This is a genomic window from Gordonia terrae (genome assembly GCF_001698225.1).
In the GTDB taxonomy this organism is placed as follows: Bacteria; Actinomycetota; Actinomycetes; order Mycobacteriales; family Mycobacteriaceae; genus Gordonia; species Gordonia terrae.
In genome coordinates, this window is record NZ_CP016594.1 from 5,462,159 (window position 1) to 5,576,222 (window position 114,064).

Sequence of the window (114,064 nt, forward strand, 5' to 3'; positions counted from 1 at the left end):
CCGCTCAGGCCGAGGCACTGTTCCGCGCCTGGGTCACCGTGCACGCCGACGGATCGACCCCGCAGTTGGAGGTCATGATCCCACTGGTGTCGCTGCCCGGCGAGCTCTCGCGCGCGATCGCGCAGGTGCACGAGGCGGCGGCCGCCGTGACCGCCGACACCGGGGTGATGGTGCCCTACAAGGTGGGCAGCATGGTCGAGACGCCACGCGCGGCGCTCCTCGCCGGGTCACTCGCCGAGGACGCCGACTTCCTGTCCTTCGGCACCAACGACCTCACCCAGCTCACCTACGGCTTCTCGCGCGACGATGTCGAGAAGTCTATGCTGACGCACTATCTCGAGCACGGCCTGCTCTCCGACAGTCCGTTCGCGGTCCTCGACCCCGACGGGGTCGGCGCCCTCGTGTCCCGGGCGGTGTTGCTCGCCCGCAGTACCAAACCCGACATCAAACTCGGGGTGTGCGGTGAGCACGGCGGTGACCCGTCGTCGATCGACTTCCTGAACTCGGTCGGCCTGCACTATGTGTCGTGCTCACCTCGACGGGTCCCGGTGGCCCGTCTGGCCGCCGCCCGTGCGGTGCTGACCGCTGACTGAGAGGTTCACCATGACAACCGAACTCGACGACCTGAGATCGGCGGTCCGCGACGCCGTCGATTCCCTGGGCGGACCGTCGGTGTGTCGTGGCCTGGCGCCGGACGGCCCGGGCTGGGATGGACGCTCGTGGTCGCTGCTCGCCGAGCAGATCGGTGTCGCCGCGCTCGGACTGCCCGACGAGTGCGGTGGACTCGGTGGTCTGCCCGAGCTCCTCGTCGTGGCCGAGGAGCTGGGCGCCGGCGTGATGCCCGTCCCCTTCCTGTCGACGGTGCTGGCTTCGCAGGTGCTCATCCGGTCCGGTGGCGCCGACGACGCGCTGGCGCAGATCGCCGAAGGTGCACCGGCAGCCTTCGTCGGCCTGGACCGGCACGGCTGGTTCGATGCCGACGACATCGCATTCGCCGTCGATGCCGGCTCCGGGGAGCAGACGATCAGTGGTGTCGCGACCTCGGCGCTGGGTGCTGCGGGTGCGGCATGGCTGGTCGTGGCGGCACGAACCGACACCGGTGTCGCACTGTTCCTCTGCGACGCAACGGTTCCCGGAGTGTCGATCACCCCGCTGCCCACCCTCGACCTGTCCCGGTCGCACGCCGCGGTGACGCTGTCCGGGGTGCCTGCGCGTCGACTCCCGGTGGCGGGCTCGCCGGAGTCGGCGATCGTGGCGGCGCTCGACGTCGCGTGCCTGGTCCTGGCAGCCGAGCAACTCGGCGGGGCCCAGCGCAGCCTCGACCGGACGGTCGACTACGTCAAGGAGCGCAGGCAGTTCGACCGCGCGATCGGCAGTTTCCAGGCCGTGAAGCACACGCTCGCCGACCTGCTGGTGCTGGTCGAGTCGTCCCGGTCGGCTGTCACCCGCGCCCTCGACTCCGCCGACCTCGCCGAGGCGGCCTCCCTGGCCCGCGCCTGGTGTGCCGACAGCTACCGCACGGTCACCGCCGAGGCCCTCCAGCTGCACGGCGGCATCGGCTTCACCTGGGAACACGACTCACATCTGTACTTCCGCCGGGCCCGCGCCGACGCACAGCTGTTCGGTACCAGTACCTTTCACCGGGAGCGGATCGCCCTGACGTTGGGTTGGTGAGCCCCCTGGAGGTGCGAGCGAAGCCCCACTTCTCCCTGAGGTGCGAGCGACAAACCCCCCTGCTCCCTGAGGTGCGAGCGAAGCGCCCCTCTGCTCCCTGAGGTGCGAGCGACGAACCCCCCTGCTCCCTGAGGTGCGAGCGACGAACCCCCCTGCTCCCTGAGGTGCGAGCGACGAACCCCCCTGCTCCCTGAGGTGCGAGCGACGAACCCCCCTGCTCCCTGAGGTGCGAGCGACGAACCCCTCTGCTCCCTGAGGTGCGAGCGAAGCGAGCCACGAAGGGCTCGCGAGGTACCTCACCAGGCCCTTCGAGGCTCGTCGCTATCGCTCCTCGCACCTCAGGGAGCAGTGGGGGGTCGCTTCTCTCGGATCAGGGAGCAGAGGGGGTCACTTCTCTCGGATCAGGGAGCAGTGGGGGGTCACTTCTTTCGGATCAGGGAGCAGAGGGGGGTCACTTCTTTCGGATCAGGGAGCAGAGGGGGGGTCGCTTCTTTCGGATCAGGGAGCAGTGGGTGTGTGGTTCTTTCGGATCAGGAGCGGGGGTTGCTCTTCAAGCAGCGCCCACCTCAACGCCGGTCGCGGGCCGAGAACGGACGATCCTTGTCCGCACGGGGTTCCGGCGGCAGGCCGAGCACCCGTTCACCGATGATGTTGCGCTGGATCTGATCGGTACCGCCCGCCAGTCGGTACCCGGGGCTGCCGAGCAGGTGCTCGGTCCACGCGAACCGACTCGGGTTGGTCTCGACCGCGATGTCGTTGCCCAGCAGATCCGCGGCGATCTCACCGATCTTCACGAGAACATCGGACGCCATCAACTTGCCGACGGAAGCAGCGGGACCGGGTGACCGGCCGGCGGCGGCGGCACGCGCCACCCGATCGGCGGTGGCCTTACGCAATTCCGCCCGGATGTAGACGTCGGCGAGCTGCTGGCGGACGACCGGATCCCCGGCGGCCCCGACCTGTTGCGCCAGTCCGACCAGTTCGTCGACCGAGCCGCCCTTCTTGCGGGTGACCGATCCAGAAGCGGTCCGTTCGAAAGACAGTGTCGCACCGGCGATCTTCCACCCCTGGCCGATGTCACCGAGACGGGCGGAGTCCGGGATACGGACGTCGTTCAAGAAGACCTCGTTGAACGACGCCCCGCCGCTCATCTGTCGAATCGGCCGGATCTCGACACCGGGCGCGTCCAGCGGGATCAGGAACGCGGTGATGCCCTTGTGTTTCGGCAGATCGGGGTCGGTCCGGGCGAGCAACATGCCGAGATCCGCGAAGCGTGCGCCTGAGGACCAGACCTTCTGACCGTCGATGCGCCAGCCGTCGCCGTCGCGGACGGCCCGACAGGACAGGGAGGCCAGGTCGGAACCGGCTCCCGGTTCGCTGAACAGCTGACAGGCGAGGAGATCCGTACGCAGCAGTGGCCGCGCATAGGCCTCGCGCTGTTCGTCGGTGCCGAACATCGCGACCGCAGGACCGACCAGTCCGGTGGTGACACTGATCAGTTCGGTCGACGGGGGCACGTCGAACTCGAGTTCGGCGCGGGCCACCTCCGACGCATACGACGCGGGCAGGCCCCGCCCCCCGTGCTCGGCGGCGAGTGTCACTGCGCCGTACCCGGCGTCGTAGCGCTTGCGCCGGTACTCCCTCGCCGCATCGAGCAGCCGGCGCTCCTCGTCGTCGGACAGGTTGCGGAACACCGCGAGATCGGCGGGCCCCGACGGGGTTGCCGACTTGCGTTCCGCGATCCCGGAGAGCCATTCGCGAACCTCGGTGCGGAACACCGCGAGGTCCGACCCACCCGGGTCCGTGGGCGACAGTGCGGGTGCCGACATCGGCAACCTCCTCAGACAGTCAGAACCGTGCACGCCGACAGTCCCGGCGCGCCATAGACATGTGTGAAACCGACCTTCGGTGCGCCCGGCACCTGTTTGCCCTCGGCACGACCCTGCAGCTGGCGGACCACCTCGTGCACCTGGCGTAGCCCGGACGCACCGATCGGCTCGCCGTTGGCGAGACAACCGCCGTCGGTGTTGATCGGTGTGGCCCCGTCGACAGCGGTTGCGCCAGAGCGGATCAGCTCAGCCTGTTCGCCGTGCCCACACAGCCCGGTCTCGGCGAGGTGGATGATCTCCGAACCGCTGTCGGTGTCCTGCACCTGTGCGACGTCGACGTCGGACGGGCCGACCCCCGCTGTCGCGAAAGCAGCTGCCGCGGCGTCGATGCTGGGGCTGTGCACCGGGTTGGTGGTCAGCCACGGCGAGAACACCTCGAAGGAACCGAAGCGTCGTGTCCGCACCTCCGCGGCCGCGAGCCGGACGGGCTTGTCGCACATGTCCGCGGCGCGGTCGCCGGACGCGAGGATCAGGGCGACACCGCCCTCCCCCGGCGAGCAGAACATGTATTGGGTCAGCGGGCTGTTCACCGGCGCCGCCGCCAGGATCTCGGCCTCGGTCAGGGGTTTACGACGCCACGCCATCGGGTGCGCGGCGCCATTGGCGAATGCGCGCTCGGCGGCCGCTCCGAGCAACGACTCGTCGAGCCCATGGACGTGAAAGTACCTGCGCGTCTTCATCGCGAAGTACTGGGTGGTGACCATCATCCCGGACCGGGCGTACCAGGGTCCGAGCCCGTACGCGGCCGGGTCGGAACCGAAGGCCCCACGTTCGTGCTTGTCGAATCCGACGACGGCCACGACGTCTGCGCGTCCGGACGTGATCATGTCGGCTGCGGTCGCCAGCGCGACACCGCCGGTGGCGCAACCGTTCTTGACGGTGACGAAGGGAATGCCCGTGAGGCCGAGTCGCGAGACGAGCGAGTCCGGCTTGCCCGACACATTGCTACCGCCGACGGCCGCGTCGATCGAGGACCAGTCGAGGCCGGCGTCGGCGAGGGCCGCGCGTAGCGCGCTCTCGCCCATGTCCATGCCGCTGACGTCGCCGTGCCGGCCGAAGGCATGCATTCCGACCCCGACGATGTGGACGCCTGCAGCCCTTCTACCGGCGCTCATCCGGCGACCTTCTCGAACGCGAAAGTGGTGCAGTCGCCGAGATCGAGCAGTCGCAGTTCGACCTCGTCGCCGATCCGGACCGGTGACGTCACGCGCGACTCCACCAGGACGACGCCCAGATCGACGTAGGCCACGACGAAGGGCTGGAAGCCCGAGTCGGGAACGCGGAACGGGGGTTTCGGCGCGAAGGCCTGCTCCGTCCATGTCCACACCGTTCCGCGCTGCGGTAGCGCGACCCGCGACACCGATGTGCCGGCACAGCCGGGACAACGCGTCACGGCCGGGAACGCGACAACCGCGCACTCCGCGCAGTCCGATCCGGCGAGTACCGGCGGATCGAGCTGCGCGAACAGTGTGTCGTCGACAACCGCTGACACCTCCGTCACGCCCCCGAGAGCAGGGTGAGTGGACGGCCGAGGATCTCACCGACCGTGCGCAGGTACTCCGCCGCGGGAGCACCGTCGACCGCGCGGTGATCGAAGGTGAGACTCAGCGTGAGCACCTGCGTACGCACCGGTGTGTCTCCGTCCCAACGGAATCCGTCCTTCACCCGGCCCACGCCCAGTATCGCGACGTTGCCCGGGTTGATGACCGGGGTGAAGAAGTCCACTCCGTAGGCACCGAGGGTGCTGACCGAGAAGGTGGCACCCTCGAGGTCGGCGAGCCCGAGCTTCCCGTTGCGTGCAGCAGCGGCCAGTTCGGCGGTGTTGCCTGCTATCTCGCCGACCGACAGCTGATCGGCGTCGCGGACGACCGGCACCACGAGACCTCCGCCGACAGCGACGGCGACGCCGATGTCGACACGCTCGGCCACCACGATCTGGTCGTCGACGATCCCGGCGTTGAGCAACGGGTGCTCGCGAAGCGCAAGCGCCGCGGCCCGGATGATGAAGTCGTTGAGACTCGGCGCTCGACGCCCCGCGGCGGCCGACTCCCCCTTGAGCGCGGCGCGCACCGCGACGAGGTCGGTGACATCGACTTCGTATCCGTGGGTGAGCTGCGCCATGGAGTGCAGGCTGTCCATCATGTTCCGGGCGATGGCACCGCGCATACCACGCAGCGGGATCACATCACCGGGTTGCGGACCGACCGACGCCGAATCCGGCGCGGCAGCAGAGGTGTCTGCGGCGGAACGGGATCGACCTGTGGCGGCGCGTTCCACGTCGGCGCGGGTGACCCGGCCACCGATCCCGCTGCCACTCACGGTCGCGAGGTCCACCCCGAGTTCGGCGGCGAGTTTGCGGACGACCGGACCCACGAATGTCGCGGCACTCCCCGGCGCCGCGCCGGCAGACGGCGCCGACGAGGAAGCCTCCGGACCGGAGGGTTCTGCCTGCGGGCGCGCGAGGAAGTCCTCGACATCCTCGGACACGATCCGACCACCGGGCCCTGTCCCGGTGAGACGGCGCAGGTCGACGCCGGCCTCGGATGCGACGCGGCGAGCGTTCGGGGATGCCTTGAGCCGGGCGCCGTCGGTCGCGGTCGCCTCCGTGGGGGTGCCGGCAGGTGTCGCCTCCGGTGTGCTCTCGGGTGCGGTCGTCGACTCGGAATCGGGTGCGGTGGGGGTGGATCCACCGTCGGGCGCGGATTCACCGTCGGCGAGGAGCCAACCGACCACGGACCCGACCGGCAGCACCGCACCGTTCTGCGCATTGGTGGCCAGCACACCTTCGGCCTCTGCCTCGACATCGACGTCGACCTTGTCGGTCTCGACCCGGAACAGAGTGTCGCCCAGGGCGACCCGCTGTCCGGGTTGGGCGACCCACTCCCCGATGACACCTTCCTGCATGGTGAGCCCGAGTTTGGGCAGCACGATCTGGAAGGCCACGATCAGTTCCTTTCCAGGAGTCGCCGGGCACCGGCGACGATGCGATCCGCGTCGGGCACGTACGCCTTTTCGAGCGGCGTGCTGAACGGGACGGGTGTGAACGGAGCACCGATCCGCAGCACGGGCGCGTCCAGGTGGTCGAATGCCTCCTCCTGGATCTGCGCCGCGACCTCGGCGCCGATGCCGCCGAACGTGACCGCCTCGTGGACCACGAGGATGCGGTTGGTCTTACGCGCCGACTCGACGATCGTCGCGGTGTCGAGCGGCTGCACCGACCGCGGGTCGATGACCTCGGCGGAGATCCCCTTCTCGGCCAACGCGTCGGCCGCCTTGAGGGCCTCGGCGACCATCCGGCCGAACGCGACGATCGTCACGTCGTCACCGGTGCGGGCGACAGCCGCCTCCCCGATCGGGATCTCGTAGACTTCCTCGGGGACTTCCCCGCGCGAACCTAGCAGCACCTTGTTCAGCATGAAGACGACGGGGTTGTCGTCGCGCACCGCGGAGACGATGAGGCCCTTGGCATCCCGTGCATTCGACGGCATGACGACCTTGAGTCCCGGCGTGTGGGCCAACCAGGACTCCAGGCTCTGCGAGTGCTGCGCCCCCGCGCTCACCCCGGCGCCGTAGGCGACGGCGATGACCATGGGCACCTTGACCTCGCCGCCGTACATGAACTTCATCTTCGCGGCCTGGTTCACGACCTGGTCGAGGGCGACGGCGAGGAAGTCCATGAACATGATGTCGACGATCGGGCGCAGGCCACGAGCCGCCGCACCGACACCGAGGCCGATCAGACCCATCTCGGCGATGGGTGTGTCGACCATGCGGCGCTTGCCGAACTCGGCGAGCAGACCGTCGTACATGTGGAAGACGCCGCCGTATGCGGCCACGTCCTCGCCGATCACGAAGACGTTCTCGTCTTCGCGCATCACCTGCGCTACACCCTCGTTGAAGGCCTTCACGTAGGTGGTCGACCGCGCTGCCGGAGCCGCGTTGTCTGCGCCTGATTCTGTTGCGATGGTTTCTGTTGCAGTGGACATGTTCTCGGCTTCTCCGGGTCAGACGCTGTAGACGTTGAGCGCGATGTCGGCGGTGTCGGGGTACGGGCTGTTCTCGGCGAAGGCGACGGATTCGGCGATGTCGGCGTCGACCTCGGCCCAGATCTGGGCGAACTCGGCCTCGGTCACCACACCTTCGGCGACGGCCCGGGCCTCGAGCAGCTTGATCGCGTCGCGCTCCTTCCAGGCCTCGACCTCTTCCTGGGTCCGGTAGGTCTTGCGGAGGCCCTTGACGCCCTGGTGGTCGTAGTAGCGGTAGGTCTTCGCCTCGACCAGGGAGGGTCCCCCGCCGGCGCGGGCGCGATCGACGGCCCGCCCGACCGCGGCGCGCACCTCGATGGCGTCCATACCGTCGCAGATCTCACTGGGCATCCCGTAGGCCACGGCGCGGTCGGCGACGTTCTCGAGCTTCATGTGATCGCGCAGGGCAGTGAACTCGGCGTAACCGTTGTTCTCGCACACGAACACGACGGGGAGTTCGAGGATGCCGGCCATGTTGGCCGCCTCGTGGAAGGCGCCGATGTTGCTCGCACCGTCACCGAAGAACGGGATGGCCACCGAGTCCTCGCCGCGGTACTTCGCCGCGAAGGCCGCACCCACGGCGATCGGGATGCCACCGCCGACGATCCCGTTGGCGCCGAGCATGCCGATCGACAGGTCGTTGATGTGCATCGAACCGCCGCGTCCCTTGCAGTAACCGTCGACGCGGCCGAACAGTTCGGCGAACATCTGCCGGAACTGGGCACCCTTCGCGACGGCGTGGCCGTGGCCGCGGTGTGTCGAGGAGATCTGGTCGTCGTCGCGCAGGTTGCTCATCGCGCCGGCCGCGACCGCTTCCTGTCCGACGTAGAGGTGCAGGAAACCGGGAAGCCGGCCGCCCTCCATCAATCGACCCGCCTCGGTCTCGAACTGGCGGATGCGCACCATCCGGCGGTGCAGGTCGAGCACGACCTCACGGTTCGGCAACGGCTCCGCGGTCTTGGTCGCCTGTCCGGCAGGAGCAACCGGCTCGGCGCCGGTCTCTGTGGTGGTCACCATGACACCTCTCTGGGATGACTGTGCAGGTGGCGGCGATGTGAACCCCGCCGAAACCGCAGAGTTTGTTGATCGCTTCTGCAGTATGTGTCACCACTGTAGACGATTGTTAGTAGAATCACTATCAAGTTAGTCGACGAAAGTCGATCAGTTCGGACTGTTACTTGACTTGCTCTCCAGTTAACCCGACGATGGGTGCGCAGACAACCCGTGCGAAGGAGTGGTGACCGATGCTCGACCGGATTCGCGATCGAGCGAAGGCCGATCCCCAGAGCCTCGCGCTCGTCGACGATTCCGTCTCCCTCACTTGGCATCACGTCGCCGAGACCCTCGCGACCCTTGCGTCTGCGCTGCGCCGTCTCGCGCCGGGTCCCGACGATCGAGTGGCCGTGATCGGTGAGAACAGGGCGGAGACGCTGCTCGCCCATGTTGCGGCGATCGGAGCGGGGATCGGGACCGTGGCCGTGTCCCGCCAGTTGACCGCGGGTGAGATGGCCGACCAGTTCGTCGACGCGGGATGCGTCGCGGTCGTGACAGGCCCGGCGGGCCTGGCCGCCGCAGGTGAGGCGGCCGGCACTGCGTCGTTGCGGACGGTCATCACCCACAATCACGAGGGAACAGTCCCGCTCGACGGCGGAGTGGAGCATCTGACGTGGGACGGTCTGCTCACGGGTGAGCCGAGCCCGCCGAACGACCTCGCCGACCGGCCGGCGCGACCGCCGCTCGTCTACACCTCCGGCACCACCGGGCGCGCCCGGGGCACCGAGGTTCGCTGGCTCCCCGGCCACGCAAAGGATGCCGCCGAATTCCAGGCGGCTGTGGCGGCACGGTCCGGCTACCCGACCGGTGCTCACCTGGTCGTCGGGCCGTTGCAGCACAACGGCCCCCTCACCTCCATCCGGCACCTCCTCTCCGGTGAGCCCGTCGTCGTCCTCGGCCGCTTCGACGCCGAGCGGGTCCTCCACCTCATCGACGCCCACTCGGTCACGTCGACGCTGATGGTGCCGACCCACTTTCAGCGACTGCTCGCGCTGCCGCCGCATACCCGAGACCGCTACGACGTCTCCGGCCTGCGCTACGTCGCCCACACGGGATCCGCCTGCCCGGCGGATGTGAAGCGGGCGATGATCGACTGGTTCGGACCGGTTCTGATCGAGTCCTACGGCGGGAGCGAGATCGGCACCGTGTGCAAGATCGACTCGAACGAATGGCTCGCCCACCCGAGTTCCGTCGGCCGCGTCGTCGAGCCGTTCGAGGTGGTGGTGGTCGGATCGGACGGAGACGTTCTCGGTCCCGGCGACACCGGCATCCTGGGATTCCGCACTCCCCCGGGTCGCGAGGTGGTCTATCACGGCGATCCGGAGAAGACCGCCAAGGCCTACATCCTTCCCGGCGTCGCCACCCTCGGCGACGTGGGGCATGTCGACGAAGACGGGTTCGTGTTCATCACCGACCGGGTGGCCGACATGGTGGTCTCCGGCGGAGTGAACCTCTACCCGGCCGAGAGCGAGCACGTGCTGCGCAGGCATCCCGACGTCGCCGAGGTCGCGGTCATCGGCGTACCCGACACCGATCTCGGCGAGGCACTGCTGGCCCTGGTCGTCCCCGAGACCGGCGCGAGCGTCGACACCGAGTCGCTGCGCGCCTTCGCCAGAGGGTCCATGGCGTCCTACAAGTGCCCGAAACACTATGTCGTCGTGACGGAATTGACCCGCAACGCGATGGGCAAGCTCGACAAGAAGGCCCTGCGCCGACCGTACTGGGACTCCGAGCGCACCATCGCCGGCTGACCATCCACCGAAAGGCACACCCATGATCGAGATCCTGTTCGTCCGGCACGGACAACCGGTCTCCGGCATACGCAATCCCGACCTTGCACCCGCGGGTATCGACGACGCCCGGCGGTTGGCCACCTGGCTGCGCGGCGAACAGATCGACCTCGTCGTCGCGAGCCCGTACGCCCGCGCGTTGCAGACCGCACAGGTCGTCGCCGCCGAGCTGTCCCGCGACGTGGACCTCGTGCTCGACGATCTCCGCGAATGGGACGACGACATCACCGCGGAGGACTACACCGCGATCGAGGACATGGCGGCCGACGATCCGCGGCTGCTCGCCGTCAGCTCCGGGCGGTACGAGGAGTACGTCCCCTCCCTCGACCTCGGCGGATTCCGCCGGCGAGCACGGTCGGCGCTCGAGCAACTGTTCGCGCTCCGGCCCAGCGGACGGATCGTCGCCGTCGCACACGGCGGGATCATCAACGCGGTCCTCGCCGACGTCCTCGAGATGCCGAAGACGTTCTGGCACAACCCGGCCTACACGAGCGTCGCCCGCGTGCGACGTCTCGACTCCGGGGTCGTCGTGGTCGATTCCGTCAACGACACGGCTCACCTGCGCGGCGTGCCGTTCGCGGCCGAACCGGACCACCACACCGATGCCGCCTTCGACGCCGAGCCCGCGCGATGACCACGACGTCGACATCCGTTCCCCCGACCCCCGTCGATGCCGCTCCTGCCCCGGATGCCCCTCGCACGAACGCCCCTCGCACGGACGTCCCAGACACGATCGCCGCCGCGAGCAAGATCATCCTCGTCCGCCATGGTCTCCCCGGCGGGCCGGCCGGGCCGGACCCCGGCCTCGGCGACGAAGGCGTCGGCCAGGCCCGCCGACTCGGCACCTGGCTGCGAGGCCTCCCGGTTGTACAGGTGGTGGCGAGCTCGTACACGCGCGCCTATGAGACGGCACGTCACGCGGCCCAGCCGCTCGGTCTCGAGGTCACGGTCGACGAACGCCTCCGCGAGTGGGAGAGCGACCGCGCGGTCTACGCCACTCCGGAGGCCATCGCCGCCACCGACCGTGGGCGGGCCTTCGCCGAGGGCCGCTACGACGACTTCATCCCCGACTACGACCGGAACGCCACCGCGGCCCGGATGCGGGATGCGGTCCTCGACGCGGCGCGCTCGGCTCCCGGCGAGCTGTCGGTGCTGGTCTCCCACGGTGGGGCCATCAACACACTCCTCACCGACATCCTGCAGGCACCGTCGCCGTTCTTCTTCAATCCCGCCTACACATCGGTGAGCCGGGTCGCGGTCCTCGGTTCGGGCCGCATGGTCATCCAGTCGGTGAACGAGACAGCACACCTCGGCTGAAACGGCTTTCTTTACTTCGATACCTGTTAGGGTTCTCCTCAACAGTGATGTGCAACACACGCACTCGCTCGTTTCGAGGAGATCCCATGAGCCATTCCGGCGTCGTGGCGAGTCGTACACTCGCCGATGAATACTCGACCATCGTCCGCAGCCTCTCCGGTCCCGAGTGGTCGGCCCCGAGCCGGTGCGCCGGATGGTCCGTCAAAGACCTTGTGGCACACACCGGCTCGAACTTCGCAGCCATCGTGAACCCGCCCGAACCCGACCCTGACGTCCCGGCTCCGACGACCGCCGAGGAACTGCAGGAGCGTCTCGTCGACGAGCGCCGCGACTGGGCCCCCACCCGGGTCGCCGACGAGTTCCTCAGCACGGTCGGACCGGCCATGGAGGTGCTCTCGGCGATGCAGGCGCCGGAGATCGGTTCCGCCCCGATGACCCTCACCGACCTCGGAACCTATGACAGTCACCAACTCTCGGATGCATTCGCCTTCGACATGTGGTGTCACATGTACGTCGACCTGCTCGCACCCGGCGGTCCGGTGTCGCGCCCGGTCGGCGACCCGGACGACGCGGTCCTGGGTGCGGCGATCGGATGGATGCTCGCCGGGTTGCCGCAGATGTGTCCCGACGTCAACGCAGCACTGGGTGGTCGCGCACTCGGGGTGCGGCTGACCGGCCCGGGTGGCGGCGAGTGGACCCTTCGGCCGGGTGAACGACTGCTGACCGTGGAGACCGGACTCGACCGGAGCGACACCGTGATCGATTCCTCGGCAGCCGATTTCGTCCTGTGGGGCACGACCCGGTCACCGTGGCGGCAACACGTGTCGGTCCACGGTGACGAGGCTTATGCGGCAACAGTTCTCGACACGATGGACATCGTCTGAGCGTTCGGCCGCGCCACCCGCGATCGACAACAGAGCCCGGAACGCGACAAGCGTTCCGGGCTCTGCTGATGATCGAGGTCAGTTCAGTGCGACCAGCATCTTCCCGACGTTGCCACCCTCCAGCATCGACAGGAACGCCTCCACCGCGTGGTCGATGCCGGTGTGGATGGTGGACTCGGCTACGAGGTCGCCGGCGGACAGCCACCCGAGCACACGTTCCTCGAACTCGGGACGTAGGTCCTCGTGATCACGAACGATGAACCCGGTCAATGTGATCCGCTTCAGGATGGCCTGCATGAGGTGGTCCATCGACGGTCCGTCCCCACCGCCGGCGGAGATCATCCCGCACATCGCGACGCGTCCGTTGAGGCGCAGATCGTGCAGCGCGGCGACGAGGTGCTCCCCGCCGACATTGTCGAAATAGAGATCGGTGCCGTCGGAGACCCGGCGCAACCCGGCGGCCACCGACTCGGAGCGGTAGTCGATCGCCGCGTCGAAGCCCAGACGCTCGGTCAGCAGCGCCACCTTCGCCGGTCCACCCGCGCTACCGATGACGCGCCCGGCGCCGAGAAGTTTCGCGAACTGTCCGGCCGCACTTCCGACCGCGCCCGCAGCGGCCGAGACGAACACGTCGTCCCCCGGACGCAGACCACCGGCACGCAGCAGTCCGCAGTAGGCCGTGAACCCGGGCTGTCCGAGCACGCCGAGCCAGTGGTGCAGATCGACGCCGCGCGGATCGATGACGGTGGCCGCGTCGGCATCGACGACGGCCAGTTCGCGCCAGCCGAGCCGGTGCCGCACACACGCACCGTCGGGGATGCGTGAGTTGCCGCGGACGACGATGCCGATCGCCGAGCCGTCGAGCGGCGCATCCTCCTGGAAGCTCGTGGTGTAGTGCATCTCCGAGGTGCCTAGGCGCCCGCGCATCGAGGGGTCGACGCTCATGAAGCGGTTCTCCACGACGATCTGGTCGTCGCGGACGGGCCCCAGCTCGGCCTCCCGGACCTCGAAGTTCTCCGTGCGCGGAACCCCGTCGGCGGGTCGCTGCTTCAGGAACACCGCACGTGTGGTCGTCTCGACCCCGCTCGTCATGACAGCTCCAGGATGGTGACCGTGCCCTTGGAGCCGTCGACCTCGACCAGCGTGCCGTCGGGGATTCTCCGGGTGGCAGCGGGAACACCGGCGGCACAGGGTATCCCGAGCTCGCGGCTGACGATCATCGCGTGCGAACCCATCGCTCCGACGTCGGTGATGGCGGCCGAGGACACCATGAACAACGGCGTCCAGGACGGATCGGTCTGCGGCGCCACCAGGACCTCGTCCACCTCGAAGCTGTCGAGGTCGTCCATCGATGTGATGGTCCGGGTGCGTCCGCGGACCACGCCCGGGGATGCCCCGGACCCGTGCAGGACCTCACCCTCGGTCACCTCATCCACCTCGACCTGGTCCTTGCGGCGCAGACTCGAGAGCGGGGGAAGCGGCTCACGGGTGTCGAGGAAGGTCGGCAGGTCCAGACCGAACAGGCCCTTCCACGCCCGATGCCGTTCGGCAAGGGTCTCGGTCAGTGCGGCCGGTTCGCCGGCCAGGAGGTCCAGCTCGTCGTCGACGGCCATGAAGACGTGATCGGCAGCGGCGAGATGACCCTGCTCGTGCAGCCGTCGCCCGAGCTCGGCCAGCGGCACACGCGCCTCGTGCAACACCTTGATGCAGTTCGTCTTCGCACGTTCGCGCCAGGCCGCGAAGCGTCGTGCCGAGGCGAGCGCCGCGTCGAGGGTCGCCTGCCCCTCCGCGTCGTCGCCGACGATCGCACGCGCCCGTTCCAGGGCCGAGTCGGTGTCCCCCGCGTGCTCGGCGAGACGCGCGGTGGGTGACGCCGAATCCTCCTGCAAGCGCAGGCGGTCGATGAGTCCGAGCACCAGTTCGGGTTTGGTCTCCCACGATGTCGAACCGAGGTCCCATTCGTTGGGGCCCCGGTAGCCGAACTCGGCGATGAAGTCGGCGAAGGAGGCGTCGAACTTGGGATCGAGCCCGCGCACCCGCGCCGCGACGCCGTCGATTCCCTGGTCGAATGCCTCGGTCAGGCGCTCGTCGGCGCGCACCATCCGGCCCAACTCCCAGAGCGCGAACGACGGCAGCGCCGAGTCGACGTCGCCCGCCGAGCCCACCAGCGTGACGATGAGGTCCTGGTTGTCGGCTCCGAGAAGCTGGCCGAGCACCGACGGGCCGACCGCCGCCCCGTTCGTCGCGGCCACCTCACCCCGCCATGCGGCCCGCTCGAGGGGCATGACCGACCGCGCGCGAGCGACGAGCGCGACCGGGGTCAGGCTCGACAGGTCGGGGCGCTCGGTGCGCAGCCGATCGGCGAGCACGCGGTCCTCGTCGAGTTCTGGGAAGGTCTCGGTGGACAGAATCCAGGCGTTGCGCGCGGCCAGGCGCGCACTGGCGTCGGCGTTTTCGTCGTCGGGGTGTCCGACGTACTCGGGGATGTCCGGATCGCCGCCGTAGAACAACTGATCCACGAGCTCGACCGACAGACCGCCGCGGATTCCCACGAGCCGCGACATCGACAGGTTGATGTACAGATGCCCGTAGAAGATCCCCGACGAGGCGGCCACATCCGGCTTCTCCACGAGCGAGTAGCTCCCGTGGAAGGCGTAACCGGCGTTCCATCCGGGCAGGATGTTCTGAATCCACCCGAGGTCGGCGCCCAGCGGCGTGATGGGATCGGACAGCACATCGCTGGCATTGAGCCGCGTGTAGATGGGTAGACGGGCACTCGGTTCGGTGTCGACCAACCAGCGCTGTTCGGACATGTCGTTCTCGTCTCTGCTGAGACCGCATGGGATGAGCGGCCATAGTTTCTTGACAGGGTATACACGTGGGCTGTGATGTGTGACACTCTACCTGCAAGACTGTAGGCGTTGGCAAGTAAGTCGTCTCGGTCTCTCGTACAGGAAGCAAGGAGACGTTCGATGAAGTTGCAGGACAAAGTTGTTGCCGTCACCGGCGGAACCCAGGGAATCGGCCGTGGGATCGCCGAGGCAGCACTCGCGGAGGGCGCGAAGGTCGCCCTGAACGGCCGGTCGAAGGAGAAGGGGGATAAAGCTCTGGCCGATCTCGGTGCAGGCGATCGTGCCGCGTTCTTTGCCGGCGACGTCACCCTGCAGGCCGATGTCGAGGACTTCATCGAGCAGACCGTGAGCACCTTCGGACGCATCGACGTCCTGGTGAACAACGCCGGTGGCGCAAACGACCTACAGCCGACGGCGCAACTCTCCGACGAGGAGTGGAACCTCGTACTGAACTGGAACCTGAACTCCAATTTCTGGGCCACCCGCCGCGCGCTCCAACACATGATCCCCCAGTCCTACGGCCGCATCATCAACATCTCCTCGGTCGAGGGCAAGCAGGGCAAGCCGGTGTTCACGGCCTACGTCGCCGCGAAGCACGCGATCAACGGCATGACCAAATCGATTGCGCGCGAGGTGGGTACGCAGGGCATCACGGTCAATGCGATCTGCCCGGGGCTCGTCATCACCGACATCATCAAGAACAACGGCCCGCAGACCGCGGCGGCGATGGGCATGAGCTTCGAGGAGATGGTGGACCTCTTCGCCCAGGAGTCCGCCATCAAGCGGCCCAACACCGTCGAAGAGGTCTCCGCCATGGCGATGCTTCTCGCGTCGGACGCCGGCGCGGGTATCACCGGTGCCATCCTCAGCGTCGATGGCGGTACCGCTTCCTACTGAGCACCACTGCTCCCTGAGGTGCGAGCGAAGCGAGCTTGCGCTCCGCACACCTCAGGGAGCATGGGAACAGACACTTCGGGCGTTCGTCAGAACGTCCCGCGCACCGCCCAGGCCACGCAGCGCTCCAGGATCGTGCGGAACTGCGGGATGTCCCAACTGCCGCGGTCGACTCGGCCGAGGTCGTCGATACCGAGATCCTGCACATCGAACCTGCCCCGACAGTGCCCGAGGGTGAAGTAGCAGACGGTCCCGGGGTCGTGGTGCTTGAGGTAGAGCACCGGGCGGGGTTCGTCGGTCGAGGTGTGTCCCTCGTCGAATCCGGTTGACTCACCGACGAAATGGGTGTGTGCGAGCACCTCGATCGGCTCGAACAGCTGGCTCACGTAGAGTTCGTCGACGGCGTCGAAGTCGTCGACGTCCGCCACCAACGGGTGGTTCCGGTCAGAGATCTCGACACGATAGGGCGCGATCGGCGGATGGCCGAGGAACTGACTGCCGACCAGCGCGGGCAGCACCCCCATGGATCGCGGGGTCACATAACGGCTTGCCGACCCCGGCGGGGTGGGTTCGATGGCCGAGTTGGTCGCGTGCAGGGCCAGCCAGCGGCCACCCCGCGCCAGGAAGCGCGTCAACGCATCCTGAGCGGCGTCATCGGGAATCCGGTTGCAGGTGTAGGTGATCAGCAGGTCCGCGGCGTCGAGGGCGGATACACATCCGTAGTCCTCGAACACCCGGGTGCGCACCGTCTCGTGCTCGCCGAGCAGTCCGAGGATCTGCAACCGGGCGTGATCGAAGTCGTGCCACTGCCCGCCGCAGATGACGACCGCATCGAGGCGGCCGGCCGGTCCGGCCATCGTGGGCTCCTCCGTCCTCAGGCGTGCGCGTGCAGCGGCTTGCCGGCCAGGGCCAGATGGGCTTCGCCGAGCGCCTCGGCCTGGGTCGGGTGCGCGTGCACCAGGTTCGCGACGTCGTTCGCGTTCGCTTCCCAGTTGTAGATGAGCTGCGCCTCGCCGATCAGTTCACCCACACGGTCCCCGACGAGGTGGATGCCCACCACCGGACCGTCGGCGCCCGCCCGGATCAGCTTGACGCCACCCGCGGTCTGCAATATGCGACTCTTCCCGTTGCCGCCGAGATCGTAGACGGCGGTGGTGATCTCACCGTACCGTTCCGCCGCCTCCGCTTCGGTCAGGCCGACGGAGGCCACCTCCGGATGCGAATAGGTCACCCGCGGGATTCCGGTGTCCGCCACGGGCGCGCAGTCGAGGCCGGCCAGCTGTTCGGCGACGAAGATGCCGTTGCCGAAACCGCGATGGGCGAGTTGAGGTCCCGGCACGATGTCGCCGATCGCGTAGACGCCCGGCACTGCGGTCTGCAACCACTCGTCGACCACGACGAAGCCACGATCGAGTCCCACACCGGCCTCTTCGAGACCCAATCCGGCAGTCCGCGGTCCCCGACCCACGGCCACCAGCAGAACGTCCGCATGCAGTGGCGCTGACTCGTTGTCGAGCTCGACGACCACTCCGGACTCGGCGGTGCCGGCGGACGACACCATGGCCCCGGTACGAATGGTGATGCCACGCTTGCGGAACGCCCTGGTCAGTTGCTTCGACGACCACTCGTCCTCGGTCGGCAACAACCGGGGTGCGGCCTCCACGACCGTGACCTCCACGCCGAGCGATGCCCACAGACTGGCGAACTCGCAACCGATGACACCCCCGCCGAGGACGATCGCGGTCATGGGGATCGAATCGAGCTCCAGCGCACGGTCGCTCGTCATGATCGGGCCGCCGATCTCCACGCCCGGCAGGGTCCTCGACTGGGAACCGGTCGCGATGACCAGGGCCTCACCGTGGACGCGGGTCGTCCCGCCGTCGGTGAGCTCGACGTCGACGGTCCGCTCACCCGATACCCGTCCGAGCCCGCGGACCACCCGGATCCGACGCGACGAGATGAGACCCTCGAGCCCTCGGTACAAGCCGTCGACGACCTTCTGCTTGTACGCGTGGACTGCGGTGATGTCGATGCCGTCGAGAGACGCCTTGATCCCGAAATCTGGGGCGTGACGCACGGATTCGGCGATACCGGCGGCATGGAGCAACGCCTTGGTCGGGATGCACCCGTTGTGTAGACATGTGCCGCCGAGCTTGTCGGACTCCACGAGGACGACCGACATGCCGAGCTGCGCTGCGCGCAGAGCACACGAGTAACCACCCGACCCGCCTCCCAGGACGACGACGTCCACAGTCTCGGTCGTGCCGGTCTTCTCCGGGTCCGTGCTCATGTCAGAAGTCGAATCGGTTGGTGAAGCCGCCGTCGATCACGACATTGGTACCCGTGATGTGTCCGGCGGCCGGCGACGCGAGGAAGGTCACGGCGTTCGCGATGTCCTCGGCCGAGGCGAACTTGCCGAGAGCCGCCGCCGACATCGCCGCGTCGTACAGCTGCGGTCGCTGCTCCTTGATGGTGTCCCAGGGGCCACCCTCGAAGTACACCGGTCCGGGCGAGACCGCGTTGACCCGAATACCTTTCGGCCCCAGGGCGCGAGCCTGCGCCGACGAGTGTTGCAGCACGGCGGCTTTCAGCGCCCCGTAGCTGTTGGCGGTGGTGATCGGGCCGGCCTCGATGGCCGAGGTCGTGCTGATGGTCACGACGGACGCGGCAGAGCTCTGCTCCAGATGCGGTGTCGCGGCCTCGATGAAGTTCACGAGGCTCATGAGGTCGACGTTGAAGCTGTTCTCCCAGGCCTGGCGCCCCTTGCCGGTCATCGCAGACGCGTTGACGATGACGATGTCGACGCCGCCGAGCGCGTCGGCCGCGTCGGTGACGAAGGAACTCACCGCTTCGGACTCACCGACATCGACGGCCTTCCAGAACACCGTGCCGGCTTCCGACAGCTCGTCGGCGACGGTCTTGAGCTGGTCTTCGCCCCGGGCGCAGATGCCCACCGAGGCACCTTCGGCGAGAAGACTCCTGGCGATGGCCAGGCCGATGCCCTTGCTCGCACCGCTGATGAGGGCGCGCTTTCCGTTGAGGTCGAGATCCATGTCGGGTCCTTCGTGTCGTGTCGGTGATCAGGTCGGTGGATGACTGTCGAGGGGCTAGAGATTCATCGCCCCGACGGAGGTCTGGAAGTCGAGGACGTGGCCGAAGTCGTTGATCGACTGGACGGCACGTCGGGTGTCGGCGCCGCGGAGCACGCTGACCGAGGTGTGGTGGACGCGGACGGGCATGTCGAAACCGCTCGCGAGCGCGTCCGCGAGTACCGCGTTGATGACGCCGCTGTGGCACGTGATGACCACCCGCTGGCCGAGATGGGCGTCGACGATGAGCCCGACCTCACCGAGTACCCGCTCGCGGAAGGCCACCGGATCCTCGGCGTAGGGGAACGCCTCATATTTGCGAGTTCGGATGTGGTCGCGGAAGATTCGCGAGATCTCCTCGTGGGGCAGCGTCTCGAAAGGCGATTGATCTGCCGGAAAGCTCTGCCACGGCTCGTATTCGGTGAGCCCCTCGCGGACGACCGGCTCGAGGCCGTGATGCTCGGCGATCGCACGGCCGGTGTCGAGGGCCCGGCGCAGTGGAGAGCTGTAGACGGCGTCGACGGCATGGGTGGACAGACGCTGGGCGACCGCCCGGACCTGACGTTGCCCGAGCTCGGAGAGCGGCGGGTCCACGGTCTGCGCCGCGCTCAGTTCCTTGCTGAGGGCCTGCTCGCCGTGCCGGATGAGCACGAGCTCGCACAAGCCGTCCAGCGGGGCGAACGGGTTGTCGAGGTCGATCGAGCGCGCACGGGTCTGATTGGGCACGCCCCCAGTGAACCATAAACTGAGGCCGCTATAAAGATACTCCGCCGATGTCCCAGTTCATCGCATCACAAGGACCGCGAGGCTATAGGCGGCGACCCGCGAGGTCACACACTGGCGATGTCGGTGGCCAGTTCGCGCACCTCGTCGGAGAAGCGGCGTCGGCCCAGGTTCGCCAGCACGACGTCCTCGGTGAGCCAGGAGGACGCGGACACCTCGAGAAGACTCGACAGGGCCGTCGCCGCGGCGGCCTGCTTGGCCTTCGACGTGATCCGGTCGCGCACCCGCAGTTCGGCGGAGAAGATCGCCAGCATCTCCAGCCGGACCTCCCGACGGAGCGCCTCGATCGACAGGCTCCATCCGGGTGATCGCACGAAGTAGACCAGCGAGGCGGCGCGGTGCGCGTCGGTCCACTCGAGCACGGACACGATGACGTCGCCGAGGGTGGCGTCCGGGTCCTCGTCGATCACCGTTCTGAGCTGCGCCAGCATCTGCTCGGCGAACAGGCGCAGACCCCCGAGCAGCACTTCTTCCTTGGACGGGTAGTGGTAATAGACGGCCGCCGAGGTCATCTGCGCCTCGGCCGCGATGTCGGCGACGGTCACGTCCTCGATCGAACGCATGGAGTAGAGATGCATCGCCGCCTCCACCACGACGTCGCGCCGGGAGGGACGGTGAGCGGCCCGCTTGGCGCCGGTCCCCGTCCCGCTCGCGGCCGCAGTCCGTGCGGCGCCGCGGCGACCAGAGGGAGTCCGCCCAGAAGGGGCCCGGCCTGAAGAATTCTTGCCCGCCATGCGATAGATCATGACAGCATCGGGACCTTGTAACCCGCTGTGCCATCCTGTTGGCACCCCGTTGTCGACGGCACAGGTCGTACCGCGGGCAGACGACGACCGGGAATCGGTGAGGAGGACGCGTGGCGAGATCGAGACGAACCGATCGTACGACGGACCACACGGCGGACCCCGGGGCACCGGATTCCGACGCAACCGGGCCGGACGCGGACTGGCTCGGTTGGGACTCCTCGCCGGCCGCCGACGATACGGCCTTCGACGATGGCGTCGACGCCGTCGCCGCCCGGGAGGTGCCGGACGACGAGTCGCCGGCATCACCGCCCGAAGACTCACCCGAACCCGAACCCTCACCCGCCGGCACCGGTAACGGCTCGACTGCGCATCGCCCGTCACGACGGCATCTGATCGTCAAGGCCGCCGTACGGGTCTTCTCTCGGAAGGGCTTCGCCGAAGCCTCGATCCAGGAGATCGCCACGGAGGCGGGAATGGTGCCGACCGCGGTCTACTACCACTTCGCGAGCAAAGAAGAACTGTTCGAGAGCGCGTTGGGTTACGCCATGGACGCGAGTTCGGCCGCCGCGCAGTCCGCGCGTCCCGATGATGTGTCGGCGGGCCCGGACACGTTCAAAGATGTCGTCTCGGCGGTGTGGGACTGGACCGCCGAGCATCCCAACTCGGCCCGCATGCTGTTCCTGCAGATGGCCGGCGGCGCGACACCCGGCACCCGACTGCTGGCCAAAGAGTACGAAGAACGCCACATCCGGCGCGCGTTCGACTATTTCCCCGCCGGCGAGGATCCCCCGAGCCGGCGGGCCGCGACCGCTCAACATGCCGCCCGCACGCTGCGGGTCCGGACCATGATCGCGATGACCATCGCGATCCAGCCGCTGCGCATCGAGGGCGGCCCGTTGTCGGACATACCCGTCACCAGCTTGCGCACCGCGACCACCGACGTCTGCACCAAGATGATCGAAGGACGCTGACCACCCCGGTCGCCGGACTACAGTAACTTGATCGAAGACACAGTTACTTCGATGCTGGTTGGAGTCCTTCATGCGCATCCTCGCGATCACCGGCGGCCATTCCTTCGATCGGACGGCCTTCGCCGACTTCGCCGAGTCCCTGCCGGGTGAGGTCACCTGGCTCGAACACCCCGATGCCGAGATCGGCCCGGATCAACTCGCGGACTTCGACGCATCTCTGCACTACGACATGCCCGGGACCCTGCCCGAGCCGTATGAACCGCCGGATGCATTACGCGCGTGCCTTCGAGACGCACCCCGGACGGGCCACGGTTATGTGGTCTTGCACCACGCCATCGCCAGTTGGGCGACCTGGGACGAGTGGGCGGAATTCGTCGGCGGACGCTACCTCTACCGGCCCGGGACCGTCCGCGGTGCAGAACGCCCCGATTCCGGATATCGGCACGCTGTGGCACAGCGCATCTCCGTCGTCGACGGCGAACACCCGGTCGTCGCCTGCCTGCCCACCCAGCTCGATCTCGTCGACGAGACGTACTTGTGCGAGGTGTTCGAGGATTCGGTGACCCCGCTGCTGCGGACGGATGCGCCGATGACCGAGGACGTGCACTTCTCCACCGCACTCGCCATGTCCGGTCGGCGTGACGAAAGGGCGGGATGGCACCACGAGCCCGGGTCGTCGCTGGTCGGATGGTCTCGCACCAATGGACGATCGCGACTGGTCTACCTTCAGCCCGGCGACACCGCCGCGACTCTCGGCGACCCGCATTACCGCACGCTCGTCGCGAATGCGCTGACGTGGGTCGCGCGTCGACGCTGACCTTTTTTGACAGTCGATACAGTTCGATGTGTCGCTGCTCACTCCCGGTGCTACAGTAAGTGCATACGTTGCCAAGTAAGAGGCGGCAGTCCAGTCCACCGAGGAGATCCCGATGCGTCAGATCCGGCATCCGATGAGTCGAGCCATCTACGAATTCGACGAGGACTACAACGTGCTCGTCACCACCAAGGACGGGAAGACCGGCACCTTCGACCCGGAGGGCCGCTATCTGCACGGTGAGGTGAAGTCCGTCGATCCGGAGATGGCCCGGTGGGTCGGCCTCGGGCCGCGTGAACCCGTGCCCATCACCCAGAACCGCCGATTCATGGGCGCTGCAAAGCTGCTCGAGAAGATGCAGGCGGACAAACTCGCCGAAGAAGCCCGTGCCACGCGCCTGGCCGAAGGAGGCAAACTGTGACCGAGATCGACACTCGTACCGCCGACCAGACGGCTTCGACGGATGAACAGTCCGACTATGCCGAGAGTTACCAGCGGTTGCTGGACACCGACACGCACCCGGTTCCCCAGGTGCTGCGCGAGGAGACCCACGACCTCTACGAGGATCAGAACTTCGTCCCGGTCTCCCGCTACATCAGCCGGAAGTACCACGAACTCGAACGAGATCGTATGTGGTACAAGGTCTGGCAGATGGCCTGTCGCGAGGAGGAGATCCCCGAGCCCGGCGACACGCATGTCTACGAGATCTGTGAGAAGTCGATCCTGGTCGTGCGCGGACAGGACATGTCGATCCGTGCCTTCTACAACTCGTGCCTGCATCGTGGGCGCACGCTCCGCGAGGAGAGCGGCCCCGCCGGACACGACCTCCGGTGCCCGTTCCACGGCTTCTGCTGGAATCTCGACGGATCGCTGAAATCCATGACGTGCGAGTGGGATTTCCCGCACGTCGACAAGAGCACCATGAACCTCCCCCAGGTCAAGGTCGACACGTGGGGCGGTTTCGTCTTCATCAACATGGACCCGGCATCGGAGTCCCTCGCCAGCTTCCTCGGCGACCTGGGCAAGCACTTCGAGGCCTGGCCCCTGGAGGACCGCTACATCCAGGCGCATGTGGCGAAGGTGATCGACGCGAACTGGAAGATCGCCCAGGAGGCATTCTCCGAGGCGTTCCACGTCGTGACCACCCACCCGCAACGCGTTGTGGGAACCGGTGATTCGAACAGCCAGTACGACGCCTGGGGCAACTTCAACCGCGGTATCACCGCCAACGGCGTCCCGAGCCCACACATCAAATTCGTCCCGACCGAGCAGGAGATGTTCGACTCGATGGTCGATGCCCGCATCGACGAGGACCCCATGGTGACGCTGCCCGACGGCGTCACCGCCCGCGAGATGTCCGGCCTGCTCGCCCGCGAGGGCCTGCGTGACACCATCGGCGATGTCAAGGCGGACAACATGTCCGACGCCGAGTCACTCGACAGCATCTACTACACGGTGTTCCCGAACTTCCACCCGTGGGGCGCCTACCAGCGGATCGTCTACCGGTTCCGCCCCAACGGCGACGACCACGACACCTCCATCATGGACGTCTACCTCCTCGCGCCGTTCACCGGTGAGCGGCCGCCCGCGGCCAAGGTCCAATGGCTGACCCCGGAGCAGACCTGGATCGACGCGACCGTGCTGGGCAGCTCGGCCCGCGTCTTCGACCAGGACGCCTACAACATGCCCAAGGTCCACCGCGGACTGAAGACGACGACGCAGAAGTACCTGCCGCTTGCCGGTTACCAGGAACTCAAGATCCGCCACATGCACCATCTGCTCGCGAAGTGGGTGGGCGAGGACGTCGACTGATCCTCCGCCGCTGCCCGCCGGCGGTCGACCCCCATACCCGGGGTGATCGGCATGATGGGTGGGGTGGTGATGTTGACACTGGTACTCGTCGTCGGGGCCGCGGCCGCCGGATGCGCGATGACGGCGGCCTACGTCTACCTGCGGCCCGGTGACGATCACGTACGCGCCGAACACCTCGCCCGGCGCTGGTTGGTCGCGACCGCCGTCCTGGGTGTCACCGCGCTCTGCCTGCGGTTCGGGTGGCTGCTGCTGCGCTGAGTACAGACATGAGCCCCCAGCCAGAATGCGGGATCCGTATCGTTCTCCGATACGAATCCCGCACTCGGCATCGACGCTGCGCGCCCCTCAGCTCACCGGCGTCTTCAGGAACGCGCTGTAGGGCTCCTTGCTGTCGACGACGATCTTCCCGCCGGCGATGTGGCCTGGGAACGCCCACAGATTGGCCTGGCGCGGCGCGGTCAGCACCGGTCCGTCGGTGATGGTGAAGTCGATGGGATGCAGGACATCGGTCTGGAAGTCGGTCAACCCGGTGGTGTGCTCGCGGAACGTGTCGGCGTTGACGACGTCGAGCTTGCGCGCCTCCTGGGCGAAGGTCCAGACGGCGAGCCAGTCGGTGGTCACGCTGCCGTCGTGCGGGGTCTTGATCTCCCCCTCCGGGTCGTACTTGGCGAGCTGCTCCTCGTACTGCTTCCAGGTGGGGAACTGTTCGGCGTCCTCCCCCTTCTCCAACGCCACGGAGTTCGGGATTCCCGATTGCGAGACCAGCTCGATCGTCGCGTCTTCCATCACATTGTTGCTGAGTACCAACGGGATACGAAGGTTCTGGTCGATCGCGGCCCGGATGAGCGAGGTCAGCTTCTCCGGCGTGTAGATCATGCCACCCCAGACGTCGGGGTTCTGCGCCTTGACCTGCGCGATGATCGGCGCGAAATCCGTTGTCTCCGGGGGTACCTCCACAACGGCGACGTCGTCCACACCGGCGTTGCGGTAACCAAGTTTCGCGTTCTCGATGTACGGGGTGTTACCGGCGAAGGCGACGTAGACGGCCTTACGTGGCTTGAATCGGGTACCGCCGAGGTAGGTACCCTGGCCCGCGCCCGCGCAGTTGAGCGCGGCGATCATGGACAGCTCGTTGGCGACATCGGCTGCGGCGCAACCCATCGGGAACCAGTTCACCACGCCGGCCCGCTTGCCGATCTCGGCAAGTCCGTCATTGCTGTTCCCACCGATGAACGCGACGACGTTGTCCTCGTTCACCAGCTTGCGCGCGCCGGCGACGACATTGGCCGGTTGGCCCTTGGTGTCGTAGACGATGACGTTGAGCTTCTTGCCGTTGATGCCGCCCTGATCGTTGACGGCCTTCTCGGCGACCTTCGCGGCCAGCGCCGGATCCTGGAACGCCGATGGCGAGGACGACAGCGGCGCGACGAAGCCGACATTGATCGTGTCGGAGGTGTCCTCCGATGAGCACGCGGTCAGCAGGCCCGCGGTGACGGCCAGGGACGCCACTGCGGCGACAGGCAGTTTGATTCTGAACATGTTTGTGCCACTGCTACTTTCTCGAAACGGGACGCACCGGAGAGTGCGTTCAGGGATGGAGATAGGTGTTCTCGACGTCGCTGGTCTGTGCGGCCAGTTCGTCGATGCTCAGGTCGAGCACGGTCCGGCCCTCGGACAGCACGAGCGTGCGGTCGGCGATGGCCAGCGCAGTCTCTACGTGTTGTTCGACAACCACGACGGCGAGCTGCCGACGGGTTGCCTCCGCGCGGACGACCCTGGCTATCAGTGCGCGAACCGCAGGGCTCAGACCGAAGGTCAGTTCGTCGAGGAGAACCACCCGGACGTCGCGCAGCAGGGCGCGGCCGACGGCCGCCAGTTGCTGTTGGCCGCCACTGAGGCTGCCCGCCACGACGTCCCGGCGTGACCCCAGCTGGGGGAAGAGGCCGAAGAACTCGTCGGCGTCGATCCTGGCGAGCGCCAGATTTTCGGCGAGTGTCAGACTCCCGAACAGCGATCGGCCCTTCACCACCAGCGACACGTGCTCACGACAGCGCCGGTACGGCGCACCCGAGAGCTGCGCTCCGTCGACCTCGACGATGCCCCGGTCGGGCGTCACGAACCCGGAGATACCCAGCAGCGCACTCGACTTCCCCGCTCCGTTGCGGCCGATCACGCAGGTGACCTCACCGGGCTGCACACGCAGATCGAAGTCCCAGAGTCCCGCGCCGTTCCCGTAGTCCACGGTCAGCCCCGACACGCTCAGCCCCTCGGCTCGGACCGATGTCGACGCACCGACCGCTGCGGCGGTCATGCCGGGACCCCCACGGTCTCGAGTTCGACGTCATCCGGTTGCTCGCCGAAGTAGATGGCGCGGACCTCATCGCTGTCGAGTACCTCGGTTGTCGGACCGGACGCGACCACTCTGCCGTCCTCGAGGATGTAGACGAGGTCGCAGACGGCACCGATCACGTCCAGGTTGTGTTCGACGAGGAGAATCGCGAGCCCGTCGTGATCGCGGAGCGTCGTGATCGTGTCGACCACGGCGTGCCGCGCATCGAGGCTGAGCGCCGCCGCCGGCTCGTCGAGCAGCAGGACCTGCGGGCCCTGGGCCGCAGCGCGGGCCAGATTGACGCGGGCATGCCAGCCGAGGGACAACTGCTCGACGCGACTCGTCCGGTACCTTGCCAATCCGTGTGTCTCGATGACGCGTTCGACCGTCGCGAGCGCGGCGGCCGAGGGGCGGCCGAATCGGAACAGGTCGCGCGCGAGGATCTTGCGTACACCGATCTCCGCCGCGCACAACAGGTTCTCTTCGACGGTCAGGTCCTCGAACAGGAGGTAGTCCTGAAAGGTTCGCGTGATCCCCGCCCGTGCCCGGCGAGCCGCACCGAAGCGGTCTACGGTACGACCGTCCACCGAGATGGTGCCGCCGACCGTCTTCTGGTACCCGGTGATGGCGTCGATCGTGGTGCTCTTGCCCGCCCCGTTCGCGCCGAGAAGTCCGACCACCGTTCGCGGTGGGACGGTCAGCGAGACGTCCGAGAGGATGCGGTGCCCGCCGATCTCGACCGACAGGTCCCGGACTTCAAGCTGTGGCATCGACTTTCCTGTTCTCTCGGCCCGGCTCGCCGCCGGTGACGGTCGGATCGGGCCCGTCGGACCGAACACGTTTACGCCGCAGTCGGTCCCGGATACGGAGATACTGTCCGACCACTCCGTCCGGCTCGGTGGTGAGTATCCAGATCATGTTGGCCGCGAAGAACAGTGACTGCCAGTCGTTGATGTCCGGGGTGAACGACAGCAAATTCGAGAGCAACCCGCCGGGAGCGAAGGCGCCCGCCAGTACCGCGCCGGTCAGATGACCTGCCCCGGCGAGGATGACGAAGGCGATGAGCGCCAGCGATTCCGAGTAGCCGAACCCTTCCAGCCGGACGTCACCCTTCGAGATGAAGCCGCGCTGGATGGCGAACAGCACCCCGGCAAGTCCCCACAGCGTGGAGGAGACGACAAGACCGATCAGCTTGGACCGGGCCGAGACGATGCCCAGCGCGGCCGGGAGTCGCTCGTCCTGCCGCACCGACAGCACGTAGCGGCCGGTGGCCGACGATCGCAGATTGGCGACGAGAACGAGCGCCACCAGCAACACGATCCAGGCGACGACTGCGAAGGCGTGCGGGTCGGTGATGTTGCTGATCTCGATACCGAACAGCGTCGTGTCGCCGATCGTCCACCCTGTTCGACCGTTGAAGAACCAGTCGACGGAGAAGACGACGGTCTGCAGGATCGACGCGACGGCCAGCGAACCGATCGTGACCTCATAGACCTTGGCATTGACGAACAGGACGCTCAGTGCGAGGGCGACGACGACAGCCGTCGCGAGTGCGGCGAGAGCCGAGAGATACAGCGACGCTCCGGAATGGCTGACGGCGCCGAAGACGATCATCGTCACACCCGCGACGCCGAGCGGCAAGGCGTTGACCTGCCCGGTGTACCCGGTGGAGACGACGATCCCGAGCGCGACGAGACCGAAGATGGCGGTGAGACTGAGGGCGTCGACCACGGTTCCGGCGGCGCTGAAGATCGTCACCAGGACGACCGCCGCACCGACTACCACCCACGGCCAGCGGATGCGGCCGCTGCCGACATGGAACACCGCCTTGACCTCACGGGTCCCCCGCGCCATGTCTGTCCTGGCGATCAGCAGCAGCACGATCAGGGTGACGACGAACGGAATCGCCCGCGCGACCTGCGCATTGACGAGGCCGGTCACCAGACCTTCCAGGACTCCGGCGCCGACCCCGACCGCCAGGGCGATCGGGAAGCTCGTGAAGCGTGCGGCGAGTGCAGCCCCGAGAGCCGGCACCAGAAGCGTCGTCAGTGATGTCGGGGAGAGCTGGGTGATCGGCAGCACCAGAATGGCACTGGTCGCGGCGAGAACGCCGGCCAAACCCCACGCCACCGATCCCCACAAGCGGGGGTTGAGACCGATCGACTGGGCACCGAGGTCGGTGTCGCGTAGCGCAGTGGTGATGTGCCCGAACGCTGTTCGCGTGAACAGCAGGTGCAGGCCGATCGTCGCCAGCACCGCCACCGCCGCCAACAGGAGACTGATCGACTGGACCCGGACGCCGGCGACCTCGAATCCGCCGCCGACGAGGAACGGCTCGACGGTTTCCTGGTGGTTGGTCCAGATGATCCGGACGATCGCCTCCAGGACGAGCATCAACCCGATGGTGATGAGAATCTTCGTGATGGCCGGTGCGTGTGCCAGACGCCGGCCGATCAGGGCGAAGAAGGCGATCGCGATGGCCGCGCTCACCGCCAAACCGAGCACGATGGCCACGCCAAGCGGAATCCCGGCGTCCTGGTAGGACTTCCAGAATATGTAAGCGCCGAACATGCCGAGCGCACCCTGGGCGAAGTTGATGACCCCGGTTCCGCGGTAGGCGGCAACCAGCCCGAGGGCCACCAGAGCGTACGCGCCACCCGTGGAGAGCCCGAGCGAGGCGTAGGTCAACAGGTTCATCCTCGGCCTCGTAGATCGATGCCGCTGAGCCATGTCCGATAGGGCGAGGTGCCGTTCAGGTCATGGTCCCCGATGCTCACGAGGCGGTTCGGCGTGGGGTTGTGACTCGCCAGCGTCCGGGCGTTGCGCCAGTGGCGATCCCACCCGTGGGTCCGGCCGAGCGCCGATGCCCCGCCGACGTCGAAGACCCGGGTCGCGGCGGTCAGCACCGTGTCGACGACACTGACCTGCGCACGGTAGACCTCGATCTCCACCGCGTCGTATTGTTCGTCGGTGACGGTACCGGCGACGATCGCCGCATCGAGATCGGCCAGGACACCGGCGATCTGGCGGGCAACGGTATCGGCAACGTAGCGGGCCGAACTGATCTCACCGACCACGGACTGGACGACGGCGTCCTCGCGAGGCAGCGCCCCGCTGCCCTGACTGAAGTATCGCTTGCGGCCGCGCACGTAGTCGACGACGTCGCGATGCAGGGCGCGAGCGATACCGGTCAGTGCGGCGATGTGCCAGAACTGTGCGAGCGACGTGCCGTAGCTGCCCGGCACGACCTCGGCGGGCAGCGATGGGGAGTCGGTGATGTCGACATCTCGGAATCGGGTGGTGCCGCTGGCGGTCAGTCGCTGACCGAACCCGTCCCAGTCGTCGACGAGGTCGAGACCGTCGGCCGCAGCCGGGAGCACGACCGTCTCGATGCCCGCCGGGCCCTCACCCGTGGTGATGATCCAGTCGGCGTACAGCGAGCCGGTGCTGTAGTACTTCTCGCCGTTGACCAGACGACGCCCGCGATCGTCGACCTCGATGCTGGTCGAGAAGTGGGTCTGGTTCGCCGCCGTTCGCTCGGTGTACGCGCCGCCGAACAGTTCACCGTTTCCGATGCGACGCAACCACTCCGACCTCGACCGCGACGCCGGCGCATGGATGAGCGACTCGGTGTAGAGGAAGTGCGCGCGAAGAAGCTGGACGAAGTTCGGATCCGCGCTCGCCAGGTCGACGACGAGTTCGGCGAGTTCACCGACCCCGATCTCGTCGCCGCCGAACTCACGGGGTACGCGCAGCGCGCCGAAACCGGCATGGGCCAGTTCGCGAACGAGATCGTGCGGGACTCGGCGTTCCGCGTCACGCTCGGCCGCTCCGGCCGCCACCCGTGCCAGGATCGGGTCGAAGCGCCCGGCCAGCGGCGCGCGCGTGGCGGCGGTGTTCTCGGTGATGGTCACCGCTCACACCCCCGCCGGTGCGAGGCCGACCTGGTGCACACGATGCCCGGAGTCGATGCGGTCTCCGTTGCCGAAGATCTTGTCGCGCAGCGTTCCCGGTGCGTAGTCGCGCTGCGCCAACCCGCGTTCCTGCAGAACCGGGACGACGTGGTCGACCCACTCGTCCCACCAGCCCAGGGTGGTGATCGGCACGACGTTGAAGCCGTCGGCGCCGGCGGCGACCCACTCCGCGACGTGGTCGGCGATCTGCTCCGGCGTGCCGGCGAACTTGCCGGGCAGGAGGCCGTTGGTCAGCAGGTAGTCGCGCCACGAGACGGTGGACGCGTCGGCGGTCGAATCGGCGGCCGCACGGAAGATGGACTGCACGTGATCGCCGAGCTGGACCCGTCGGGCCAGTTCGGCGAGGGGGGTGTCGGGATCGACGGCAGAGAGGTCGATGCCGCTGCCACCGCTCCAGAACGCCTGCAGCGCCTCGAAGTCGATGTTCTCGCGGAAGTACTCCTGCTTGCGGCGCGCCTCCTCCTCGGTCGAGCCGATGACGGTCGACAGCGCGACGATCTTCTTCAGCGCGTCGGGCGTCCGTCCCACCGAGCGGAGGTGGTCGTCGAGGGTGGCGATGTCGGCGCTCGCGGTGGCCGGGCTCATCGACGGCAAGAACGTCACCTCGGCATTGCGTGCCGCGAAGTCCCTTCCCGCGGGGGAGTTCCCGGCCTGGAACAGCACCGGGGTCCGCTGCGGCGAGGGTTCGACGAGGTGGGGTCCCTGCACTTTGTACCAGCGACCCTCGTGGTCGATGGTGTGGATGCGATCGGGGTCGAAGAACCGACCGGTCTCGGCGTCGTGGAGAACCGCACCGTCCTCCCAGGAGTGTTCCCACAGCTTGTAGGTGACGTCCACGTACTCCTGTGCCCAGGCGTACCGCTCGTCGTGGCCGACGATCGTGTCGTACCCGTAGTTGCGGAAGCCGTTGCTCAGGTACGACGTCACGATGTTCCACGCCACCCGACCGTGCGTGAAGTGGTCCAGGGAGGACAATCGGCGCGCGAACGAGAACGGGTGGTCTTGGATGATGTTGCTGGTCACTGCGATTCCGAGATCGGTGGTGACATGGCCGAGCGCTGAGACGATGGTGATCGGGTCGTTCTCGGGGAACTGGGAGCCGGCCCGGATCGTCGTCGAGCCGTCGCCGAAATCCAGGTCGTACACGCCGACGACGTCGGCGATGAACAGTGTGTCGATGCGACCGCGCTCCAGGGTGCGGACCACATCGATATAGGGATCGAGATCCTTGTATCCGTACTGCACGCGACCCTCGGGGGTGCGCCAGAACCCGTGACTGTGGTGATTCGGGGTCAGATGCAGGAACGCGTTGTAGATGGGCGGTCTGGACACGGAGGAACCTTCTCTCACGAACACGGTCGAAGCTCGACGCGGCGGTGCACACACGTGGCACTCACACATCGCTGCGGCCAGTATCGGAGCGCAAAGGCGATACTTACAAGCTGAAGGCTGGAACTTCGTGACTATTAATCATCACTTCTTGTAAGTCGAATCGAACCCGTTTCGAATGCTAACGACCGTTCCCTCATCACGAGATGAACACGACCGCGGGAACGGCGCCGAGGTTCGTGACCGCGCACCCGATGGCGCGGTCGATGTCGACGATGTCGCCGGCCCGGACCAGCGCCCGCTGCGGCGCCCGCTCGACCCGCAGCAACCCCCCACCCACCAGGAGCGTCAACCGCCCCGACGCCGACACCGGCGGGATGAGCGTGCCGCCCGGGGCGACGAGGGTGCTCCGCAGCGGGGGGCGAGGCACCGCATTCGCCGTCGACTCCCTCCGCACCGGGGATCTTTCGCTCGCGATGCCCGGACGTTCCTCGACGACGATGTGGTCCGTGCCGGGTCCGCGGAGCAACTCGTCGAAGTCGATCCCCAACCGGTCGGCGACTTCGATCGCGGTTTCCAGCGACAACCCGAGCCGACCCCGCTCCATCTGCGAGATCGCACTCGCGCTCACACCGACCCGCCGTCCCAATTCCGCCTGGCTCCAGCCGAGTTCGACACGGCGGGCGCGGATACCGCGACCCAGGTTGCCGGCTCTGATCGAGGCTCGCCGACTCGCACCGTTGCCCTCGCCGTGTCCGGTCTGGATCACCGAGTCCGCGGCCCGACGCCCGTCCGCACGATGGACGATCACCTCGCCGGAGTCCGCCGACAGCACGCACTGGGCCGACCAGAGCCACTCGGCGCTGTCGAGTTGTTCACGGTCGAGCAGCCAGTGGCAGATCGCCGCCGAACCGAAGACAGCCCGGACCGCCTCCCCGATTCGGGAGGACGAGCGTACGAGATCCGACGGCCCGATCTGCGTGAGGTCCGTCAGCCAGACGGTCGTGGACTCTGCCGACGGCGCGGGCAGTTCGTCGAGACTCGCGGTCAGCAGCGGAACCCCAGCCCCTGACGTCACCCGGCCGACGACATCGTCCCGACATCCAGGGGCGACACCCCAGACGATGTTCTCCCCCGGCACGAGCGGCCCGAGGAGGTCATCCAGTTCGGCGATTCCGCAGCCGACGCGCTCCGACCGTGCGGGGCCCGACCCCAATTCCATCCAGTCCGCCACTTCCCCCGAGATCCGGATCGACGCCGACACCCGCCCGCGATCGCCGGAGATGTCTCCGAGCGACGATGGGCCGCAGCACCGTCGACCATTACGCTGGTCCCGTGACCGGAGCACAGGACTCAGACGACGATTCGCTGAACGGTATCAGCGCCGCGCATCGTCGTGAACTCTCCGCTCGGCTCGGGGACCGCGAGCGGGTGTCGACGTTCAGCGGTCCCTGGGAGGTCGAAACGGTCTGGCGCGGCGGCTTCCGCGTCGACGCGAAGGCGCGCGGTCACTCGATCGAGTTCGACGAACCCGCCGATCTCACAGCGCAGGACTCGGCGCCGACGCCGCACGAGTACGTGTTGTCGGCGGTCGCCGCCTGCATCACCGACGGCGTCGTACTGCACGCGACGACCCAGGGGATCCGCATCGACGATCTGGAGGTTCGGGTGACCGGGACGTTCGAGAACATCCTGCGCTGGGCGGGCCTGGCGACCGACGGCAACCCCGGCTTCGGGGCATTGCAGGTGTCCGGGCGCATCTCCGGCGACGCGGACGCATCGACGCTGACCGAGCTGTGGAACCGAGCGATCGCGGGATCACCCGTGGCACAGACGATCAGCCGTCCGACGACGATCACGTCCCAGCTGTACGTCGACCCACGGTGAGCCGGTGACGATCGCTGCGCCACAGCGGCGTTCGGCAAGTATCGTCGCAGAGCCCACCACCGGGTCCAACTGGTGCCGGACTACGAAGCCGCCCCCGGAGTCGTGGTGGAAACCGTTTGCGGTCAGGCCTAGGCGATGACTGAACCAGGAGTTCCGTCGACTCCTGCCGGGGCAGAGCGAACTGCCCGTCGCCGGGAGGCACTCCTGCTGATCGCGGCCACCTCGACGATGGTCCTGCTCGTTCTCGATTCCAGCATCCTCGGCGTCATGCTGCCCACCATGATGCGGGATCTGGATCTCAGCGTGGGCCAGTCGTCGTGGCTGGTATCGGTCTATCTGCTGATGCTCGCGGTGTTCGCCCCGGTGGGCGGCCGCCTCGCCGATGCGCACGGTGCGGCGAGGATGTTCCGAATCGGGATGGTCGGCTTCGTCGCCGCGTCGACGATGATCGCGGCGGTGCCGACCTTCGAAGCGGTCGTGGCCGGTCGAGCACTGGCCGGCATCGCCGGTGCGATGCTCATGCCGGCAACCCTCGCTCTGCTCATCCAGACCGTCGACGAAGCGCGACGGGCGAGCGCGATGGCGGTCTACACGGGAGTCGGCCAGGGTTTCGCCCTCGTCGGACCCGTCATCGGAGGAGTCTGTGCCCAGATCCTCACCTGGCAGGTGGGTTTTCTCGTCAACGTTCCGGTCGGGATCGCCGCCGTGGTCCTCAGCCATCTCGCCCGCCCGACACCTCACACGCACACGACACAACCGTGGGATCTGCCCGGGATGGCGTTGCTGGTGACCGGACTCGGCGCGGTCGTCGCCGCACTGCTGCAGGGACCCGCCTGGGGGTGGCGATCGCCGCCGGTCCTCGTCCTGCTCGTGGTGGGGGTCGGCGCATTGGCTGCGTTCCCGATCGCAACACGACGCGCAGCCGTTCCCGTTCTCGACATCGGTCTGCTCCGTGATCGCGACTTCGCGGTCCACACAGCCGCTCTCGCCGCGATCGGTTTCGCCATGACCGCCGCGACGGTCTACGGCGCGGTGATGCTGCAGGAGGCCATGCACCTACAACCCGTCGAGTCCGGCCTCGCTCTCCTGCCGCTGGTGGTCCCGCTCCTGGCTGCCACCCGCCTGGTCGGAGGGCGATACCAGCGCTACGGACTGAAACGCGTCGTCGTGGCCGGGAGCCTGTGCCTGGCAGCCGGAATGCTGATCGTGGCAACCGGTTTCGCGGTGTCGTCGGTGGCGGTCACAGCCATCGGACTCGCTCCCGTCGGTGTCGGGATCGGTGCGCTGCTCAGTCCGCTGACCACCGCAACCGTCGCCTCCGTCCCGGCCGGACAACGCGGTCAGGCATCGGGAGTCATCACCACCAGCAGACAGATGGGCGCCATCCTCGGCGTCGCAGTGTTCGCGGCCCTTCTCGCGGCCTACCCGGGTCGCCCCGGGACCACGATCGGATTCGTCGTCACCTGCGCGTTGCTCATTGCTGTCGCGGTCGTCGCCGCCACCACCTCGTCGCGCGATACCGCATGGTGACGGATGCGTTTCGGTTCGATGGGCATCCCCTCCTCACCGTGTTCGGTCGTCGCCGAACAGCTGGGCGATGATGGCCGGCCGACTCGGCTTACCCTGCTCGGTGACCGGGACGGTGTCGACAATCTCGAGTAGCACGTCGACGGGGTCTGGGATCGACGCACGCAGCTGCACGGAGATCTCCTCGACGGTCAGCGAGGCTGCGGAATCCAGCACGACGACCGCCCCGAACACCGCATCGGCCCCGTCAGGCGCCGGCACCGCCACCGCGTAGCGAACCTGCGGGAGGTCACACAGCGCCTCTTGGATGTCGACCGGAAAGACGGAGCCCACGGCCGTGTCACGACGGTCGTCAGCGCGACCCCGCACGAGCAGATAACCCTCGTCGTCGACCATCCCGACGTCGCCGGTGGCGAACCACCCGTCGTCGGTGAACCCGGAGTGCGGTGGCGCAACGCTGTATCCGTGGGCCTGTGCCGGTGTCCGGACATGGATGGCGCCCTCTTCCAGCGGCGGGCAGAGCCGCCCATCGCTCGCCCTGATCTGCAGTTCTGTCGACGGCAGCGGTCGTCCCGAGGTACCGAGACGGGGCGAGTCGACGACGTAGTCCGGGCCGGAGAGCATGCTGATCACGCCGAATTCGCTTGCTCCATAGGGATTGACGAGTATCGGTCGGCCAGCCAGCCGTAGTAGCCGACGCCGTAGCGACGGCGCCGCGTCCGCACCGACGTGACTGATTCCGACGACGGAGGACAGGTCTGCTTCGGCGAGGTCGACACTGTCCAGGAGTTCGACGAGGAGCGGTTCGACCAGCGCGAGGTGGGTGATCCGCGCGTCGACGATCGTCTGCAGGACCGACATCGGTGTGAACTCGTTCTGCAGATACACATGTCCCCCGCCGAGAAGAACTGTGTCGACCAGTGTCTGGGCGATGTAGGCCAACGGAGTGCAGACCAGTTGGCGCCTGCCCGGCGTCGGGCCGAGGTCGACCAGCCGACGGTACTCTCCCTGTGTCCGGACACTGGCCTTGGAGACTCCGGTTGTGCCTCCGGTGGCGACCAGAACGCATTCGTCGTCGGACGAGATGGTCACGACTCCCGGCTCGGCCGCCTCGGCTGTCAGCAGATTCGGCAGTCCGGGAACTCCCCCGACCGCAAGCACATTCAGATCCGCGGCACCCGCGATCGATGGTGCGGTGTCCGGGAAGACGATCACCGCGTCCGCGCCGATGCGCGACAGGAACACCCTCAATCTCGCGGGTGACCCCGCATCGGGGCAGTACACGGTGGCCGCGCCGAGAACCGACGCGGCGTACCGAGCCGCGATCGCCTCACCGGTCACCGGCGCGACGAGTGCGACGCGATGTCCCTGTCGGACACCGTGAGTGGACAGAGCACCCACGAGACCCTGAATGAGCTCGAGGAGCTCGCGCCCGGTGAAGCGCCTGCGGTCGTCGACCAGGACCACATCGTCCGAGTCGCGGCGGAGCCGGTGCACGATGTCGTCCAGGTAGGTCGCGAAGCCCTCGGCGTCGGCCATACAGGTGGCTCCTTTGCGGTGATGTCGTCGCCGGAGTGTCGCACGGTGTGCTCCGTCGTCTCACGTGTCAGCGAATGATGTTGTGCGGGACGAGGGGTCCGATGTCGAGCGGGGGCAGCACCCGGACTCCGACCATGATCCCGTCGCACAGCAGGGCGGTCGGCGCGGCCGTGGTGCAGACGTAGTTCGAACGCTTGTCCCAACTGTCGCAGTAACCCTCGAAGCAATAGGTCAACCCATCGGCGGACTTGCTCCACGGGGCGTCTGGGGCTTGGGCACGTTCACCGGCTCGGCACCGGCGACGCCGACCCCGAGGGTGGCTCCACCCGCGGTGAGGAGAGCGATGGCGGCGGCCTTGGCGAGTGTTGGCGGGGTCTTCATCTGTAGTCCTGTCATCCGGGGATCGGTGAGACAAGCATGCTGCTCCCCTCCGTCAGCAATCGTCTGCGCAATGACGTAGGTTTCGGTGCCATCGTGCGCGACGAGTCCCCCTCTGCGCGCGGCTCAGCGTGCGACGGATCTGAAGTGCGGATGCGCCGCACCGTGGTGCCATACGATGCCGACCAGGCATATCACCGTTCCACCCCACAGATTCGGAGCAGCATGCGACTCGGACTCCACGCTCTGGGCATCGGCACCGGAGCGCGCCGCGACATCATCGACGCCGTTGCCCACCATGCCGAGACGCGCGGCTTCCGCACATTGTGGTGCGGGGAGCACGTGGTGATGGTCGATGACCCGGCCTCGCCGTACCCGTACACCCCGGACAAGAGAATCGCGGTCCCCGCCGAGGCCGACTGGCTCGACCCGACGATCGCGCTCTCGTTCGCCGCCGCGGTCACCGACACGATCCGCCTCGCCACCGGGGTGCTGCTCCTTCCCGAACACAACCCCGTCATCGTGGCCAAACAGGCCGCCTCACTCGACCGTCTGAGCGGCGGACGACTGACCCTCGGTGTCGGAGTCGGTTGGTCCCGTGAAGAATTCGACGCGTTGGGAGTCCCATTCGAGCAGCGCGGAGCCCGGGCCGACTCCTACGCGGACGCGATGCGTGTGCTCTGGCGCGACGAGGTCGCCTCCTACCACTCGGAATTCGTCGCCTTCGAGAACATCCGGGTGAATCCGAGACCGGCGGCCGGCCACATTCCGTTCGTCGTGGGCGGCAACAGCGATCGCGCTCTGCGCCGTGTCGTCGGCTGGGGTGATGGCTGGTACGGGTTCAACCTCGACGACGTCGACGCGGTGGCCGATCGGATCAACACGATCGAGCGGCTGTGTTCCGAGAAGGGTCGTGACCGCACCGAGCTCGATGTCGCGGTCGCTCTTCGTGATCCCCATCCCGCGGATCGCGACCGACTCGCTGCTCTCGGCGTCGACGAACTCGTGCTCGTGGAGTCACCGCCTGCGGAGGCCGACGCGGTCCCCGGGTGGTTGGACGAGCTGGTGAGCCGCTGGGGCGTCGAGGACTAACGCAGCCCCGGGTCCGGTTCCTCACGCAACAGGCGTGCGCGCCCTTTGCGTCGATAGCGATAGATCTGAACGGCCCCGAGTCCCCAGAGCACGAACTGCGCCGACATCGCCCAGGTGAACGCCTCGGGCGGATACCCCTGGACACCGTCGGGGGTTCGCCAGTCGAGAATCACACCGATGAGCCCCGCGAGGATCAGACTCGCGATGAAACCCGCCTGATTGATGATCCCGGTCGCCGTGCCCGCCCGCGACGCCGGATTGGACGTGCGGCCGACATCGAAACCGATCATCGACGCGGGGCCGCCCATCCCACAGACCACCACGAGGAGCACGAGAAGCCAGAACGGCGCACCCCCGGGCCACGCCAGTACCACCGTCCAGGTGGCCGCGATGCCGGCGAGCACCGCCAACACCACCGTCGATCGATGCCAGGGCCACCGGGTGATGAGCCACGCGAAGATCGGCCCGAAAGCCATGATGGCGAAGACCATGATCGTCAGGAGCGAACCCGCCGCAGCGGAACTCACCCCCTGGCCCTCCACGAAGAACGGGTACCCCCACAGCAAACCCAGCACAGTGGCGCTGAAATGCGTCGAGAAGTGCATCCAGAAACCCAGCCGGGTCCCCGGGTGCTCCCACGATTCGCTGAGACTGCGCCGGATTCCGGCCAACCCGAGCAAGGGTCCCGACACCGATCGGGTTGCCGCAGAATCCCGCACGACGAGCGCGGACGCCACGAGCAGGACGACCCCGAGCCCGGCGGTTGCCATGTATGCGCGACTCCATCCCCACGAGGACAGCGCCCAGGTCATCGGTATGGCGGCCGCGACCGCGCCGAGCTGGCCGAGCACCCCGGTGAGCTGGGTCAACAACGGAACACGTCGCGCCGGGAACCAACTCGAGACCAGCCGCAGAACACACACGAAGGTCATGGCATCGCCGACCCCGACGAAGAACCGAGACGAGAGGGCCCACGTGTAGCTGTCCGCAAAGGCGAAGCTGAGCTGGGCCAGCGAGAGGATCAACGTGCCGGTGAGAAGAACCCGTCGCGGACCGAACCTGTCGACGAGGAGGCCGACCGGTACCTGCATCAACGCGTACACCAGCAGCTGGAGCACGACGAACGTCGACAGCTGGGAGGCGCTGATCTCGAAACGCTCAGCCGCCAGCAGACCGGCAACGGCCAATGATGATCGCTGCAGCACGGCGACGAAGTAGACCGTGACGCCGACGATCCAGATGATCATCGCCTGCCGCGAACTGGATGACGAGGTCATCTCAGCGTCTCACCGACGGGCCGGGCCTCAGGAACTCTTTCGATCACCTAACTATTGTCCGACACGCTGCGCTTTCGTTGCGAGCGCCCCGCAGGGTGCGGCCTCGATGCCGGATTCCGCGACAGATCCCGCACTCTGCAGCGCCTTGTCAGCGGTCCGCGCCCGCCGACGCTCCGACCAGTTCGGCGTCATCGGCTTCGTTGCCGAGTGCACCATCGCTCGGTCCCTCGCGTCGCGTCCGGGCCATTCGAATCAGGAGCAGCGCCAACAGGATTGCGCCCACCCCCGAACCCGCGATGACCGCCCAGCTCACACGTTCGGCGACACTGCCGGCGGACTGGTTCGACGCGGGAGACGCGGTGTCGCCGGGGGTGGCCGGGGTCAGATTGGTAGACGCGTTGTCGAGGTCCTCGTTGATCGAGTTGAGCACGCCCTGGAGTTGCTTGACCCCGGCGTTCACCTTGTCGGTGGCACTCAGGGTGTCTTCCCGCGCCGATGCGAGGCGGTTGAGTCCGGTGGACAACTGGCCGGCGGCCGTCTGTGCTTGCGTGATCGCGGAGTCGATGCCGGCGGCCGAGGACTCGAGCGACTTCCGCATCGTCGCCAACTCGCCTTGCAGCGAATCGAGGGAGCCGAGCTGCTCACTGATCTCCCGACTCGAACCCTGAAGCGCTCGGAGCCGTTCGAGGGCGTCCGCCGACCCGGGGGTCCGGGTGTTCTCGAGGTAACCGATGAGCGGTGTCACCAGTAAATCGAGCTCGGTGACGGAGTTCGAGAGCGAGGACACCTGCCCGAGGACCGCTGACACCGCCAACGCACCGTCGTTGACCTGGCGGGTCGCCGACGACACATCCGGAGCATTGCCCAGACCTCGCACCAGCTGGTCCGAGGCGGAGGCGGCGGTGTCGACGGCGTCGAAGATGTCGCGCGCACTCCCGGTCGCCGTCGCGATGCCGCCGGTCGCGCTGTTCAGGCCCGCGGACATCAGTTGGAACATCATCTTGGCCGACGACACGGAGTCACCGGCCGCATCGATCTGCTCGGCGGGCGGTCTGGTGTCCTGGGCGTCTGTCGTGTCCGTGGGCAGCGCCAGGTAGACCACCCCGCCGACCAGCAGCGCCGTCAGCAACACCGCAAGAGCACCCACCGGCATCATCGTCGCCGGGACACGCTTGCTCACAACAGTTTTCACACTCACAACGCCGACCGATCCGAACTCCACCACGACTCTCGTGGACACGTCCCGGACGCACGGTACCCGGCCGACCGCCGGCATCCCTCATCGAGAAGCACCGGGCGGCGCGATTATCAGCGAGTTCTCACCCCACACTCAGCGGAAGCGGCGAGCTACCCCCGCGCCATGTCCACGAACCGGGACATGCCAGAACTTCGGCATTACGAAGATGTCGGTACCGTCTCGTAGCTTCTCGGCATGACTACACGCGACTGGCTGGTGGCCATTCCCGCACTAATTGCGGCACTCTCGCCGTTCCTCCACGCTGAACCTGGTTCGCGAGTGGCTCGGCGCCAAGACGCGAGGATTCGCACGCTATCAGAACAAGCAGAGACAATCGGCCTTCGGACCGCCGTTCGGCAAACTCTGCAGTCCGAGGCCAACGATCTGATCGCCTGGGAAGCGGCCCGTCGGAAGTATCCTTCCCGAGGTGGGTTCTGGCCCGCGTACCTGATGTTCGTAGTCTTCGCGATCGCCTACCTTGGACTCTCGTTTGCAGGACTGATGGGCAACACATCGCTGGAAATACTCACCTGGACAATGTGGGCAGGACTGCTTTTCTCAGTCGTGGCGCTACTTCGCGTTGTCCTGCGGACGGCCGCAGAAACCACCCGGGTGCGTCTGTGCAAAGCAACCGATATGGGAGACATTGACTTCATCGATCCGCTGTTCTCGACTCGTCGAACGATGATTAACGCTTTTAAGTTGCCTCGTTACCGAGACGAAGAAATCGCTGCATCGGCGACCACCGTGATCCTCCGGCGCGCACACCTACGACAGCTTCGGGACGACGGCGTTGACACTGCGACCATGGAGCTCATCCAGACTTCACTTCCCGCACTCAGCGATTACGACCGCTGGACAGCAATGGCGCCGAGGATCGGATGCTCGGCTATCAATGCGACTATCCGGGAATTGAACCGGTCGTAAAACCCGACCATCGTCGAGGGCCCGACGCTGCGGCACTTGAGGCGGCCACAAGGCACGTAGTCCTCGAGCTGAAAGCCAGCCTCACTTCGGCCTCCTACCCCCGCGCCATGTCCACGAACCGGCTCAGGTGCAGCTGGTGTGCGACGGTGATCGTGGCGGTCGGGCCGTTACGGTGCTTGCCGACGATGATGTCGGCCTCGCCGGCGCGCGGGTCGTCGCGCTCGATGGAATCGGGACGGTGCAGCAGGATGACCATGTCGGCGTCCTGCTCCAGTGAACCGGACTCGCGGAGGTCCGACACCTGGGGTTTCTTGTCGGTACGTTGCTCCGGACCACGGTTCAGCTGACTGATCGCGATCACCGGGACCTCGAGTTCCTTGGCCAGCAGCTTCAGCTGACGGGAGAACTCCGACACCTCCTGCTGGCGGGACTCCACCTTCTTGCCCGAGGTCATCAGCTGCATGTAGTCCACCGCAACGACTTTCAGGTCGTGGCGCTGTTTGAGACGCCGCGCCTTGGCGCGGATCTCCATCATCGTGAGGTTGGGCGAGTCATCGATGAAGAACGGCGCCTCCGAGATTTCCCCCATCCGGCGGGCGAGGCGGGTCCAGTCGTCGTCGCTCATCGTGCCGGCACGCATGTCGGCGAGCTTGATCTTCGCTTCCGCCGACAACAGACGCATGACGATCTCGGTCTTGCTCATCTCCAGCGAGAACATGGCGGCGGTCAGGCCGTGGCCGATCGCCGCGGAGCGCAGGAAGTCCATGGCGAGCGTCGAATTGTGGGTCGGGACCATCGCCTCGCCCGCGAGGTACAGGTGTTCGGCGTTGTCGACCTGGACGCAGCGCACGGGAACCGGGTCGACGGGGCGGACGGCGACGACGCGCCGGACACCGGCCCGCCTGCGCAGCTCTTTGTGCCGAATCGCCTTGTGGTGCACGGTGAACACGTCATCGTCGGCGTCGACGCGCAACCAACCGGTGGCCGACCGCTTGTAGTTGAATCCGAGTCCGGCCACGAGATCGGCGACGACGGCCGTCATGTGCCGGGTCGCGGCCGGGACGGTGATCCAGCCGTCGTCGTCGACCGAGGCACGGGCGTCGAGCAACCCTGCGAGCAGGGCCCGGCGCTGCGCGATCGAACCGCGCAGGTACTCGTACGGGATGCGCCCACCGAGGTCGGCCATCAGCGTCATGACGTCGACCGGGCCCTCCGCGTCGATCCGCATGCTGATCTCGGGATCGTCGAAGGCCATCCCGGCCAGCGCCGCCACCGTGTAGGGGCCGTAGGCGAAACGCTTGCGCGGCAACTCGAGCGGCGCGGTGTTGCGCACGACAGCGCAGCCGACGTGTGCCCGCAGACCGGCTGTGGTGACAACGCGGCGTTTGCCGTCGATCTCGGCCGCCCACTGGTGCTGCTCGTCCGCGACGATCATCGCGCCGTCGCTGAATTCGATTTCGTAGCAAGGGCGTTCGGTCATCACCTCGGTGGCGGCGACAACCCGGGTGGGTCGGCCGTGCGCATCGAGGAGATGATCGCCGACCCCCACCTTGCCCATCGTTGTCCACCCGGCGGGCGTCGGCAGCGGGGTGTCGAGCGCGAGTGCCTTTCCGACACCCGGACGGGCCGCGACAATGATCATCTGGCCGGGGTGCAGGCCGTTGGTGAGCTTGTCGAAGTCGGCGAACCCCGTCGGGACGCCCAGCGAGATGCCGCCCCGCGATGCGATGGAGTCGATCTCGTCCATCGTCGGCTGCAGCAGATCCTCGAGGGGGACGTAGTCCTCCGCGGTGCGCTTCTCGGTGACCTCGTACACCTCGGCCTGGGCCCGGTCGACCACCTCGGCGACGTCCTGGCCGTCGGCACCGGCGTAGCCGTACTGGACGATGCGGGTGCCGGCCTCCACGAGTCGCCGCAGCAGCGCCTTCTCCGCGACGATCTCCGCGTAATAACCGGCATTGGCGGCAGTGGGCACCGTCGAGATCAGCGTGTGCAGATAGGGCGCACCACCGATCCGTTTGAGTTCGCCCGCGCGCTCGAGTTCCGCGGCGACCGTGACGGCGTCGGCGGGCTCACCCTTCGAGTACAGCGTGAGGACCGCTTCGAACACCGCCTGGTGAGCGGGACGGTAGAAGTCGTTGGTACGGATCTTCTCGACGACGTCGGCGACCGCATCCTTGGACAGCAGCATGCCGCCGAGCACCGACTGCTCGGCGGCCAGATCCTGCGGGGGCTGCCGGCCGAAGTCCTCCGCGGGGATCTCTTCTTCTCCCCGTGCTCGGCCTCCGGCGGCGGGGCCGCGCCCGCGGTCATCCACAACAGCCACGCGTGTCAAACCTCTCGCAACGCTCGATCCCACCCGACATCGAATGAGTACGACCTTGAGTCTGGTGTCGGCCCCGGTAGGCCACGTCGCGAGTCCCCGGTGTCGACGTCGTGTTTCGGTCAGTCTCTTCCTATCGGGTGGCACCGACATCGACTGTCGTGTGCGCCGAGACGGACGGAGACGCTGAGGCGTGACACTAGGACGTCTGCGACCCCGACTCAAACCGACCTGTTGACGAATCTGGGGATCACTTGTGGAGCGTGTGTGAGTGGCCAGGGGACGCGTTGTGCACCCTTTGTGGACAACCTGAGGAATTCGGGTGTGAACAACGCTGTTTCTGCAGCTCAGAGGGCTGACTAATTTCCACAATCAAGGAATTGGAAATCCTTTGGACTTCCTCGGCGCGTCGCCTTGCGGGCGTGTTGCGGGTGCCCGTTCAACCACCCGTGGCGAATATTCGGGTGAACATCCGGTGTGGTCTGCGTTACACCTGGCCAGACGAGGTCCCGAGCATCTTCAGTCGTGCGACTTACCGGTGAACGCCGACGACACGCCTGCCGGGTGTGATGCAATGTCGATCGTGTCGAGGTTGGGGTCCAAGTCGGTCGTCGTCCGTCGCGTGGTCACCGTGCTGGCCGCCCTGAGTGCTGCCGCCGGGCTCGCGACGGCCCCGTCGGCCGACGCCGCACCGGGTCCCTCGATGCCCGTCGAATTCGATCTGTCGCGGTATCAACCGGTCGACCCGACGACGTTCCGGTCTGTGGCCTACGTCGACAACGGGCGCTCCTTCTTCACGACCGGCCGATGGGTGTGCCAGGTCGGCCCCGGCTACCGCTACGTGGGTTGTGCGGGCCGCCCGGCGACCGCCCCGCCGAATGCCATCGGTGCGGTCATCTCCGACGACCAGCAGGGACCCTGGTGGGCGCGCACGGACCAGACCTATCGCTTCGGTCCGAAGAGCGGCTTCCGGCCGCCGCTCCTCGGCGTCGGCAAGCGGGTGACCATCGAGGGCGTCACGTGCACCGTCCCCCGCCGCGACACCGTGGCCTGCCGGACCGGCGAGCGCGCGCTGATCTTCACGCCGGCCTGGCACAAGTTCTTCTTCCCGTCGTGGGACACCCTCGGTCCGGGCAACAACGCGGTCGACCACAGCGCCAACCCGGCGCCGCGGTACCTCCCGCCCCGATTGCAGTACTGGAACCAGCTGCCTGCCAATCCGCCGGCACCGAAGTAGGGACAGACGACGAAGGCCGGGTGGAGATCTCCACCCGGCCTTCGTGCGTGAATGCTGAGGTCAGCTCGCGGCGACGACGGCGAGCTGGACGGTCGCCGAGACCTGCGGGTGCAGGTTGACGACGACCGGGTAGCTACCGGTGGCCTTGATGTGCCCCTTGGGCAGCTCGACGCTGCGCTTGTCGACGGTCGGGCCGCCTGCGGTCTTGATGGCACCGGCGACATCTGCCGCGGTGACCGAACCGAAGAGCTTGCCCGAGTCGTGGGTCTTGACGTCCAGCGAGACATCGGCGAGGCCCTCGAGGGCCTGCTTCAGCTCGTTGGCGTGCTCGAGACCGCGGACCTCGCGGGCTTCCTGCGAACGGCGGATGCCCTCGACCTGCTTCTCGGCTCCGCGGGTGGCCTTGATGGCCAGGCCGCGAGGCAGCAGGTAGTTGCGGCCGTAGCCGTCCTTGACCACGACGATGTCGCCGGCTTCGCCGAGGTTCTCCACGGCGGCGGTGAGGATGAGCTTCATGTCAACTGATCCTTTCCGCTTATCGGCTGGTCGAGGTGAAGGGCAGCAGGGCCACCTCACGCGAGTTCTTCACTGCCACAGCGACGTCGCGCTGATGCTGCACGCAGTTACCGGTCACGCGACGCGACCGGATCTTGCCACGGTCGGACAGGAAACGACGCAGAAGCGCGGTGTCCTTGTAGTCGATGACGGCCTTCTTGTCCTTGCAGAAGCTGCACGCCTTGGTCTTGGTGACCTTCTCGACGCGAGGCTTCCGGCTCGGCTTTGCCTTTGCCATGTGTGTGTTGCTCCAGTCAATGCTTCGGGGACGGTCGCTGCCGTTCCCGGGTGTTCGGGGCGGGTGATCGTGCCCCGAGCGCTATCAGAAAGGTGGTTCGTCGTCCCCGCCGCCGAACGATCCCCCGCTGTTGCTGGCAGGCGCGCTGCCCCAGGGATCGTCGGCAACCTGCTGGTTCGAGTTCCCGCCGCCGCGGCTACCGCCGCCGCCACCGGACCCGAATCCGCCGCCACCACCGCCACCGCGCGAGGCGCGGTTGACCTTGGCGGTGGCATACCGCAGGGAGGGGCCGATCTCGTCGACCTCGAGTTCCACGACCGTGCGTCGTTCGCCCTCTTTGGTTTCGTAGGACCGCTGCTTGAGCCGTCCCTGCACGATCACCCGGGATCCCTTGGTCAGGCTCTCGGTCACGTTCTCCGCGGCGTCGCGCCAGATGTTGCAGCGGAGGAACAGCGCTTCGCCGTCCTTCCACTCATTGGTCTGGCGGTCGAAGGTGCGCGGAGTGGAAGCCACCGTGAAGTTGGCAACCGCTGCGCCCGACGGCGTGAACCGCAGTTCCGGGTCGGCGGTGAGGTTGCCGATGACGGTGATGACCGTGTCGCCTGCCATGTGTTTCCCCTTGGGTCGTGTGGTGGGCACTCGCTGATCGACATGCACCGGGTTGTGTTGAACTGTCGGGTCCAACCCTAGAACCCGGTACCGACGTGTTCAGACGATCAAGAAAGCCTGTGGATTACTTCCGCAGGACCTTGGTGCGCAGAACCGACTCGTTCAGCTTCAGCTGACGATCGAGCTCGGTGACCGTGGCGGGCTCGGCGTTGAGATCGATGACGGCGTAGATGCCCTCGTTGTGCTTGAGGATCTCGTAGGCAAGACGGCGCTTGCCCCAGATGTCGACGCCGTCCACCGAACCGCCATCCTTGCGGACAACATTGAGGAAAGTATCGAGTGAGGGTGCGACGGTGCGCTCGTCCAGATTCGGATCGAGGATGACCATCAATTCGTAGTGACGCATAAGACCACATCACCTCCTATGGGCTAGGTCGGCCACGGACTGTCCGTGGCAGGAGGGTCGCCTGCGTCGGCAACCGGTCCAAGATACATGACCTGCCCGTTCGCAGTGAAATCCGTGGTCACGGGTCGCTGCGGCGACGTCCTGCCGGACCACCTACGCTGTTGCCCATGTCGGAGCGGCGGACAACCCCGGGAAGGTGGTCCGCACGGTTGTCCGGCCGTGGCGAGACGGCCGTCATCGTTCTGGTCTCGGTGCTGGCGACCGCGGCCACGATGTTCTGGAGCTTCCAGGCCAAGCTCCGGTGCGGCGGCGCCCCCTTCGACGCGTTCGGGCGCAGCGACAACTGGCCGACGGGTGATCCCGACGCGGTGATCCCCTGCTACTCGGACCTGATCTACCTGTGGCTCGGCCGCGACATCAACACCCACGTCTTCCCCTACATCCACGGCGGGATCGCCTCCGACGGCACCCTGTTCGGCGGTGTCGTCGAGTACCCGGTGCTCTCCGGCGTGCTCATGTTCTTGGGCGCGACCGGGGCCGACACCGACACCGACTTCTTCATCCAGTCCGCACTCCTGTTGGCGCCGTTCGGTTTCGCGATCACGGTGATGCTCGCGCTGATGGTCCGATGGTGGGCGTTGCTCTGGGCCGCGACACCCCCGCTGGTGCTGTACTCCTTCCACAACTGGGAACTGCCGGTTGTCGCGACGGCCGTCGGGGCGGTCGCCGTGATGGCCTGGGGCGCATCTGTCCAGCCCGGTACAGGTCGACGACGGCTGCCGCTCCGCACGTCCGCGGCCATCGCGGCAGTCCTGCTCGCGGTCGGCTTCTGCCTCAAGCTCTACCCCGGCATCTTCGTATTGCCGCTCGCCGCATACGTTCTCACCCGCGGCGCCGGTGGTGCACGCACCGGCGGGCAACGACGGCGCGGTGGAAGCGGCCTGGACTGGACGGGCGCCGGTTGGGTTGGCGGCGCCGCCGTCGTGACGGTGGCCGCGATCCAGTTGCCGTTCATGGTCCTCGGATTCGACGGATGGAAGGCGGCACTGTCCTTCCAGGGCCGCCGCCGAGCCGACGTCGACACCAATTCCATCTGGTACTGGGGGCTGCGGTACCTCACCGGGACCGGAGACACTTACAACTCCGTGGTCAGCGTGCTGTCCCCGCTGCTGATCCTTGCCTCGTTCGCGGTGGCGATGTACCTCGGGTGGCGCCGGTTCGAGCGCGTCGGCATCTTCCCGTGGATCGGCGTGAGCGGCGCGATGCTGGCGGGTTTCATGCTGTTCCACAAGGTGCACTCGCCGCAGTACACGCTCTGGATTCTGCCGTTCTTCGTTCTCATGAAGGTGCGCTGGCCGGTGATCCTGACCTATCTCCTCGCCGACCTCGCCCTCGACCTGACGATCTTCCGCCTGTTCCCGATCCGGGATGCCGGCGATCCGCTGCCATGGTGGATCGTCACCGGCGTCGCCGGTTCGGTGTGGGTGCACGCGGTTCTGCTCGCCTACCTGATCGTGACCTTCGTGGGCACCCCGCTCCGTGAGCCGTTGGCTGTCCGAATGGCCGCACGGGTTCCCGGTGCCGTCGACCCGTCCTCCGACGGGGAGCGGTTCCGTTCACCGCGCGACACGATCACGAGAGGTTCGGCATGAGTACATGGTTGGCGACCGGCCCACTGGTGCACGATCGGGTCACCCTGCGGCCGATCGGCATCGAGGACATCGGACCGTTGGCGCGCGTCGTCGACGACCCCGCCCTCTTCCGGTGGGTTCCGGGCGTGCCGACCGACGAGGACAGTGCGCGCCGGTACGTCCGGTCGGCTCTCGACTCACGCGTCGCCTTCACCGTCGTCGACAACGCCGACGGCAGCGTGGTCGGGTCGACGAGTTACTACGAGATCGACGAGACCAATCGGTCCGCGTGCATCGGTTACACGTTCTACAGCGAACGCGTCCAGGGGACCGCGGTGAATCCCACCGCCAAGTTCCTGTTGATGCGCCACGCATTCGAGGACTGCGGCGCCGTCCGCCTCACCTGGCACACCCATGAGCTGAACGCTCAGTCGCGCGCTGCGATCTCGAAGCTGGGTGCGAGCTTCGAGGGTCTGCTGCGCAAGCACCGCCGATTCGGTGACGGCTGGCGCACGACCGCCCTGTACGCCATGACCGATGACGATTGGCCCGCGGCCAGAGATCGCCTGCTGCAGCGGATCACCGTCTGAGCGAGACCTACGGGTTCTTGGTGTGTTTTGAATGTCCCCGGGTGCGCCGATCTTCTTTCATCCGCGCCTCGTGCACGTGCCGCTCGCCGTCGGTCAGATCGGCTCGCACCCGGTCGACGTACTCGCGCAACGGGCCCCAGTAGGTGTCGTCGAATTCCTCGACGACCTGGAACGTCCAGCGCCCCTCCAGCACATTGCGGCCCACCAGTTCGGTGGACAGCTCATCGGCGAACTCGGCATGGCCCGCCTCGCGGAGTTCGTCGACGGCCTCCCCCAGCAGCAGATCGCCACGCCCGATGAGCTGATGGAACGAGTAGAGGTGGCCGCGGGCGCGCTCGATGTACTCCAGCGCCTCCCCCACCTTGCCGACCGCCTCCGCGGTGTCGTCCGAGATGTGTGGTGCGGTATCCGACATGACCGGTCAGTACCCAGGGACGCGGTCACCCAATCGTCAGGAGACCTAGAACGTGCATGACCGCTGACCGACCACCGGTTCCGGTTCTCGCGCTGTGTCTGCCGTCCTGGTCGTCGGCGACCGTCGACCGATCCGGTCCGGCGCGCCGTCGAGGACGCCGCCCGCCGGATCGTCGTACCACTTTCCACCGTTCCCGTGACGGACCAGATCGTCACGTGGGTGCCAGATCTGCCACAGGACGACGGCGCAGAGTGCGAGCACCATCAGTCCGCGGAGCACCACAGCAGCGGTGAACCACTGGTCCGGGAGCCAACGACGTTCGGCATCGAGGAACAGACTCATCCGCGGCACCCAGATGAGCGCGTCGATCGCCATCCAGGCCAGCAGCAGGCGAGCGTGTGGAATGGCAAGTACCGCAAGCGGAACCAGCCACAACGAATACTGCGGACTCCACACCTTGTTCACCAGCAGGAAGCCGGCCACGGCGAGGAACGCCAACTGCGCGACACGAGGCCGGTACGGCGCCAGGACACCGATCGCGGCCACCGCGGCGATCACGACCACGGTCAACCCCACCGACAGCGCATTCAGATAGCCGGTGTTCCAGGTGAAACCGGCGGCGTCGGCGACGACCCGGTAGATCGTGTCGGGGTCCGCGGACCGGTCGCCGTTGAACCGGAAGAACTCCCACCACCCCGACGGGTACGGGATCAGGATCGGCAGATTCACCGCGAGCCAGGCGGCGATCGCGGTCGCGGCCGCGACGCCGAACTCGCGGACCTTCCCGGTTCGCAGGCACAGCGCGCCCAGCACCACCAGCAGCAGCGCCGGATACAGCTTGGCCGCGGCGCCGAGTCCGATGAAGACACCCGCCAGCCAGAAGCGCTCCCGCGACCAGGCCAGCAGCGCGACCGCCACCGCCGCGGTGGCGATGGCGTCGAAGTTGGTGAACGCATGCACGAAGACGAGCGGGGACAACGCGGCCAGCCACACCGACCACATGCGGGTTCGCGCGGTGAGCGCGGTGGCCCAGATGGTCACCAACCAGAATGCCGCCAGTCCCAACGCGACGATCGTGAAGAACAGCACGACGTCGAGCGCCCCGGGCACGCCCCAGTGGGTCTCGGCCCAGAGCCACCCCTGGGTCAGCTGCGCCGCGCCGTACATGAACATCCCGGTGAGGACCGGGTACTCCATGTACCGCTTGATGGTCTGTCCCGCGGAGTCCTCCTGGAGCCAGAAGTCCCGGTAGGGCAGCGCGCCCTGGTTGAGCCGCTCGGCGCCGAACAGGCTGATGACGTCGGAGTAGCAGAGGTTGGTGAACTGGCGCTGATCGTCCCAGTCGAGCCGCATCTCCGCGCCCGCGGTGGTGCCGCCGTCGGCCGGTGCCTGTTGCAGGCAGGCGGCTTTGCCGAACCATCCGAGTGCGAGTCCGCACAGCGCCAGGACGAAGAGCACCCGCAGGGGTGTCAGATGTCGGGTCCGGCCGATGACAGCGTGTGCTCCCACCGGTCCACCGACGAGCGAACTCGCCTCGCGCACCATGCCGTCCGTGCGTGTCGGCAGGATCCGCGCGTCGTCGACACGCTGATCACTCGCAAGGGGTGCAGGGCTGTCCCAGACGGGGTCGGGGCCGCTCGCCGCGGAGTCGGCCGCCGGATCCGGGTCAGCCGATGGGCGGTTCAGGGACTCCTCCGCCTCCGTCACCGCCGCCGGGTACACCGTCGCCGGAGTCGCCGCCGCCGTCACCGCCGTCGCCGGGGGCCAATCCGCCGCCGCCCGGGCTGTTGCCACCGCCGCCACCGCCGCCGTTCCGCGGGGCGCCCGGGATGGGGATCGTCACGCCCGGAGCGAGGGTGAGGTTGCCGTCCCCGCCCTGGTCGGGGATGTCGAAGGTCGGCACGGAGGGTCCGCGGGTCCGCGTGGGCGCCTCGGTGGTGACAGGGGCCTCGTAGGGCACGCCGGCCACACCGCCGACCGATTCCGGCTCGGGGAACTGCTTGATCTCCTTGCCCTCGAGGGCGGCGTCCATCGCCGACTTCCAGATCGACGACGGCAGCCCGCTGCCGTAGATCGAGGCACCGTTGTAGTTGGTCAGGGCCGTGCCGTCATTGGTACCGACCCACACCGCGGTCGACAACTGCGGTGTGTAACCGACCATCCACGCGTCCTTGTTCTGCCCGGTGTCGCCGAGCTGGACGGTGCCGGTCTTGGCGGCCGAGGGACGCGAGCCGAGGGACGAGTCGTACAGCGAGTTCCCGTTGGAGTAGGCCGCGATCGGCTGCAGGGCGGCGCTCACGTTGTCGGCGACCTTCGCGGGGAAGACGCGCTTGCCCTCGGTCTTGCGCTCGTAGAGGACCTGCCCCTCCGAGTCGACGACCTTCTGGACGAAGTACGGCTCGTGATAGACGCCCGACGCCGCGAGGGTGGCGTACGCCGAGGCCATGTCGATCACCCGCGACTGGTACTGACCGAGCACCACGCCGCCCTCGGGCTGACCGTTCGCCTCCTGCAGCGTCTTCTCGATGTTGCCGAACGACTCCGCGACACCGGCCTTGTGCGCGGCGTCGGCGACCGCCCGGGCACCACCGTCGAGATCCATCATCAGGCGGTAGTACACGGTGTTGAGCGACATTTTCATCGCCGTGGCGAGGTTGCAGGTGCCGCAGCTCTCACCGTCGGAGTTCTCGACCGTCAGACCACCACTGGCCTCGAACGGCGCCGAGCTGTAGGTCTTCGACAGCGGGATGTCCTGTTCGAGCGCCGCGACGAGTGCGAACACCTTGAACGACGAACCGGTCTGGAGGCCGGCCTGGGCGAGGTCCCAACCGCCCGGGTTGTCGCCGCCGTAATAACCGCGCACACCACCGGTCTGCGGATCGATGGACACCGCCGACGCGAGCAGATCGTCGGGCTCGCCGTTCAGTTCACCGTTCGGGCACTTGTAGATCCGGTTCTTGCGACAGGCTGCCTGCACGACGCCGTTCTGGACCTGCGGATCGATCGTGGTGCTGATCTTCAGGCCGCCGGTGCGCAGCTGCTTGTCGGTGATGCCGATGCGGTTGAGCTCGGCGAGTACCTGCCGCTTGATGAGTCCGTTCGGGCCGGGTGTCTCGTCGGAATCGCTGACGCGGGCCTTGACCGTCTTGGGGAAGACGGCGTTGTCGGCCTGCGCACGGGTGATGGCACCGGTGGCGACCATGCCGTCGAGCACGTAACGCCAACGCGCCTCGGTGACCTCGCGGTTGGTGTCGGGATCGTAGTACGACGGCGCGCGGATGACGGCCGACAGCAGCGCGGCCTCCTCGAAGGTCAACGGATTGCGCTCGGCGCGACGCTTGTCGGTGATGGACTTGTTGAAGAACTTCTGCGCGGCGACCGCGACGCCGTAGGCACCCCGGCCGAAGTAGATCGTGTTGAGATAGGCCTCGAGGACCTTCTCCTTGGACCAGCCGTGCCGGTCGTTCATCTTCGCCGCGATGGCGAGTTCTTTGAACTTGCGGTCGAAACTGCGCTCGTCGCCGACGATCGCGTTCTTGACGTACTGCTGCGTGATGGTCGAGCCACCGCCGGCGGTCTGGTTGCCGGTGATCTGCCCGATAGCCGCACGGGACAGACCGCGCGGCGAGAATCCGTTGTTGGTCCAGAATTCGCGGTCCTCGGCGGCGACGATGGCCTGCTTCATCGTCTCGGGGATCTCGTCGAAGGGGACGACCGTGCGGTTGCCGTCCGGCGAGGTGACATCGGCCAGCGTGCGTCCGGAGGTGTCGACGATGGTGGCCTTCTGGCTCACCTCGGGTTCCGGGATCTCGGCGGTGAAGTAGGTGAACGCGAACGCGACGATGAGCACCAGCACGATCGCCGGGACGATCGCGCCCACGATCCCCAGCGCCCATGCGAACCGCCGATGTCTGGTCGCCGTCTCACTTCTGTTCTGACCGCCACCGCCCGGACCGGGTCGGATGCCGGTGCGCCGGGGCGTGGGCGAAGACCCGCGTGCCTCGCTCATCGTCCACCTTCCTACCGGATCGGGCGGACGTCATCGTCCGTGGATCTCGGTTACCTTCTCTGGCCTCGTGCCGCTCCACTGTGACAGCAGGCAACGGCCCGGGCAAAAAAACCGCAGGCCGGCGCCCTACTTGGCGACGCGTCGGGAGCGACGCGTGGACTGGGGCGGCAGCCCGGCAACGTATGACTGGACCAGATGGTTCCAACTACAGGTCCGGCACACCTCGACGACATGTACCGAGAACTCCTCGGCGGTCGTCGCGAGTCGCGCGATCTCCTCGTTGCTCCGTGCCGAGCCGCTGACCTGGCCCAGACGTTCGCCGAACACCCATGACACCAGGGTGACCTGCTCTTTTCGGCAGATCGGGCACATCGTGGTGCTGGGCCGACCATGGAACTTCGCCGCGCGCAGGAGGTACGGACTCGCGTCGCAGACCTCGGCAACGGCGGTCCGGCCCGCATGGACCGAGGACAGCCGAGCGCGCCGCTGCAGGGCGTAGTCGACGATCTGGCGTTGCACGGTTTTCAGGGTACGTGGTCTCTGCCGGGGCGTCGGCGCGACGGGTCCGGCGAGGAGGCCGCGGAAGCCGGCCCGTGCGCGTCCCGAGATGTCCGTCACGCCAACCGCCGGATGCCCTCCCGGCCATCTGTCCTTCTCCTGACCGACCGCTCGTGGACACCAGTTATATCGGTGCGATACATTGGCAAATACATCGGAATGAGGTGTCGGCGCGTCAGAGCGCGTCGGTACATCAAGTCCGAGGAAGAAGTGACAGATCATCGGCAGGACGTGAAGGGGGTGGCGAAGTGCTCGAGCTGGCCATTCTCGGATTGCTTCTCGAATCCCCCATGCACGGCTACGAGTTGCGCAAGCGACTCACCGGGCTGCTCGGCGCCTTCCGTGCGTTCTCGTATGGATCGCTCTACCCGACGCTGCGTCGCATGCAGGCCGACGGCCTCATCGATGAACCCGAGACGCCCCTGGGCGTCAAGGTGCGGCGTGGCCGGCGTGTCTACCAGCTCACCGACGCAGGCCGGGAACGGTTTGCCGAGCTGGTCGCCGACACCGGACCCCAGAACTACACCGACGACGGTTTCGGTGTGCACCTGGCGTTCTTCAGCCGCACCCCCGCGGTTGCGCGTATGCGCATCCTCGAGGGCCGCCGTCGGCAGGTGGAGGAGCGTCGGGAGGGGTTGCGGGAGATCGTCGGACGGTCCAACCGGACCGTCGACCGGTACACCCGTCAGCTGCATCAGCTCAGCCTCGAGTCCAGCGAACGCGAAGTCCGCTGGCTCAACGAGCTGATCGCGGCCGAGAGCTCCCAGCAGGACGGGGCGCCCGACCCGTTCGACACACAGTTCGACGACGACCTCGCCGACAGCGAACGGTCACAGTTCGATTCGGGGAAGCCCACGGCCTCCACCGGACGAGCCGATGACGAATATCAAGACCCGGACTCGATGCAGAGCCGGGACGCACAGCTCGACGAACCCGAGCAACGGAAAACACCGGTTGCGCAGCGAACGACTGCGATGCCGCGAGAAGAAGGAGAACCCGACCATGGGTGAGCCCAATAAGGTGCGCGTTGCCATTGTGGGCGTAGGAAACTGCGCTTCATCCCTGGTGCAGGGCGTGCAGTACTACAAGGACGCCGACGAGAACTCCAGCGTTCCCGGCCTGATGCACGTGAAGTTCGGCCCGTACCACGTCCGCGACGTCGAGTTCGTCGCCGCGTTCGACGTGGACGCCAAGAAGGTCGGCTTCGACCTGTCCGACGCGATCTTCGCGAGCGAGAACAACACCATCAAGATCGCCGACGTCCCGCCGACCGGTGTCACCGTCCAGCGCGGACACACCCTCGACGGTCTCGGCAAGTACTACCTCGAGACCATCACCGAGGCCGACGGTTCGGGTGTCGACATCGTCCAGGCCCTGAAGGACAACGAGGTCGACGTCCTCGTCAGCTACCTCCCGGTCGGCTCGGAGCAGGCCGACAAGTTCTACGCCCAGTGCTGCATCGACGCCGGCGTCGCCTTCGTCAACGCACTCCCCGTGTTCATCGCCTCGGACCCCGAGTGGGCCCAGAAGTTCGCCGACGCCGGCGTCCCGATCGTCGGCGACGACATCAAGAGCCAGGTCGGTGCCACCATCACCCACCGCGTGATGGCGAAGCTGTTCGAGGATCGCGGCGTCACCCTCGACCGCACCTACCAGCTCAACGTCGGCGGCAACATGGACTTCAAGAACATGCTCGAGCGCGAGCGTCTGGAGTCCAAGAAGGTCTCGAAGACCCAGGCCGTCACCTCCAACCTGACCGGCTCGCTCGCCGGCAAGGTCGAGGACAAGAACGTCCACATCGGCCCGTCGGACCACGTCGCGTGGCTCGACGACCGCAAGTGGGCCTACGTCCGCCTCGAAGGCCGCGCCTTCGGCGACGTGCCGCTGAACCTCGAGTACAAGCTCGAGGTCTGGGACTCCCCCAACTCGGCCGGCATCATCATCGACGCCGTGCGCGCCGCCAAGATCGCCAAGGATCGCGGCATCGGCGGACCGGTCATCCCGGCCTCGGCCTACCTGATGAAGTCCCCGCCGAAGCAGCTCGCCGACGACGTCGCGCGCGCCCAGCTCGAGGAGTTCATCATCGAGGCCTGAGCCTTGTAGAACGCAACCCGGCGGCGCTTCCTGATCTGATCAGGGAGCGCCGCTTCTGTTGTCGCCGTCCCGCCACCCCACTCGACGGAAACCGCAGGTCATCCAACCAAATCAGTGACCGCGTCAAACCCTTCACATAGAGTGTTGTCGATTGCTCCGAGTGGCCCGGTATCGGGCACATCGGACATCACGAGACCCCGTACCAACAGAAAGGCGCAAACCATGGGCGTGAGCCTGAGCAAGGGCGGCAACGTTTCCCTCAGCAAGGAGGCTCCGGGCCTGACTGCGGTCTCCGTCGGCCTCGGCTGGGACATCCGGACCACCACCGGAACCGACTTCGACCTGGACGCCAGCGCCATCGCGCTCGGTACCGACAAGAAGGTCGTCTCCGATCAGCACTTCGTCTTCTTCAACAACCTGCGTTCGCCCGACGGCTCGATCGAGCACACCGGCGACAACCTGACCGGTGAGGGCGAAGGCGACGACGAGGTCATCAAGGTCGACCTCGCCGGCGTGCCGCCGAACATCGACTCCATCGTCTTCCCCGTCTCGATCTACGACGCCGACGCACGCTCGCAGTCCTTCGGTCAGGTGCGCAACGCGTTCATCCGCGTCGTGAACCAGGCCGGCGGTGCCGAGATCGCCCGCTACGACCTCAGCGAGGACGCCTCCACCGAGACCGCGATGGTCTTCGGTGAGCTGTACCGTCATGGGTCGGAGTGGAAGTTCCGCGCGGTCGGCCAGGGCTACGCCTCGGGTCTCGCGGGCATCGCCCGCGATTTCGGTGTGAACGTCTGAGTCCTCTCGGACTCCGGCTGTCCGCCTGACATGCCCGTGGATGCCGCACTCGCCCTACTGGCGGGTGCGGCATCCGCATGTCACACTCCTCTCCGACGATGCGGTCGGCTGGACCACACACACCCTTAGAAAGGCCACAATCCGGTGGTAGTAAGAATTTTCGGCCTCTCGGTCGTCGTGACGATCGTGTCGCTGATCATCGCGTTCCTCTATGGCGGTGTCGAAGCGCTGATCCTGACCGCCATCCTCGGCGTCTTCGAGATCTCGCTCTCCTTCGACAACGCGGTCATCAACGCCACGATCCTCCGTCGGATGAGCGAGTTCTGGCAGAAGATCTTCCTCACCATCGGCATCCTGATCGCCGTCTTCGGCATGCGCCTGGTGTTCCCGCTGGTCATCGTGTGGCTCGCCTCGGGCCTCAATCCCGTCGATGCACTCGACCTCGCACTGAACCCGCCGCCCAACGACGCGGCGTACTTCGCCAACGGCGATCCCAGCTACGAGACGATCATCACCGACGCCCACCCGCAGATCGCGGCGTTCGGCGGCATGTTCCTGCTGATGCTGTTCCTGGGCTTCGTCTTCGAGCAGAAGGAACTGACCTGGCTGACCTGGATCGAGCGTCCGCTCGAGAAGATCGGCAAGCTGGAGATGCTCGAGGTCGTCATCGCGCTCATCCTGCTGATTCTCACGGCCACCTACATCGCGCCGGCCGACGAGCGGTCGACGGTCATGATCGCCGGTGCGCTCGGCATGCTCACCTACATCCTGGTCAACGGCCTCGGCGAGTACTTCAACGTCGAAACCGAGGACGACGACGACGAGGCGGCCGAGCCCGGCACCGATGCCGCCGAGAAGGCGGCGGGCGAGAGGTCCAACGGCAAGTCGGGACCGTCGGACCTGGCCAAGGCCACCGGCAAGGCGGGCTTCTTCCTGTTCCTCTACCTCGAGGTGCTCGACGCGTCGTTCTCGTTCGACGGCGTCATCGGCGCGTTCGCCATCACCGCGGACCCGATCATCATCGCCCTCGGCCTCGGCCTCATCGGTGCGATGTTCGTCCGTTCGCTCACCGTCTACCTGGTGCGCAAGGGCACGCTGTCGGAGTACGTGTACCTCGAGCACGGTGCGCACTGGGCGATCGGCGCGCTGGCGTTCATCCTGCTGTACTCGATCGGGACACACGTGCCGGAGATCATCACCGGCCTGATCGGCGTCGCGCTGATCATCGCCGCGCTGATCTCCAGCATCATCCGCCGCAACCGCCTCGCGGCGAGGGGCGAAGTGGAGAAGGTCGAGGTCTGACCCTTCGCTCGCTGAGCTGAGGTGCGAGCGAGCGCTCCCCCTGCTCTCTGAGGTGCGCGAGCGAAACGCCTCCCCTGCTCCCTGAGGTGCGCGAGCGAAACGCCTCCCCTGCTCCCTGAGGTGCGCGAGCGAAACGCCTCCCCTGCTCCCTGAGGTGCGCGAGCGAAACGCCTCCCCTGCTCCCTGAGGTGCGAGCGAAGCGAGCCTCGAAGGGCTCGGTGACCTGAGTCGCCAAACCCTTCGAGGCTCGTCGCTATCGCTCCTCACACCTCAGGGAGCAGAGGGTGTGTCCCCCGAGTAGACACGCTGCGGCGCAGTCTTTTTCGACGGACCGGACTCAGCCCTGTTGCTGACCGAGTTGCTGGCTGATCTGCTGGTTGATCTGCTGCAGACCAGGGACCGACATTCCGGGTAGGTGGCCCTGGATGGTACGCACGATGGACGAGTCGTCGCGCACCTTCTCGCTGGACTGGACCAGAACGGTTCCGGCGCCGGTGAAATCGAACTGACGCTCCTCGCCTGAGTTCAACCCCATCCGCCGGCCCGCGGCGGCGATGAACCCGTTGACCCACGCCTCGTCGTAGTGGTGACTCGGAGACGGGCAATCCGACCACCCGACAAGGGCTTCCGGGTCGACGCGCACTGGCGGTTCGACGAACATGACCGGACCGTTCGACGACGCGAGGAACTTGCCGGTACCGATGAGCGTCAGAAAACCCGGCACGATGGACTGGTTCAGCGACAGGTTCGGCTGGAACGCAAGCAGATTGGCTGCTCGGATGGTGAGGTTGCCGTCTTCGAGGTCGTAGGCGTTGATGTCGTAACCGCGATCACCGATGATCAGCTTGCCGTGGCCCTCGGCGACGACATAGTCACCGAGGTACAGCGGGGCGGAGAACTGCTGGGCCACCATCTGCAGCATGTTGCCCTGCAGCCCCTGCGTGAGCGCGGTGAACTGCATCTGACCGTAGTAGGCGATCATCGCGCCCTTGGACATGAACCAGGGCTGGTTGAGGTCGATGCAGAACGAGTAGTTGTTGTCCGGAACATTGTCGTCCGATGGCAGATTCATCGGACTCCACACTGTGTTGAGTTGGCTCACAGCTTCTCCTCCGATGCCTGCACGTACACGATGCCCTGTCCGGAGCACTCCAATTGCATTGCCTCACCGCCGGTTCGGCCGACATTCCGCCAGCTCATCGACGATCGCAGGGTGGTGTTGACCTGCCCCGCCGATCCGACGAAGGCCTGAGGATCGACGCTCACCGGCGGCTTCTGCGGCGACACCTCGAGCTCGAAGACCCCGCCGTGCCCGAGGAGGACCGCCGAGCCGGGACCCGACAGCTGCGTCGTGAACATGCCCTGGCCGGTCACTGCGCCGGCCGCCGCGTTCCGCAGCGCCCCGAACAGCCCGCCGCCACCGCCACCGCCGCCGCCGCCCTGTGACGCGACCGAGACGACCGACGCCTGCAGGTTGGCCCCGTAGGCGAGCAGGCGTGATGCTTCGACGCGCATCATCCCGCCGACTGCGCCGAGATCCACGACGTGGACCTCGATCCCGAGGAAGCCGTAGTGCACCTCACCGTGCCCCTGGGCGATCATCGTGGACTCGTGCTCGCCGGCGAGCATCCGACCGGCCATGCCGCCCATCCCGCCCAGTCCCGGCATCCCGCCGCCCATGCCGCCGGCACCCGCGATCTGGTGGGGCTGGAAGTGCACATCGCCCTTGTAGAAGAGCATCGCCCCACGTCGAGCGATGACCGGACCGGTCCGACCGATGTCGACGGAGACGACCTTGCTGTTGACCTTGGTGAACATTCTCGCTACCTCACCCTCACCGCTCGGCCGGCTGGATCGACACGACGCCGCTGCCATCCCAGCGCAGCGAGAACGCTTCCCCGCCACCCTGTCCCAGCGCCGACCGCCAGGACACGTCGGTGACGAAGGACTGACTCAGCTGCCCACGGGCGCAGACGAACGCGTCCGGATCGACCACGAGGGGATACTGCGGTGACACCTCGAGATGGATGAGCGGGCCGCCGTTGGACAGCAGCGCGATCTGTCCGTGGCCACTCACCGTCGTGGTGAACAGGCCCTGACCCGACGACGCGCCGCGCAGACCGGCGAACGTGACGTTGGTCTGCAGGTTGCCGTTGAGCACCATCAGCTGCTCGGACTCCACCTGCAGCGTCTCGTTGTTCAGCTCGATGACCGTCGTCTCCGCAGCGTTGTGCGCGAAGTAGACGATGCCGTTGCCCGACGCCTCCATGAGCGACAATGCCTCCCCGGTGGCACGCTGCTTGAGGCCCGCGAGCACACCGTCACCGCCGCCGAAGCCCGCCGATTTGAAGGTGACCTGTCCCTCGTAGGCGACCATCGACCCGCTGATCGCGCGCACCGCAGAATTGTTCAGCCTGGCTTCCACCACGCGTTTGGACCGTTGTACCAACTGCATTCGACGTGCCTCTCTCGCGCCGCGGGGAGGTCGCCGATCGACCGTCCCTCGTTCGTCTCCCGACGCCATCCCCGCACCACGGCACCCGCAGGCGACCGGCATCCCAGCCCGCCGTGCGCCGGGGAATCCGGCCTCATACGGAGATGAAAATAGCCGATAGCATCGTGTGGTGCCCGGAAACTTCGTACGTCGATGGTTCGGGAACGATTCACGCACGAATTCCGCACCACCTGCATCATCGGAACAAATGACAGCGGCGTTCCTGGAGTCCGAATCCGTCCTGGCCGAGATCGATCCGGCCGTCGGTGTGACCGCCACCCTGGACCCGCGATCGCGGCTTCGCACTGTGTGGTCGGAACTCCGTGAGCAGCACGCCCAGGCGACGTCGGACTATCTCAGCCTGGTGTCGCCGCCCACCGGCACACGTGTCGCCCCGCAGGATCTCGAGCGCTCGACGCAGGCGTTGCGGGCGATCACCGCGTCGATGCGCGACTTCGCCCAGACCAACGCCGGCACCCTCGAACGGGCGCGGGCCACTATGCGCGCCGCCGACGTCCAGGACCACGAAGCCCGGGTGGCGGCCAACCGGGCGATGACCGCCCTGGAGGGCGCGACCCCGGCGGTGGCGCGGCTGCAGTCGGTGTCGGAAGCCACCGATGAACTCGCGCGGGCGCTCGCGGGTTTCGACCAGGGCACGTGCCTGCGCGAACGGCAGTCCGCCGCGGCGGCCTTACTCGGCGCGGCGCGGCGCCTCGAACAACTGCTGGCCGAAGCGCCCGCGTTCGCCGAGCGGGCACAGCAGGTCATCCGTTCGGTGGAAACCCGCCGCAGCGCGGTGTCGACCCGCAGCGCGCAGGTCCCCGACACGCTGTCGGCCCTGCGTCGGGAGTTCAGTGCCGACTGTTCGCTCGATCTCCAGCGCAACGGCACGGTCGTCGACGAGCGACTCGTGCATGCCGACGCCGAGCTGGCGGCCGCACGCTCGATGGTCGCCGACGCCCCCGACCAGGCCATCGGTCGCGCCGATGCGGCCCGCGACGACCTGGCGGTGGCCGAGAAGGCCGTCGACGCGGTGCTCGACCGGCTGCGCCTGCTGCGGGAGGTCCGGGCCGACCCCAAGGGCGCCGAGCAGCGGGTGCGCTTCCGTCTGCGTGACGCCCAGCTCTTCGCCGTGAACCACACTCTGGTTGACGAATGGGGTTCGGTCCTCGATGCTCAGGCCGACCGGATCGAGCGCGCCGAGGGGGAGCTCGACCGCATCCACCCCGACTACTGGAGCTATCTGACCCAGCTGCGTGCGGTGGACGACCGGATCACCGAGATCGTTTCGCGGATGAGAGGACAGGTGGCCGCAGGATGACCACCACTGCACGACACGACGCCACCGGTCTCGAGCCCGGGACGATCCGGCACTTCGACCACCTGGAGCCGTCGGTCGCCGAGCACCTGTTCTACCGGCAGCCCGAGCCGATCGAGCCGACCTGGCCCGCCCAGCGTCTCGCGGTCGCCCTCGGTGCCACCCTGTATGTCCCGGCGACCCGCCCCGATCTCGCCGACGTCATCCGCCGACGACGCGCCGAGGGGGTCATCTCGATGGTCATCGACCTCGAGGACGCGGTCGCCGACGACGAGGAGGCCGAGGCGATCGACCATGCCGTGGCCGCATTGCGCAGCATCGCCGAGAACCCGGGCCGGCCGATGCTGCTGTTCGTCCGGCCGCGGTCGGCCGATCGGATCGTGCCCATCGCCGAGGCCCTGAGCACCCCGTCGGTGCTCACCGGGTTCGTCATCCCGAAGTTCGCCTCGGACACCGCGGCCGCGGCCCTCGATGCGGTGACCCGGGCGAGCGAGATCCTCGGCAGGCACCTCTGGGTGATGCCGGTCCTCGAGTCGGCGTCGGTCGTGCACCGCGAGACCCGCGACGACGAACTGACCGCCCTGGCGTCGCTGCTCGGCGAACACCGGGACCACGTGCTGGCGGTTCGCATCGGGGCCACCGACATCTGTGGCTACTTCGGCATCCGCCGGGATCGGGACCTGACCATCTACGACGTCCGGGTGGCTGCCGACGTGATCGCCGGCATCGTCAATCATCTCGGCCGCAGCGACGAAAGCGGCTTCGTCGTGACCGGCCCGGTCTGGGAGTACTTCGCGGATCACGAACGCATGTTCCAGCCTCTGTTGCGGCACACGCCCTTTCGCGAGAACGACGCCGTCTACTTCCGGCAGCAACTGGTCAGCCGCGACATGGACGGCCTCCTGCGTGAGATCACCCTGGACCGCGCCAACGGGCTGCACGGCAAGACGGTCATCCATCCGGCGCACGTCGCGGCGGTGCACGCACTGTCGGCGGTGACCCATGAGGAGTATCACGATGCACTCGACATCCTGGCCGGGGAGTCCGGCGGGGTACGGGCCTCGTCGTACCGCAACAAGATGAACGAGCTGAAGCCGCACCGCAACTGGGCGCTGCGTATCGTCGACCGCGCTGCCGCCTTCGGGGTGACCCGGCAGGGAGTCTCCTTCGTCGACCTGCTCACCGCGCTCGCCTCGCCCGGATCGGCGGCCTCATGAGCGACCCCGGCGCCGTCGGTGTCGACTGGGTGACCGCGCGTTTCGGTGTCGAGATCGTCGCCGCCGACGACGCTCCCCGCGTACACACCGTGCACGATCTCGTCTCACTCGGGTTGCGCCACAATCGACGCCGTGCGCATCTGCTGGTCTCGACCGTCCTGGGCAAACACATCCCGACATCGCCGGCGATCGTCCGCCGCGCCGCCGATGACCTCGGCGCGGCGATCATCGCCGAGATCGGGGCGGATGCGGCGCGCGATGCGGTCGTCTTCGGTTTCGCCGAGACCGCGACGGGTCTCGGACACTGTGTGGCCGAGCGAATCTCCGCGTCACGCTATCTGCATTCGACGCGGCGCCGACGACGCGGCGTGACGGTGTCGGGCACCTTCGAGGAAGGGCACTCGCATGCGACGACGCACCTGCTGCAGCCCAGCGATCCCACGTTCCTCGACGCGACGACGCCGCAGGAGGTGCTGGTCCTGGTCGACGACGAGGTCTCGACCGGAAAGACCGCACTCGGCGCCATCGAGGCCATCGTCGCCGACCGGCCCCGCACACGATTCGTCGTGGCGTCCCTGGTGGACATGCGAACCGCAGCCCAGAAGTCCGAATGCGAGTCCTTTGCAGCGGAATCGGGTGCCGAGATCGCCTATGTGTCACTCGCCCACGGATCTGTCTCGCTTCCGCCAACCCTCCTCGAGGACGTGTGGAAGCTCGAGTCCGACGATCTCAATCCGGTGGCACCCCGCCGCGGCGACCTGGTCGCGGTCTCACTCGACTGGCCCCGGACGGTTCCCGACGGAGGCCGGCACGGAATCCTCCGCGCCGACTCGACGCACTTCCACCGAGCCGCGGCCGATTCCGCGGACACCGTGGCGGCACACCTCGATCCGCGGCGTCCGGTCGTCGTGATCGGGCATGAGGAGCTCATGTACGCGCCGCTGTGCATCGCCGAGGCGCTGGAGCGTCGCGGTTTCGCCACCGCGTATCAGACCACGACGAGATCACCGGCCCACGTGCACGACGTCCCGGGGTACCCGCTCCGCCGCGGATTCCGGTTCATCGCACCAGAATCCGACCCGGCCACCCCTCGGTTCGTCTACAACGTGTCCTCCGTCGAACACCCAGACCCCCAGGTCGTACTCGTGATCGACACACCGGCCGACACCGACGAGTTGCGTGCACCCGGCGGACTCGTGGACGTGCTCACCGCCGCCGGACATCCGGTCGTCCTGGCCGTTCTGCCCGAGACCCCCCAGCGTTCGCTGACCCAAGCGCGGGAGGCGGTGCGCTGATGGACATCGCCGCCGCCACGCCGCCACTGTGCGGACCGGAGTTCGGTTCGTACGGGGCCGACGAGGTCACCTGGCTGCTGAAGGACTTGTCCGATGTGGCGCTGGAAGGTGAACTGCGCGAACGGGAACGCCGTATCCAATCCGGGCAGGCGCATTACGCCGAATCCCTGCCGATCGAGTATCAGCCGGGGCACGAGTACCAGGAGTTGTTCCACGCGACCCTGCGATCCTCGGCTCAGCGCCTCGCCGAGGCGGTCGGCGTCGTGGCCGAACTCATCCTGGCCGAGCGTCACTCCGCTCCGACGCTGGTATCGCTCGCCCGAGCGGGGACCCCGATCGGCATCCTGATCCGACGATGGATGCTCGCCGTCCACGGCGTCGAACCCCGGCACTACACGATCTCGATCGTCCGCGGCCGCGGGATCGACACCGTAGCACTCGATCACATCGTGGCACGTCACCCGGCCGAGTCGGTCGTCTTCGTCGACGGCTGGACCGGCAAGGGCGCCATCCAGCGCGAACTCACCGCCGCCGTCGACCAGTACGCGCGGTCCGGCCGGCCGCGATTGCACGACGAACTCGCGGTCCTGGCCGATCCCGGTTCCTGCACGACCCTGTACGGGACCAGAGACGACTTCCTCATCGCGTCCGCCTGCCTGAATTCCACTGTGTCCGGCCTGGTCTCGCGCACCGTCCTGAATGCCGACCACATCGGTCCCGGCGAATTCCACGGCGCCAAGTTCTATCGTCATCTCACCGACTTCGATGTCTCGGGAGTGTTCCTCGACACCGTCAGTGCGGAGTTCGACGCGGTGGCCGACCGGGTGCAGGCGACGATCGCATCGATGACGCCCGAGTCGCGCCGGCCCGACTGGTCCGGCTGGCGGTCCGTCGAGCGAATCCAGGCCGAGTACGGTTTGTCGTCGATCAACCTGGTCAAGCCCGGTGTCGGCGAGACGACGCGAGTCCTGTTGCGCCGCGTGCCATGGCGGATCCTGGTACGTGCCGACGACCTGCCCGAGCACCGTCACATCCGGCTCCTCGCCGCCGAACGGGGTGTGCCCGTGGAAGTCTCGCCGGATCTCGCATACTCGTGTGTCGGGCTCATCAAGGAGGACTCGTGAACGCCCTGGTCGCCACGGATCTCGACCGGACCATGATCTACTCCCGCTCTGCGATGGGCGAGGAGCAGTTCGCGACCCTGGAGACGGTGTGCGTCGAGATCTACCGTGATGCGCCGCTGTCGTACATGACCCAGACCGCCGTCGAGCTGATGACCCGGCTGGCACACGAGGCCGTCGTCGTACCGACGACCACCCGCACCCCGGCGCAGTACGCGCGAATCGCCCTGCCGGGCAGACCGTTCCGCCACGCCGTGGTCAGCAACGGTGGTCGGATCCTCGTCGACGGCGACGACGATCCCCGGTGGCGTGCGCACATCGACCGAGAGGTGACCCGTGCGGGCGCCACCCTCGAGCAGGTCCGGGACGAGCTCCGCACACGCATCGACGACTCCTGGGTCACGGCGTTGCGTACGGCCGACGATCTCTTCTGCTACCTCGTCGTCGACCCGTCTGCCCAGCCACCGGAGTTCCTCGAGCGATGGCAGGCGTGGTGTGACGCGCGGGGCTGGACAGCATCCCAGCAGGGCCGGAAGATCTATTCGACCCCGCAGCCGGTGACCAAGTCGGCGGCGATCGCCGAGGTCCGGCGCAGGCTCATCGAGGACGGGACGCTCAACGACTCGGCGATCCTCTGCGCGGCCGGCGACGGCTGGCTCGACACCGATCTGTTGCTCGCCGCCGATCACGCCATCCGCCCCCGGCACGGCGAACTGGAGTCGCTCGGGTGGTCGGCGCCGGGGCTCACGATCACGGCCGAGACCGGGGCCCTCGCCGGTGTCGAGATCCTGCGGTGGTTCGGCGAGCGGAGCGGCCTGGACGAGAGCCGGGACGCCCGAGTCCACGCACGCTGATCACGCGGGCGTTGGCCCGAGGACATCGGAATGCCCGTGGCGTCGGCACCAGCTGATCAGGTACCGGGCGTGCAGGCCACACCACCGGTAGACGGCGGCCTGTGTCATCGGCAACGATGCCTCGTGCTCACCGCGCTCGACGATGATCGGTCCGAGGTAGTGACTCGTCACCTTGTTGGCGGTGTTCGGCGACACGGTCGCCACCCGGGCGAGTGACGAGTTGTCCGACGCGCTGCCCGAGGCGATCGCCCCGGCGAGTCGACCTGCGGTGTGGCCGCGCCGCCCGGTGAACAACTCGTAGAGCGGTGGGCGTGGCCCGTCGGGCGTCTTGTCCGGCAACCCCTGACCGTGAGCCACCGATCGCACGACGCCGACCAGCGTGGCGAATCCGTCGGACCTGGCGATGATGCCCACCACCTCGTCCCGCAGTCGCGCCTCGTCGAGATGATCCTGTTCCATGCCGAGGCCCTGGGTCACCAGGACGACCGGGGCGTGCCGATCGTGCTCGTCGAGGACGTCGATGACGTCGAGCCCGTCGAAGGTCCACTCCACATCGGGCCGATTCCAGACCAGATCCGCGACCACGACATCGAATCGCACGTTGCCGGCGACGCAGTGGACGAACTCGTCCCGACCCGCGGCAACGGTGACCGTGGCCTGATCGAGCGACTTGGCCAGCGGCACGGCGATCACGTGCCCCAGCGGCGAAGCGACCAGGACCCGCAAATGGTTCGGCACAGCATGATCATGCTCGAACCGACGGTGGTGTGCGCGATTACGCATGATTTTCACCGAGTGCGTATGTATTTACCCGGGTGCGCCCACATCCGGTCCGAGATAGCGGTGACAAATCGTCTCAACTTCGTAGGCTGGAGAAGTCGGCGTTCGGGAAAATGCACATTCTCGGCGTCCGATCGCGAGCCAGGTCGATCACCCGAAGGAACCCGCCGACGTCCACATCGGACTCGCGCGGTTCGAAACGAAGTCGACGAGGAGAGCCGGCCTGTGTCCGTACCCCTGAACGACGTCCGCCGATCGGCCCCGTCAACCGACAGCATGCCCATCGGGCGGGGGTCGCAGACGCCTCGCCCCGAACTCGCCGTGACCTCGGGTCCGGCACCGCGCGTCACGGCCGTCGTCGCCGAGGGCGACATCTTCGACGCCGCCCTGGTCGCGCTCATCGAGAGTGCCGGATACGAGGCGACCGTCGTCGAGCCCGCTCAGCTCGCCGCGCTGCGGAACCCGGCAGCGATCCTGGTCCGGTCCGCCGCGATGCTCGGGTTCGTCCGCCGCGTGCCGGCGTTGCGTTCGATCCGGGTCATCTTCGTCGGCAGCGGGGTCGCGGGGTTCGAGCACATCCGGATCTCCCCCCGCGCCGCGAGCGCCGAGGAGGCGCTCCAGCGGGCGTTGGCAACGGTCGCGGGACCCCCGGCGCCGCAGTCCCCGCCCGAGTTCGCGAACCGGGTACGACTCACCGACCGAGAGCTGGAGATCCTGCAGACCTATACGCTCGGGGCCACGCTGCGTCAGACGTCGCGCGTCCACGAGATCGCGGAAAGCACCGTGCGCGAACACTATCGGCGAGTTGCACGACGTTACGAGGAAGCCGGGCGGCCGATCGGGAACAAGGCCCAACTGCTCGTCGAATTGATGAACGACGGGTGGGTGCGACCCTGAGCTCTCCACGCCCGGACATGAATCCATGATGTCTTTCGCCTCACGACACGACGCCCCATCTGCGAGAGACTGTGGAGGTGACCACGACCTCTGACATCTCCGGCAAGGGCAATCACCGGCTCGCCAACCGACGGACGGTTGCCGCCTGGGCGCTCGCGGTCGTCGAGGCCGTTGTCGCATTCGCGGCCGTCGCCGGCGGGGTGGCTCTGATCGGCGACCAGTGGGCGATGTCGCGGGAGTGGCTGCACAACACGCCGTTCACCACGTGGACCGGTCCCGGGATCGCGCTGATCGCCGTGATCGCGATCCCGCACCTCGTCGCGGTCGCGGCGATCGCCGTGCCCTCCGCACCCGCTCGTCTGGGCGTCCTCGGCGGCCTGCTCGCCGGCGGATCGCTGATCGCGTGGATCGTCCTCCAGCTCGCACTGCTTCAGGTGTTCTTCTTCCTACAGCCGGTGATGTTCGTGGTCGGAATGGTCGAGGTGGGACTGGCCTTGTGGTGGCGCCGCGGCGTCGAGACCTCCGCGGCGCGGTGAGGGACGCGGGGTTCGCGCCTAGAACAGTCCGACCGCACGCCCGATCAGGCCGAGCGCGACCAGCAGGAAGATGACCGCGGCGATGGCGATGACGATCACACCACCGGCCCGCCTGCGCTGAGGCGGCTCGTGCTCCTCGCCGCCGACGGCGGATTCGGCGGGCGGGGTGTCACCGGGCGCGACACCGCCTCCGGGCTCGAGGCCCGGCGTACTCGCCGGGTCGGGGTTCTGCGGATTGAACGGTTTCCGAGCGGGGTCGTTGTCTGCCATGAGGCCGGTGTACCCGGATCGGCGGAAACTCACTCGTCGGGGTCCCCGCGACGTCGCCGGCTGGTCATGGGATCGACCAGAATCACCCGTGCACGCCGTCGTCGACGCTCAGTGGGGGCCGCAGGACCAGGACGGTCACGATCCCGACGAGGAAGACCGCGGTCAGTGCGAACGGAACCGGGATCACGGGATCCAGCAGTACGAGCAGCGCACCCACCGGGACCACGGTGTTCACCAGTCGATCAGCATTGGCACGCAGCGCGATCCACCAGATCCCGATGATGAAGACCGCGATCGGGATCGTCACGGTGAACGACGCCTGGGTCTCGGTGAGCTCACTGTGGTGCGTCAAGACGTCGATCTCGACTTCGATCCCGGCCGAGAACGCACCCGCCGCGGCGAAGACGAAGTAGTGCACGTATCCGTATCGGAGTGAATCGACGAGCATCCCGCCGATGGCCCGGTGGTGCGGGGGCCAGAAGTAGATCCACCACAGCGCGGCGGTCGCGATGAACGTGAGGATCGCGATCGAGATGAGGGGCGCGAGTTCCTGCTCACTGTGCAGCGCCTCGATGATCGCATTCGACGAGGCCAGCAGACTCTCGCCGAGCAGGATGAGCGTGAACAGGCCGTACCTCTCGGTGATGTGGTGCGGGTGCCACGGTGTGTTCCCCTGCCGTTCGGCGATCACGGGCACCGCGAGCTCGGCACCGACGAGCACCACGAACCCGACCGTCGCCGCGGCACCCGACGGGACGAGCAGCCAGAGCAGCCAGAGAACCTGGACGAGCGCGATCCCGGCAGCGTAGATCTGGGTCGTCCGGCGACGGTCACCGGCCGAGCCGGAAGCGCGCAGCCACTGGGCGACCATCGCGACGCGCATGATCACGTAACCGACGACCACCAGCCCGAACTCGTGGTCGACGAAGGCGGGCTCGATCCCCGCGGCCAACACCAGCACGCCCGCCATCTGCACGAAGGTCAGGACCCGATAGAGCCAGTCGTCGGTGCCGAACGACGTCGCGAACCAGGTGAAGTTCATCCACGCCCACCAGATGGCGAAGAACACGAAGGCGTACGACACCACACCGTCGACGATGTGGTCCTCGGTCAGTGCGTGATGCAGCTGGACCGCCGCGATACTCACCGCCACCACGAAGACCAGATCGAAGAACAGCTCGAGCGTGCTCGCGGCCCGACCCGGTTCGGCCGGGTCCCGCGGGCGCATGGTGCTCAGGTGAAATCGCGTGGACATCGTTGCCAACCCCCGATCGGTCACTGCGTGTGGACGAGATCATGCCACCGGAGCCTCAGCGGACGCGGGTGCGGCGCCGTGGGGCGATGGCTCGGCCGTCGGCGCACGCCGCGTGACCTCGACGATCAGCGCAGGTGACGGGGAGATTCGCCCCGCCGTGGCACAGTGAAGACGTGCTGCTGCCCACCCTGACCCCCACCGCGCCGGACGACCCTGCCGTGATCCGCGTCGGCGACGACAAGCTGTCGCGCGAAGACCTGGTCGGGGCGGCGACCGCGGTGGCCGAACGGATCGCCGGCGCGCGCACCGTCGCAGTCCTGGCCACGCCGACCGTGGAAACCGTGCTCGCGGTGGTCGGCGCCCTGATCGCCGGAGTCCCGGTCGTCCCCGTTCCGCCCGACTCGGGTCCGCGCGAGTTCGAGCACATCCTCGCCGATTCCGGCGCGCAGGCCTGGCTCGGGCAGGCCCCGGCCGAGCCGACCCTGCCGGTCATCCCGGTCCGGCGGTACGCGAAATCGTGGCACCGACACCCCGAACCGCACGCCGACTCGACGGCGCTGATCCTCTACACGTCCGGAACGACCGGCCTCCCCAAGGGCGTGCCGATCACCCGCCAGAGCATCGCCGAGGGACTCGATGCACTCGCCGACGCCTGGCTGTGGACAGCCGACGACACTCTGGCGCATGGCCTTCCGCTGTTCCACGTCCACGGACTGATCCTGGGGGTCCTCGGCCCGCTGCGGCGCGGTGGGCGACTGATCCACACCGTCGCGCCGACGGCCGACGCATACGCCGCCGCTGCTGGTGCAGGCGCGAGCATGTACTTCGGGGTGCCGACGGTCTGGAACCGCGTCGCCGCCGAACCTGCTGCCGCGCAGTTACTCTCGTCGGCAAGGGTGCTCGTGTCGGGAAGCGCCCCGCTACCCGTTCCGGTCTTCGACCGCATACACGAACTCACCGGGCACCAGATCGTCGAGCGCTACGGCATGACCGAGACGCTGATCACCGTCAGTACCCGCGTCGACGGGGAACGACGCCCCGGGTGGGTGGGAGTGCCTCTCGCCCATGTGGAAACCCGACTCCTGGACAACGGCGAGCCACTACCGCACGACGGCGAGAGCGTCGGCGATCTCCACGTCCGTGGGCCGATGTTGGCGTCGGGGTATCTCAATCGCCCGGATGCCACCGCCGAATCGTGGCTTCCCGACGGTTTTTTCGCGACCGGGGACGTCGCCGTCATCGGCGCGGACGGAATGCACCGGATCGTCGGCCGACGTGCGACCGACCTCATCAAGTCCGGCGGGTTCCGCATCGGAGCCGGTGAGATCGAGACCGTGCTGCTCGCCCACCCTGCGGTCCGCGAGGTGGCCGTGATCGGCGTACCCGACGACTACCTGGGACAGCGCATCGTCGCCTATGTCGTCGGCGACGAGGTCGCCGACACCGAACTCATCGAGTTCGTCGCCGGCGAGTTGTCGAATCACAAACGGCCGCGCGAGATCCGGTTCGTCGAGTCCCTTCCGCGCAATGCGATGGGCAAGGTGCAGAAAAAGCTGCTGGACTGAGCCACTCGTCTTTGAAAACCGCCCGGTGGGCCCGACCCGGCAACGCGCTGCGGGGTCTCCGTTTTCCAGGGGTGGTTTTCAGATCGCGATGCAGTTGTCCACAGGCGCCGCCGGCCCCGATCGCTGACCGGCGACATGATCGACACTGTCTCGCATGGACTTCGACGAGCTCATCGAGCGGTTCGGCGGCGTGGTCGCCACCCACCAGCTCCTCGCCGCGGGTGAGACCACCGCGTCGATCCGAGATGCCCACCGTTCCGGCAGGCTCACGTCCATCCGGCATGGGTGGTACCGCACTCCCACCGCCGATCCGGAAGTGGTCGGCGCCGTCGCGGATGACGGCGTCGTCTCCTGTGCGAGTGCGCTGCGGCGCCATGGCCTCTGGATACCCGAACATCCCGCAGCGCTCCACTCTCGTGTGACACGCCATCAGCGTCGACGGTCCCACGACCGATGCCGCCGATACGGCCGGCCCACCCCTGCCCGCGGCGCCGTCGACGATGTGGCGACAGCACTGCAGTACGCCGCCCGGTGTTTCGACGTCGAGGGTTTCGTCATTCTCTGCGACTCCGCGCTCAACAGCGGCAAGATCACACCCGAACGCCTCCGTGCCGAATTCGACGACGCGCCGATGTTCATCCGGCGCGCGATCGGCAAGACCAATCGCCTCGCGGCGTCGGGAACCGAGACCGCGGCCCGACTACGGCTCGAGAGTGCCGGACTGCGGGTCGCTGTCCAGCATCGGGTACCCGGGGTCGGTTGGGTCGACCTGGTGGTCGGACAGCGCCTCGCGCTCGAGTTGGACAGCGTCGAACACCACACCGGTGTCGAGAAGTACGAAGAGGATCGTGCCCGAGACCGCAAGTTGATCGCGCACGGTTACTTTCCGTTGCGACTCACCTACGCGCAGGTGTTCAGGGACTGGGCCTCCACCTACGCCGACATCGCTCGAATCATCGCGGGCGGTTATCACCGCAGCCGATCACCGGCCTGGCGGACGACCCACTGAACTCCGCCCGTCAGAAACGGACAGTCTGCGATGTGTCGCCGAGTGCCTCCCACCGGGCGGTTTTCAGAGGCCCCGACGTCACTGAGCCCACGACCGTTCGGCCAGCCACTCCGTGATGGTCGCGACCGCCTCCTTCAGGTGCGGGATCTGTTCGCGCCCCGAGTAGTAGTGCGTCGCACCGCCTACGGTGTGCAGCGTCTTGTCGGGATGACCCACCGCGTCGAACAGGCGGCGGGTGTGACTGGGCGTGCACGCATTGTCGGCGGAGTTGCCGATGACCAGTGTCGGGATCGCGAGGTCGGCCGCGCAGCGCGGGCCGTCGCCGTAGGCGTCATCGAAACTCCACTGCGACAACCAACTTCGCAGGGTGGTGAACCGGGCGAGGCCGACGGGACCCATGTTCACGATCCGCGGATCGCCCAGGTAGCAACCGAGCTCGCGGTCGTTGGGGTCGACGGTGAGATCCAGCCACCGCGGATCGGCCATCGTTCCGTGGACGATGAACCCGCGCTCCATCAGCGGTTCGCCGTGATCGCGGAGGTCGGCGAGTTGTTCCTTGACCCAGGCGGTGATCCGGCGGTTGCGTGCGATCTGCGCAGCGCGGTACCGGTCGAGGAACTCCGCCGAATACGGCGGTTGATTCGGATTCGACGGATCGTACAGATCCAGCTCCGGGTCGCGGTGGTGCGGATCCGACTCGTCGAGAATCGACGGGTCCATCCACTCGGTCAGGGTTCCGTGTCGCGACACGTGCGCGGCGAGCAACATCATGCCGTCCGCTGCGGGCAGGTCGAGGGCGGTCAGGTCGGGCGGCTCGCCGGCGGGAGTCGCGGTGACCGTCGCGTGCTGGGCCTGCTGCTGGTAGTAGAGCGAAAGAGCGCCGCCGCCGCTCCAACCGGCGAGGATCACCTTCTCGTAGCCCAGCCGTTCGCGCGCATCCCGTACACAGGCACCGAGATCCTGTACGACCTTCTCCATGATCAACGCACTGTCGACGCCGCGATACCGGCTGTTGCAGTAGATGACGTGATGGCCGGCGCGGGCGAGCGCATTGGTCATCGGCAGGTAGGCCCCGCCCCCGATCGGATGCATGAAGACGATGACGTTCTTCGACGGCACCCCCTTGGGCCGGAGCAGGTAACTCTCGAGGACCACGCTCTCGGTGACCCCGCCGTAGGTGTCCTGGTATGCCGAGAGGTCATCGAAGACAACGAGATAGGGGATGCGGTCGTATTCATGCCGGGTCGGGCCGGAGGGGGTGCTCATACGCGTGTCCCGTCCTCGGTCTCCGCGGCGTCGGGCAGGCTCGAGGCGAGCATTGCCGGTGCGGCGATGAGTCGACGACGCGTGTCGATCGAGATCACCTGCCATTCCACCCGATCGAATTCGTCGAACTTGCGACGGGATCGTTCCCGCGCCCGCTCGGGGATGCCGTGGTGCATACCCTGGGGTGCGTGGGAGATCAGCCCCGGCGGCATGCCGACGCCGAACATGCTGCCGCCGTGGAAGAATGCGATCTCGTCGAAGTCGGTGTTGCGGTGGTACCAGGGCAGTCGTTCGGCGCCCTTGCGCGCCTCGGCCGGGCGCGGCAGGAAGTTCATCACGTACACCCCGGTCGCCTGCATGAACAGATGGACCGTCGGCGGTAGGTGCACGGTCTCGGAGGTGATGACGTCGTAGTCCTCGATGTTGAAGGCAAACGGGAAATTGTCTCCGCGCCAACCCTCTACGTCGAGCGGATGGAAGGGGTAGAACAGCGAGGTCTGCCCCTCACGCTGGCGGAAGCGGACCTCGTACTCGTCTCGACCGTCACCGTCGAAAGCCTCGGCTTCGGGAACGACGACTAGCGACGAATCAAAGGGAAAGAACCTGCCGAGGACGCCGGGCTCGGGGACCCGGAACTCGTCGACCGCCTCGATGATGAGCAGCAGCGACGGGCCATCGGGTATCTGGCGGTAGGTGCATCCCTTCGGGATGTACACGTAATCACCGGGGCGGTAGGGCAGTCGGCCGAACTCGGTCTCGAAGTAGCCGGCGCCCTCGTGGACGAAGACGAGTTCGTCGCCGTCGACGGGCCGAAACCAAAAGGGAGCGGCTTCGTTTCGACGACTCAACGAGATTCGGCAGTCCTCGTTGTGGAACATCAGGAGCGGTTCGCCGGCGGGGTCGGACTGATCGGTGGGTGTGAGGTCGGTGACGATCCGGTCGACGCCGGTGTGGGTGCCCACCGCGCGGAACTGCGTCGGGTCGTTGCGGCGGTACAGGTGCGCCGTGCGGCCGGTGAATCCATACCGACCGAGCTCATCGTCTTTCAGGTCGTCGACATCTCGGTGCACCTGCCGAGGCGTGCGCCCCTTGCGGTGCTGGATGAACGATTCCATGCCGAACTCCTGTCTCTACGATTTTCTGATGCTAGATTCAGTTTCAGGGGATGACAAGGGTCACACTCGTTCGATATCCACGTGCCGCGACCGTCGGACCACGTGGTTCGATGAGGAACCGGTGCGTGGAAGGAGCTCACGGTGCCGCCGACCAACAAGGGACGTCAGACCGAGGCCGCGTTTCTCGACGCGGCGCGTCGGACGTTCGCCGAAAAGGGCTACCTGAACACCAAGATCGCCGACATCTCCGCGGCCGCGGGACGTTCGACGGGTTCGTTCTACAACTATTACGACAGCAAAGACCGGTTGCTCGAAGCCCTCCTCGACCAGTTCTCCGAGGAAGTGGTCGAGCAATCGCTCGCGACCAGACACACCGACCCGGAGGCGAGCGTCCGCGCGGCCGTGACCGCGTACTGGACGACCTACAAGAAGTACCTACCCGAGATCATCGGGCTGTTCCAGATGTCGATGCTCGACGACGACTTCCGCGCCCGATGGCACGCCAACCGGGTGTCCGGCGTCAAACAGGTGCTGTCCGGACTGCGCGGCGCCGAACGCGCGGGCTACGCGGTCGGTCTCCCGCTCGAGCCGCTCGCGTCCGCCCTCGTCGCGACCCTCGAATCCACCTGCTGGACCTGGCTCGCGGTCCGCGGGGACGAGGCCGGACCCGTCCCCGACGACGACACCGCCATCGACATCCTCACAGCCATCTGGTACCGGACCGTGTTCGGGGCCGGCCCCGCAACCTCTGCTCCACTGGCCCGCCCTGCTCCCTGATCCGAAGGAGCACAAAACCGCTGGTCCCCAATCCGAGAGAACCACACCCACTGCTCCCTGAGGTGCGAGGAGCGATGGCGACGAGCCACGATGGGCCTGGTGAGGCACCTGGCGGGTTCTAGCGAGGCCAATCGTGGCTCGCTTTCGCTCGCACCTCAGGGAGCAGGGAGTGGGCCTCGCTTGCCGTACCGGGCCGAGCGAGCGACGATGGAACGCATGCCCATCGAGGTCCGTCCCGCGGTGAACGTCGACGACATCGCCACGATGGTCGGTCCGAAGAAGCCGACGTCGAACGTCTGCTGGTGCCTGAGCTACCGCATTCCCAGCGCCCAGAATCAGCAGCTGGTCCGCGAGCAGCGTGGCGAGTTCGTCAAAGAGTTGTGCGACAACGGTGTTCCGCTGGGTGTACTCGCCTACGACGACGCGGGCGAGGTCGTCGGTTGGGCGGCCGTATCGCCGCGCGCGGACACGACCTTCGCTCGGAACCGGAAGATCCCACACGTGGACGACCTCCCGGTGTGGTCGGTCTGGTGCATCCGCGTCCGCCCCGGCCATCGCAAACAGGGAATCTCGCACGCGCTGCTCGCCGGGGCCGTCGACTACGCGCGGTCGAACGGTGCGCCGGCCATCGAGGGATACCCCGTCGACAACAAGGGCGCCAAAGTCGATCTGACGATGGCGTACGTCGGGACCCGCGGCCTGTTCGAGAAGGCCGGCTTCGTGCGGGCCGCCGACACCTCGTCGGTCCTCGCCGGGTTCCCGCGCGTGCTCATGCGGCTGTCGCTGGCCTGATCGAGGCCACCACTCAGATCAGTTCTGTCAGTTCGGCGGTGGGAACGTGGATCCAACCCTCCCGCGCGGCGACCGGCCGGTCGGCGGCGGCGGGTCGCGTGGTCCGGCCGAGTTCTGCGGCGCGCGCGATCAGCGCGGTGATCACGGCGTCGAACGCGTCGTCGTCGCGGGCCATCCGCTCGGCGTGCTCGCCGAGTTCGAGCCACGGTGCCGCCGCCTGCAGGGCGAGCACCAGGTCGGCGAGAACCGGTGCGTTGGCGGCGCGTTTGTATCCCCGTGAGGTCAGTCCCCAGCGCTTGAGTGCCCCGGCGGGATACGCCTCGACCGCCCACCCGTCGACGCGGTCGTCGACACCCAGGTCCGCGAGCAGGCCGGCGCATCGGAACGCGACATGCGCGATCTGGTCGGCCGACACACTGAGCGGGCGACCCGCGCCGTCATCGATGATCCGAAGATCGGTGCGACGCAACGCAAGTGGACGACGACGAGCGATGTCGTCGAGCCCCCTCCCCGGCGACAACCGGTTACCGTGATGCGCGACGACGAAGTCGACGAACTCATCGGGCCAGCCGAAGGGCGAGTCGATCCCGATCCGGGTCGCCCCGTCCGTGCGGCGCCGGATCGCGGCGTCGTCCGCGCCCACGACGAGTTCGGTCAGCACCGCCCGGCCGGAAGACCAATCCACGCATGCGACAGCAGTTTTCGCCGGTGACGCGGACAGGTCGACGCCGACCGTCCGCATCACCGGGATCACTGCGCCGGGTCGACTCAGAAGTTGCCCTCGAGGAACTCGGCGTAGGCGGGCAGATCCAGTTGTCCATGACCCGACAACCCGATCACGACGACCTCTTCCTTGTCGCTGTCGGTGACGTGCGCGGCGCAGGCCGCGATCGCGTGCGTCGACTCCGGGGCCGGGACGATGCCCTGGGTCCGTGCGAACTGCACACCCGCGGTGAACGCGTCGTGCTGGGAGATGGCGACGCCCTGCACCAGTCCGAGCTCCACCGTGTGACTCAGAGCCGGGGCCATGCCGTGGTAGCGGAGACCACCGGCGTGGATCGGATCGGGCACGAAATCCATTCCGAGCGTGTGCATCTTGAGCAAGGGTGTCAACCCGGCCACATCGCCGTGGTCGTAGCGGTACTCCCCCTGCGTGATCGACGGACATGCGGCGGGCTCGGCGGCGACGACCCGCGGATTCGAGCGCCCGTGCAGCTTCTCCCGCAGGAACGGAAACGACAGCCCGGCGAGATTCGAACCGCCCCCGGCGCAACCGAACACGACGTCGGCGCCGTCGGGCTCCACAGAGTTCAGCTGGTCGACGGCTTCCTGCCCGATCACACTCTGGTGCAGCACCACATGGTTGAGCACGCTGCCCAGCGCGTACCGGGTGTCGGGATTCGCGGCGGCGACCTCGACGGCCTCACTGACGGCCATGCCGAGGCTCCCGGTCGTGTTCGGATCCTTGGCGAGCATCGCGCGCCCCGACTCGGTCAGCTCCGAGGGACTCGGGTGGATGGTGCCACCGTAGGTGCGGATCAGAAACCCCCGGTAGGGCTTCGAGCTGTAGGAGGCGCGGACCTGCCACACCTCGACATCGATGCCGAACTGCGCACCCGCGAACGCCAGAGCGCTGCCCCACTGACCGGCCCCGGTTTCCGTGGTCAGTTTGGTCACGCCGTCGAGACTGTTGTAATACGCCTGTGCGACAGCCGAATTGGTTTTGTGGCTGCCGACCGGGCTCACGCCCTCGTACTTCACGTAGATCCGCGCCTTGGTGTTCAGCGCCTCTTCGAAACGGCGCGCGCGGATCAACGGCGACGGCCGCCACATGCGGTAGATCTCGCGCACCGGCTCGGGGATCTCGATGTAGGCCTCGGTGGAGACCTCCTGCGCGATGAGTCCGCTCGGGAACAGCGCGGCGAGATCGTCGGGACCGACCGGCTCCTTGGTGCCCGGATGCAGGTGCGGCGGGATCGGGGTGTCGAGCTCCGCCGCGAGGTTGTACCAATGCGTTGGGACGCCCACCGTGATCAGATCCGGATTCTCGGCACCGGTTCGAACATGCGTTGTCATGGGTCACCACTCTAATCCTCGCGCCCACGCCGGTGACCGGTGCCGAACGATCCCCACGCCTCACGCCTCGGGACGCCGATACTCCTGCCGCGGCCTGCCCGTGGTGCCGTACTGCAGCGACATCGTCAGGCGCCCGGCGGCGACGAGGTTCGCCAGGTGCCGGCGCGCGGTCGGTGCCGCGATGCCGATCTCGCGGGACACGTCGTCGGCGAACAACGACGTACCGGCGTCGAACAACGCCAGGATGCGTTGTTCGGTCGACGAGCCACTCTCCGCACGGTCCGCGGCGCGGGTGCCGAAGCGCAGTGCCGACAGCGCGGAGTCGACGGCGTGCTGGTCGACGTTCGCCCCCGCCAGCACCCGCCGGTACTGGGCGTAACCGGCGAGGCGGCGCGCGAGGTCGGCGTCGTCGAAGGGTTTGATCAAGTAGGCGAGCGCACCGGCACGCATCGCGGTGCGCACCGCTGACGCGTCGGTCTCGGCGCCGACGATGAAGCAGTCGCAGTCGAGCTCGGCGACCAGGTCGATGCCCGAACCGTCGGGCAGATAGACATCGAGGAGCGCGAGATCGATGTCGGGGTGCTCGGCCACCGCCTGCCGGGCGGCACCGATGCTCCCCGCACGCGCCCGGACGGTGAACCCCCGAACCGCGTCGACGATCATCGAATGCAGTGCGGCGACCCGGAAGTCGTCGTCGACGATCAGGACGCCGAGGTCATCGGTCATGAGAGGCCTCCCGGCGTGTCGGTGTCGTTCGATCCAGCGGTGGCGCCGAACTCGTCGAGGCCTTCGAATGCCTCGGAACCGTCCGTCGGCGCGAGGACGCCCGGCAGTCGAGCGACGAACACGGCCCCGCGCGGTCCGTCGCCCTCGTGAGCCGCCCCGCCCGCATCGGCGACCCACACGTCACCACCGATCCGACGCGCGATCTGGCGGGCCAGGGCGAGGCCCATCCCGCGGCCGCCGGGGACGAGCGCGCCCGACTTGGTCGTGGCGCCCTCGGCGAAGACGTCGTCCGGCTCGTCGAAGGAGATGCCCGGCCCGGAGTCCCCGACGGTGACCAGGATGGTGTCGCCGTCGGCGATCACCTCGACCTCGACCTCGCCCGTAGCGGGGCCGGGCCCGACTGCATCGACCGAACCGGCAGCCTCGATGGCGTTGTCGACGAGGTTGCCGAGCACGGTGGTGACGACGACGGGCTCGGTGAGGAAACCCTGCAGCCAGGTCTGGTCACCCAACCGCAGGGTGACCCGGCGTTCGCGTGCCTGGGCCGCCTTGGCGTCGAGGAAGGCGTGCAGATGTGGTTCGCGCACGTTGTCGAGCCCGGCGAGCAAGGGCCCTCCCGGCCCGGTCCCGGTGACCTCGTCCAGGTAGGCGAGCGCCTCGTCGGCGTGCCCGTGCCGGAGGAGGCCCGCGAGTACGTGCATCCGGTTGGCCGTCTCGTGGCGCTGCGCACGCAGGGCGGTGCTCATCGATCGGATCGAGTCCACCTCGCGGCTGAGCGCCTCGACGTCGGTGCGGTCGATCACCGACAGCACCATGCCGAGGTCGCGTCCGTCGGCGCGCACCCGATGTGAGCTCACCAGGACGACCCGCTCGCCGACACTCGCGGCGAGTGGCTCGTCGGTCGGCGTGGCGAGGACTGCGGCCACCCGCGGAGTGAGGCCGAGTTCGGCGGCCGGGGTGCCGACAGGCGCATCGATGTCGAGCAGTCCGCGTGCTCTGTCGTTGACGACCCGGACGATGCCGTCCGCATCGACGGCGAGCACGCCGTCGGCCATCGAATGGAGCACCGCACCCTGCTCCCGGACGAGTTCGGCCAGTTCGTCGGACTCCAATCCAAGGGTGAGCCGACGCCAGCGCCGGGCCAGCAGTGCCGAACCCACTGCGCCGATGCCGAGTGCCGTGAGTGCGAGGAGCGAGGTCGCGATGATGTCGCTCCGGGTCTCGGAGCCGAGCCGTTCGGTGGAGACCCCGACGCTGATGAACCCGACGACGGTGCCGTCTGCACTCAGCACCGGGACCTTCGCGCGGACCGACTCACCGAGGGTGCCCCGGTCGGTGTTGACCTCGTCCGATCCGGACAGCACCTTCGACGGGTCGGTGGAGACCGTCTTGGCCAGCTCCGACGCCTCCGGATGAGCGAGACGAATGCCGCGATCGTTGCCGATGACGACGAACAGGGCCCCGGTTCGGGCCCGCACCGCCGCGGCCTGCCGCTGGAGGGGTCCGTCGAGCAGGTCGGCCGCATCCACCTGGGTGCCGGGATGGGCGGCCACCTCGCTGCGGACCTCGGCGTCGGCGGCGACCGACTGGGCGATCGCCAGCGCGCGCTGGGCATACTCGTCGCGCACCCGGTCGTCGGCTCCGGCGATGAGCAGACCGAACCCGACCACGAGGCTGACCGCTATCACCGCCAGCTGCAGGAGCAGCACCTGCGTCCGCAAACGCATGACGTCAGCCTAGTGCTGTGTCGTCGGGCATGGCGGGCGCGCCGACACGGCGACCCGTCGGGGACGGATCGCCGTGTGCGGGTGGAGGTGGACCCTCGTCACCGGAAGCCGGGTCAGAACGGGACGGCCCCGACCAGGACTCCGACAGCCAGCATCACGAGGGAGACGACCGTGGCCCGCCACAAGACCTTCTTGTGATGGTCGGCGAGGGTGACCCCGGCCAGCGCGACCAGCAACAGGATCGCCGGGACGAGGGGGCTCTGCATGTGCACGGTCTGACCGGTGATCGACGCGCGGGCCATCTCCGTGGGGTCGATGCCGTAGCGGGTCGCGGTCTCGGACAGCACCGGCAGCACTCCGTAGTAGAAGGCGTCGTTGCTCATCAGGAAGGTGAGCGGGATCGACAGCACGCCGATCACGATGGCCATGTGGGGGCCCATCCAGTCGGGAATGCCGTCGGCGAGCCAGTGTGCGATGGCATCGACCATTCCGGTGCCGTTGAAGACGCCGGTGAGCACGGCGGCGGCGAGGACCATGGCGACGACCGACACGATGCTCGAGCTGTGCCGGGTGATGGCCTCCTGCTGCTGCTTGATGTGCGGGAAGTTGATGGCCAGGGCGATGCCGGCGAAGACCATGAACAGTACGGGGATGGCCACGATGTCGGCGCCGAGGATGGCCAGCAGGGCGACGGTGAGGCCGGCGTTCACCCAGAAGAGCTTGGGACGCAGGGTTTCCCGGTTGGGGTCGAGGACGCCCGAGAAGGATGCGTCGCGGTCGTCGTCATCCGGGTTCGCGACGGGGCGGCGGAGGTCGTGGTCACCGGTGGGGGCGTCGTCGTGACCGGCCGAGCCGGTGCCCGCCGAACCCGAACCGCGTGCCCGACGACCTCTGAGCGGCAACCCGGTTCCGCCACCGGCGGCGACCAGCACCTCTTCCTTCGGGGCGAGCAGCGAGTCCCTGATCTCCAGCTTGCCGATGCGGCGACGTTCGAGGACACCGAGGTGGTACGCGAAGAGCAGCACGACGACAAGGGCAGCCGCCAGCGCAGGGATCATCGGGACGAACACATCGTTGGTGTCGATGTTCAGCGCGCTCGCGGCGCGGGCGGTGGGACCGCCCCACGGCAGGATGTTCATCGTGCCGTTCGTGAGTCCGGCGACGACGGTGAGGACGACGGGGCTGACACCGAGCTTCAGATAGAGCGGCAGCAGTGCGGCCGTCGTGATGATGAAGGTCGTCGAACCGTCACCGTCGAGGGATACGACGCCGGCGAGCACCGCGGTGCCGACCACCAGCCGTGCCGGGTCGTCGTGCACCGCGCGGACGACCGCCCGAACCACCGGGTCGAAGAGCCCGACGTCGATCATGATGCCGAAGAAGATGATCGCGAAGAACAGCATCGCCGCCGTTGGGGCGAGGTCCTTGATGCCGTCGGTGATCATGTCGCTGATGTCGAGACCGGCACCGGCGAACAGGCCGAATGCGACGGGGACGAGGATCAGCGCCACGACGGGCGTCGCCCGCTTGGTAATGATCAGCACCATGAAGGTGGCGACCATCCCGAGGCCGAGTGCTACCAACATTGTCTTGCTCGTTTCTGAAGCGGATGTGAGGACGACCACATCGGTGGTCACAACAGAAGTGTTGGCGTAGCGGCCATCACAGTCACGCTTGAGCGCATAAGAATCGTTGTGCGCTTTTCGCGCGCCCCCGATCCGTGACTGCGATGCGTGGTCACCATGCGGACATGGCGCGCTCTGTTGCCACGAAATCCTCAGTCGGGCAGCATCGGCGCGTCGTCACCGTGGTTGCGACCGATCAGGACCGCGCGGGTGACCGAATCGCGCCCGAACCGGTCGCGCAGGAGATCCATCGTCGCGTCGAGTTCCTCGGCATGATCGGTGGCGAAGGGCAGGGCCAGCTGGATGTTGTCGTGGTCGTCAAGGTTGGTCAGCGACAGCCCGACCAGGGTGCAGCCGCGCTCGCGGATGATCGGCATGGCGTCGGCGAGGAGTCCGCGCGCCGAGGCCATGACGATGTCGGTGCGGTCGGTCGGCTCCAGCAGCGTCCGGGATCGGGTGGCACGGGTGAAATCGTCGAAGCGCAATCGCAGAATGACTGTCCGACAGACCCGTTCGGCCGATCGGAGGCGTTTGCCCAGACGCTCGACGATCGCGGTGACCGTCGCCTCGAGGTCGGCCTCGGATTTCGGGCGCCGGCCGAGCGCACGTTGCGACCCGATCGAGCTGCGACGCTTGCCGGTTTCCACCCGGCGCGGGTCCTGGGCGAGCGACAGGGCGAAGAGATGCCGTCCGGCCCCTGAACCGACGATGCCGCGCAACGACCGCTCCCCCAGCTCGGCCAGCTGACCCACCGTCTCGACTCCGGCGTCGTGCAGCTTGGCCTCGGTCACCGGACCGACTCCCCAGAGCCTGCGGACCGGAAGCGGATGGAGGAAGTCGAGCTCGGTTCCCGGTTCGACGATCAACAGGCCGTCGGGTTTGCCCACCGCACTGGCGACCTTGGCGAGGAACTTGCTGCGTGCGCCGCCGACCGTGATGGGCAGTCCGACCTCGTCCCGGACGCGGCTTCGGATCGTCGTCGCAACGTCGCGTGGCGTACCGCTGATGCGACCCAGCCCGCCGACGTCGAGGAACGCCTCGTCGACCGAGATCCCCTCCACCACCGGTGTCGTGTCGTGGAAGATGTCGAAGACCTCACGGCTGGCCTCCATGTAGGCCTCGAATCGTGGGGCGACCACGACCGCATCGGGGCAGAGCGCACGCGCCTCGTGGCCGGGCATCGGCGACCGCACACCCCGGGCCTTGGCCTCATAGCTCGCGGCGAGGACCACACCGCCGCCGACGAGAACGGGCCGACCACGGAGCGAAGGGTCGTCCCGCTGCTCGACCGACGCATAGAAGGAGTCGAGATCGGCGTGCAGGATCGACGCGTCACGCCGCTCCCGCCGCTCGATGTGCATAGAACACATGTTCGCATGGCGGTCGGACACGCACCAGCGTGGTGACTCACAGACCCGCCACCTGGGGCTCACATCCGAGCGGGCTGCGTCGTCAGAGACGCAGAGCATCGGACGATGCCGTGAGAGGAGTAGTGAGACGTGAGGATCTTCATCGCCGGAGGCCGTGGCCGCGTGGGCGGACCGTTGGCAGAGGTGCTGCAGCAGAGGGGCGTCGACGTCGTCCTCGGTGGCCGCGACGACGGGGTCGATGCCGTCACCGGTCACGGACTGGCCGAAGCGCTCGTCGGGGTCGACACGATCGTCAACGTGCTCAACACGAACCAGTTCGACGCCGAGGCGGCCATCGACTTCTTCGAGACGACGACACACAACCTGACCGCGGCGGGCGAGAGCGCGGGAGTCGGACGCCACGTCGTGTTGTCGATCGTCGGTGTCGGTGCGGGGGACGCTTCGGCGAACGGCTACTACGCGGGCAAGGTCGCGCAAGAACGAGCCCTGCGGGAGGGATCCATCCGCTCGACGATCGTTCGGGCGACGCAGTTCCACGGTTACATCCCGGTTCTCGCCGAGCAGTTCGTCCACGACGGCAAGGTCGTGGGGTCGCCGTCGCTCATACAACCGGTGGAGCTCTCCGAGGTGGTGGCACTCCTCGCCGAGGTCGCGACGAGTCCGGAAGTCGACGACGTCGTCGAGATCGCGGGACCGGACCGCTTCCACCTCGACGACCTGCTGCGCGCCACGCTCGCGGCGAACGGTGACCCACGCGAGGTCATCACCGCGGACGACGACGGCGCACCCGATGCTCTGGTCCCGCGCGGTCCGCATCGCACGGGGACCGTTCGCTACCCCGTCCCGGGCATCCCGACGGTCGACTGACCGCGAATGACGTTCCCGAGCCCGTCGCGGACAGTCCACGACGGGCTCGGCGAACGGTCCGCGCAACCGGTGGGTGGGCCGCTCATACGGCTTCGTGCATCCAACTGGTGAGTTTGTCCGGGTTGACGACGAACCAGACGTCGGCGATCCGGTCGGCGACGACACGGAAGTTCACCACTCCATACAGCATGTCCTCGGAGAACAATCGGTATGCGAGACCGTCGGGGGTCGCCACCGGATCGAACCGCAGGTCCGGTTGTTTGACGAGGACCCCGAGGATGAAGCGCGCGACGTTCTGTGGCCCGAGCACGGGACGACGCGCGGCGTTGACGACACCACCACCATCGGTCCGCAACTCGACGTCGGGTGCGAGCACCTCCAGCAGTTCGATGAGGTTCCCACCGCGGCTGGCCGCCAGGAACTTCTGCACAGCCGCGTCGTGGGCGGACCTCGGCACGGCCACCGACCGCTGGGCGCGAACGTGCCGTCGCGCGGTCGATGCCAACTGACGGGTCGCGGCGGACGACCGCCCCACAATGGCAGCGACCTCGTCGAAAGGCATCGCGAAGACGTCGTGCAGCACGAAGGCCACTCGCTCCGCGGGTGTCATCGCCTCGAGCACCACGAGCAGGGCCGTGCTCACCGATTCGTCGAGGGTGACCCTCTCGGCGGGGTCCGTCAGTGGGGCGGTCCCGGCGAAGAGGTCTGCCGGGACGGGTTCCGGCAGCCACTCTCCGACGTAGCGTTCACGCCGGACTCGCGCGGAGCCGAGCAGGTCGAGGGCGACCCGGCTGCCGACTCGGGTCAACCAGGCCGCCGGATTCTCGATCTGTGCCCGCTCGTCCTCGGACATCCGATACCACCGCAGGTAGGTCTCCTGCACCACGTCCTCGGCGTCGGCGAGCGTGCCCGTCATCCGATACGCCATCGCCTGCAACCGTCGACGTTCGTCCTGCACATCGCCCAGATGTGCCGGTACCGCGTCGATCCCGTCGCTCATGACCGGATCATGCCACCTCGGCGGCCGGCTGCCTCTGCCACGACGCGCCGGCCAGGCCGGTGAGGTGGGGCTACTCACAACCGCGAGGCATCACATCCACATGCCCCACGTCGTCAGAAGTGTTGAGAACGATTCGAGGAGGGTCAGGATGAAGGCCAGGGAACATCAGTTGTCGACGTCGGTGCTCGTCATCGGTACCGGGGGTTCAGGTCTGCGGGCGGCGATCGAACTCGCGGAGAACGGCGTCGATGTGATCGCCGTCGGCAAGCGACCGCGGATGGACGCCCACACGTCCCTGGCGGCGGGCGGTATCAATGCTGCACTGGCAACGATGGACTCGGCCGACACCTGGCAGCAACACGCGGCCGACACCATCAAGGAGAGCTACTACCTGGCCGACCCGCAGACGGTGGAGATCGTCACGCGTGGCGCCGAACGCGGCATCCGGGACCTCGAGCACTACGGCATGGGGTTCGCCCGCGAGGACGACGGCCGGATCTCGCAACGGTTCTTCGGTGCACACACATACCGCCGGACCGCGTTCGCCGGCGACTACACCGGTCTGGAGATCCAGCGAGCGCTCGTCGGCCGCGCACGGCAACTCGACCTGCATATCCTGGACACGGTCTACATCACCCGAATCCTGGTCCGCGACAATGTCGTGTTCGGCGCCTACGGCTTCGACCTCGAGGACGGGACCCGCTACCTGATCCACGCCGACGCCGTGATCCTCGCAGCCGGTGGGCACACCAGGATCTGGCGGCGGACCTCGTCGCGGCGCGACGAGAACACCGGCGACGCCTTCCGGCTCGCGGTGGACGCAGGCGCGCGGATCCGTGATGCGGAACTGGTGCAGTTCCATCCGTCGGGTCTCCTCGAACCGGAGAATGCCGCGGGCACACTGGTTTCCGAAGCCGCTCGCGGTGAGGGCGGCATCCTGACAAACGCTGCGGGCGAGCGGTTCATGGCGCGGTACGACCCGGAACGAATGGAGCTCTCCACCCGAGATCGGGTCGCGTTGGCTGCCTACACCGAGATCCGTGAGGGCCGGGGAACACCGAACGATGGTGTGTGGCTGGATGTCTCACACCTGCCCCGGGAGACGATCATGACGCGCCTGCCCCGTGTCTATCAGGCGCTGCTGGAACTACAGATGCTCGACATCACCGAATCGCCGATCGAGATAGCGCCGACCGCCCACTACTCGATGGGCGGGGTGTGGGTACGCCCGGAGGACCACGGTACCGGGGTGGCCGGTCTCTACGCCCTCGGCGAGGCCGCCAGTGGTCTGCACGGAGCCAATCGGCTCGGCGGCAACTCGCTCATCGAACTCCTGGTCTACGGGCGCCTCGTCGGTCGTGCGGCAGCCGCATACTCGGCCGGGCTCGACGCGCAGCGGCGCTCACCGGAAGCGGTTGCCGAAGCCCGGTCCGAGATCGACTCGCTACTCGCCGCCGACGGGCACGAGAACGTGCGGGCACTGCAGCGGGCGATCCGCACGACCATGACAGACCACGCCGGCGTCGTACGAGACGAGACGGGGCTGCGAAAGGGACTGGCCGAACTGGACGAGATCGAGACCCGGATGGGCAACGTCGGTGTGCATCCCGACATCGCAGGCTTCGCGGATCTCGCCCACGCCTTCGACCTGAAGTCCGCGGCACTCGCCGCGCGCGCCACGGTGGAGAGCGCGATCGAACGCCGTGAAACGCGCGGCTGTCACAACCGCAGCGACTACCCGGACCTCGATCCGAGCCTCCAGGTGAACCTGGTCTGGTCGCCCAATGGGATCGTGCGCGAAGCCATCGCACCGGTTCCCCCAGAGATTGCCGACCTGATCGGCGAGGTGTCCACCGTCGGCAAACTGGTCGAGTAGCGCACCCACGGAGGAACCGGGAATCCCTGCCGGCTCACAACCGGCAGGGAACGACCCTCATCCGGTCAGGTCCCCCTCGATGTAGCGCTGGAGATTCGGCGCGATTGCCGCGACCGCCTCATCAGGGGTCATCGACGCCATCGGTTCGACGGCCCAGATGTACCGCATCATCGCGAAACCCATGATCTGCGTGGCGATCATGCCACTGCGGAGGCGACGCTCCTCGTCGTCGGCGCCCAGGCCCGACACACCCATCAGGCTTCGTTCGACGATCATCCGGAGCTTGGCCCGGGTGGACTCCTCGTGCGCGGCCGTCTGCAGCACCGCCCGAAGCACCGGTCCGATCTCCTCGTCGGCCCAGCTGTCCATCATGTAGCGCAGCAGCGTCGCCCCGAGTTCGTCGCGCGGCGCCTCCCACGTCCGGGCGACCCCCTCGAGCCACACCGCGGGCGGGTTTGTGCACGCGTCGAGCAGTCCTTCCTTGGACCCGAAGTAGTGGTAAACCAGCGCGTGATCGACGTCCGCGTCCCGCGCGACTCCACGGATCGTCGTCCCGGACCAACCGGTCGTCGCGAACGCGTTGCGGGCCGCCGCCAGGATCCGGCCCGAGAGCACCCCGCGCTCGTCCCGCGGCCCGGGTGTCGCCCGGCTTCTCGACTCCGCCTTAGCCATGAGTCTCACCATAGCGTGAAATTTCTCTTGCCCCTCGTCAGAGTTTCACCGTATGGTGAGACAATCTTCCGCAACGACCACCTCCGAGGTATCCCATGGCAGAGACAGCGCGGGACAGCGCCGGTACACCGTTCGCCGGGGCAGCCCCGCGGCCGGCCGACGCCGCGGCACCCGACCGACCGTGGCGCCGCCCGGGCGCCGGGCGCTACGCACTCACGCGGCTGCGTGGAATCGCCCGGCCGCCGGTCGAGGTCGTCGAGCCCGATGCACAGTCCCTGGTGGTCGAGCGGGATGTCGAGGTCGGCACACGAGACGGAACAGTGCTGCGGGCCAACGTCCACCGCCCCGTCGGCGATGGGCCGTTTCCGGTCGTCCTCTGCGCGCACCCGTACGGCAAGGACAATCTCCCGACGAGGAAGCGGTTCGGCAAGGGTTACACGTTGCCGTTCCAGTACCGCGCCCTCCGGCAGACCGCGCCGGTGCGCTTCTCTGCGCTGACCAGTTGGGAGTCACCGGATCCCGCGTTCTGGACCGCGCAGGGATATGCGGTGGTGAACGCGGACCTGCGTGGCTGCGGTCATTCCGACGGCGTCGGCCGCCCCTTCGCCGACCAGGAGGGCGAGGACGTCCACGACCTCATCGAATGGGCCGGCATCCAGCCGTGGAGCACCGGCCGGGTGGCGATGATGGGGGTCTCGTATCTCGCGATCACCCAGTGGAAGGCGGCGGCGACCCGGCCCCCTCATCTGGTCGCCATCGTCCCCTGGGAGGGTTTCTCTGATGCGTACCGGGATCTGTTGCGTCCCGGTGGAATTCGTGAGACGGGCTTCGTCAAGATGTGGAGCCGGGGCGTGAAGAGCAACCGCCTGGCCTACGACATCGGCGCCGAGTTCGCCGAACATCCCACCCGCGACGATTACTGGCGTTCTCTCGTACCCGACCTGGCCGCCATCGAGGTACCGGCACTGATCTGCGGAAGCTTCTCCGACAACAATCTCCACAGCCGCGGATCGATGCGCGCCTTCGAGAACATCAGCTCCACCGAACGACACCTGTACACCCACCGCAGCGGCAAATGGGCCACTTTCTACTCCGACGAGGCGCAGCGATCCCAGATCGACTTCCTGGCACGACATCTACGCGCAGATGACACGGCGCCTGCGTTGCCGACCGTCAGGCTCGAGGTCCGTGACAGCCGGGACTCGGTGGTCGAGGTCCGCGACGAGTCCCAGTGGCCACCTGCCTCGACGCAGTGGACATCGCTGCACCTCGGCCACTCCGGACTCACACCCGATGCGCCCGAGGCCGGCTCGATCTTCTTCGATCCGGCGAAGACCGGAGTGCGATTCGGAATCACGTTCGATGCCGACACCGAGATCTGCGGATCGGCAACTCTAAGCCTGTTCGTCTCCGTCGACGACGCGGACGATGTCGACCTGTACGTCGGCATCGAGAAGTGGCGCGGCGCAGAGTACGTCCCGTTCGAGGGTTCGTACGGGTTCGGCCGCGACCGAGTGACCACCGGCTGGATGCGAGCCTCCATGCGGGACCTCGACCCCGGGCTGTCGACACCCACCGCGCCTGTCCCCACCTACGAGCGGAGGCGCCCACTCGCCGCCGGTGAGGTCGTGCCGGTCGACATTCCGTTCGGCCCGTCCGCCACCCTGTTCCGCCGAGGCGAGCAACTGCGACTCGTTGTCGCGGGACGGTGGTTGTGGCCGCGAAATCCGCTGACCGGGAACGCACCCGCAGCGTACGAACGCGGATCGCGCGGACGGACCACGGTCCATTGGGGTGGCGATACGCCATCACGACTGCTGGTGCCGGTGACGGCGGTCCGGCCCGCGCACTGACACGACATGCGGCGTGAGACGTCGACCACTTTATCGGAAATCGTTCTCAACACGGCTACGCTGACAACATGGCCCGACCCAGCATCGCCGAGACCTTCAACTCGGCCAGTTCCGACTTCGATCTGGTGACGCCACTTGTCTGGGGCCCGGCCGGCGAGACGTTGGTCGCGCGGGGGCGGACCGCCCTGGGCGACCGGGTACTCGACGTCTGTTCCGGCACCGGAGCGAGCGCACTGGCCGCGGCGCGCGTGGTCGGCCCCGACGGACACGTCACAGCAGTCGATTTCGCCGCGGACCTGGTCGACCGCGGGCGGATCAGCGCCTTTGCGGCGGGACTGCGCAACATCGATTTCCGGGTCGAGGATGTGACGACCCTCGCCGGTCGAGGTGATGACATCGGTGGGTACGACGTTCTCACCTGCGGTTTCGGGGTCTTCTTCCTCCCGGACATGGACGCGGCCGTGCGCGACCTCCTGACGCTCCTGCGCCCGGGTGGGCGGATCGCGGTCGCGGTCTGGCACGACGACGCCCTCTACGACTTCACCGGGGCCTACTTCGACGAGGTTGCGCGGGTGACCAAGACGCCTCCGCCGCCCGGACCGCGCGCACCGTCGGATGGTCCGCCGCACCCGATCACGCGCATCGACACCGAGGAGAAGATCACGGCGTGGTTGGAATCCATTGGTGCCGTGGAGGCTTCAGCATCCGTTCTGGAGTTGCGCATTCCGCGCACCGACGAGTTCTCGTGGTCGATGGTCCTGGGCAGCGGGTTGAGGGGTGCGCTGACAGGTATGGACGCCGACGCCATCGCCGACGTCCGGGCCGGCTTCCTGCAGCGTTTGGTCGACGAGGGCATCACCGAAGTCGACTGCGACACGCTGATCGGGGTCGGCCGGCGCCCCGAGAACTGATCTCGACGCGCACCGTTCCTGCCGCCTGCCCCCCGCTTCCGAGCAGCGTCGGAGTCGGCTCAACCAGTAGAAAGCGACTCGGCGCAACCAGCGGGGTAGGGCCGGCTCAACTGCAGATCGTGTCACTCCGTCATGGCCGCGAGGTCCATGTAGGAGACCTCCCATGCGTGACCGTCGAGGTCGCGGAAGCTCCGCCCGTAGATCCACCCGTGGTCCTGCACCTCCTGCCACGGACTGCCACCGGTCGCCAGCGCCTTGTCCACCAGAGTGTCGACGGCTTCCCGCGACTCAGCCGAGATCGCCATCAGGACTTCGCGTTCGGTCGCAGTGTCGCTGATCCCACCGGTGATGAAGCCCTGGAACTTGTCCGGGGTCATGATCATCATGAATGACGATTCGTTGACGACCAGGCACAGCGTGGTGTCATCACAGAAATCGTTGTTGAACGCGAACCCGAGACCGGTCCAGAACTCCCGCGTGGCCGGGATGTCGGTGGCGGTGGTGTTGACGAACAGCATGCGGGACATCGGATCTCCGTTTTCGTTGGGGCCGCGCCCCGAGGTGGGACGGTCAGAACGGTAGACAGGTGCAGCGTCGAGAACTCATCGGCGACTCGACGATGGTGCGGATACGGTTTCGTCACGGGGCAGGACAAGCCTGGGGCCCTCGACGGGTCGCCGCGGATCAGGGAAAGCGGATGAGGCCGGGGACATCCGACGGCGCGGTCCACCCGTCCCGCGCGAAGTCGGCCCAGATCTGGCGCAGCCGGCTGCCGTCCGCCGCGGCCCGTTCGGCGTCGTGGCCGGCCAGGATCGGGGCGCCGGTCCAGATCTCCGGGGTCCCGAACAGCAGCGGGATGTCCACCGTGTGCCCTGAGCGCAGTGGGTGATCGGCTGCGCCCCAGTCGATGACGTACTGGGCGGCCTTTCCACCGGCCCGTCGGTGACGCCGCGCGAAGCGATCGGCGGCCGACGTGTAGATGGCGCGGGTGAGTTGCTGGACGAGGCACTCGTACAACCGGGTGCCGACCACGGGGATCGCAGGCAGCGACGACACCCCACCGATCGCGGCGGTGAAGAACGCGGCCTCGCGGCTGTTCCACCCGATGAGGAGCTCGACGTCGCGGGCGCGCTGCTCCCACACCGCGTCCACCTCGCCCTCGGGCGGCAACGGATGGTGGCCGTACTGCGGACCGAAGGACATGAACGCGGGAAGGCCGTGCTGCAGAACCGCTTTGAGACCCATCATCGATTCCTGGACGGCCAGGACCTCGTCGACGGTCGCCGACTCCGACACCTGGTGCGACGCGGCGAACATGTCCGCATGCAGCCGCTCGCGCCGGCGGGTGATGCCGAGTGGCGCACTCTGCACGATGGCGCGGTGGAACAGACCCGACACACCGTCGGCCGCCATCAGCTGTGCGATCGCGTCTCCGCCCGCCGACTCGCCGAAGACGGTGACGGCGTCGGGATCGCCGCCGAACGATGCGATGTTGCGCTGAACCCAGCGCAGGGCCTCGATCATGTCGAGCAGGCCGAGATTCGCCGGGCGACTGACACCGTCCCCGAGGAATCCGAACAACCCCAGGCGGTAGGTCACCGATACGACGATGACCCGCTGCTCGGCCACCAGCGCCGCCGGATCGTGGCACGGCGCGTCCGCGGCGCCGATGATGTACGACCCACCGTGGATCCAGACCATCACCGGAAGCACCTCGTCGGGGCGACGGTCGGCGGGCGCGGTGACCGAGACATATTGCGCATGCTCGTCGCCGACCATCTCGCCGAGTGCGGCGTCGCCGAAGGTGCTGTGGACGATTCCCTCACCGTCGCGCTGGGGACAGGCCGGCGACCACGACGTCGCGTCGATCGGCTCGTCCGCGGGCGGCTGCGCCGACGGCGCTTCGAAGCGCGCCGCGTGCGCGTAGCGGATACCGGTGGCGCGCAGGACGTCTCCGTCCACACGAGCGATGATCGTCCCCGCGGGACACTCGACGGTCGGGCTGGTCAGCGGTAGGTCAGGCACGGTGGGACTCCTCGGTGCGGCGTGGGGTCGCCTCGACCTGGTAGCGGATGAGTCGAGAACTGTTGAGCACCACCGCAACCGACGACGCGTTGTGCAACACTGCGGCCAGTACCGGGGACAGTGCGCCGCCGGCACCGACCACCAGCCCCAGCGCGTTGACGGCGATCGACATCCCGTAGTTCTGGCGGATCACCTCCACCGTGTGCGTGCCCAGATCGCGGATGTCGAGCAACTTGCGCAGATCGTCACCGGCCAGTGCGACATCCGCGGTCTCGACCGCGACGTCCGTACCCGCCAGGCCCATGGCGATGCCGATGTCCGCAGCGGCCAGTGCGGGTGCGTCGTTGACGCCGTCACCCACCACGGCGACCACGTGACCGAGCGCCTGCAGTTCACGCACGACCGCGAGTTTGTCGTCGGGCGTGACCTCGGCGGCCCACCGCTCGATGCCGAGCTCTGCCGCGATGGTCGCGGCGGTGACCGGGTGATCGCCGGTGAGCATGGCGATCTCGGTGACTCCATCGGCGCGCAGCGCGTCGAGGACCTCGCGCGCCTCGGGACGCAGCTCGTCGGACAGGCTCACCAACCCGACCAGGGTGCCGTCGACGGCGAGCAGGAGCGGGGTCTCGCTCGCATGCCGCAGTCGATCCACCCAGTCGATGGCGGCATCGGAGATGGCGACGCCGTGCCGGTCGAGAAGCGACGGGTTGCCGAGCAGGAGCACGCGCCCGTCGTCAGCGCGGGTGCGCATGCCGAGTCCGACGATGACCTCGCACTCGGCGTGCGTCGGGATCTCGATCCGACGCTCCTCCGTGGAGCGGATGACCGCTTCGGCGAGCGGATGACGCGAATGGATCTCGGAGCTGGCGGCATACGCGAGGATCTGTTCGGGCTGCCAGGCGTCGTAGAAGGACACCACGTTCGTCACGACCGGACGGCCGACGGTCAGCGTGCCCGTCTTGTCGAAGACGACCGCCGAGATCCGCCCCGAGATCTCCAGGTGCGATCCGCCCTTGATCAGGATGCCGCGGCGGGCACCGTTCCCGATGGCCCCGCTGATGGCGGTCGGGGTGGACAGTCCCACGGCACACGGGCACGCGATGAGCAGCATCGTCATCGCTCGACGGAGATCGCGCGTCGCCAGCAGGGTCAGCGCCGACAACGCGAACGACGCGGGTACGAAGCGTCGGGAGAAGTTCTCCCCGACCGTCTGGATGGGAGCGCGGTCGCGCTGTGCTTCCTCGACCCGGCTGATGATGCGACCGATCGACGTGTCGTCCCCGACGGCGTCGGCCTCGATCACGACGCGGCCGGTGAGCACCACCGAGCCCGCCTGTACGCGATCACCGACGTGCTTGGTCACCGGAAGGTTCTCGCCGGTGAGCGCCGATTGGTCGACGACCGCCTCGCCGTCGACGACCACGCCGTCGACCGCGACGGCGACCTGCTCGTGCACGATCACCGCATCGCCGACGTGAAGGGCGTCGATCGCCACCTGCACCTCGGTGCCGTCGGCGAGGCGCACCCACGCGGTGTCCTGGGTGCCGCGAAGCAGGTCGGTGATGGCGCGGCGGGTGCGGCGCAAGGTGAGGTCCTGGAGGAATTCGCCGATGTTGAGCAGCCACAGCACTGTGAGCGCGACCACGTTCTCACGAAGCAGCAGGCTCGCGATCGTGGCCGCCGAGACCAGCGCATCGGTACCGGCCCGGCCCCCGCGCAGCGACCGAAGCGCGCCCCGGAGGAACGGGTAACCAGAGAAGATCGTGACACCGGTGGCGACGGTGCGAGATGCCGGACCGAGCAGCGGCGGACGCCGGAACCCGTAGCGACGAAAACCGAGCAGGACCAGTGCCCCGGCGCCGATGCCCATGCGCAACAGGTCGGCGTTGGTGACGTCAGCCGAATGCGGTGCGCGATCGGGGACATTGGCGAAGTCTGCGTGCGTGGCCGCCGCGATCGCGTGTTCGATGGCTTCCCGGTCGGTGTCGGCTCGGAACCACACGACGACCGAGGCCGTCCGCGGGTAGGCGTGCACGGCCCGTACGCCCGCCACCCGGGCGACGCTCTCCTCGACGGCCACGGCACGCCGGTCCGCAGCGGCCCGATCGGGAATCCGCAGCCACGGGACCGTCATGCGGACCCGTCCCGCCGCCGACGACCGGACGACGATGTCGATCGGTGGCAACTCCGGCGAGTACGTCGGCGCAGACGTGCTCACGACTCAGTGATCGTGATCGTGGTCGTGCGCGACCGCGGTTCCCGGCGGGGTCGACTCCTCGCCCAGGCGTTCCTTCGCCTCGGCGACGATGTCGGCGGTGTTGAGCCGCATCGACTCGGCGACCTCTTCGGCCTTGCGGGTTCCGCGGATACCCCACGTGGTGGCGACGACTGCGCCTTCACGCAGCGGAGCGCGCCGGGCGACGCTGCGGACGGCGTCGTAGGCGACGGCGCCGACGAAACCCGTCGCGACCGTCGCGCCGGCCTTGGCGAGCAATGCATGAAGGGCCATGAGGAGTCCTCGCTATCCGATGTGCAGCGCACGTGGTTACCGGACACCACGCTACATGCGTGCACCGACGCTCGTCTGCATGAAGGAAATGGTTGCAAGACATGCACATTCACTTATCGATACGTGAGCTAAGCCCGGTTCGAGAGCCGGCCGCCAATTCGATGTGCACGCCCGACTGCCGCGTGCGCCCGTTGCTGCCGATGCCGCCATCGGCCGCGCAGTTGATTCTCGCACCTGCCGTGACCATCTCAGTGAGTATCGGAACGGAGCAAAAGACTCCGCAACCATCCGTCCGTTCCGGTGCGGACTCCGACCGCGTTCGAACGATCACCACTACTCTTGCCCTCATGACCAAGCGAACCGAACCGGACGCCGAGATCGACATCAAGCCCCGTAGTCGCGACGTCACGGACGGCTTGGAGAAGACCGCTGCCCGCGGCATGCTCCGCGCGGTGGGGATGGGCGACGACGACTGGGTGAAACCGCAGATCGGGGTCGGGTCGTCGTGGAACGAGATCACGCCGTGCAATCTGTCGCTCGACCGGCTGGCCAAGGCTGTGAAGGACGGGGTGCACGAAGGTGGCGGATACCCGCTCGAATTCGGCACCATCTCGGTCTCCGACGGCATCTCGATGGGGCACGAAGGGATGCATTTCTCGCTGGTCTCCCGCGAGGTGATCGCCGACAGCGTGGAAACCGTGATGAGCGCCGAGCGTCTCGACGGCTCGGTCCTGCTGGCCGGATGCGACAAGTCCCTGCCGGGCATGCTCATGGCCGCGGCCCGCCTCGATCTCGCGTCGGTGTTCCTCTACGCCGGGTCGACCCTGCCCGGTTACGCGACGTTGTCGGACGGGAAAGAGCGTCAGGTCACGATCATCGACGCGTTCGAGGCCGTGGGCGCGTGCTCGCGCGGACTGATGAGCCGCGAGGACGTGGACACCATCGAACGCGCCATCTGTCCGGGTGAGGGCGCGTGCGGCGGCATGTACACCGCCAACACGATGGCCAGCGCCGCCGAGGCGCTCGGGATGTCCATCCCCGGCAGCGCCGCTCCCCCGGCACCCGACAAGCGCCGCGACCAGTTCGCGCGTCAGAGCGGGATCGCCGTCGTCGAGATGCTGCGTCGCGGTATCACCGCGCGCGACATCATGACCCGCGAGGCCTTCGAGAACGCCATCGCCGTCGTGATGGCGTTCGGCGGATCGACCAACGCGGTGCTGCACCTTCTCGCCATCGCGAGCGAGGCCGAGGTCGAACTGTCGCTCGACGACTTCATCAGCGTGGGCAGCCGCGTTCCGCACCTCGCCGACGTCAAGCCCTTCGGTCGGCACGTGATGACCGATGTCGACCGCATCGGCGGTGTGCCGGTGGTGATGAAGGCGCTCCTCGACGCGGGGCTGCTGCACGGCGACTGCCTGACGGTGACCGGTTCGACGGTCGCGGAGAACCTCGCTCACATTGCGCCGCCGGATCCGGACGGCCAGGTCCTACGGGCCACGAAGTCCCCCATCCATCCCACCGGGGGCATCACCATCCTCAAGGGATCGCTGGCCCCCGAAGGTGCGGTGGTGAAGTCGGCCGGCTTCGACTCGGACGTATTCGAGGGGACGGCACGGGTTTTCGATCGGGAGCGGGCCGCGATGGACGCGCTCGAGGACGGCACGATCACCGCGGGGGACGTCGTCGTCATCCGGTACGAAGGCCCCAAGGGCGGACCGGGGATGCGTGAGATGCTCGCCATCACCGGCGCCATCAAGGGTGCGGGCCTCGGCAAGGACGTGCTGCTGATGACAGACGGCCGGTTCTCGGGCGGCACCACCGGCCTGTGTGTCGGTCACGTCGCGCCGGAGGCCGTCGACGGCGGCCCGATCGCGCTGGTCCGCGACGGTGACCGGATCCGACTCGACGTCGGTCGCGGTCTTCTCGACCTCCTCGTCGACGACGATGAATTGGCTTCACGCGCAAAGGGTTTTACACCCTTGCCACCGCGCTACACGCGTGGGGTGCTGGCGAAGTACTCGAAGCTCGTCACCTCGGCATCGCAGGGAGCGGTCTGCCGCTGACCGCGTCGTCGATCGCTGTCGGCTCGCCGGTCCGAACCCGGGTAACCCTCGGACAGGTCTGAGCCGGCACCGCGTGTTTGTGTGGTGGCCTCATGGGTATGGCTCGACGTACACCAGTTGCTCCAGAAGTGCGGCCTCTGTTGATTCGCGTCCACACGAGCTCGAGGAGTACCCGTGTACCTACACACTCAGCAACTGATCAACGAGATCGCCGTCGACGAGCCCGATCCGGCCGCCGCGAACGCCTTGCAGGAGGGGCTGGGCGGGCAGTTCGGCGAGATGCGCACGATGATGCAGTACCTGTTCCAGTCCATGAACTTCCGCGGCGATCCGGCTTCCAAGCCGTACCGGGATCTGCTTCAAGGCGTCGGGACCGAGGAGATCAGCCACGTCGAACTGATCGGCACCACCATCTCCCGCCTGCTCGACGGGTCACCGGAGTACAGCGGCAAGAAGACCGACCCGGTCGACAAGCCGGGCGCCAAGGGAGCCACTCCCCTCAAGATCGCCTTGGACACCAGCAACATCCACCATTACCTCGTCGGTGCACAGGGCGCGCTGCCGGTGGACGCCGCCGGAAATCCGTGGTCGGGGTCGTACGTGTACAACAGCGGGAACCTCGTTCTCGACCTGCTCTACAACCTGATGCTCGAATCCACCGGCCGACTGCAGAAATGTCGGATCTACGAGATGACCGACAACAAGACAGCCCGTTCCACGATCGCCTATCTGATCGTCCGTGATCAGGCGCATGAGAACGCCTTCGCGAAGGCGTTGGAGAGCCTCGGGGTCAACTGGGGCTCGATCCTGCCGATCCCGAAGACCAACGCCGAACGGTTCCCCGAGGTCAAGAAGCTGGTCGACCAGGGATTGCAGAGTGTGCAGTTCACTTTCAGTGCCGACGATCAGAGCGACGCGGCGAAGCTGTACCGGGGCGCCTCCCCCAGCGGCGACGGGACCGAACTGAGCACCGCGATCATGCCCGAGGGATTCCCCATGACCATCGCGCCGGAACGACGCGAAGAGTTCGCACCCGGACTGGACAAAGATCTTCTGGCGCTGATCCAAGCGACCGCTGAGGTCGAGATCGCGGCCGCCGACGACCCCGGCAAGATGTAGCCATGTCAGGTTGCGATTTGTCCCGGTTTCCGGGACAAATCGCAACGGGATCCCGGGCGAGTGCCGACGAATACTCCTACAGTCTCACCATGGCCAAAGACCGAGGCGCCCCGAAGCCGGGTTCCGGCACCCGTTCCCCGCTGTCCAAGGTGTCGCTGCCGCAATGGATAGCGCTCGGGCTGACGATCCTGGCCGTGGTCTTCATCCTCCAGAACCGGACCACCGTGCGCATCGAGTTGTTCTGGGTGAGCGTCGAGTCCCCGCTGTGGTTCATCCTGGCCGTGGTCTTCGTCGTGGGCTGGATCGTGGGAGTGCTCGCCGCCCGCGGCCGCTACCGTCAGCGCCGAACGCACTGAGCACACTGAGGCGTCGTCGAGGTGCTCGTGTCTACGACGACCGGCCGGCCGGCAAGGCCTTTCGCGGGGTGAGGTGGCCGAGCAGCCAGTCGTAGATCGCGTCGCTGTTCAACAAGGTGAAATGGTGTGCGCCGCCGATGTGGAAGCCCTCCTGGAACTTCAGCCCACGACGGGCTCGCGTGTGCTGGCCGCGGCCGCTTGGCGCGAGTACCAGACCGTCACCGAGCAGGCGGCCCAACGGATTGTCGGGGTCGCGGGTGATCGTCGCCGTGACGAAGAGATGCCGAGCGCCGTCGAGCAGCGGGACGTCGGCCCCCGGCGGTTGCGACCACGCGTCCGGGTCGTGACCGATCCAGTCGTCGTCGGTCAGGCTGCCGTGGAACAGGTCTCGCACGCCCGCGCTGCGCCGCCGCAGCAGTGACCCGATCGGACGCGTGACCGGCGTCCGGCGCAGGGCGTTGGTGGCCAGATGGACGCCACGGGCCAGGGGTGCGCCGAGATGCGGGGTGCCCAGGCACACCGTCTCCGACACCAGGCCCGTCCAGTAATCACCGCGCTGATCGGCTGTGTGACAAGCACTTCGGACGACGAGCCCACCCATCGAGTGGCCGATGAGGGTCAACCGCGTCACCGGGGTCGGCCAGAGCAGCACGAGGCCGTCGAGCAGATCGGCGAGCGTGCGGCCGTTCTCGCTGATATGACGCCCGGTGTTGTAGCGGACCTGGACCTCGGTGGCGCCGAGGTCGCCGGTCAGTCGCTCACCGTACGTCGGTTGGTCGCCGAGCGCCCATGCGAACTCGGATTCCATCAGTCCGTGCAGGAACACGACGACGTGCCCACCCGCATCGGGGAAACCGTCGCGCAGCGACTCTGCGTCGAGTGCCACCGGGCGACCGCCGACGCGGATCGACATGTCGGTGGTCAGAGGTGAGCCCGCGGTCTCCAGCTCGTCGCCGATGAGTCCGTTGAGGATGCCGAGCAGCACTGCACCGCGGTGGGTCTGCGACGGTGCGCGACCCTCAGACCACGGCGCGTATTCGGCCGCCGACCGACCGGCGTCGAGCGCCGCGGCAATCGAGTTGTAGGCGCCCTCACTGATGGCGTCGTGCACCATGCGCGCCGAATCGACCGAGCTTCCCAACACCGGCCGGAGCATCCGGAAGACACCACCGGCGATGACACGGTGCATCGATCCGACTCCGCGCGCCGCAGCGCCGGCTTCGTAGAGCCCGAGGTCGGTGAGCGCCCGCAGCTCGGCCTCACGCGTGGTCGTGGCGGTCATGCCCCGAGTGTACAGATGTGCACTGAATTCGTGGTGCGATCGCAAAGCGCACCCCTCCAGCCGGCGCTGCCCGATCGGGTTGCGGTTCGCCCGGCTATCGGGCCCACACCGCAACTCCGATCTCAGGCTGGACGGCGTCGGGCCCGGAACACCACGTCATGCGTGTGGTGACCGCCTCCTGCCGCCCGCCCACGCTCCCGCGTCTCATCGGTCACGACCTCCCAGTCCTCTCCGAGCAGATCCGCGAAGTCGCCGGGCTGCACGTAGGCGTCGGGGTCGAAGCCGTGCGCCCGGACGCCCTCGGGGGCGTGCGCGACCACCAGCAGGGACCCGCCGGGTCCGACGGCCTCGACCATTCGGCGAGCGGCGTCGATGTTCTCCTTCGGGATCGGGAAGTAGTGCGCCGTCACGAGACCGACGTCGGCGGCGGGCACGTCATCGGCGATCACGTCGGCACGCAGCCAGGTGATCGACGGTCGCGGGTCGATCTCGCGGGCCCGGTCGACCGCGACCTGTGAGATGTCGAGGGCAGTGACCTGCCATCCACGGTCGGCCAGCCATCGGGCGTCGGCACCCTCGCCCGACCCGACGTCGAGTGCGGTGCCCGGGTCGAGGTCGGACACCTCGGCGACGAGCGCGGGGTTGACGTCGGACGTCCAGAGCCGATCCGCGCCGCGGTAGCGCGCATCCCAACCCTCGGCAGATCCCGGATCGTGGGGCTTCGCGGGCTGGGTCACGGTGTCGGGGCTGCTGTCGTCGGTGGCCATGCCCTCGACTGTGGCATGCGAGATCGCGGGTCGCCAGAACGGTTGCCGATGCGGCAAGAATCGACCCGGGGTCCGGGTCGACCCGGGTCTCCCGTCACGTCCGTCGACGAACCTGCCGACAGCGGGCAGACTGGTCGACATGGCCTTCCCCATTCGCATCGGTGTCCAACTCCAGCCCCAGCACGCACCCGAGTACTCGCTGATCCGTGACGCGGTCCGCCGCGCCGAGGACACGGGTGTCGACGTCGCGTTCAACTGGGATCACTTCTATCCGCTGTACGGCGCCCCGGAGGGCGAACACTTCGAGTGTTGGACGATGCTCGGCGCGTGGGCAGAGCAGACCTCCCGCGTGGAGATCGGCGCGCTCGTGACCTGCAACTCCTACCGCAATCCGGAGTTGCTCGCCGACATGGCCCGCACGGTCGACCACATCAGTGGCGGCCGCCTGATCCTGGGCGTCGGAGCCGGCTGGTTCGAGAAGGACTACGACGAGTACGGATACGACTTCGGCACCGTCGGGTCCCGTCTTAACGATTTCGGCGCGGCGCTGCCGAGGATCAAATCGCGTCTGGCCAAGCTCAATCCGGCTCCCACCCGCGACATCCCGATCCTGATCGGCGGCAGCGGCGAGAAGAAGACCCTGCGCTACATCGCCGAGCACGGCGACGTCTGGCACGGTTTCAACGACGTCGAGCAGTACCGGCACAAGGCCAAGGTGCTGGCCGACCACTGCGCCGCCGTGGGGCGCAACCCCGAGACCATCGAACGGTCCTCGGGTGTCCAGTTCGACGGGGACACCGACGCACTCCTGCGCGACGCGGACGCGCTCGCCGACGAGGGCGTCACCTTGCTGACCGTCGGCGTCACCGGCCCCGACTACGACCTCACCGCACTCGAGGCGCTCTGCCGCTGGCGCGACTCGCGGAACTGACCCGCGTAGCGTGCGGCGTCGACGACACCGCACGTCCGCACGGCTAGGTTTGTGATCATGCATCGAGTGCCGGCACTTCGGGAACTGCTGACACGCGTGGCCTCGGCGGCCGCGCTGGTGGGATTGCTGGGCTTGATCGTGGCCCTGGCATCACCCGGCGCGGCGTCGGCCGAACCGCCGACCCGGCTGCCCACCTACGTCGTCGACTCCGCCGACGCGATCACACCGGAACAGCGCACCGAGCTCGAGGCTGCGATCGACGCGCTCTACAACGACCACGCGGTCCAGATGTGGATCGTGTATGTCCGCGACTTCGACGGCCTCACCAGCGAACAGTGGGCCGATCAGACCGCCGTCGCCAGTGAGTTGGGTGATCACGACGCCCTGCTCGCCGTCGCGACCGAGGACCGGGCGTACCGGTTGTTCGCCCCCGACAGCGTCGGCGGCCTGGATCAGTCCACGCTCGAAGAGGTGGCCAACGACGACGTCGTCCCGCAGCTGCGCGACGGCAACTGGGCGGGTGCCGGGCTCGCGGCGGTCAACGGGCTGTCCGGAGCGCTCGAGCCGAGCCACACCGGCGTGATCGCGGCCGGGGTCGTCGGCGGGGTGATCGTGCTCGGCGGCAGCGGCGCCTACCTCTACTCACGACGACGGAGGCAACGTCGGATCTCCGAAGGCGTCGAGACCCTGCGTGAGCAGGAACTGACCGTGGACCAGTTGGCCGCCCAGCCCGTCGAGGTGCTCGACCCGTGGTCACGCGAAGTGCTCACCGACCTGGACAACGCGATCCGGACCAGCAAGGAAGAGCTACAGCTTGCGGTGGGCGAGTTCGGGGAGGTCGAGACCGCGCCGTTCACGGACACCGTACGACGGGCCGAGGAGGCTCTGGCCCGGGCGTTCGCATTGCGGCAACGGCTCGACGACAACGTCCCCGAGACCGACGACGAGCGCCGCTCGATCCTGGTGCAGATCATCACCACGAGCACCGAGATCGACGGCGTGCTCGACGATCAGGTCGAGAACTTCGACGCGATGCGCAATCTGCTCATCAACGCGGACACGAGGTTCGATTCGATCACCCAGCAGTTGATCGGCCTCCGCGCCCGGCTGGAATCGGCGTCCCAGCAGCTCACCGACCTCATCGGCAAGCACGGCGAAGCCACACTGACCTCCGTTCTCGACAATGTCGATCTCGCCCGGTCCCAGATCGACTTCGCCGAGGCCACCGCGGACCAGGGCCGCGCCGCGATCGCCGCGCCGGTGGGTCAGCAGGGCCCGGCGGTTGCCGCGATCCGATCGGCGGAGGGTTCGATCGAGCAGGCGACCGTGCTCCTCGACGCCATCGACCACGCGGATGCCAACATCGCCGCCGCCCGCTCCCGGATGCCTGCGCTCATCGCCGAGGTCGAGGAGGAGCTCGCCGAGGCGGACGCCCTGGCGGAGGCCGGTGGACCGTCACTGGTGAGCGCGATCGAGACCGCGCGCACGGCGGTTGCCGGCGCGCGCGGCAACTTCGACGCCGACCCCCTGGGCACCTTCACCGCGCTGGTCGACGCCGACGCCGACCTCGACGACGCGCTCGCGGCCGCTCGCGATGCCGCTGCCGAACGCATCCGCCGCGCGCAGGTCCTCACGGCCGCACTCGAGTCGGCCGGCGCGAAGGTGACCGCGGCCGCGGATTTCATCGGCACCCGCCGCGGGGCCATCCAGTCCACCGCTCGCACCCGGTTCGCCGAAGCGCAACGCCTCCTCCAGTCCGCCACGGACCTTGCTGCCACCGATCCACCCGCGGCGACGGAGACGGCGCGTCGTGCCGGTTCGCTCGCCGATCAGGCCTTGATGGCCGCCCAGGGTGACGTGGTCAGCTGGCAACAGTCGCAGCAGCGGCACCCGACCGGCACGTCCACCGCCGGCGCGGTCCTCGGCGGCATCCTCGTCGACAGTTTCCTGCGCGGCACGATCGGCGGTCGCGGAGGGGGATTCGGAGGGGGATTCGGCGGCGGCTTCGGGGGAGGCGGCTTCGGCAGCGGTGGCCGCAGTCCGGGATCGTTCGGCGGCTCCGGGTCCTCGGGCCGGATCGGCACCGGCGGTCGCTTCTAGAGTCGAACGCGATGTTCCACGTGGAACCATCAGGGGTGTTGGGTTGCCGTTCACAATCGGGTAGCCATCGGTTCGCTTCGCCCTCCTAACGTGCTTCTCGTCGTGCGCCGGCCCCATGGCGCGACCATGCTTTCAGAGGAGCCCGTGTGCGTATTCCGTTGCAGCTGTTCATGTCCACCGGTGAGGATGCCGGGCGCTCGTCTCGCGCCTACGTGACCTGCCGCTACAAGTGCGGCGACGCCTGCCGGCACGATCCGGGCAACTCGAGCGATAACACCTACTTCCGGGACGTCGTCCGGACAGCGGTGTCGCGTCGCAGCGTCCTGAAGACCTCGGCCGGCGCCGCCGTGGCCGTCGGCGCAACGTCCCTCCTCGCGGCGTGCGGGGACTCCGGTTCGTCCGACCCGGCGTCGTCGAGCGGCACCCCGTCCGGAGATGCACTACCCGGCATGAAGTTCGATGCCGTGGCGCCGAACACCGAGGACGCCGTGGTGATCCCGGACGGATATCGTCAGGAGGTCGTCATCAGGTGGGGCGACCCGGTTCTGCCCGGCGCACCCGAGTTCGACTTCGCCAACCAGACCCCGGAGGCGCAGGCCGGGCAGTTCGGGTTCAACAACGACTTCGCGGGGCTCATCCCGGTGGACGGGGTCGCCGACCATCACTACCTGGTCGCCAACCTCGAGTATCCGACCGAACCGTTCATGTTCACCGGGTACATCGACGGCGAACCCACCGAGCAGCAGGCCAGGATCGCGATGGCGTCGGTCGGCATCGCGATCGTCGAGGTCACCTCGCAATCCGGGAGTGGTGCACTCAAACCCGTTGTGGGTCCGCGTAACCGGCGGCTCACCGCGTCCAGCCCGTTCCGCCTGACGGGTCCTGCCGCGGGCAGCGAGTTCGTCAAGACCGCAGCCGACCCGGCCGGGACGACCGTCCTGGGGACCTTCGCGAACTGCTCCGGCGGACTGACCCCGTGGGGCACCATGCTCTCCGGCGAGGAGAATTTCAACAACTACTTCGCCAACCCGAGCACGATCACCGAACCCAAGGCGGCGGAGCGACTCGAACGCTACTCCTTCGAGGACGACGGGGACGAGCACCACTGGGGACGGTTCGACAAGCGCTTCGACCTGGCTGTCGAGCCGAACGAGGGCAATCGCTTCGGCTACATCGTCGAGGTCGACCCGCATGATCCGAATGCCGTTCCGGTCAAGCACAGTTCGATGGGCCGGTTCAAGCACGAGTCGGCGAACATCTACGTGGTCGGCAGCGGCCCGGACAAGGGCACCGTCGTCGCGTACAGCGGTGACGACGAGCGGTTCGAGTACATCTACAAGTTCGTGTCGAGCCGGAAGATGAAGTCCGGACTGTCGAAGACGGCACGCGAGCACAACATGGGGATCCTCGACGAGGGCACGCTCTACGTCGCCACGTTCACCGGGGATTCCTCCGAAACCGTGGACGGTTCCGGAAACCTGCCGGCCTCAGGGAAATTCGGTGGCAAGGGTTCGTGGAAGCCGTTGCTGACGGTCAACGCCGACGGCTCGGCGCGCTCCTACATCGCCGGGATGACGCCCGCCGAGGTGGCGGTGTTCACCAGGCAGGCCGCGGACACGGTCGGTGCGACCAAGATGGACCGCCCGGAGGACATCGAGCCGAATCCCAAGACCGGCAAGGTGTACTGCGCACTGACCAACAACGATGACCGCGGCACCGACGGGAAAGCTGTTGCCGACGCCGCGAACCCGCGCAACGAGAACAAGAACGGCCAGGTTCTCGAGATGACCGACGACCACACCGGCACCGAGTTCACCTGGGAACTCTTGCTGGTCTGTGGCGACCCCGCTGCCGCCGACACCTACTACGGCGGGTTCGACAAGACCAAGGTCAGTCCGATCTCCTGCCCGGACAACGTCGCCTTCGACCCGCATGGAAACCTGTGGATCTCGACCGACGGCAACGCGCTCGAGAGCAATGACGGGCTGTTCGCAGTTGCGCTCGACGGTGATCGGCGCGGCGAGACCAAGCAGTTCCTGACCGTGCCCAAGGGCGGCGAGACCTGCGGTCCGATCATCGACAGCAATCGGATCCTGATCGCCGTTCAGCACCCGGGCGAGCTCGACGACCACTCCGCCGACAACCCGGCGTCGCACTGGCCCGATGGCGGTGACTCCCAGCCGCGACCCGCCGTCGTCGCCGTGTGGCGGGACGGTGGCGCCGAGATCGGCGTCTGATCACGGCTTCCCGATCGCGGCGCCCCTGAACTCTCCATCCGGGTGAGTTCGGGGGCGCCGTCGTCTGCCGGGATCGCTCGACCGCTCACCTTCATCGACACGGCCCGACCCGACGCGCCGTGAGTTCGTGACAGTCGTCAAGTTTTTTCTTGACGACTGTCAAGCTTTCGACTTAGTGTGGCGTGCAACACAGATCGCATCGACTGTGTCTCGCTTCTCCGCCGACGCCCACGGCTCGCGGCGGTTCTCACTGGAGGTGTCAACGATGACGAGTTATGACCTGACCGGACGGACCGCACTGGTCACCGGCGGCGCGCAGGGTCTCGGGGCCGGAATGGCCGAAGCACTTGCCGCTGCGGGTGCCTCCGTCGCGATCGGCGACGTGAACGTCGACGGCGGTCGGCAGACCGTCGAATCCCTACGCGCGCAGGGTGCGAAAGCCGAATTCGTCGCTCTCGACGTCACCGACGACTCGGCCTGGGAGGCGGCGGTGGCGTCGACCGTCGAGGCCCTGGGAGGTCTCGACATCGTCGTGAACAACGCCGGCATCGAGGTGACGAACCTCCTGGTCGACCTCGATGCCGGCGAGGCGTCGAAGATGCTGGACGTCAACGTGTTGGGCACGGCCCTCGGCATCAAGCACGCGTTCCGCGCCATGCGTCCCGGCGGTCTCGCGGGCAAGGGCGGCGCAGTCGTGAACATCGCATCCGTCGCTGCGACAATCGCTTTCCCGGGGATCAGCGTCTACTCCGCGACGAAATCGGGGATCGATCGCCTCACCCGCGTCGCGGCCGCGGAGTCGGGCAAGCTGGGGTACGGCGTCCGCGTCAACTCGATCTATCCCGCGCTCACCCCGACCGCGATGGGCAACAAGCTCGCCGTCGAGACCGCGGCCCTGGGACTGTTCGAGTCGCCGGAGGCGGCTGCACAGGCGGTCGCCGAGCTGACTCCCCTGGGCCGGCTCGGCCAGGTCGACGACATGGCCGACGCCGTGGTCTTCCTCGTCTCCGACGCCGCGAAGTTCATCACCGGCGCCGGCCTGCCGGTCGACGGCGGGATGGGGATGTAGCAAGCTCATCGAACCCCGCACGTCACAACGCTTTCCACGAACATCCGAACCAAAACCGTTTCCAGACACGAGGAGTCCCACCATGCCCACTGACAAGCGCGTCGTCGTCTACGGAGCGTCCGGTTACACCGGTCGGCTGATCTGCGAATATCTGCGCGAGTACAACATCCCGTTCCTGGCGGCGGGTCGCGACCACGCCCGGCTGACGAGCGCGGTCGAGGCGGTGCCCGGCATCGACACCGTCGCCTACGACATCGTCGAGGTCGAGCACACGGTCGAGGCACTCACCGAGGCGTTCCGCGGCGCCGACGTCGTACTGAACACGGTCGGACCGTTCGCCCGCTACGGTCACGAGGTCGTCCAGGCCTGTCTGGAGATCGGGGCCCATTACACCGACACCAACGGTGAGCAGAACTGGATGATCGACGCCGAGGCCCGGTACGGTGCCGAATTCGCCTCGCGCGAACTGGTGTTGACCCCCGGCCTGGCACAGATGTACTCGATCGGCGAGATCGCGGCGAACATCTGCCTGGAGAACCCGGGACTGGACACCCTCGACATCCAGGTGTTCTGGAAGGGCCACCCGACGGTCGCGTCGACCAACACGATCCTCACGAATGCCGCGTTCGCGAAGGCGTACTACCTTGAGGAGAACGAGTACGTCGAGTGGCCCGCGGACGAAGGTCTGTACACCGTGAGCGTGCCCGGCCAGCACGATCTCGGGCTCGCGCTGCCCTGGGGCGGAACGTCACACCCGGTGTGGTTCAAGAACGATCCGCGCGTGGCCACCGCCAAGGCGCTCGGTGGCGTGTTCAATCGTCCACTGATGCAGGGCGTTCCGGTCCTCGTTGCGGCTGCGCTCGAACAGATGGAGGGCAAGTCCGAGGAGGAGAAGTATCGCATCATCGACGAGCAGTCGGCCGCCATCCGCAGCGAGATGCCGCCGCGGGAGAATCCGCGCCTGAACACCTCGCTCGACTCGGTGTACGCGTCGGGGCCTCTGGGTCGGGCGCACTGTGTGATCCACGGCAACTCCAACTACAAGCAGACTGCGCTCCTCAACGCGCATGCCGCCAACGAACTGCTGCAGGCACGTCCCCGCCGCGTCGGCTTCGTGTCCAGCTGCCAGGCCTTCGGGCACCGCGAATTGCTCGGTACACTGCGGTCTTTCGGTCTGGTGCTGGACCCGATCGTCTCCGTTCACCGCTGAGGTCGACGTGCGACTCTCGGAATACCTCGACAAGGGCGCCTCGATGGGACGTGATGCGCCCTGCCTCACCACCGGCGGCGTCACCGCGACCTACGGCGAGGTTCAGGACCATTCGTCCGCGATCGCGGGTGCGTTGCAGCACAACGGGATCGAGGCAGGTGATCGCGTGGCGGTCCTGTCGGCGAACGACCCGCTGGCCTTGACGTGCGTCTTCGGTATCTCGCGCGCCGGTGCGGTGTGGTGTCCGGTCAATCCCCGCAACGAGGCCGACGAGAACCGGCAGCTGTTCGATCTCTTCGGGTGTCGGCTGCTGTTCTTCCAGGTGAAGTTCGCCGGCCTGGTCGAGAAGATCAAAGATCAGCTGCCGCAGCTGGACCGGCTGATCTGCCTGGACGGTGAGGTGGACTGGGCGACCTCGTTCGACGCCTGGCTCGACGCGCACCGGTCGGAGCCGGACGAGCGCCGACGGCCCGACGGCGGCCTCTGCATGCTGGCCGGCACCGGCGGAACGACCGGCCGTCCGAAGGGGGTGCGCCTGACCGAGGACAACATGATGACCTCGACCGCGCTGGCGCTGATGAGTTACCCCTTCGGCGACCGTCCGCGCTACCTGGCGCTGGCGCCGCTGACCCACTCGGCGGGGGTGCTGACGTTCCCCATCCTCAGCCTCGGCGGCGAGGTCGTGATCATGCCGGCGCCCGACATCGGCGAGTTCCTGGCGCTGATCGAGCGGCATCGGATCACGCATGCCTTCCTGCCACCGACAGTGATCTATGGGGTCTTGGACCACCCTGATCTCGACGATCGGGACCTGTCGTCGTTGCGGTGCCTCTGGTACGGCGCCGCGCCGATGTCACCGACGCGACTCGAGGAAGCGCTGACCCGCATCGGTCCGGTGCTCGGCCAGTTGTTCGGTCAGACCGAGGCGCCGAACATGATCGCGACCCTGGCGCCGGCGGAGCACTTCCACGACGACGGCTCGATGGCGACCGAGCGGTTCAGCTCGGCCGGCCGGCCGACACCGCTGACCACGGTGGCGATCATGAGCGACGACGGAACGCTGCTGGGTCGCGGGGAACGAGGCGAGATCGTCGTCCGCGGTCCGCTGGTCATGGACGGTTACCACCAGAACCCCGCGGCCACCGCCGAGGTCAGTGCACACGGCTGGCATCACACCGGAGACATCGGCTACCTCGACGACTCCGGCTATCTCTTCGTCGTCGACCGGGCCAAGAACATGATCATCACGGGCGGCTTCAACGTCTACTCGGCCGAGGTCGAGCAGGCACTGCTGGCGCACCCGGCGGTGAAGGACTCGGCCGTCATCGGTCTGCCCGATCCCAAGTGGGGCGAACGGGTGACGGCCGCCGTCGAATTGCGCGCCGGGCAGCAGGTCGACGCCGCTGACCTGATCGTGTTCGTGAAGGAACGGATCGGCAGCGTCAAGGCCCCGAAGGAGATCGAGATCTGGACCGAGCTGCCGCGGTCGAAAGTCGGCAAGATTCTGAAGACGGAGGTTCGCGGCGCGTTCGGCCGGTGACGCTCAGCCCGCCGGACTGGACGAGTGTCAAGTCCGGCGGGGTGGGTACACTGAGGCCTCGTAACTCCAACGATTTCTCCAGCAAGGACGGCGAGATGACGCAGGTCGTCGACCGGCAGGCCCGTATCGAGGCCCGCTCGCGCGACAAGTTCCAGGCGAAGCGTGACGAGCTCGCCATGGCAACTCTGACGACGCTTGCCGAACTGGGTTACGCACGCACGAGCCTGCGGGAGATCGCCCAGAACTCCGAGTACTCGCACGGGGTGCTGCACTACTACTTCACCGACAAACTCGACCTCATCGCCCACGCGGTCCGGCAGTACGAAGCCGTCTGCGTGACCCGCTACGACGAGGCCGTCGCCAACGCCACCGATGCCGCGCACCTGCGCGACGAGTTCGCCGACACGTTCTTCGCCGGCATGCACTCCGAGGCCTCCATCCACCGACTCTGGTACGACCTGCGCAACCAGAGCATGTTCGACGACTCGTTCCGCTCCGACGTCATCGAGATCGAGAGCCGGCGCGAAGAGATGATCTGGCGCGTGGTCGAGCGGTACTGCGAGTTGTCGGGAACAACACCCGTGGTGACACCCGCAGTCGCGTACATCGCACTCGACGGCATCTTCCAGCGCGGTCTGCTCAGCGAGATCGACGGCAGGCCGGAGGGCGTTGCAAACGCCCGACTCGACCTCATCGCCTTCTTCGACGTCGTGGGGCACCACTGACCGTCTGACCACTCCGTTCGCACCTTCGTGCGCAGCATCACAACCCCCTGCCCTAATACTTCGAAGTCCTAAGTATTAGACTCTCTAAACGTGTCCGCTTCCGAACCCGCGCAGCTCGCCCTGACCCTGCGGCCGACGATCACCAGGCTGTACCTGGCACTTCGCCGACGCGCACCGTCGGTCGAGCTGACCGCCGCGCAGACCTCAGCCCTGAGTGTTCTCGCCGACCACGGGTCGATGCGCATGGGTGAATTCGCCGATCGCGAATCCATCCGCATGCCGACAGCGACGTCGGTGATCGACGGACTCACGAAACACGAGCTGGTCGACCGCAGCCCCGATCCCACCGACCGTCGCGCCGTCCTCGTCGGCCTCACCGATCACGGACACGCCTTGGTGAAGCAGATCCGCAAGGAGCGGGACGTCATCCTCACGGGTGCGCTCGCCGAGCTCACCGATGAGCAGCGCGACGCCATCGCCGCAGCGGGTCCCGCCCTGCAGGCGCTGCGCGACCGACTCGACAACCATTCCGCCTGATCTGGCAAAGGACCCCATGACCGTCACCGAACACACCCCGAGCGACACCGTCGCGACCGGGTCGTCCACTTCCGCAGCCGAGCCGTCGATGCTCGCCGCGCTCCGTGCTCAGCCACGCGCGGTGTGGATCACCGCGTTCGCCGCCGTCATCGCCTTCATGGGCATCGGCCTCGTCGACCCGATTCTGCACAGCATCGCCGAGGCCCTGAACGCCCCGCCGGAGAAGCTCACGCTCCTGTTCGGCGTCTATGTCGGTGTCCAGTGCGTCGCGATGCTGCTGACCGGTTGGGCCGCATACCGATTCGGGCCTCGACGAACGCTGACCGTCGGGCTTGGCCTCATCGTCGTCGCCGCCGGCATCTCGGCTTTCGCCGACAACATCGACCAGCTCATCGCCTACCGCGTGATCTGGGGTCTCGGCAATGCGTTGTTCCTCGCCACCGCATTGGCTTTCATCGTCCAGTCCGCGGTCGGCAACCGTAACAGCGCCATCATGATGTATGAGGCCGCGCTGGGTATCGGCCTGGCGGTCGGCCCTCTGCTCGGCGCCACGCTGGGCGAATGGACCTGGCGCGCACCCTTTGCCGGCACCGCACTGCTGATGCTCGCCGGCGCGATCCTGTGCGCGTTCATGCTCCCCGCCGACGGCCCACGGTCCGAACGTGTGCCGGTGCGGATCGTCGACCCACTCAAGGTCCTGCGCAACCGCACCCTGTTCGTCACCTCCGTGGGTTCCGCGTTCTACACCGGCGCACTCTTCACGGTGATCGCCTGGGCGCCCATCGCGATGGGTCTGCGTCCCATGTACGCGGGACTGGTGTTCTTCGGCTGGGGTCTGCTCACCGCGGTCGCCGGCGTCTTCGTGGCACCGCTCCTGGCCCGCCTCCTCGGTGAGAAGGCCGGTGTCATGGTCGCCATCTCGGCATACGGACTGGTCATGGTGCTGGCCGGGATCGGTACCGCCACCGGACAGGTCTGGCTGATCGGCCTCGCGGTCATCCTCTCCGGCTTCCCGTCGGGCGTGCTCAACACGCTCTTCACCGACGTCGCGATGTCGGCGGTCGGCGGCGACACGCCGCGCTCGGTGTCGAGCGCCGGCTTCAGCTTCCTCCGTTGGATGGGCGCCGCGATCGCGGCGGTCCTCGTTGCCTACCTCGCGAAATGGACCGGCTCGGAAGCGACGCCCTGGTGGTTCGCCACCGGCTACTGCGTCGTCGCGCTCGGTGCCGTCTCCCTGGCGAAGGTCGCGCACGACCACAAGGTCGCCGACGACGCGGCCCTCATCGGCGCCGAGGAGTTCTGAGGCTCAGACGGTGGGGCGCGGCCGAAGCCGTCGATGCCCCTGGATGCACACAGCCGCGGTGAGTACGGCGGCCAGCCCCATCGCCCAGGACATGTGCGCGTACCGCAGCAGGACAGCCCCGACGACCGCGCCGGCGAACAGGGCGAGAATGGCCGCCGACCGCCTGTTCCACC

The 114,064-nt window shown here is 67.5% G+C and carries 107 protein-coding genes (2 of these 107 cut by a window edge); 50 read left to right on the forward strand and 57 right to left on the reverse strand.

The features are described 5' to 3' along the window. Nucleotides 1-593, forward strand: partial view of a putative PEP-binding protein gene (locus tag BCM27_RS24190; RefSeq protein WP_033204155.1) — the end only. The gene continues 1,951 nt to the left of window position 1, outside the view; 593 of the gene's 2,544 nt are visible here — the last part of the coding sequence; its start codon lies off the left edge, out of view; its stop codon occupies nt 591-593. A gap of 10 nt (nt 594-603) precedes the next feature. Next, a complete protein-coding gene (locus BCM27_RS24195; protein WP_004020506.1) occupies nt 604-1,674 on the forward strand; it encodes an acyl-CoA dehydrogenase family protein in 1,071 nt (356 codons plus the stop codon). A 566-nt stretch (nt 1,675-2,240) separates the two neighbouring features. Here BCM27_RS24195 and BCM27_RS24200 read toward each other — a convergent pair. From BCM27_RS24200 to BCM27_RS25965, 6 genes are read right to left on the reverse strand one after another with little or no spacing between them, the layout of a single operon-like run. Continuing rightward, nucleotides 2,241-3,503 (reverse strand): acyl-CoA dehydrogenase family protein, encoded by a 1,263-nt coding sequence (locus tag BCM27_RS24200; protein WP_004022788.1) that lies wholly within the window; start codon nt 3,501-3,503, stop codon nt 2,241-2,243. 11 nt (nt 3,504-3,514) lie between these two features. Further along, nucleotides 3,515-4,678 carry a thiolase family protein gene (locus tag BCM27_RS24205; protein ID WP_004022789.1) on the reverse strand — a complete coding sequence of 388 codons (1,164 nt, stop codon included), beginning with the start codon at nt 4,676-4,678 and terminating at the stop codon, nt 3,515-3,517. Then, nucleotides 4,675-5,064, reverse strand: coding sequence for a Zn-ribbon domain-containing OB-fold protein (locus BCM27_RS24210; protein ID WP_004022790.1), 390 nt, complete (start codon nt 5,062-5,064; stop codon nt 4,675-4,677). The genes BCM27_RS24205 and BCM27_RS24210 overlap by 4 nt, the downstream gene beginning before the upstream one ends. Next, nucleotides 5,061-6,506 (reverse strand): 2-oxo acid dehydrogenase subunit E2, encoded by a 1,446-nt coding sequence (locus BCM27_RS24215; protein ID WP_004022791.1) that lies wholly within the window; start codon nt 6,504-6,506, stop codon nt 5,061-5,063. Before BCM27_RS24215 ends, BCM27_RS24210 begins: the two co-directional genes overlap by 4 nt. Nucleotides 6,507-6,508: 2 nt before the next feature. Beyond that, nucleotides 6,509-7,549, reverse strand: a complete 1,041-nt coding sequence (locus BCM27_RS25960) for an alpha-ketoacid dehydrogenase subunit beta (protein ID WP_004022792.1) — start codon at nt 7,547-7,549, stop codon at nt 6,509-6,511. 18 nt (nt 7,550-7,567) lie between these two features. Further along, nucleotides 7,568-8,605 (reverse strand): thiamine pyrophosphate-dependent dehydrogenase E1 component subunit alpha, encoded by a 1,038-nt coding sequence (locus BCM27_RS25965; RefSeq protein WP_004022793.1) that lies wholly within the window; start codon nt 8,603-8,605, stop codon nt 7,568-7,570. A 227-nt stretch (nt 8,606-8,832) separates the two neighbouring features. Between BCM27_RS25965 and BCM27_RS24230 the strand changes: the two genes are divergently transcribed. The 4 genes from BCM27_RS24230 to BCM27_RS24245 all read left to right on the forward strand — a co-directional run bounded on the left by BCM27_RS24230 (nt 8,833) and on the right by BCM27_RS24245 (nt 12,632). Further along, nucleotides 8,833-10,392, forward strand: coding sequence for an AMP-binding protein (locus tag BCM27_RS24230; protein WP_004022794.1), 1,560 nt, complete (start codon nt 8,833-8,835; stop codon nt 10,390-10,392). 22 nt (nt 10,393-10,414) lie between these two features. Further along, on the forward strand, nt 10,415-11,065 hold the full coding sequence (locus tag BCM27_RS24235) for a histidine phosphatase family protein (protein ID WP_004022795.1): 651 nt from the start codon (nt 10,415-10,417) through the stop codon (nt 11,063-11,065). Further along, nucleotides 11,062-11,748, forward strand: a complete 687-nt coding sequence (locus BCM27_RS24240) for a histidine phosphatase family protein (RefSeq protein ID WP_004022796.1) — start codon at nt 11,062-11,064, stop codon at nt 11,746-11,748. The genes BCM27_RS24235 and BCM27_RS24240 overlap by 4 nt, the downstream gene beginning before the upstream one ends. Nucleotides 11,749-11,834: 86 nt before the next feature. Further along, complete coding sequence (locus BCM27_RS24245) at nt 11,835-12,632, forward strand: maleylpyruvate isomerase family mycothiol-dependent enzyme (RefSeq protein ID WP_004022797.1); 798 nt, start codon at nt 11,835-11,837, stop codon at nt 12,630-12,632. A 78-nt stretch (nt 12,633-12,710) separates the two neighbouring features. Here the strand turns inward: BCM27_RS24245 and BCM27_RS24250 are convergent, their stop codons facing one another. Together BCM27_RS24250 and BCM27_RS24255 are read right to left on the reverse strand one after the other, a co-directional pair. Next, entirely contained in the window at nt 12,711-13,724 is a 1,014-nt protein-coding gene (locus BCM27_RS24250) for an MDR family NADP-dependent oxidoreductase (RefSeq protein ID WP_004022798.1), read from the reverse strand. Further along, on the reverse strand, nt 13,721-15,445 hold the full coding sequence (locus BCM27_RS24255; RefSeq protein WP_004022799.1) for a PEP-utilizing enzyme: 1,725 nt from the start codon (nt 15,443-15,445) through the stop codon (nt 13,721-13,723). Before BCM27_RS24255 ends, BCM27_RS24250 begins: the two co-directional genes overlap by 4 nt. Nucleotides 15,446-15,604: 159 nt before the next feature. Here BCM27_RS24255 and BCM27_RS24260 point away from each other — a divergent pair, with 159 nt between their 5' ends. Continuing rightward, nucleotides 15,605-16,381: an SDR family NAD(P)-dependent oxidoreductase gene (locus BCM27_RS24260; RefSeq protein WP_004022800.1), complete on the forward strand. Its 777-nt coding sequence runs from the start codon at nt 15,605-15,607 to the stop codon at nt 16,379-16,381. A gap of 86 nt (nt 16,382-16,467) precedes the next feature. Here BCM27_RS24260 and BCM27_RS24265 read toward each other — a convergent pair whose 3' ends face one another. From BCM27_RS24265 to BCM27_RS24285, 5 genes are all read right to left on the reverse strand, one after another. Beyond that, a complete protein-coding gene (locus BCM27_RS24265) occupies nt 16,468-17,235 on the reverse strand; it encodes a ThuA domain-containing protein (protein ID WP_033204158.1) in 768 nt (255 codons plus the stop codon). 17 nt (nt 17,236-17,252) lie between these two features. Beyond that, nucleotides 17,253-18,668: a dihydrolipoyl dehydrogenase gene (gene lpdA / locus BCM27_RS24270; RefSeq protein WP_004020689.1), complete on the reverse strand. Its 1,416-nt coding sequence runs from the start codon at nt 18,666-18,668 to the stop codon at nt 17,253-17,255. 1 nt (nt 18,669) lies between these two features. After that, on the reverse strand, nt 18,670-19,431 hold the full coding sequence (locus BCM27_RS24275; RefSeq protein WP_004020688.1) for an SDR family NAD(P)-dependent oxidoreductase: 762 nt from the start codon (nt 19,429-19,431) through the stop codon (nt 18,670-18,672). Between the two features lie 54 nt (nt 19,432-19,485). Next, complete coding sequence (locus BCM27_RS24280; RefSeq protein ID WP_004020687.1) at nt 19,486-20,193, reverse strand: histidine phosphatase family protein; 708 nt, start codon at nt 20,191-20,193, stop codon at nt 19,486-19,488. Nucleotides 20,194-20,297: 104 nt separating this feature from the next. Then, complete coding sequence (locus tag BCM27_RS24285; RefSeq protein WP_239402938.1) at nt 20,298-20,828, reverse strand: TetR/AcrR family transcriptional regulator; 531 nt, start codon at nt 20,826-20,828, stop codon at nt 20,298-20,300. A 278-nt stretch (nt 20,829-21,106) separates the two neighbouring features. On the opposite strand from BCM27_RS24285, the gene BCM27_RS24290 reads away from it, so the two are divergent. From BCM27_RS24290 to BCM27_RS24310, 5 genes are all read left to right on the forward strand, one after another. Next, nucleotides 21,107-21,967 carry a TetR/AcrR family transcriptional regulator gene (locus tag BCM27_RS24290; protein ID WP_004020685.1) on the forward strand — a complete coding sequence of 287 codons (861 nt, stop codon included), beginning with the start codon at nt 21,107-21,109 and terminating at the stop codon, nt 21,965-21,967. Between the two features lie 70 nt (nt 21,968-22,037). Beyond that, complete coding sequence (locus BCM27_RS24295; protein WP_004020684.1) at nt 22,038-22,784, forward strand: ThuA domain-containing protein; 747 nt, start codon at nt 22,038-22,040, stop codon at nt 22,782-22,784. 112 nt (nt 22,785-22,896) lie between these two features. Beyond that, complete coding sequence (locus BCM27_RS24300) at nt 22,897-23,202, forward strand: hypothetical protein (RefSeq protein WP_004020683.1); 306 nt, start codon at nt 22,897-22,899, stop codon at nt 23,200-23,202. Continuing rightward, nucleotides 23,199-24,593, forward strand: coding sequence for an aromatic ring-hydroxylating oxygenase subunit alpha (locus BCM27_RS24305; protein ID WP_004020682.1), 1,395 nt, complete (start codon nt 23,199-23,201; stop codon nt 24,591-24,593). The genes BCM27_RS24300 and BCM27_RS24305 overlap by 4 nt, the downstream gene beginning before the upstream one ends. A gap of 69 nt (nt 24,594-24,662) precedes the next feature. Further along, nucleotides 24,663-24,851, forward strand: a complete 189-nt coding sequence (locus tag BCM27_RS24310) for a hypothetical protein (RefSeq protein ID WP_231895817.1) — start codon at nt 24,663-24,665, stop codon at nt 24,849-24,851. Nucleotides 24,852-24,938: 87 nt separating this feature from the next. On the opposite strand, the gene BCM27_RS24315 is transcribed toward BCM27_RS24310, so the two are convergent. From BCM27_RS24315 to BCM27_RS24345, 7 genes are all read right to left on the reverse strand, one after another. Beyond that, on the reverse strand, nt 24,939-26,132 hold the full coding sequence (locus BCM27_RS24315) for an ABC transporter substrate-binding protein (RefSeq protein ID WP_004020680.1): 1,194 nt from the start codon (nt 26,130-26,132) through the stop codon (nt 24,939-24,941). A 49-nt stretch (nt 26,133-26,181) separates the two neighbouring features. After that, complete coding sequence (locus BCM27_RS24320) at nt 26,182-26,904, reverse strand: ABC transporter ATP-binding protein (RefSeq protein WP_004020679.1); 723 nt, start codon at nt 26,902-26,904, stop codon at nt 26,182-26,184. Continuing rightward, nucleotides 26,901-27,692: an ABC transporter ATP-binding protein gene (locus BCM27_RS24325; RefSeq protein ID WP_004020678.1), complete on the reverse strand. Its 792-nt coding sequence runs from the start codon at nt 27,690-27,692 to the stop codon at nt 26,901-26,903. Before BCM27_RS24325 ends, BCM27_RS24320 begins: the two co-directional genes overlap by 4 nt. Continuing rightward, the gene (locus BCM27_RS24330; protein WP_004020677.1) at nt 27,679-29,619 is read right to left on the reverse strand and encodes an ABC transporter permease; all 1,941 of its coding nucleotides are present in this window, start codon (nt 29,617-29,619) and stop codon (nt 27,679-27,681) included. Before BCM27_RS24330 ends, BCM27_RS24325 begins: the two co-directional genes overlap by 14 nt. Continuing rightward, the gene (locus tag BCM27_RS24335; protein WP_004020676.1) at nt 29,616-30,836 is read right to left on the reverse strand and encodes an acyl-CoA dehydrogenase family protein; all 1,221 of its coding nucleotides are present in this window, start codon (nt 30,834-30,836) and stop codon (nt 29,616-29,618) included. Before BCM27_RS24335 ends, BCM27_RS24330 begins: the two co-directional genes overlap by 4 nt. A 3-nt stretch (nt 30,837-30,839) precedes the next feature. Next, nucleotides 30,840-32,228 carry an NtaA/DmoA family FMN-dependent monooxygenase gene (locus tag BCM27_RS24340; RefSeq protein WP_004020675.1) on the reverse strand — a complete coding sequence of 463 codons (1,389 nt, stop codon included), beginning with the start codon at nt 32,226-32,228 and terminating at the stop codon, nt 30,840-30,842. Nucleotides 32,229-32,424: 196 nt separating this feature from the next. Next, nucleotides 32,425-33,447 (reverse strand): helix-turn-helix domain-containing protein, encoded by a 1,023-nt coding sequence (locus tag BCM27_RS24345; RefSeq protein ID WP_081486997.1) that lies wholly within the window; start codon nt 33,445-33,447, stop codon nt 32,425-32,427. A 113-nt stretch (nt 33,448-33,560) separates the two neighbouring features. Between BCM27_RS24345 and BCM27_RS24350 the strand changes: the two genes are divergently transcribed. Together BCM27_RS24350 and BCM27_RS24355 are read left to right on the forward strand one after the other, a co-directional pair. Beyond that, nucleotides 33,561-34,112, forward strand: a complete 552-nt coding sequence (locus BCM27_RS24350) for an OsmC family protein (protein ID WP_157781289.1) — start codon at nt 33,561-33,563, stop codon at nt 34,110-34,112. A gap of 135 nt (nt 34,113-34,247) precedes the next feature. Then, nucleotides 34,248-35,642: an MFS transporter gene (locus BCM27_RS24355; RefSeq protein WP_004020672.1), complete on the forward strand. Its 1,395-nt coding sequence runs from the start codon at nt 34,248-34,250 to the stop codon at nt 35,640-35,642. 33 nt (nt 35,643-35,675) lie between these two features. Here BCM27_RS24355 and BCM27_RS24360 read toward each other — a convergent pair whose 3' ends face one another. The 3 genes from BCM27_RS24360 to BCM27_RS25845 form a co-directional block, all read right to left on the reverse strand. Next, nucleotides 35,676-37,178, reverse strand: a complete 1,503-nt coding sequence (locus BCM27_RS24360; RefSeq protein ID WP_004020671.1) for a class I adenylate-forming enzyme family protein — start codon at nt 37,176-37,178, stop codon at nt 35,676-35,678. Nucleotides 37,179-37,245: 67 nt separating this feature from the next. After that, the gene (locus BCM27_RS25840; RefSeq protein WP_004020670.1) at nt 37,246-37,413 is read right to left on the reverse strand and encodes a hypothetical protein; all 168 of its coding nucleotides are present in this window, start codon (nt 37,411-37,413) and stop codon (nt 37,246-37,248) included. Then, a complete protein-coding gene (locus tag BCM27_RS25845; RefSeq protein WP_156036617.1) occupies nt 37,410-37,559 on the reverse strand; it encodes a hypothetical protein in 150 nt (49 codons plus the stop codon). Before BCM27_RS25845 ends, BCM27_RS25840 begins: the two co-directional genes overlap by 4 nt. A gap of 222 nt (nt 37,560-37,781) precedes the next feature. Between BCM27_RS25845 and BCM27_RS24365 the strand changes: the two genes are divergently transcribed. Then, nucleotides 37,782-38,648, forward strand: coding sequence for an LLM class F420-dependent oxidoreductase (locus tag BCM27_RS24365; RefSeq protein WP_033204294.1), 867 nt, complete (start codon nt 37,782-37,784; stop codon nt 38,646-38,648). On the opposite strand, the gene BCM27_RS24370 is transcribed toward BCM27_RS24365, so the two are convergent. Next, nucleotides 38,645-39,925: an MFS transporter gene (locus BCM27_RS24370; RefSeq protein ID WP_033204165.1), complete on the reverse strand. Its 1,281-nt coding sequence runs from the start codon at nt 39,923-39,925 to the stop codon at nt 38,645-38,647. The two genes, BCM27_RS24365 and BCM27_RS24370, sit on opposite strands and share 4 nt — an antisense overlap. Nucleotides 39,926-40,073: 148 nt before the next feature. Next, nucleotides 40,074-41,105 (reverse strand): hypothetical protein, encoded by a 1,032-nt coding sequence (locus tag BCM27_RS24375; protein ID WP_239450635.1) that lies wholly within the window; start codon nt 41,103-41,105, stop codon nt 40,074-40,076. Between the two features lie 252 nt (nt 41,106-41,357). Between BCM27_RS24375 and BCM27_RS24380 the strand changes: the two genes are divergently transcribed. Continuing rightward, the gene (locus BCM27_RS24380; protein ID WP_004020666.1) at nt 41,358-42,089 is read left to right on the forward strand and encodes a hypothetical protein; all 732 of its coding nucleotides are present in this window, start codon (nt 41,358-41,360) and stop codon (nt 42,087-42,089) included. Between the two features lie 94 nt (nt 42,090-42,183). Here BCM27_RS24380 and dnaB read toward each other — a convergent pair whose 3' ends face one another. Next, on the reverse strand, nt 42,184-44,415 hold the full coding sequence (dnaB, locus tag BCM27_RS24385; RefSeq protein ID WP_004020665.1) for a replicative DNA helicase: 2,232 nt from the start codon (nt 44,413-44,415) through the stop codon (nt 42,184-42,186). Nucleotides 44,416-44,986: 571 nt separating this feature from the next. Between dnaB and BCM27_RS24390 the strand changes: the two genes are divergently transcribed. Continuing rightward, nucleotides 44,987-45,649 carry a hypothetical protein gene (locus BCM27_RS24390; protein WP_004020664.1) on the forward strand — a complete coding sequence of 221 codons (663 nt, stop codon included), beginning with the start codon at nt 44,987-44,989 and terminating at the stop codon, nt 45,647-45,649. A gap of 60 nt (nt 45,650-45,709) precedes the next feature. Here BCM27_RS24390 and rplI read toward each other — a convergent pair whose 3' ends face one another. The 4 genes from rplI to rpsF all read right to left on the reverse strand — a co-directional run bounded on the left by rplI (nt 45,710) and on the right by rpsF (nt 47,457). Further along, nucleotides 45,710-46,165, reverse strand: coding sequence for a 50S ribosomal protein L9 (gene rplI, locus BCM27_RS24395; protein WP_004020663.1), 456 nt, complete (start codon nt 46,163-46,165; stop codon nt 45,710-45,712). Nucleotides 46,166-46,184: 19 nt separating this feature from the next. Then, nucleotides 46,185-46,442 carry a 30S ribosomal protein S18 gene (rpsR, locus tag BCM27_RS24400; protein WP_004020662.1) on the reverse strand — a complete coding sequence of 86 codons (258 nt, stop codon included), beginning with the start codon at nt 46,440-46,442 and terminating at the stop codon, nt 46,185-46,187. Nucleotides 46,443-46,526: 84 nt separating this feature from the next. Next, nucleotides 46,527-47,051: a single-stranded DNA-binding protein gene (locus BCM27_RS24405; RefSeq protein WP_004020661.1), complete on the reverse strand. Its 525-nt coding sequence runs from the start codon at nt 47,049-47,051 to the stop codon at nt 46,527-46,529. 124 nt (nt 47,052-47,175) lie between these two features. Then, a complete protein-coding gene (gene rpsF, locus BCM27_RS24410) occupies nt 47,176-47,457 on the reverse strand; it encodes a 30S ribosomal protein S6 (protein ID WP_004020660.1) in 282 nt (93 codons plus the stop codon). 167 nt (nt 47,458-47,624) lie between these two features. Here rpsF and BCM27_RS24415 point away from each other — a divergent pair, with 167 nt between their 5' ends. After that, a complete protein-coding gene (locus BCM27_RS24415) occupies nt 47,625-49,109 on the forward strand; it encodes a hypothetical protein (RefSeq protein WP_051987064.1) in 1,485 nt (494 codons plus the stop codon). Then, a complete protein-coding gene (locus BCM27_RS24420) occupies nt 49,106-49,678 on the forward strand; it encodes a GNAT family N-acetyltransferase (protein WP_004020658.1) in 573 nt (190 codons plus the stop codon). Before BCM27_RS24415 ends, BCM27_RS24420 begins: the two co-directional genes overlap by 4 nt. Nucleotides 49,679-49,685: 7 nt before the next feature. On the opposite strand, the gene BCM27_RS24425 is transcribed toward BCM27_RS24420, so the two are convergent. The 4 genes from BCM27_RS24425 to BCM27_RS24440 form a co-directional block, all read right to left on the reverse strand. After that, nucleotides 49,686-50,093 carry a hypothetical protein gene (locus BCM27_RS24425; protein WP_004020657.1) on the reverse strand — a complete coding sequence of 136 codons (408 nt, stop codon included), beginning with the start codon at nt 50,091-50,093 and terminating at the stop codon, nt 49,686-49,688. 45 nt (nt 50,094-50,138) lie between these two features. After that, entirely contained in the window at nt 50,139-51,800 is a 1,662-nt protein-coding gene (locus BCM27_RS24430) for a glycosyltransferase family 87 protein (protein ID WP_004020656.1), read from the reverse strand. Beyond that, a complete protein-coding gene (locus tag BCM27_RS24435) occupies nt 51,760-54,102 on the reverse strand; it encodes a transglycosylase domain-containing protein (protein WP_004020655.1) in 2,343 nt (780 codons plus the stop codon). Before BCM27_RS24435 ends, BCM27_RS24430 begins: the two co-directional genes overlap by 41 nt. Before the next feature lie 126 nt (nt 54,103-54,228). Next, nucleotides 54,229-54,621 carry a DUF5318 family protein gene (locus BCM27_RS24440; protein WP_010844588.1) on the reverse strand — a complete coding sequence of 131 codons (393 nt, stop codon included), beginning with the start codon at nt 54,619-54,621 and terminating at the stop codon, nt 54,229-54,231. Between the two features lie 287 nt (nt 54,622-54,908). Here BCM27_RS24440 and BCM27_RS24445 point away from each other — a divergent pair, with 287 nt between their 5' ends. The 4 genes from BCM27_RS24445 (at nt 54,909) to BCM27_RS24460 (ending at nt 58,854) form a co-directional block, all read left to right on the forward strand. Further along, nucleotides 54,909-55,670 carry a PadR family transcriptional regulator gene (locus BCM27_RS24445; protein WP_004020653.1) on the forward strand — a complete coding sequence of 254 codons (762 nt, stop codon included), beginning with the start codon at nt 54,909-54,911 and terminating at the stop codon, nt 55,668-55,670. After that, nucleotides 55,663-56,754: an inositol-3-phosphate synthase gene (locus BCM27_RS24450; protein ID WP_004020652.1), complete on the forward strand. Its 1,092-nt coding sequence runs from the start codon at nt 55,663-55,665 to the stop codon at nt 56,752-56,754. The genes BCM27_RS24445 and BCM27_RS24450 overlap by 8 nt, the downstream gene beginning before the upstream one ends. A gap of 222 nt (nt 56,755-56,976) precedes the next feature. Continuing rightward, complete coding sequence (locus tag BCM27_RS24455) at nt 56,977-57,552, forward strand: TerD family protein (RefSeq protein ID WP_004020651.1); 576 nt, start codon at nt 56,977-56,979, stop codon at nt 57,550-57,552. A 144-nt stretch (nt 57,553-57,696) separates the two neighbouring features. Then, a complete protein-coding gene (locus BCM27_RS24460) occupies nt 57,697-58,854 on the forward strand; it encodes a DUF475 domain-containing protein (protein ID WP_033204167.1) in 1,158 nt (385 codons plus the stop codon). Between the two features lie 337 nt (nt 58,855-59,191). Here BCM27_RS24460 and BCM27_RS24465 read toward each other — a convergent pair whose 3' ends face one another. Genes BCM27_RS24465 through BCM27_RS24475 form a run of 3 tightly spaced genes read right to left on the reverse strand, consistent with a single transcriptional unit; the run spans nt 59,192 to nt 61,309 of the window. Continuing rightward, a complete protein-coding gene (locus BCM27_RS24465) occupies nt 59,192-59,956 on the reverse strand; it encodes an AIM24 family protein (protein WP_004021133.1) in 765 nt (254 codons plus the stop codon). Beyond that, nucleotides 59,953-60,672: an AIM24 family protein gene (locus tag BCM27_RS24470; RefSeq protein ID WP_004021132.1), complete on the reverse strand. Its 720-nt coding sequence runs from the start codon at nt 60,670-60,672 to the stop codon at nt 59,953-59,955. Before BCM27_RS24470 ends, BCM27_RS24465 begins: the two co-directional genes overlap by 4 nt. A 16-nt stretch (nt 60,673-60,688) precedes the next feature. Beyond that, complete coding sequence (locus tag BCM27_RS24475) at nt 60,689-61,309, reverse strand: AIM24 family protein (protein ID WP_033204169.1); 621 nt, start codon at nt 61,307-61,309, stop codon at nt 60,689-60,691. Between the two features lie 247 nt (nt 61,310-61,556). On the opposite strand from BCM27_RS24475, the gene BCM27_RS24480 reads away from it, so the two are divergent. From BCM27_RS24480 to BCM27_RS24500, 5 genes are read left to right on the forward strand one after another with little or no spacing between them, the layout of a single operon-like run. Beyond that, complete coding sequence (locus tag BCM27_RS24480; protein WP_004021130.1) at nt 61,557-62,669, forward strand: coiled-coil domain-containing protein; 1,113 nt, start codon at nt 61,557-61,559, stop codon at nt 62,667-62,669. Further along, nucleotides 62,666-63,883, forward strand: coding sequence for an HpcH/HpaI aldolase/citrate lyase family protein (locus BCM27_RS24485; RefSeq protein WP_004021129.1), 1,218 nt, complete (start codon nt 62,666-62,668; stop codon nt 63,881-63,883). The genes BCM27_RS24480 and BCM27_RS24485 overlap by 4 nt, the downstream gene beginning before the upstream one ends. Next, nucleotides 63,880-65,178 (forward strand): phosphoribosyltransferase family protein, encoded by a 1,299-nt coding sequence (locus BCM27_RS24490; protein ID WP_004021128.1) that lies wholly within the window; start codon nt 63,880-63,882, stop codon nt 65,176-65,178. The genes BCM27_RS24485 and BCM27_RS24490 overlap by 4 nt, the downstream gene beginning before the upstream one ends. Then, nucleotides 65,178-66,302, forward strand: a complete 1,125-nt coding sequence (locus BCM27_RS24495) for a cysteine protease StiP family protein (RefSeq protein WP_033204171.1) — start codon at nt 65,178-65,180, stop codon at nt 66,300-66,302. The genes BCM27_RS24490 and BCM27_RS24495 overlap by 1 nt, the downstream gene beginning before the upstream one ends. Further along, entirely contained in the window at nt 66,299-67,153 is an 855-nt protein-coding gene (locus BCM27_RS24500) for an HAD family hydrolase (protein WP_004021126.1), read from the forward strand. Before BCM27_RS24495 ends, BCM27_RS24500 begins: the two co-directional genes overlap by 4 nt. Here BCM27_RS24500 and BCM27_RS24505 read toward each other — a convergent pair whose 3' ends face one another. Then, on the reverse strand, nt 67,154-67,891 hold the full coding sequence (locus BCM27_RS24505; RefSeq protein ID WP_004021125.1) for an MSMEG_1198 family transcriptional regulator: 738 nt from the start codon (nt 67,889-67,891) through the stop codon (nt 67,154-67,156). Nucleotides 67,892-68,158: 267 nt separating this feature from the next. Between BCM27_RS24505 and BCM27_RS24510 the strand changes: the two genes are divergently transcribed. After that, entirely contained in the window at nt 68,159-68,830 is a 672-nt protein-coding gene (locus tag BCM27_RS24510) for a helix-turn-helix transcriptional regulator (RefSeq protein WP_004021124.1), read from the forward strand. 77 nt (nt 68,831-68,907) lie between these two features. Beyond that, nucleotides 68,908-69,366 (forward strand): hypothetical protein, encoded by a 459-nt coding sequence (locus BCM27_RS24515; RefSeq protein WP_231895821.1) that lies wholly within the window; start codon nt 68,908-68,910, stop codon nt 69,364-69,366. Nucleotides 69,367-69,384: 18 nt separating this feature from the next. Here the strand turns inward: BCM27_RS24515 and BCM27_RS24520 are convergent, their stop codons facing one another. Together BCM27_RS24520 and BCM27_RS24525 are read right to left on the reverse strand one after the other, a co-directional pair. Continuing rightward, a complete protein-coding gene (locus BCM27_RS24520; protein ID WP_033204173.1) occupies nt 69,385-69,636 on the reverse strand; it encodes a DUF6480 family protein in 252 nt (83 codons plus the stop codon). Between the two features lie 82 nt (nt 69,637-69,718). Then, entirely contained in the window at nt 69,719-70,891 is a 1,173-nt protein-coding gene (locus BCM27_RS24525) for a low temperature requirement protein A (RefSeq protein ID WP_004021121.1), read from the reverse strand. Nucleotides 70,892-71,064: 173 nt separating this feature from the next. On the opposite strand from BCM27_RS24525, the gene BCM27_RS24530 reads away from it, so the two are divergent. Further along, the gene (locus BCM27_RS24530) at nt 71,065-72,456 is read left to right on the forward strand and encodes an acyl-CoA synthetase (RefSeq protein WP_004021120.1); all 1,392 of its coding nucleotides are present in this window, start codon (nt 71,065-71,067) and stop codon (nt 72,454-72,456) included. 154 nt (nt 72,457-72,610) lie between these two features. Next, complete coding sequence (locus BCM27_RS24535; RefSeq protein ID WP_004021119.1) at nt 72,611-73,465, forward strand: type IV toxin-antitoxin system AbiEi family antitoxin domain-containing protein; 855 nt, start codon at nt 72,611-72,613, stop codon at nt 73,463-73,465. A 78-nt stretch (nt 73,466-73,543) separates the two neighbouring features. Here the strand turns inward: BCM27_RS24535 and BCM27_RS24540 are convergent, their stop codons facing one another. Both BCM27_RS24540 and BCM27_RS24545 read right to left on the reverse strand, forming a co-directional pair. Continuing rightward, nucleotides 73,544-74,731: an alpha/beta fold hydrolase gene (locus BCM27_RS24540; protein ID WP_004021118.1), complete on the reverse strand. Its 1,188-nt coding sequence runs from the start codon at nt 74,729-74,731 to the stop codon at nt 73,544-73,546. Continuing rightward, nucleotides 74,728-75,846: a homogentisate 1,2-dioxygenase gene (locus tag BCM27_RS24545; protein WP_004021117.1), complete on the reverse strand. Its 1,119-nt coding sequence runs from the start codon at nt 75,844-75,846 to the stop codon at nt 74,728-74,730. Before BCM27_RS24545 ends, BCM27_RS24540 begins: the two co-directional genes overlap by 4 nt. A 141-nt stretch (nt 75,847-75,987) precedes the next feature. Here BCM27_RS24545 and BCM27_RS24550 point away from each other — a divergent pair, with 141 nt between their 5' ends. Both BCM27_RS24550 and BCM27_RS24555 read left to right on the forward strand, forming a co-directional pair. Further along, nucleotides 75,988-76,623: a TetR/AcrR family transcriptional regulator gene (locus BCM27_RS24550; protein WP_004021116.1), complete on the forward strand. Its 636-nt coding sequence runs from the start codon at nt 75,988-75,990 to the stop codon at nt 76,621-76,623. Between the two features lie 216 nt (nt 76,624-76,839). Beyond that, nucleotides 76,840-77,415 (forward strand): GNAT family N-acetyltransferase, encoded by a 576-nt coding sequence (locus BCM27_RS24555; protein ID WP_033204300.1) that lies wholly within the window; start codon nt 76,840-76,842, stop codon nt 77,413-77,415. Nucleotides 77,416-77,428: 13 nt separating this feature from the next. On the opposite strand, the gene BCM27_RS24560 is transcribed toward BCM27_RS24555, so the two are convergent. From BCM27_RS24560 to dinB, 6 genes are all read right to left on the reverse strand, one after another. Then, nucleotides 77,429-78,157, reverse strand: coding sequence for a DUF429 domain-containing protein (locus BCM27_RS24560; protein WP_004021114.1), 729 nt, complete (start codon nt 78,155-78,157; stop codon nt 77,429-77,431). A 26-nt stretch (nt 78,158-78,183) separates the two neighbouring features. Then, nucleotides 78,184-79,491, reverse strand: a complete 1,308-nt coding sequence (locus tag BCM27_RS24565; protein WP_004021113.1) for a TrpB-like pyridoxal phosphate-dependent enzyme — start codon at nt 79,489-79,491, stop codon at nt 78,184-78,186. Nucleotides 79,492-79,551: 60 nt separating this feature from the next. Continuing rightward, the gene (locus BCM27_RS24570; RefSeq protein WP_004021112.1) at nt 79,552-80,217 is read right to left on the reverse strand and encodes a response regulator; all 666 of its coding nucleotides are present in this window, start codon (nt 80,215-80,217) and stop codon (nt 79,552-79,554) included. Next, nucleotides 80,214-81,944, reverse strand: coding sequence for a sensor histidine kinase (locus tag BCM27_RS24575; RefSeq protein WP_004021111.1), 1,731 nt, complete (start codon nt 81,942-81,944; stop codon nt 80,214-80,216). Before BCM27_RS24575 ends, BCM27_RS24570 begins: the two co-directional genes overlap by 4 nt. Nucleotides 81,945-82,057: 113 nt before the next feature. After that, nucleotides 82,058-83,662: a CitMHS family transporter gene (locus BCM27_RS24580; RefSeq protein ID WP_081487004.1), complete on the reverse strand. Its 1,605-nt coding sequence runs from the start codon at nt 83,660-83,662 to the stop codon at nt 82,058-82,060. Nucleotides 83,663-83,721: 59 nt separating this feature from the next. Then, nucleotides 83,722-84,930 carry a DNA polymerase IV gene (gene dinB, locus BCM27_RS24585; protein WP_004021109.1) on the reverse strand — a complete coding sequence of 403 codons (1,209 nt, stop codon included), beginning with the start codon at nt 84,928-84,930 and terminating at the stop codon, nt 83,722-83,724. A gap of 138 nt (nt 84,931-85,068) precedes the next feature. Here dinB and BCM27_RS24590 point away from each other — a divergent pair, with 138 nt between their 5' ends. Further along, nucleotides 85,069-85,806, forward strand: a complete 738-nt coding sequence (locus tag BCM27_RS24590) for an SDR family oxidoreductase (protein ID WP_004021108.1) — start codon at nt 85,069-85,071, stop codon at nt 85,804-85,806. A gap of 82 nt (nt 85,807-85,888) precedes the next feature. On the opposite strand, the gene sigJ is transcribed toward BCM27_RS24590, so the two are convergent. Then, nucleotides 85,889-86,806, reverse strand: coding sequence for an RNA polymerase sigma factor SigJ (sigJ, locus tag BCM27_RS24595; RefSeq protein ID WP_004021107.1), 918 nt, complete (start codon nt 86,804-86,806; stop codon nt 85,889-85,891). A 148-nt stretch (nt 86,807-86,954) separates the two neighbouring features. On the opposite strand from sigJ, the gene BCM27_RS24600 reads away from it, so the two are divergent. Next, nucleotides 86,955-88,682, forward strand: a complete 1,728-nt coding sequence (locus tag BCM27_RS24600; protein WP_004021106.1) for an FAD-binding protein — start codon at nt 86,955-86,957, stop codon at nt 88,680-88,682. Nucleotides 88,683-88,739: 57 nt separating this feature from the next. On the opposite strand, the gene BCM27_RS24605 is transcribed toward BCM27_RS24600, so the two are convergent. Further along, nucleotides 88,740-89,354, reverse strand: a complete 615-nt coding sequence (locus tag BCM27_RS24605) for a TetR/AcrR family transcriptional regulator (protein WP_101823213.1) — start codon at nt 89,352-89,354, stop codon at nt 88,740-88,742. A gap of 95 nt (nt 89,355-89,449) precedes the next feature. Here BCM27_RS24605 and BCM27_RS24610 point away from each other — a divergent pair, with 95 nt between their 5' ends. Further along, on the forward strand, nt 89,450-91,207 hold the full coding sequence (locus BCM27_RS24610; protein WP_004021104.1) for a CocE/NonD family hydrolase: 1,758 nt from the start codon (nt 89,450-89,452) through the stop codon (nt 91,205-91,207). A 68-nt stretch (nt 91,208-91,275) separates the two neighbouring features. Further along, nucleotides 91,276-92,118: a class I SAM-dependent methyltransferase gene (locus BCM27_RS24615; protein ID WP_004021103.1), complete on the forward strand. Its 843-nt coding sequence runs from the start codon at nt 91,276-91,278 to the stop codon at nt 92,116-92,118. A 122-nt stretch (nt 92,119-92,240) separates the two neighbouring features. On the opposite strand, the gene BCM27_RS24620 is transcribed toward BCM27_RS24615, so the two are convergent. From BCM27_RS24620 to BCM27_RS24635, 4 genes are all read right to left on the reverse strand, one after another. Next, a complete protein-coding gene (locus BCM27_RS24620; RefSeq protein WP_004021102.1) occupies nt 92,241-92,645 on the reverse strand; it encodes a VOC family protein in 405 nt (134 codons plus the stop codon). Nucleotides 92,646-92,802: 157 nt separating this feature from the next. Then, nucleotides 92,803-94,143, reverse strand: coding sequence for a carboxylesterase family protein (locus BCM27_RS24625; RefSeq protein ID WP_004021101.1), 1,341 nt, complete (start codon nt 94,141-94,143; stop codon nt 92,803-92,805). Continuing rightward, on the reverse strand, nt 94,136-96,277 hold the full coding sequence (locus tag BCM27_RS24630) for a heavy metal translocating P-type ATPase (RefSeq protein ID WP_051987076.1): 2,142 nt from the start codon (nt 96,275-96,277) through the stop codon (nt 94,136-94,138). The genes BCM27_RS24625 and BCM27_RS24630 overlap by 8 nt, the downstream gene beginning before the upstream one ends. Nucleotides 96,278-96,364: 87 nt before the next feature. Next, complete coding sequence (locus tag BCM27_RS24635) at nt 96,365-96,652, reverse strand: DUF1490 family protein (RefSeq protein ID WP_004021099.1); 288 nt, start codon at nt 96,650-96,652, stop codon at nt 96,365-96,367. A gap of 347 nt (nt 96,653-96,999) precedes the next feature. On the opposite strand from BCM27_RS24635, the gene ilvD reads away from it, so the two are divergent. The 3 genes from ilvD (at nt 97,000) to BCM27_RS24650 (ending at nt 100,190) form a co-directional block, all read left to right on the forward strand. Further along, entirely contained in the window at nt 97,000-98,715 is a 1,716-nt protein-coding gene (ilvD, locus tag BCM27_RS24640) for a dihydroxy-acid dehydratase (protein WP_033204179.1), read from the forward strand. Nucleotides 98,716-98,889: 174 nt separating this feature from the next. Next, nucleotides 98,890-99,834: a manganese catalase family protein gene (locus tag BCM27_RS24645; protein WP_004021097.1), complete on the forward strand. Its 945-nt coding sequence runs from the start codon at nt 98,890-98,892 to the stop codon at nt 99,832-99,834. A gap of 89 nt (nt 99,835-99,923) precedes the next feature. Then, nucleotides 99,924-100,190, forward strand: coding sequence for a lipopolysaccharide assembly protein LapA domain-containing protein (locus BCM27_RS24650; RefSeq protein ID WP_033204181.1), 267 nt, complete (start codon nt 99,924-99,926; stop codon nt 100,188-100,190). Nucleotides 100,191-100,221: 31 nt separating this feature from the next. Here the strand turns inward: BCM27_RS24650 and BCM27_RS24655 are convergent, their stop codons facing one another. Together BCM27_RS24655 and BCM27_RS24660 are read right to left on the reverse strand one after the other, a co-directional pair. After that, nucleotides 100,222-101,472: an esterase/lipase family protein gene (locus BCM27_RS24655; RefSeq protein ID WP_033204183.1), complete on the reverse strand. Its 1,251-nt coding sequence runs from the start codon at nt 101,470-101,472 to the stop codon at nt 100,222-100,224. A gap of 122 nt (nt 101,473-101,594) precedes the next feature. Then, the gene (locus BCM27_RS24660) at nt 101,595-102,239 is read right to left on the reverse strand and encodes a class I SAM-dependent methyltransferase (RefSeq protein ID WP_004021094.1); all 645 of its coding nucleotides are present in this window, start codon (nt 102,237-102,239) and stop codon (nt 101,595-101,597) included. A 139-nt stretch (nt 102,240-102,378) separates the two neighbouring features. Here BCM27_RS24660 and BCM27_RS24665 point away from each other — a divergent pair, with 139 nt between their 5' ends. The 9 genes from BCM27_RS24665 to BCM27_RS24705 all read left to right on the forward strand — a co-directional run bounded on the left by BCM27_RS24665 (nt 102,379) and on the right by BCM27_RS24705 (nt 113,891). Beyond that, nucleotides 102,379-103,170 (forward strand): LLM class F420-dependent oxidoreductase, encoded by a 792-nt coding sequence (locus BCM27_RS24665; RefSeq protein WP_004021093.1) that lies wholly within the window; start codon nt 102,379-102,381, stop codon nt 103,168-103,170. A 57-nt stretch (nt 103,171-103,227) separates the two neighbouring features. Continuing rightward, on the forward strand, nt 103,228-105,270 hold the full coding sequence (locus BCM27_RS24670; RefSeq protein WP_004021092.1) for a TPM domain-containing protein: 2,043 nt from the start codon (nt 103,228-103,230) through the stop codon (nt 105,268-105,270). A gap of 146 nt (nt 105,271-105,416) precedes the next feature. Beyond that, nucleotides 105,417-107,507: a PhoX family protein gene (locus tag BCM27_RS24675; protein ID WP_004021091.1), complete on the forward strand. Its 2,091-nt coding sequence runs from the start codon at nt 105,417-105,419 to the stop codon at nt 107,505-107,507. Nucleotides 107,508-107,772: 265 nt separating this feature from the next. Further along, nucleotides 107,773-108,576 (forward strand): SDR family NAD(P)-dependent oxidoreductase, encoded by an 804-nt coding sequence (locus tag BCM27_RS24680; RefSeq protein WP_004021090.1) that lies wholly within the window; start codon nt 107,773-107,775, stop codon nt 108,574-108,576. Between the two features lie 82 nt (nt 108,577-108,658). After that, nucleotides 108,659-109,786, forward strand: a complete 1,128-nt coding sequence (locus BCM27_RS24685; protein ID WP_004021089.1) for a DUF5938 domain-containing protein — start codon at nt 108,659-108,661, stop codon at nt 109,784-109,786. Nucleotides 109,787-109,793: 7 nt separating this feature from the next. After that, entirely contained in the window at nt 109,794-111,326 is a 1,533-nt protein-coding gene (locus BCM27_RS24690) for an acyl-CoA synthetase (protein WP_004021088.1), read from the forward strand. A 95-nt stretch (nt 111,327-111,421) separates the two neighbouring features. Then, complete coding sequence (locus BCM27_RS24695; protein ID WP_033204185.1) at nt 111,422-112,051, forward strand: TetR/AcrR family transcriptional regulator; 630 nt, start codon at nt 111,422-111,424, stop codon at nt 112,049-112,051. A 90-nt stretch (nt 112,052-112,141) separates the two neighbouring features. Beyond that, nucleotides 112,142-112,588 (forward strand): MarR family winged helix-turn-helix transcriptional regulator, encoded by a 447-nt coding sequence (locus tag BCM27_RS24700; RefSeq protein WP_004021086.1) that lies wholly within the window; start codon nt 112,142-112,144, stop codon nt 112,586-112,588. 16 nt (nt 112,589-112,604) lie between these two features. Next, entirely contained in the window at nt 112,605-113,891 is a 1,287-nt protein-coding gene (locus BCM27_RS24705; RefSeq protein WP_004021085.1) for an MFS transporter, read from the forward strand. Between the two features lie 3 nt (nt 113,892-113,894). On the opposite strand, the gene BCM27_RS24710 is transcribed toward BCM27_RS24705, so the two are convergent. Next, nucleotides 113,895-114,064: the 3' portion of a YoaK family protein gene (locus tag BCM27_RS24710; RefSeq protein WP_004021084.1), read on the reverse strand. 532 nt of this gene lie beyond the right edge of the window; only the last 170 of its 702 coding nucleotides appear in the window; the start codon falls outside the window, past its right edge; it ends in the stop codon at nt 113,895-113,897.

Bases quoted from the DNA above. Each gene is read 5' to 3' on its own strand.
- BCM27_RS24195 (WP_004020506.1), top strand. From the start codon at position 604: ATGACAACCGAACTCGACGACCTGAGATCGGCGGTCCGCGACGCCGTC.
- BCM27_RS24200 (WP_004022788.1), bottom strand. From the start codon at position 3,503: ATGTCGGCACCCGCACTGTCGCCCACGGACCCGGGTGGGTCGGACCTC.
- BCM27_RS24205 (WP_004022789.1), bottom strand. From the start codon at position 4,678: ATGAGCGCCGGTAGAAGGGCTGCAGGCGTCCACATCGTCGGGGTCGGA.
- BCM27_RS25960 (WP_004022792.1), bottom strand. From the start codon at position 7,549: ATGTCCACTGCAACAGAAACCATCGCAACAGAATCAGGCGCAGACAAC.
- BCM27_RS25965 (WP_004022793.1), bottom strand. From the start codon at position 8,605: ATGGTGACCACCACAGAGACCGGCGCCGAGCCGGTTGCTCCTGCCGGA.
- BCM27_RS24230 (WP_004022794.1), top strand. From the start codon at position 8,833: ATGCTCGACCGGATTCGCGATCGAGCGAAGGCCGATCCCCAGAGCCTC.
- BCM27_RS24235 (WP_004022795.1), top strand. From the start codon at position 10,415: ATGATCGAGATCCTGTTCGTCCGGCACGGACAACCGGTCTCCGGCATA.
- BCM27_RS24240 (WP_004022796.1), top strand. From the start codon at position 11,062: ATGACCACGACGTCGACATCCGTTCCCCCGACCCCCGTCGATGCCGCT.
- BCM27_RS24245 (WP_004022797.1), top strand. From the start codon at position 11,835: ATGAGCCATTCCGGCGTCGTGGCGAGTCGTACACTCGCCGATGAATAC.
- BCM27_RS24250 (WP_004022798.1), bottom strand. From the start codon at position 13,724: ATGACGAGCGGGGTCGAGACGACCACACGTGCGGTGTTCCTGAAGCAG.
- BCM27_RS24255 (WP_004022799.1), bottom strand. From the start codon at position 15,445: ATGTCCGAACAGCGCTGGTTGGTCGACACCGAACCGAGTGCCCGTCTA.
- BCM27_RS24260 (WP_004022800.1), top strand. From the start codon at position 15,605: ATGAAGTTGCAGGACAAAGTTGTTGCCGTCACCGGCGGAACCCAGGGA.
- BCM27_RS24265 (WP_033204158.1), bottom strand. From the start codon at position 17,235: ATGGCCGGACCGGCCGGCCGCCTCGATGCGGTCGTCATCTGCGGCGGG.
- lpdA (WP_004020689.1), bottom strand. From the start codon at position 18,668: ATGAGCACGGACCCGGAGAAGACCGGCACGACCGAGACTGTGGACGTC.
- BCM27_RS24275 (WP_004020688.1), bottom strand. From the start codon at position 19,431: ATGGATCTCGACCTCAACGGAAAGCGCGCCCTCATCAGCGGTGCGAGC.
- BCM27_RS24285 (WP_239402938.1), bottom strand. From the start codon at position 20,828: ATGCATCTCTACTCCATGCGTTCGATCGAGGACGTGACCGTCGCCGAC.
- BCM27_RS24295 (WP_004020684.1), top strand. From the start codon at position 22,038: ATGCGCATCCTCGCGATCACCGGCGGCCATTCCTTCGATCGGACGGCC.
- BCM27_RS24300 (WP_004020683.1), top strand. From the start codon at position 22,897: ATGCGTCAGATCCGGCATCCGATGAGTCGAGCCATCTACGAATTCGAC.
- BCM27_RS24310 (WP_231895817.1), top strand. From the start codon at position 24,663: ATGTTGACACTGGTACTCGTCGTCGGGGCCGCGGCCGCCGGATGCGCG.
- BCM27_RS24315 (WP_004020680.1), bottom strand. From the start codon at position 26,132: ATGTTCAGAATCAAACTGCCTGTCGCCGCAGTGGCGTCCCTGGCCGTC.
- BCM27_RS24320 (WP_004020679.1), bottom strand. From the start codon at position 26,904: ATGACCGCCGCAGCGGTCGGTGCGTCGACATCGGTCCGAGCCGAGGGG.
- BCM27_RS24325 (WP_004020678.1), bottom strand. From the start codon at position 27,692: ATGCCACAGCTTGAAGTCCGGGACCTGTCGGTCGAGATCGGCGGGCAC.
- BCM27_RS24330 (WP_004020677.1), bottom strand. From the start codon at position 29,619: ATGAACCTGTTGACCTACGCCTCGCTCGGGCTCTCCACGGGTGGCGCG.
- BCM27_RS24345 (WP_081486997.1), bottom strand. From the start codon at position 33,447: ATGGAATTGGGGTCGGGCCCCGCACGGTCGGAGCGCGTCGGCTGCGGA.
- BCM27_RS24355 (WP_004020672.1), top strand. From the start codon at position 34,248: ATGACTGAACCAGGAGTTCCGTCGACTCCTGCCGGGGCAGAGCGAACT.
- BCM27_RS24360 (WP_004020671.1), bottom strand. From the start codon at position 37,178: ATGGCCGACGCCGAGGGCTTCGCGACCTACCTGGACGACATCGTGCAC.
- BCM27_RS25845 (WP_156036617.1), bottom strand. From the start codon at position 37,559: ATGAAGACCCCGCCAACACTCGCCAAGGCCGCCGCCATCGCTCTCCTC.
- BCM27_RS24365 (WP_033204294.1), top strand. From the start codon at position 37,782: ATGCGACTCGGACTCCACGCTCTGGGCATCGGCACCGGAGCGCGCCGC.
- BCM27_RS24370 (WP_033204165.1), bottom strand. From the start codon at position 39,925: ATGACCTCGTCATCCAGTTCGCGGCAGGCGATGATCATCTGGATCGTC.
- BCM27_RS24380 (WP_004020666.1), top strand. From the start codon at position 41,358: ATGACTACACGCGACTGGCTGGTGGCCATTCCCGCACTAATTGCGGCA.
- BCM27_RS24390 (WP_004020664.1), top strand. From the start codon at position 44,987: ATGTCGATCGTGTCGAGGTTGGGGTCCAAGTCGGTCGTCGTCCGTCGC.
- rplI (WP_004020663.1), bottom strand. From the start codon at position 46,165: ATGAAGCTCATCCTCACCGCCGCCGTGGAGAACCTCGGCGAAGCCGGC.
- rpsR (WP_004020662.1), bottom strand. From the start codon at position 46,442: ATGGCAAAGGCAAAGCCGAGCCGGAAGCCTCGCGTCGAGAAGGTCACC.
- BCM27_RS24405 (WP_004020661.1), bottom strand. From the start codon at position 47,051: ATGGCAGGCGACACGGTCATCACCGTCATCGGCAACCTCACCGCCGAC.
- rpsF (WP_004020660.1), bottom strand. From the start codon at position 47,457: ATGCGTCACTACGAATTGATGGTCATCCTCGATCCGAATCTGGACGAG.
- BCM27_RS24415 (WP_051987064.1), top strand. From the start codon at position 47,625: ATGTCGGAGCGGCGGACAACCCCGGGAAGGTGGTCCGCACGGTTGTCC.
- BCM27_RS24420 (WP_004020658.1), top strand. From the start codon at position 49,106: ATGAGTACATGGTTGGCGACCGGCCCACTGGTGCACGATCGGGTCACC.
- BCM27_RS24425 (WP_004020657.1), bottom strand. From the start codon at position 50,093: ATGTCGGATACCGCACCACACATCTCGGACGACACCGCGGAGGCGGTC.
- BCM27_RS24435 (WP_004020655.1), bottom strand. From the start codon at position 54,102: ATGAGCGAGGCACGCGGGTCTTCGCCCACGCCCCGGCGCACCGGCATC.
- BCM27_RS24450 (WP_004020652.1), top strand. From the start codon at position 55,663: ATGGGTGAGCCCAATAAGGTGCGCGTTGCCATTGTGGGCGTAGGAAAC.
- BCM27_RS24455 (WP_004020651.1), top strand. From the start codon at position 56,977: ATGGGCGTGAGCCTGAGCAAGGGCGGCAACGTTTCCCTCAGCAAGGAG.
- BCM27_RS24470 (WP_004021132.1), bottom strand. From the start codon at position 60,672: ATGTTCACCAAGGTCAACAGCAAGGTCGTCTCCGTCGACATCGGTCGG.
- BCM27_RS24475 (WP_033204169.1), bottom strand. From the start codon at position 61,309: ATGCAGTTGGTACAACGGTCCAAACGCGTGGTGGAAGCCAGGCTGAAC.
- BCM27_RS24480 (WP_004021130.1), top strand. From the start codon at position 61,557: ATGACAGCGGCGTTCCTGGAGTCCGAATCCGTCCTGGCCGAGATCGAT.
- BCM27_RS24485 (WP_004021129.1), top strand. From the start codon at position 62,666: ATGACCACCACTGCACGACACGACGCCACCGGTCTCGAGCCCGGGACG.
- BCM27_RS24490 (WP_004021128.1), top strand. From the start codon at position 63,880: ATGAGCGACCCCGGCGCCGTCGGTGTCGACTGGGTGACCGCGCGTTTC.
- BCM27_RS24495 (WP_033204171.1), top strand. From the start codon at position 65,178: ATGGACATCGCCGCCGCCACGCCGCCACTGTGCGGACCGGAGTTCGGT.
- BCM27_RS24520 (WP_033204173.1), bottom strand. From the start codon at position 69,636: ATGGCAGACAACGACCCCGCTCGGAAACCGTTCAATCCGCAGAACCCC.
- BCM27_RS24525 (WP_004021121.1), bottom strand. From the start codon at position 70,891: ATGTCCACGCGATTTCACCTGAGCACCATGCGCCCGCGGGACCCGGCC.
- BCM27_RS24535 (WP_004021119.1), top strand. From the start codon at position 72,611: ATGGACTTCGACGAGCTCATCGAGCGGTTCGGCGGCGTGGTCGCCACC.
- BCM27_RS24540 (WP_004021118.1), bottom strand. From the start codon at position 74,731: ATGAGCACCCCCTCCGGCCCGACCCGGCATGAATACGACCGCATCCCC.
- BCM27_RS24545 (WP_004021117.1), bottom strand. From the start codon at position 75,846: ATGGAATCGTTCATCCAGCACCGCAAGGGGCGCACGCCTCGGCAGGTG.
- BCM27_RS24555 (WP_033204300.1), top strand. From the start codon at position 76,840: ATGCCCATCGAGGTCCGTCCCGCGGTGAACGTCGACGACATCGCCACG.
- BCM27_RS24560 (WP_004021114.1), bottom strand. From the start codon at position 78,157: ATGCGGACGGTCGGCGTCGACCTGTCCGCGTCACCGGCGAAAACTGCT.
- BCM27_RS24565 (WP_004021113.1), bottom strand. From the start codon at position 79,491: ATGACAACGCATGTTCGAACCGGTGCCGAGAATCCGGATCTGATCACG.
- BCM27_RS24570 (WP_004021112.1), bottom strand. From the start codon at position 80,217: ATGACCGATGACCTCGGCGTCCTGATCGTCGACGACGACTTCCGGGTC.
- BCM27_RS24575 (WP_004021111.1), bottom strand. From the start codon at position 81,944: ATGCGTTTGCGGACGCAGGTGCTGCTCCTGCAGCTGGCGGTGATAGCG.
- dinB (WP_004021109.1), bottom strand. From the start codon at position 84,930: ATGCACATCGAGCGGCGGGAGCGGCGTGACGCGTCGATCCTGCACGCC.
- sigJ (WP_004021107.1), bottom strand. From the start codon at position 86,806: ATGAGCGACGGGATCGACGCGGTACCGGCACATCTGGGCGATGTGCAG.
- BCM27_RS24600 (WP_004021106.1), top strand. From the start codon at position 86,955: ATGAAGGCCAGGGAACATCAGTTGTCGACGTCGGTGCTCGTCATCGGT.
- BCM27_RS24605 (WP_101823213.1), bottom strand. From the start codon at position 89,354: ATGGCTAAGGCGGAGTCGAGAAGCCGGGCGACACCCGGGCCGCGGGAC.
- BCM27_RS24610 (WP_004021104.1), top strand. From the start codon at position 89,450: ATGGCAGAGACAGCGCGGGACAGCGCCGGTACACCGTTCGCCGGGGCA.
- BCM27_RS24615 (WP_004021103.1), top strand. From the start codon at position 91,276: ATGGCCCGACCCAGCATCGCCGAGACCTTCAACTCGGCCAGTTCCGAC.
- BCM27_RS24620 (WP_004021102.1), bottom strand. From the start codon at position 92,645: ATGTCCCGCATGCTGTTCGTCAACACCACCGCCACCGACATCCCGGCC.
- BCM27_RS24630 (WP_051987076.1), bottom strand. From the start codon at position 96,277: ATGACGGTCCCGTGGCTGCGGATTCCCGATCGGGCCGCTGCGGACCGG.
- BCM27_RS24635 (WP_004021099.1), bottom strand. From the start codon at position 96,652: ATGGCCCTTCATGCATTGCTCGCCAAGGCCGGCGCGACGGTCGCGACG.
- ilvD (WP_033204179.1), top strand. From the start codon at position 97,000: ATGACCAAGCGAACCGAACCGGACGCCGAGATCGACATCAAGCCCCGT.
- BCM27_RS24650 (WP_033204181.1), top strand. From the start codon at position 99,924: ATGGCCAAAGACCGAGGCGCCCCGAAGCCGGGTTCCGGCACCCGTTCC.
- BCM27_RS24655 (WP_033204183.1), bottom strand. From the start codon at position 101,472: ATGACCGCCACGACCACGCGTGAGGCCGAGCTGCGGGCGCTCACCGAC.
- BCM27_RS24660 (WP_004021094.1), bottom strand. From the start codon at position 102,239: ATGGCCACCGACGACAGCAGCCCCGACACCGTGACCCAGCCCGCGAAG.
- BCM27_RS24665 (WP_004021093.1), top strand. From the start codon at position 102,379: ATGGCCTTCCCCATTCGCATCGGTGTCCAACTCCAGCCCCAGCACGCA.
- BCM27_RS24670 (WP_004021092.1), top strand. From the start codon at position 103,228: ATGCATCGAGTGCCGGCACTTCGGGAACTGCTGACACGCGTGGCCTCG.
- BCM27_RS24680 (WP_004021090.1), top strand. From the start codon at position 107,773: ATGACGAGTTATGACCTGACCGGACGGACCGCACTGGTCACCGGCGGC.
- BCM27_RS24685 (WP_004021089.1), top strand. From the start codon at position 108,659: ATGCCCACTGACAAGCGCGTCGTCGTCTACGGAGCGTCCGGTTACACC.
- BCM27_RS24695 (WP_033204185.1), top strand. From the start codon at position 111,422: ATGACGCAGGTCGTCGACCGGCAGGCCCGTATCGAGGCCCGCTCGCGC.
- BCM27_RS24705 (WP_004021085.1), top strand. From the start codon at position 112,605: ATGACCGTCACCGAACACACCCCGAGCGACACCGTCGCGACCGGGTCG.